This window comes from Candidatus Avelusimicrobium sp. (assembly GCF_051874775.1).
Classification (GTDB): domain Bacteria; phylum Elusimicrobiota; class Elusimicrobia; order Elusimicrobiales; family Elusimicrobiaceae; genus Avelusimicrobium.
Genome location: NZ_JBJEGE010000011.1, coordinates 1 through 114,403, shown reverse-complemented (window position 1 = coordinate 114,403; position 114,403 = coordinate 1). Strand labels below are relative to the sequence as shown.

Annotated in this window: 107 protein-coding genes and 3 tRNA genes; 36 read left to right on the top strand and 74 right to left on the bottom strand. The window is 47.0% G+C overall.

Annotated elements, in window-relative coordinates:
- Positions 1 to 1,380: 1,380 nt before the first annotated feature.
- Entirely contained in the window at positions 1,381 to 1,968 is a 588-nt protein-coding gene (locus ACI351_RS02725) for a hypothetical protein (protein WP_439733723.1), read from the bottom strand.
- Between the two features lie 599 nt (positions 1,969 to 2,567).
- On the opposite strand from ACI351_RS02725, the gene mutY reads away from it, so the two are divergent.
- Positions 2,568 to 3,599 carry an A/G-specific adenine glycosylase gene (mutY, locus tag ACI351_RS02720; protein ID WP_439733722.1) on the top strand — a complete coding sequence of 344 codons (1,032 nt, stop codon included), beginning with the start codon at positions 2,568 to 2,570 and terminating at the stop codon, positions 3,597 to 3,599.
- A gap of 381 nt (positions 3,600 to 3,980) precedes the next feature.
- Positions 3,981 to 4,478, top strand: coding sequence for a type IV pilin protein (locus ACI351_RS02715; protein ID WP_439733721.1), 498 nt, complete (start codon positions 3,981 to 3,983; stop codon positions 4,476 to 4,478).
- 60 nt (positions 4,479 to 4,538) lie between these two features.
- On the opposite strand, the gene ACI351_RS02710 is transcribed toward ACI351_RS02715, so the two are convergent.
- The 4 genes from ACI351_RS02710 to ACI351_RS02695 form a co-directional block, all read right to left on the bottom strand.
- The gene (locus ACI351_RS02710) at positions 4,539 to 5,759 is read right to left on the bottom strand and encodes an OmpP1/FadL family transporter (protein WP_439733720.1); all 1,221 of its coding nucleotides are present in this window, start codon (positions 5,757 to 5,759) and stop codon (positions 4,539 to 4,541) included.
- 61 nt (positions 5,760 to 5,820) lie between these two features.
- Positions 5,821 to 6,483: a tetratricopeptide repeat protein gene (locus tag ACI351_RS02705; protein WP_439733719.1), complete on the bottom strand. Its 663-nt coding sequence runs from the start codon at positions 6,481 to 6,483 to the stop codon at positions 5,821 to 5,823.
- 42 nt (positions 6,484 to 6,525) lie between these two features.
- On the bottom strand, positions 6,526 to 7,038 hold the full coding sequence (locus ACI351_RS02700; protein WP_439733718.1) for a deoxycytidylate deaminase: 513 nt from the start codon (positions 7,036 to 7,038) through the stop codon (positions 6,526 to 6,528).
- A 9-nt stretch (positions 7,039 to 7,047) separates the two neighbouring features.
- A complete protein-coding gene (locus ACI351_RS02695) occupies positions 7,048 to 7,380 on the bottom strand; it encodes a DMT family protein (RefSeq protein ID WP_439733717.1) in 333 nt (110 codons plus the stop codon).
- A gap of 229 nt (positions 7,381 to 7,609) precedes the next feature.
- On the opposite strand from ACI351_RS02695, the gene ACI351_RS02690 reads away from it, so the two are divergent.
- From ACI351_RS02690 to ACI351_RS02670, 5 genes are all read left to right on the top strand, one after another.
- Complete coding sequence (locus tag ACI351_RS02690) at positions 7,610 to 8,977, top strand: TolC family protein (RefSeq protein ID WP_439733716.1); 1,368 nt, start codon at positions 7,610 to 7,612, stop codon at positions 8,975 to 8,977.
- A gap of 1 nt (position 8,978) precedes the next feature.
- Positions 8,979 to 10,211 carry an efflux RND transporter periplasmic adaptor subunit gene (locus ACI351_RS02685; RefSeq protein WP_439733715.1) on the top strand — a complete coding sequence of 411 codons (1,233 nt, stop codon included), beginning with the start codon at positions 8,979 to 8,981 and terminating at the stop codon, positions 10,209 to 10,211.
- On the top strand, positions 10,208 to 10,894 hold the full coding sequence (locus ACI351_RS02680) for an ABC transporter ATP-binding protein (RefSeq protein ID WP_439733751.1): 687 nt from the start codon (positions 10,208 to 10,210) through the stop codon (positions 10,892 to 10,894). Before ACI351_RS02685 ends, ACI351_RS02680 begins: the two co-directional genes overlap by 4 nt.
- 2 nt (positions 10,895 to 10,896) lie before the next feature.
- On the top strand, positions 10,897 to 12,126 hold the full coding sequence (locus ACI351_RS02675) for an ABC transporter permease (protein WP_439733714.1): 1,230 nt from the start codon (positions 10,897 to 10,899) through the stop codon (positions 12,124 to 12,126).
- Between the two features lie 240 nt (positions 12,127 to 12,366).
- A complete protein-coding gene (locus ACI351_RS02670; RefSeq protein ID WP_439733713.1) occupies positions 12,367 to 12,594 on the top strand; it encodes a type IV pilin protein in 228 nt (75 codons plus the stop codon).
- Here the strand turns inward: ACI351_RS02670 and ACI351_RS02665 are convergent.
- Complete coding sequence (locus tag ACI351_RS02665; protein WP_439733712.1) at positions 12,591 to 15,236, bottom strand: hypothetical protein; 2,646 nt, start codon at positions 15,234 to 15,236, stop codon at positions 12,591 to 12,593. The genes ACI351_RS02670 and ACI351_RS02665 overlap by 4 nt on opposite strands.
- Positions 15,237 to 15,622: 386 nt before the next feature.
- On the opposite strand from ACI351_RS02665, the gene ACI351_RS02660 reads away from it, so the two are divergent.
- Genes ACI351_RS02660 through ACI351_RS02650 form a run of 3 tightly spaced genes read left to right on the top strand, consistent with a single transcriptional unit; the run spans position 15,623 to position 17,192 of the window.
- Complete coding sequence (locus ACI351_RS02660) at positions 15,623 to 16,198, top strand: RNA polymerase sigma factor (RefSeq protein WP_439733711.1); 576 nt, start codon at positions 15,623 to 15,625, stop codon at positions 16,196 to 16,198.
- A complete protein-coding gene (locus ACI351_RS02655; protein WP_439733710.1) occupies positions 16,195 to 16,602 on the top strand; it encodes an anti-sigma factor family protein in 408 nt (135 codons plus the stop codon). The genes ACI351_RS02660 and ACI351_RS02655 overlap by 4 nt, the downstream gene beginning before the upstream one ends.
- A 17-nt stretch (positions 16,603 to 16,619) precedes the next feature.
- Entirely contained in the window at positions 16,620 to 17,192 is a 573-nt protein-coding gene (locus ACI351_RS02650) for a hypothetical protein (RefSeq protein WP_439733709.1), read from the top strand.
- Between the two features lie 68 nt (positions 17,193 to 17,260).
- Here the strand turns inward: ACI351_RS02650 and ACI351_RS02645 are convergent, their stop codons facing one another.
- The 3 genes from ACI351_RS02645 to ACI351_RS02635 all read right to left on the bottom strand — a co-directional run bounded on the left by ACI351_RS02645 (position 17,261) and on the right by ACI351_RS02635 (position 19,411).
- Positions 17,261 to 17,575, bottom strand: coding sequence for a hypothetical protein (locus tag ACI351_RS02645; RefSeq protein WP_439733708.1), 315 nt, complete (start codon positions 17,573 to 17,575; stop codon positions 17,261 to 17,263).
- A 110-nt stretch (positions 17,576 to 17,685) separates the two neighbouring features.
- Entirely contained in the window at positions 17,686 to 18,324 is a 639-nt protein-coding gene (locus tag ACI351_RS02640; RefSeq protein ID WP_439733707.1) for a hypothetical protein, read from the bottom strand.
- 1 nt (position 18,325) lies between these two features.
- Positions 18,326 to 19,411 (bottom strand): DNA adenine methylase, encoded by a 1,086-nt coding sequence (locus ACI351_RS02635; protein WP_439733706.1) that lies wholly within the window; start codon positions 19,409 to 19,411, stop codon positions 18,326 to 18,328.
- Positions 19,412 to 19,522: 111 nt separating this feature from the next.
- On the opposite strand from ACI351_RS02635, the gene ACI351_RS02630 reads away from it, so the two are divergent.
- The 5 genes from ACI351_RS02630 (at position 19,523) to ACI351_RS02610 (ending at position 24,585) form a co-directional block, all read left to right on the top strand.
- The gene (locus ACI351_RS02630; protein ID WP_439733705.1) at positions 19,523 to 20,761 is read left to right on the top strand and encodes a carbohydrate porin; all 1,239 of its coding nucleotides are present in this window, start codon (positions 19,523 to 19,525) and stop codon (positions 20,759 to 20,761) included.
- Between the two features lie 30 nt (positions 20,762 to 20,791).
- The gene (locus ACI351_RS02625) at positions 20,792 to 21,391 is read left to right on the top strand and encodes a pyruvoyl-dependent arginine decarboxylase (RefSeq protein ID WP_439733704.1); all 600 of its coding nucleotides are present in this window, start codon (positions 20,792 to 20,794) and stop codon (positions 21,389 to 21,391) included.
- A 20-nt stretch (positions 21,392 to 21,411) separates the two neighbouring features.
- Positions 21,412 to 22,866, top strand: coding sequence for an amino acid permease (locus ACI351_RS02620; RefSeq protein WP_439733703.1), 1,455 nt, complete (start codon positions 21,412 to 21,414; stop codon positions 22,864 to 22,866).
- A gap of 393 nt (positions 22,867 to 23,259) precedes the next feature.
- Complete coding sequence (locus ACI351_RS02615; protein ID WP_439733702.1) at positions 23,260 to 23,730, top strand: type IV pilin protein; 471 nt, start codon at positions 23,260 to 23,262, stop codon at positions 23,728 to 23,730.
- Positions 23,731 to 23,856: 126 nt separating this feature from the next.
- A complete protein-coding gene (locus tag ACI351_RS02610; protein WP_439733701.1) occupies positions 23,857 to 24,585 on the top strand; it encodes an SIR2 family NAD-dependent protein deacylase in 729 nt (242 codons plus the stop codon).
- A gap of 57 nt (positions 24,586 to 24,642) precedes the next feature.
- Here the strand turns inward: ACI351_RS02610 and ACI351_RS02605 are convergent, their stop codons facing one another.
- The 14 genes from ACI351_RS02605 to rfbA form a co-directional block, all read right to left on the bottom strand.
- On the bottom strand, positions 24,643 to 25,047 hold the full coding sequence (locus tag ACI351_RS02605) for a DUF805 domain-containing protein (RefSeq protein ID WP_439733700.1): 405 nt from the start codon (positions 25,045 to 25,047) through the stop codon (positions 24,643 to 24,645).
- Positions 25,048 to 25,062: 15 nt separating this feature from the next.
- Complete coding sequence (locus ACI351_RS02600) at positions 25,063 to 25,638, bottom strand: hydrolase (RefSeq protein WP_439733699.1); 576 nt, start codon at positions 25,636 to 25,638, stop codon at positions 25,063 to 25,065.
- Positions 25,639 to 25,700: 62 nt separating this feature from the next.
- Complete coding sequence (locus ACI351_RS02595) at positions 25,701 to 26,054, bottom strand: DUF805 domain-containing protein (protein WP_439733698.1); 354 nt, start codon at positions 26,052 to 26,054, stop codon at positions 25,701 to 25,703.
- A 69-nt stretch (positions 26,055 to 26,123) separates the two neighbouring features.
- Complete coding sequence (locus ACI351_RS02590; protein WP_439733697.1) at positions 26,124 to 28,214, bottom strand: Eco57I restriction-modification methylase domain-containing protein; 2,091 nt, start codon at positions 28,212 to 28,214, stop codon at positions 26,124 to 26,126.
- On the bottom strand, positions 28,204 to 29,487 hold the full coding sequence (locus tag ACI351_RS02585; RefSeq protein ID WP_439733696.1) for a hypothetical protein: 1,284 nt from the start codon (positions 29,485 to 29,487) through the stop codon (positions 28,204 to 28,206). The genes ACI351_RS02590 and ACI351_RS02585 overlap by 11 nt, the downstream gene beginning before the upstream one ends.
- 98 nt (positions 29,488 to 29,585) lie before the next feature.
- The gene (locus tag ACI351_RS02580) at positions 29,586 to 30,377 is read right to left on the bottom strand and encodes a hypothetical protein (RefSeq protein WP_439733695.1); all 792 of its coding nucleotides are present in this window, start codon (positions 30,375 to 30,377) and stop codon (positions 29,586 to 29,588) included.
- A 4-nt stretch (positions 30,378 to 30,381) separates the two neighbouring features.
- The gene (locus ACI351_RS02575; RefSeq protein ID WP_439733694.1) at positions 30,382 to 31,386 is read right to left on the bottom strand and encodes a glycosyltransferase family 2 protein; all 1,005 of its coding nucleotides are present in this window, start codon (positions 31,384 to 31,386) and stop codon (positions 30,382 to 30,384) included.
- On the bottom strand, positions 31,373 to 32,461 hold the full coding sequence (locus ACI351_RS02570; protein WP_439733693.1) for a DegT/DnrJ/EryC1/StrS family aminotransferase: 1,089 nt from the start codon (positions 32,459 to 32,461) through the stop codon (positions 31,373 to 31,375). The genes ACI351_RS02575 and ACI351_RS02570 overlap by 14 nt, the downstream gene beginning before the upstream one ends.
- A 33-nt stretch (positions 32,462 to 32,494) precedes the next feature.
- A complete protein-coding gene (locus ACI351_RS02565; protein WP_439733692.1) occupies positions 32,495 to 32,971 on the bottom strand; it encodes an acyltransferase in 477 nt (158 codons plus the stop codon).
- Positions 32,968 to 33,387 (bottom strand): sugar 3,4-ketoisomerase, encoded by a 420-nt coding sequence (locus ACI351_RS02560; protein ID WP_439733691.1) that lies wholly within the window; start codon positions 33,385 to 33,387, stop codon positions 32,968 to 32,970. The genes ACI351_RS02565 and ACI351_RS02560 overlap by 4 nt, the downstream gene beginning before the upstream one ends.
- A gap of 1 nt (position 33,388) precedes the next feature.
- The gene (rfbB, locus tag ACI351_RS02555; protein ID WP_439733690.1) at positions 33,389 to 34,411 is read right to left on the bottom strand and encodes a dTDP-glucose 4,6-dehydratase; all 1,023 of its coding nucleotides are present in this window, start codon (positions 34,409 to 34,411) and stop codon (positions 33,389 to 33,391) included.
- Positions 34,390 to 35,232 carry a dTDP-4-dehydrorhamnose reductase gene (rfbD, locus tag ACI351_RS02550; protein WP_439733689.1) on the bottom strand — a complete coding sequence of 281 codons (843 nt, stop codon included), beginning with the start codon at positions 35,230 to 35,232 and terminating at the stop codon, positions 34,390 to 34,392. Before rfbD ends, rfbB begins: the two co-directional genes overlap by 22 nt.
- Entirely contained in the window at positions 35,223 to 35,777 is a 555-nt protein-coding gene (rfbC, locus tag ACI351_RS02545; RefSeq protein ID WP_439733688.1) for a dTDP-4-dehydrorhamnose 3,5-epimerase, read from the bottom strand. Before rfbC ends, rfbD begins: the two co-directional genes overlap by 10 nt.
- Positions 35,764 to 36,648 (bottom strand): glucose-1-phosphate thymidylyltransferase RfbA, encoded by an 885-nt coding sequence (gene rfbA, locus ACI351_RS02540; RefSeq protein WP_439733687.1) that lies wholly within the window; start codon positions 36,646 to 36,648, stop codon positions 35,764 to 35,766. Before rfbA ends, rfbC begins: the two co-directional genes overlap by 14 nt.
- 130 nt (positions 36,649 to 36,778) lie before the next feature.
- Here rfbA and ACI351_RS02535 point away from each other — a divergent pair, with 130 nt between their 5' ends.
- Positions 36,779 to 37,711 (top strand): rhamnan synthesis F family protein, encoded by a 933-nt coding sequence (locus tag ACI351_RS02535; protein ID WP_439733686.1) that lies wholly within the window; start codon positions 36,779 to 36,781, stop codon positions 37,709 to 37,711.
- A 48-nt stretch (positions 37,712 to 37,759) separates the two neighbouring features.
- On the opposite strand, the gene ACI351_RS02530 is transcribed toward ACI351_RS02535, so the two are convergent.
- Positions 37,760 to 38,959 (bottom strand): glycosyltransferase family 9 protein, encoded by a 1,200-nt coding sequence (locus ACI351_RS02530; RefSeq protein WP_439733685.1) that lies wholly within the window; start codon positions 38,957 to 38,959, stop codon positions 37,760 to 37,762.
- Between the two features lie 58 nt (positions 38,960 to 39,017).
- Between ACI351_RS02530 and ACI351_RS02525 the strand changes: the two genes are divergently transcribed.
- Entirely contained in the window at positions 39,018 to 39,980 is a 963-nt protein-coding gene (locus tag ACI351_RS02525) for a glycosyltransferase (RefSeq protein WP_439733684.1), read from the top strand.
- A gap of 232 nt (positions 39,981 to 40,212) precedes the next feature.
- Here the strand turns inward: ACI351_RS02525 and ACI351_RS02520 are convergent, their stop codons facing one another.
- Together ACI351_RS02520 and ACI351_RS02515 are read right to left on the bottom strand one after the other, a co-directional pair.
- Complete coding sequence (locus ACI351_RS02520; protein ID WP_439733683.1) at positions 40,213 to 40,695, bottom strand: type IV pilin protein; 483 nt, start codon at positions 40,693 to 40,695, stop codon at positions 40,213 to 40,215.
- A 371-nt stretch (positions 40,696 to 41,066) separates the two neighbouring features.
- Complete coding sequence (locus ACI351_RS02515; protein ID WP_439733682.1) at positions 41,067 to 42,761, bottom strand: diphosphate--fructose-6-phosphate 1-phosphotransferase; 1,695 nt, start codon at positions 42,759 to 42,761, stop codon at positions 41,067 to 41,069.
- Positions 42,762 to 42,852: 91 nt separating this feature from the next.
- On the opposite strand from ACI351_RS02515, the gene ACI351_RS02510 reads away from it, so the two are divergent.
- The 4 genes from ACI351_RS02510 (at position 42,853) to ACI351_RS02495 (ending at position 47,868) form a co-directional block, all read left to right on the top strand.
- The gene (locus ACI351_RS02510; protein WP_439733681.1) at positions 42,853 to 44,637 is read left to right on the top strand and encodes a sulfatase-like hydrolase/transferase; all 1,785 of its coding nucleotides are present in this window, start codon (positions 42,853 to 42,855) and stop codon (positions 44,635 to 44,637) included.
- 75 nt (positions 44,638 to 44,712) lie between these two features.
- Positions 44,713 to 44,784, top strand: a tRNA-Arg gene (locus ACI351_RS02505).
- A gap of 384 nt (positions 44,785 to 45,168) precedes the next feature.
- Positions 45,169 to 46,386: a RecB family exonuclease gene (locus ACI351_RS02500; RefSeq protein ID WP_439733680.1), complete on the top strand. Its 1,218-nt coding sequence runs from the start codon at positions 45,169 to 45,171 to the stop codon at positions 46,384 to 46,386.
- Positions 46,387 to 46,419: 33 nt separating this feature from the next.
- On the top strand, positions 46,420 to 47,868 hold the full coding sequence (locus tag ACI351_RS02495; RefSeq protein ID WP_439733679.1) for an FGGY family carbohydrate kinase: 1,449 nt from the start codon (positions 46,420 to 46,422) through the stop codon (positions 47,866 to 47,868).
- Positions 47,869 to 48,003: 135 nt separating this feature from the next.
- On the opposite strand, the gene ACI351_RS02490 is transcribed toward ACI351_RS02495, so the two are convergent.
- Positions 48,004 to 49,884: an ankyrin repeat domain-containing protein gene (locus ACI351_RS02490; protein ID WP_439733678.1), complete on the bottom strand. Its 1,881-nt coding sequence runs from the start codon at positions 49,882 to 49,884 to the stop codon at positions 48,004 to 48,006.
- A gap of 685 nt (positions 49,885 to 50,569) precedes the next feature.
- Positions 50,570 to 50,743, bottom strand: a complete 174-nt coding sequence (locus ACI351_RS02485) for an indolepyruvate ferredoxin oxidoreductase subunit alpha (RefSeq protein ID WP_439733750.1) — start codon at positions 50,741 to 50,743, stop codon at positions 50,570 to 50,572.
- 137 nt (positions 50,744 to 50,880) lie between these two features.
- Here ACI351_RS02485 and ACI351_RS02480 point away from each other — a divergent pair, with 137 nt between their 5' ends.
- Positions 50,881 to 52,824: a FeoB small GTPase domain-containing protein gene (locus ACI351_RS02480; protein WP_439733677.1), complete on the top strand. Its 1,944-nt coding sequence runs from the start codon at positions 50,881 to 50,883 to the stop codon at positions 52,822 to 52,824.
- 218 nt (positions 52,825 to 53,042) lie between these two features.
- On the opposite strand, the gene ACI351_RS02475 is transcribed toward ACI351_RS02480, so the two are convergent.
- Together ACI351_RS02475 and ACI351_RS02470 are read right to left on the bottom strand one after the other, a co-directional pair.
- Positions 53,043 to 53,531 carry a type IV pilin protein gene (locus tag ACI351_RS02475; RefSeq protein ID WP_439733676.1) on the bottom strand — a complete coding sequence of 163 codons (489 nt, stop codon included), beginning with the start codon at positions 53,529 to 53,531 and terminating at the stop codon, positions 53,043 to 53,045.
- 295 nt (positions 53,532 to 53,826) lie between these two features.
- On the bottom strand, positions 53,827 to 54,300 hold the full coding sequence (locus ACI351_RS02470; RefSeq protein WP_439733675.1) for a hypothetical protein: 474 nt from the start codon (positions 54,298 to 54,300) through the stop codon (positions 53,827 to 53,829).
- An 83-nt stretch (positions 54,301 to 54,383) separates the two neighbouring features.
- Between ACI351_RS02470 and pepT the strand changes: the two genes are divergently transcribed.
- On the top strand, positions 54,384 to 55,619 hold the full coding sequence (pepT, locus tag ACI351_RS02465; protein WP_439733674.1) for a peptidase T: 1,236 nt from the start codon (positions 54,384 to 54,386) through the stop codon (positions 55,617 to 55,619).
- Positions 55,620 to 55,722: 103 nt separating this feature from the next.
- On the opposite strand, the gene ACI351_RS02460 is transcribed toward pepT, so the two are convergent.
- The 6 genes from ACI351_RS02460 to ACI351_RS02435 form a co-directional block, all read right to left on the bottom strand.
- Positions 55,723 to 58,263 carry a hypothetical protein gene (locus ACI351_RS02460; protein ID WP_439733673.1) on the bottom strand — a complete coding sequence of 847 codons (2,541 nt, stop codon included), beginning with the start codon at positions 58,261 to 58,263 and terminating at the stop codon, positions 55,723 to 55,725.
- Positions 58,264 to 58,333: 70 nt separating this feature from the next.
- Entirely contained in the window at positions 58,334 to 59,893 is a 1,560-nt protein-coding gene (locus ACI351_RS02455; RefSeq protein WP_439733672.1) for a hypothetical protein, read from the bottom strand.
- 16 nt (positions 59,894 to 59,909) lie between these two features.
- A complete protein-coding gene (locus ACI351_RS02450) occupies positions 59,910 to 60,479 on the bottom strand; it encodes a cyclodeaminase/cyclohydrolase family protein (protein WP_439733671.1) in 570 nt (189 codons plus the stop codon).
- A gap of 10 nt (positions 60,480 to 60,489) precedes the next feature.
- Complete coding sequence (locus ACI351_RS02445; protein WP_439733670.1) at positions 60,490 to 61,341, bottom strand: HAD family hydrolase; 852 nt, start codon at positions 61,339 to 61,341, stop codon at positions 60,490 to 60,492.
- Complete coding sequence (locus ACI351_RS02440; RefSeq protein WP_439733669.1) at positions 61,338 to 62,234, bottom strand: DMT family transporter; 897 nt, start codon at positions 62,232 to 62,234, stop codon at positions 61,338 to 61,340. Before ACI351_RS02440 ends, ACI351_RS02445 begins: the two co-directional genes overlap by 4 nt.
- A gap of 25 nt (positions 62,235 to 62,259) precedes the next feature.
- Positions 62,260 to 63,153, bottom strand: a complete 894-nt coding sequence (locus ACI351_RS02435; RefSeq protein ID WP_439733668.1) for a DMT family transporter — start codon at positions 63,151 to 63,153, stop codon at positions 62,260 to 62,262.
- A 438-nt stretch (positions 63,154 to 63,591) separates the two neighbouring features.
- On the opposite strand from ACI351_RS02435, the gene ACI351_RS02430 reads away from it, so the two are divergent.
- Both ACI351_RS02430 and ACI351_RS02425 read left to right on the top strand, forming a co-directional pair.
- Positions 63,592 to 64,314 (top strand): Bax inhibitor-1/YccA family protein, encoded by a 723-nt coding sequence (locus ACI351_RS02430; RefSeq protein ID WP_439733667.1) that lies wholly within the window; start codon positions 63,592 to 63,594, stop codon positions 64,312 to 64,314.
- Positions 64,315 to 64,411: 97 nt separating this feature from the next.
- Positions 64,412 to 65,611, top strand: a complete 1,200-nt coding sequence (locus tag ACI351_RS02425) for a phosphoglycerate kinase (protein ID WP_439733666.1) — start codon at positions 64,412 to 64,414, stop codon at positions 65,609 to 65,611.
- Between the two features lie 242 nt (positions 65,612 to 65,853).
- Here ACI351_RS02425 and ACI351_RS02420 read toward each other — a convergent pair whose 3' ends face one another.
- Together ACI351_RS02420 and ACI351_RS02415 are read right to left on the bottom strand one after the other, a co-directional pair.
- Entirely contained in the window at positions 65,854 to 66,402 is a 549-nt protein-coding gene (locus tag ACI351_RS02420; RefSeq protein WP_439733665.1) for a type IV pilin protein, read from the bottom strand.
- A gap of 394 nt (positions 66,403 to 66,796) precedes the next feature.
- On the bottom strand, positions 66,797 to 66,901 hold the full coding sequence (locus ACI351_RS02415; RefSeq protein WP_439733664.1) for a helix-turn-helix domain-containing protein: 105 nt from the start codon (positions 66,899 to 66,901) through the stop codon (positions 66,797 to 66,799).
- A 125-nt stretch (positions 66,902 to 67,026) separates the two neighbouring features.
- On the opposite strand from ACI351_RS02415, the gene secG reads away from it, so the two are divergent.
- The gene (gene secG / locus ACI351_RS02410) at positions 67,027 to 67,323 is read left to right on the top strand and encodes a preprotein translocase subunit SecG (protein WP_439733663.1); all 297 of its coding nucleotides are present in this window, start codon (positions 67,027 to 67,029) and stop codon (positions 67,321 to 67,323) included.
- 129 nt (positions 67,324 to 67,452) lie between these two features.
- Positions 67,453 to 67,534: transfer RNA gene (locus ACI351_RS02405), tRNA-Leu, on the top strand.
- Between the two features lie 308 nt (positions 67,535 to 67,842).
- On the opposite strand, the gene ACI351_RS02400 is transcribed toward ACI351_RS02405, so the two are convergent.
- Positions 67,843 to 68,721, bottom strand: a complete 879-nt coding sequence (locus ACI351_RS02400) for a hypothetical protein (RefSeq protein ID WP_439733662.1) — start codon at positions 68,719 to 68,721, stop codon at positions 67,843 to 67,845.
- A 153-nt stretch (positions 68,722 to 68,874) separates the two neighbouring features.
- On the opposite strand from ACI351_RS02400, the gene ACI351_RS02395 reads away from it, so the two are divergent.
- Complete coding sequence (locus tag ACI351_RS02395; RefSeq protein WP_439733661.1) at positions 68,875 to 69,564, top strand: hypothetical protein; 690 nt, start codon at positions 68,875 to 68,877, stop codon at positions 69,562 to 69,564.
- A gap of 67 nt (positions 69,565 to 69,631) precedes the next feature.
- On the opposite strand, the gene groL is transcribed toward ACI351_RS02395, so the two are convergent.
- The 4 genes from groL to ACI351_RS02375 all read right to left on the bottom strand — a co-directional run bounded on the left by groL (position 69,632) and on the right by ACI351_RS02375 (position 74,915).
- Positions 69,632 to 71,269 (bottom strand): chaperonin GroEL, encoded by a 1,638-nt coding sequence (gene groL, locus ACI351_RS02390; protein WP_439733660.1) that lies wholly within the window; start codon positions 71,267 to 71,269, stop codon positions 69,632 to 69,634.
- 19 nt (positions 71,270 to 71,288) lie between these two features.
- Positions 71,289 to 71,582 carry a co-chaperone GroES gene (locus ACI351_RS02385; protein WP_439733659.1) on the bottom strand — a complete coding sequence of 98 codons (294 nt, stop codon included), beginning with the start codon at positions 71,580 to 71,582 and terminating at the stop codon, positions 71,289 to 71,291.
- A 160-nt stretch (positions 71,583 to 71,742) separates the two neighbouring features.
- Positions 71,743 to 72,567: a Stp1/IreP family PP2C-type Ser/Thr phosphatase gene (locus ACI351_RS02380; RefSeq protein WP_439733658.1), complete on the bottom strand. Its 825-nt coding sequence runs from the start codon at positions 72,565 to 72,567 to the stop codon at positions 71,743 to 71,745.
- A complete protein-coding gene (locus tag ACI351_RS02375) occupies positions 72,564 to 74,915 on the bottom strand; it encodes a protein kinase domain-containing protein (RefSeq protein WP_439733657.1) in 2,352 nt (783 codons plus the stop codon). Before ACI351_RS02375 ends, ACI351_RS02380 begins: the two co-directional genes overlap by 4 nt.
- Before the next feature lie 161 nt (positions 74,916 to 75,076).
- On the opposite strand from ACI351_RS02375, the gene ACI351_RS02370 reads away from it, so the two are divergent.
- Entirely contained in the window at positions 75,077 to 75,544 is a 468-nt protein-coding gene (locus tag ACI351_RS02370; protein ID WP_439733656.1) for a PC4/YdbC family ssDNA-binding protein, read from the top strand.
- Positions 75,545 to 75,592: 48 nt separating this feature from the next.
- On the opposite strand, the gene waaF is transcribed toward ACI351_RS02370, so the two are convergent.
- The 7 genes from waaF to ACI351_RS02335 all read right to left on the bottom strand — a co-directional run bounded on the left by waaF (position 75,593) and on the right by ACI351_RS02335 (position 85,557).
- Positions 75,593 to 77,176, bottom strand: coding sequence for a lipopolysaccharide heptosyltransferase II (gene waaF, locus ACI351_RS02365; RefSeq protein ID WP_439733655.1), 1,584 nt, complete (start codon positions 77,174 to 77,176; stop codon positions 75,593 to 75,595).
- A complete protein-coding gene (locus ACI351_RS02360; RefSeq protein ID WP_439733654.1) occupies positions 77,157 to 78,437 on the bottom strand; it encodes a 3-deoxy-D-manno-octulosonic acid transferase in 1,281 nt (426 codons plus the stop codon). Before ACI351_RS02360 ends, waaF begins: the two co-directional genes overlap by 20 nt.
- 160 nt (positions 78,438 to 78,597) lie before the next feature.
- Positions 78,598 to 80,799, bottom strand: a complete 2,202-nt coding sequence (locus ACI351_RS02355) for an AsmA family protein (protein WP_439733653.1) — start codon at positions 80,797 to 80,799, stop codon at positions 78,598 to 78,600.
- 48 nt (positions 80,800 to 80,847) lie between these two features.
- On the bottom strand, positions 80,848 to 81,114 hold the full coding sequence (locus ACI351_RS02350; protein ID WP_439733652.1) for a DUF1232 domain-containing protein: 267 nt from the start codon (positions 81,112 to 81,114) through the stop codon (positions 80,848 to 80,850).
- A gap of 52 nt (positions 81,115 to 81,166) precedes the next feature.
- Positions 81,167 to 82,948 (bottom strand): Na/Pi cotransporter family protein, encoded by a 1,782-nt coding sequence (locus tag ACI351_RS02345; protein ID WP_439733651.1) that lies wholly within the window; start codon positions 82,946 to 82,948, stop codon positions 81,167 to 81,169.
- A 160-nt stretch (positions 82,949 to 83,108) separates the two neighbouring features.
- Positions 83,109 to 84,299: a hypothetical protein gene (locus ACI351_RS02340; RefSeq protein ID WP_439733650.1), complete on the bottom strand. Its 1,191-nt coding sequence runs from the start codon at positions 84,297 to 84,299 to the stop codon at positions 83,109 to 83,111.
- 67 nt (positions 84,300 to 84,366) lie between these two features.
- A complete protein-coding gene (locus ACI351_RS02335; protein WP_439733649.1) occupies positions 84,367 to 85,557 on the bottom strand; it encodes an NAD(P)/FAD-dependent oxidoreductase in 1,191 nt (396 codons plus the stop codon).
- Positions 85,558 to 85,957: 400 nt separating this feature from the next.
- On the opposite strand from ACI351_RS02335, the gene ACI351_RS02330 reads away from it, so the two are divergent.
- Complete coding sequence (locus ACI351_RS02330) at positions 85,958 to 86,323, top strand: Fur family transcriptional regulator (RefSeq protein ID WP_439733648.1); 366 nt, start codon at positions 85,958 to 85,960, stop codon at positions 86,321 to 86,323.
- A gap of 40 nt (positions 86,324 to 86,363) precedes the next feature.
- The gene (rbr, locus tag ACI351_RS02325; protein WP_439733647.1) at positions 86,364 to 86,903 is read left to right on the top strand and encodes a rubrerythrin; all 540 of its coding nucleotides are present in this window, start codon (positions 86,364 to 86,366) and stop codon (positions 86,901 to 86,903) included.
- A 287-nt stretch (positions 86,904 to 87,190) separates the two neighbouring features.
- Here the strand turns inward: rbr and gap are convergent, their stop codons facing one another.
- The 3 genes from gap to ACI351_RS02310 all read right to left on the bottom strand — a co-directional run bounded on the left by gap (position 87,191) and on the right by ACI351_RS02310 (position 89,635).
- Complete coding sequence (gene gap / locus ACI351_RS02320; protein ID WP_439733646.1) at positions 87,191 to 88,204, bottom strand: type I glyceraldehyde-3-phosphate dehydrogenase; 1,014 nt, start codon at positions 88,202 to 88,204, stop codon at positions 87,191 to 87,193.
- Between the two features lie 104 nt (positions 88,205 to 88,308).
- Positions 88,309 to 89,094 (bottom strand): hypothetical protein, encoded by a 786-nt coding sequence (locus ACI351_RS02315; protein ID WP_439733645.1) that lies wholly within the window; start codon positions 89,092 to 89,094, stop codon positions 88,309 to 88,311.
- A gap of 40 nt (positions 89,095 to 89,134) precedes the next feature.
- Positions 89,135 to 89,635, bottom strand: coding sequence for a YbaK/EbsC family protein (locus ACI351_RS02310; protein WP_439733644.1), 501 nt, complete (start codon positions 89,633 to 89,635; stop codon positions 89,135 to 89,137).
- A 245-nt stretch (positions 89,636 to 89,880) separates the two neighbouring features.
- On the opposite strand from ACI351_RS02310, the gene ACI351_RS02305 reads away from it, so the two are divergent.
- Positions 89,881 to 91,638, top strand: coding sequence for a 1-deoxy-D-xylulose-5-phosphate synthase (locus ACI351_RS02305; protein ID WP_439733643.1), 1,758 nt, complete (start codon positions 89,881 to 89,883; stop codon positions 91,636 to 91,638).
- 17 nt (positions 91,639 to 91,655) lie between these two features.
- Positions 91,656 to 91,790 (top strand): hypothetical protein, encoded by a 135-nt coding sequence (locus ACI351_RS02300; RefSeq protein WP_439733642.1) that lies wholly within the window; start codon positions 91,656 to 91,658, stop codon positions 91,788 to 91,790.
- Here the strand turns inward: ACI351_RS02300 and ACI351_RS02295 are convergent.
- From ACI351_RS02295 to ACI351_RS02285, 3 genes are read right to left on the bottom strand one after another with little or no spacing between them, the layout of a single operon-like run.
- Entirely contained in the window at positions 91,787 to 94,927 is a 3,141-nt protein-coding gene (locus tag ACI351_RS02295; protein WP_439733641.1) for an efflux RND transporter permease subunit, read from the bottom strand. The genes ACI351_RS02300 and ACI351_RS02295 overlap by 4 nt on opposite strands.
- Before the next feature lie 6 nt (positions 94,928 to 94,933).
- Positions 94,934 to 96,154: an efflux RND transporter periplasmic adaptor subunit gene (locus ACI351_RS02290; RefSeq protein ID WP_439733640.1), complete on the bottom strand. Its 1,221-nt coding sequence runs from the start codon at positions 96,152 to 96,154 to the stop codon at positions 94,934 to 94,936.
- A 3-nt stretch (positions 96,155 to 96,157) separates the two neighbouring features.
- Positions 96,158 to 97,492 carry a TolC family protein gene (locus ACI351_RS02285; RefSeq protein ID WP_439733639.1) on the bottom strand — a complete coding sequence of 445 codons (1,335 nt, stop codon included), beginning with the start codon at positions 97,490 to 97,492 and terminating at the stop codon, positions 96,158 to 96,160.
- Positions 97,493 to 97,759: 267 nt separating this feature from the next.
- Here ACI351_RS02285 and ACI351_RS02280 point away from each other — a divergent pair, with 267 nt between their 5' ends.
- Both ACI351_RS02280 and ACI351_RS02275 read left to right on the top strand, forming a co-directional pair.
- A complete protein-coding gene (locus ACI351_RS02280; RefSeq protein ID WP_439733638.1) occupies positions 97,760 to 98,341 on the top strand; it encodes an inorganic diphosphatase in 582 nt (193 codons plus the stop codon).
- A gap of 93 nt (positions 98,342 to 98,434) precedes the next feature.
- Positions 98,435 to 98,525 (top strand) — tRNA-Ser (locus tag ACI351_RS02275).
- Positions 98,526 to 98,771: 246 nt separating this feature from the next.
- On the opposite strand, the gene ACI351_RS02270 is transcribed toward ACI351_RS02275, so the two are convergent.
- The 17 genes from ACI351_RS02270 to ACI351_RS02190 form a co-directional block, all read right to left on the bottom strand.
- Complete coding sequence (locus ACI351_RS02270) at positions 98,772 to 99,728, bottom strand: NAD-dependent epimerase/dehydratase family protein (RefSeq protein ID WP_439733637.1); 957 nt, start codon at positions 99,726 to 99,728, stop codon at positions 98,772 to 98,774.
- Between the two features lie 3 nt (positions 99,729 to 99,731).
- Positions 99,732 to 100,220: a hypothetical protein gene (locus tag ACI351_RS02265; RefSeq protein ID WP_439733636.1), complete on the bottom strand. Its 489-nt coding sequence runs from the start codon at positions 100,218 to 100,220 to the stop codon at positions 99,732 to 99,734.
- A 2-nt stretch (positions 100,221 to 100,222) separates the two neighbouring features.
- Positions 100,223 to 100,942, bottom strand: a complete 720-nt coding sequence (locus ACI351_RS02260) for a TonB family protein (RefSeq protein WP_439733635.1) — start codon at positions 100,940 to 100,942, stop codon at positions 100,223 to 100,225.
- Positions 100,942 to 101,319: an ExbD/TolR family protein gene (locus tag ACI351_RS02255; protein WP_439733634.1), complete on the bottom strand. Its 378-nt coding sequence runs from the start codon at positions 101,317 to 101,319 to the stop codon at positions 100,942 to 100,944. Before ACI351_RS02255 ends, ACI351_RS02260 begins: the two co-directional genes overlap by 1 nt.
- Positions 101,320 to 101,352: 33 nt before the next feature.
- Positions 101,353 to 102,000 carry a MotA/TolQ/ExbB proton channel family protein gene (locus tag ACI351_RS02250; protein ID WP_439733633.1) on the bottom strand — a complete coding sequence of 216 codons (648 nt, stop codon included), beginning with the start codon at positions 101,998 to 102,000 and terminating at the stop codon, positions 101,353 to 101,355.
- A 20-nt stretch (positions 102,001 to 102,020) separates the two neighbouring features.
- Complete coding sequence (locus ACI351_RS02245; protein WP_439733632.1) at positions 102,021 to 102,503, bottom strand: phosphatidylglycerophosphatase A family protein; 483 nt, start codon at positions 102,501 to 102,503, stop codon at positions 102,021 to 102,023.
- Positions 102,494 to 103,114 (bottom strand): CDP-diacylglycerol--glycerol-3-phosphate 3-phosphatidyltransferase, encoded by a 621-nt coding sequence (gene pgsA / locus ACI351_RS02240; protein ID WP_439733631.1) that lies wholly within the window; start codon positions 103,112 to 103,114, stop codon positions 102,494 to 102,496. Before pgsA ends, ACI351_RS02245 begins: the two co-directional genes overlap by 10 nt.
- The gene (locus tag ACI351_RS02235; protein WP_439733630.1) at positions 103,111 to 103,869 is read right to left on the bottom strand and encodes a hypothetical protein; all 759 of its coding nucleotides are present in this window, start codon (positions 103,867 to 103,869) and stop codon (positions 103,111 to 103,113) included. Before ACI351_RS02235 ends, pgsA begins: the two co-directional genes overlap by 4 nt.
- Positions 103,850 to 106,192, bottom strand: coding sequence for a DNA translocase FtsK 4TM domain-containing protein (locus ACI351_RS02230; RefSeq protein ID WP_439733629.1), 2,343 nt, complete (start codon positions 106,190 to 106,192; stop codon positions 103,850 to 103,852). The genes ACI351_RS02235 and ACI351_RS02230 overlap by 20 nt, the downstream gene beginning before the upstream one ends.
- 138 nt (positions 106,193 to 106,330) lie before the next feature.
- Positions 106,331 to 106,594: a hypothetical protein gene (locus tag ACI351_RS02225; RefSeq protein WP_439733628.1), complete on the bottom strand. Its 264-nt coding sequence runs from the start codon at positions 106,592 to 106,594 to the stop codon at positions 106,331 to 106,333.
- A gap of 2 nt (positions 106,595 to 106,596) precedes the next feature.
- Entirely contained in the window at positions 106,597 to 107,097 is a 501-nt protein-coding gene (locus ACI351_RS02220; protein WP_439733627.1) for an acetyl-CoA carboxylase biotin carboxyl carrier protein, read from the bottom strand.
- Between the two features lie 79 nt (positions 107,098 to 107,176).
- Entirely contained in the window at positions 107,177 to 108,556 is a 1,380-nt protein-coding gene (locus ACI351_RS02215; RefSeq protein WP_439733626.1) for a S1C family serine protease, read from the bottom strand.
- A 42-nt stretch (positions 108,557 to 108,598) separates the two neighbouring features.
- On the bottom strand, positions 108,599 to 109,279 hold the full coding sequence (locus ACI351_RS02210; protein ID WP_439733625.1) for a nucleotidyltransferase domain-containing protein: 681 nt from the start codon (positions 109,277 to 109,279) through the stop codon (positions 108,599 to 108,601).
- A 109-nt stretch (positions 109,280 to 109,388) separates the two neighbouring features.
- The gene (gene pnp, locus ACI351_RS02205) at positions 109,389 to 111,500 is read right to left on the bottom strand and encodes a polyribonucleotide nucleotidyltransferase (RefSeq protein ID WP_439733624.1); all 2,112 of its coding nucleotides are present in this window, start codon (positions 111,498 to 111,500) and stop codon (positions 109,389 to 109,391) included.
- 6 nt (positions 111,501 to 111,506) lie between these two features.
- A complete protein-coding gene (gene rpsO / locus ACI351_RS02200) occupies positions 111,507 to 111,776 on the bottom strand; it encodes a 30S ribosomal protein S15 (protein WP_439733749.1) in 270 nt (89 codons plus the stop codon).
- 152 nt (positions 111,777 to 111,928) lie between these two features.
- A complete protein-coding gene (locus tag ACI351_RS02195; protein ID WP_439733623.1) occupies positions 111,929 to 112,363 on the bottom strand; it encodes a DUF805 domain-containing protein in 435 nt (144 codons plus the stop codon).
- 182 nt (positions 112,364 to 112,545) lie between these two features.
- Positions 112,546 to 112,716 (bottom strand): hypothetical protein, encoded by a 171-nt coding sequence (locus tag ACI351_RS02190; RefSeq protein WP_439733622.1) that lies wholly within the window; start codon positions 112,714 to 112,716, stop codon positions 112,546 to 112,548.
- A 187-nt stretch (positions 112,717 to 112,903) separates the two neighbouring features.
- Between ACI351_RS02190 and hydE the strand changes: the two genes are divergently transcribed.
- Positions 112,904 to 113,941 carry a [FeFe] hydrogenase H-cluster radical SAM maturase HydE gene (hydE, locus tag ACI351_RS02185; protein WP_439733748.1) on the top strand — a complete coding sequence of 346 codons (1,038 nt, stop codon included), beginning with the start codon at positions 112,904 to 112,906 and terminating at the stop codon, positions 113,939 to 113,941.
- 29 nt (positions 113,942 to 113,970) lie between these two features.
- On the opposite strand, the gene ACI351_RS02180 is transcribed toward hydE, so the two are convergent.
- Positions 113,971 to 114,403, bottom strand: a 433-nt coding sequence (locus ACI351_RS02180) for a hypothetical protein (RefSeq protein ID WP_439733621.1), incomplete at its 5' end; no start/stop codon positions are given.

The following is a 114,403-nucleotide window of genomic DNA, read 5'->3' as shown; positions in this document are numbered from 1 at the left end:
AAGTTTCATAAAATTTTATAAAAGTTAATGTTGTTAGTAAATAGAAGCTTTTAAAGAGTGATAAGTATAAGTACTTACAAAACCGGCCTAAATGGCTTATTTTGGTTTTACCCATACCCTAGGTACCCTAAAATTGATTTTGGGCATTTTTTAAAAATATTATTAAATTTAAAAATATTTAATAAATAAGTATTTTTATGTTTTAACTTTTTTTTGATATTTTAATAATAGTCTTAATAGATATTGTAAATAAAATATAAAAATATATACGATTTTGCATTTATATCTATAAAAAATAGACAAATTAAGGTTACTCAATTTTGTAAAAGGAAGTAGAAATGAGGGGGAAAGAAATAAAAAACAGTTCTATCGGAGGATCGGAAAGTTGTTTTTTTGTGAGTTTAAAAACGCAAATTAATCAGTGATTTTTTTAACGAATTTAAAAGAAAAGAATGCTAAAAAATAATATCTATAAAATTTATTAAATTAATAGAAAAAATCATTATAATTAAAAGATAAATTAATAAAAAATGATAAAAATAATAGTTTTTGGATTTGAATAATTTTATGCAATTTAATTAACATAATAAAAATTATCGTTAGTAAATTGTGCCGGACAAATATCTCCCTTTTTACCACAAAGAAGCTGATTTTATGCCGTGCTGAATTAGGGCCTGTTTATAAATAAAATAAATGAAAATTTATTTTTATTTGATATCTGCTAGAATAACCCCGCATTTACACGCGGGAATGAATGTAAATTGCCGCAAGAGAAAATGGAGTTCCGTTTTCTCCGTTAATGGTGGGAAAATTAAGCGAGGCTGAGATTGTGGAGTAAAATAAACCCCAAGCGTAAACTTTTAGAGTTTGTATAAAATCTAATTTGTCGAATTATATTTTTAAAAGAATAATCATCTGCTGATAATTTGAGCAGCGTATTTAAAATAAAAAAATTAGTATTGTAAAATCCTTAATGCTTATATACCTTTTTATAATATAACCAATATTCTGTATGTTCTCTTTCTGTTATCCCGTGCTTTTCCCATTGTTCTCTTGAAGTGTGCTCTTTTAGGGCTGTGTTGGTGTTTTAGTAGTAGGGGCGATCTTTGGGAACGGGTGAGAAAGTTGGTTTTTCTCTAGCACAGTTTTATCCCCCCTAATTTAACATTGTTCCAGAATAGCGGATCCTGAAGAAACTCTATAAATATAGGCATCTTGCCTGTTGGGGCTTCTCGTTTGGAGTTTTTAAGCTTGTTGGAGTCAAGACAGAGGGGTTGATTTCTTACTGTGGGACAAAAGCTTTCTTATTGGATTAGAGCGCTCAGGCAGATATGTGCCTGTGTGTCTGTTTTGGGAAAAGAGTTCGTATAGCTTGCTTTGTTATAATAACTCCCCCGCCAGTTTTTCAGCCAATACAAATGCGTGGGCAAAACCGGCGTTAGTTAAACGGTACTTCCTTCCTCTTTTTATTCCCTCGCTTTGTAAATAATCGTTTTTTGTATCCTGTTGCATCAGGCGGTCTAGTCTTCCCGTTTGGGTAAATCCAGATTTCTGGAGCATTTTCGCCAAATCTAATGCTTTACAAGCTGACTGGTTGAGTAAGACGCGTGCGGCGGCCAATAACAAAAGGGCGGCTTCGTGGGCTTCCAGCCGTATTTTTCTGCGCAATAGCAGCAATCCGTTTTCCTCTTTAAAAAGTTTTTCCCACAGTCTTTTGGCGGGAAAAGCTTCTTGAACCGGAGAAAGCTTCGTTTCCAGTGGCGGAAGCTGTTGTGCGGAAACAAGAGGGGCGGTGTTTTGCATATTGGATTGAACAGTATTCTCTAGTTCCCGTTCCTGTTTTCCGATCAGGTTCAAGAAATAGTTACGTTGTTGTACGATAAATTCTTGCGTTCCTTGGGCTTCAAATTCTTCTCCGCCGGAGAAGCGCAGCCGTATTTTTAAGGTTTTTTCCGCATCTTCCGCCATAATAAATTCTCTTTTAAAAAATAGTTATCCACTTGGGTTTTCCCCAGCATATGACATATAATAATTTTTTTTCTGACATTTGTCAATATATTTCAATTATATGACATTTTATGACAAAACCTGTTTACAAAACAATTTCTCAGACGGGAAGATGCTCAAATTTTCACATATATATAATCTGAAAAATAAGAAAAAAATGCTAGGATGCGGCATTAAATTACCTCTGTTACACCTCCACTTATATTTGTGATAAAGCTTTATTTTAAAATTAAACTCAAAATCAGAATGAAAGACATTGGTTTTTATGGGATTTATAAAATCAAAAACAAGGGGAATTTTATAAATTTTATTTTCCCCTGTTTTTTGCCTGATAAAAATGGTGAGAGTTTTTAAATTAAAAATTGCTTGCGATTTCGTTGGATTAAGGTTTTTAAAATGAACAGTCAATTTGCGTAGCGGGCTAAAAATATCCGTCTGCAAAATCGCGCTTAAATTTGTAATACGGAAGCATGTCTAAAAACAATTTGGAGTAAACTCATATATTCCCCAAACGCTTAAAACGCATTTTGTGCCGTTATGTAAAAATTATAAAATAAAGTATGAAAACTTTTTCCTCCGTTTTACTGAATTGGTATGACAAAAATAAGCGGGATTTGCCGTGGCGGAAATCTTATGACCCATACCTGATTTGGCTTTCGGAAATTATTCTCCAGCAAACGCGCGTAGCACAGGGGATTAGTTATTATTTGCGTTTTGCGGAGCGTTTCCCCTCCCCCCGCGCGTTGGCAGAGGCGGCTGAGGACGAAGTGTTAAAGTTTTGGCAGGGATTAGGGTATTACTCCCGCGCCCGCAATTTGCATACGGCTGCCAAAAGTATGAACGGAGTGTTCCCCTCTACCTACGAAGGCGTCCGTGCGCTGAAAGGCGTGGGCGACTATACCGCCGCCGCGATATGTTCTATTGCTTATAATATGCCCTATGCGGTGTTGGACGGAAATGTGTACCGTGTGCTTTCCCGTGTATTTTGTATTTCTGTTCCGATTGATTCTCCCTCTGGGAAAAAAGAATTTTCCGCTTTGGCGCAAAAACTGCTTGATATCAAGCGTGCGGGAGATTATAACCAAGCAGTAATGGATTTTGGGGCTATGGTATGTACTCCCAAAACACCGTTGTGCTCTTCTTGTCCGCTGGCCGGACGTTGCAGAGCGTATCAAACGGGGCGGGTGTCGGATTTTCCGGTTAAAGGCCGGAAAACAAAAATTGCTGTACGGCGATTTCACTATATATATGTAGAACAGGGGCGTGATACGTGGCTCTACAAACGTAGCGCGGGAGACGTTTGGCAAAACTTATATGAGCCTGTTCTCGTGGAAACGCCGGAGGAAGTGGCTGACCTTTCCGCTTTGCCCGAATATAAAACGCTTTTCGGTCGCCACAAACCAGTTTTGCTGGTAAAACCGGTTAAGCACGTGTTGTCGCACCGGATTATTTATGCCGATTTATATAAGGTAACGATTCCCCCCTCCTTAAAAACTCCGCCGAAATTTATCCGCGTGTCCCAAGCGCGGGTAGAAGATTATGCGGTGTCCCGCTTGGTACAGAAATTGTTGGAAAAAGCGGGATTATTATAACCGCTTTGGCGGGTTGGTATACTCCGTTATTATTGATGTTATCCTGCACAGCCTCTTTTTCCGCTTGGTGTCATCCCGTGAGGTCGGTTGTTATACGGGGTTGTAACACAGGGTCTAGTTATAGTGTTTCGGAATCTGCCGCTTTTTGTCATTCTCTATCCATTTGCAACATAACTAAAATAATGTAGCGCAATTAATCACGAGAGTGCAGACAAGCGGGGACCCTGACTTTGGGCCTTGACCCGTTTTTTTTTTTTGATACGATAAGATTATCTCGTGGTGTTTCTGTGTAGGGTCTCCCTATTATAGTTTATTTCATCAAAAATCGGCAGATTCTAAGCAGAAAAGATTCCAAATGAGTTTTTTAATAGGAGAATTCATATGAAGGGGTTTACATTAATTGAATTGTTGGTCGTTGTTCTAATTATCGGTATTCTGGCAAGCGTTGCATTGCCGCAATACCAGAAAGCGGTACTTAAAAGCCGCACTGCGGAGGCGTGGGCCAATTTGAAAAATCTCAATATGGCGGCTAGTGCTTACTGTTTGGAAAATCCAAGCGGATATTTTCATAATGGCGCTACTACTGAGGAATTGGCAATTAATGTACAAGATTCTAAAAATTTTAGTTATGGTCTGTTTGTTGACTGCGCTGCTGCGCAAAATACGCAAATTTTTTCCCGAGCGGAGTATCGGCAGAGTTCCGGCAGTGTAGGTTGGTTTCAGCTATCTATAAATCCGGTAACGGGGCGTCGTTCTTGTGTAGGAACTGGTTGCTCCCAGATTGGGTTTACTAAAGCCGGTTCCGGTGCTGGTATTTGCACCTTTGCTTGCGGTACGCACGGATCCTGCGGCTCCTCTGATTGTTATTACGCCGATTAAGTTGTTGTAACGCTTTACTTTGATAAACAAAAAACCCGCTCTATCGAGCGGGTTTTTGTATTAAAACTTATAGCCTACGGTCAGCGCGTACATATCGCTTCTGCCGTCGGAGTATTTGACGGGCAAATTCCCGAACTGGGAACTAGTCGTACCCGTTAAATCTTTGCTGAAGACGTGCGCATACGCCGCGTCCACGCTCCAGCGTTCATTTTTATAGCCGAATCCGATACTGGCGATATGTCTGTCGTCCACGGGTACTAGCGTATCCATCGCTTTTTCGTTAATCGGGGATTTGTCGTACACATACCCCGCGCGCAGCGCCCAATTTTTGTGGATTTGATATTCCGTACCGAAATTCAGACGGTAGGCGTCTTTATAATCTTTTTTATTGTGAATGGTGGGCGTATTTTCCATATCTTTATATTCAATAAGAATTTGGTCGTATGAGCTCCAGAATGTACCGATGATACCCGCTTCCAGCGTCCATTTGTCGGTTGGGTGGAAGGAAAGTCCGGCGGAGATACTGTCCGGCAGGGCGATGGAGCCTTTAGCGTCGGCGGAATAAATGTTGCGTGCCGGATACTCCGTTCCGGCGTTGATACGTCCGCTGAGTTCCTGTTTTACTTTGGTGCGGTACATTGCTCCTAAAGACCATTTTTCCGCCCACTGCGGTTTGTACACAAAAGAGAAATTTCCCCCCCAGCTTACGCCCGAACCGCTGATTTTGTAGGCGGTAGCTTCTGCCGCAGCCCCGGGGAGAAGCGTGGAGTTTTGGCTAAACCCGATAACCATTGCTTCCAAGCCCATCGCCACGGACAATTCGTCATTGGCTTTAACGGCAATCGTAGGCGTAAAAGAAAAGGTTTCCAATTTTACCTTATACGCGAGCGCGCTGCCCGTCCACGTCTGCCAGTTTTTGTATTCCCCTCCTAGACCGTAGCGCGAAAAACCGCCCAGTCCGAAGGTAATGTCCTCGCTCCATTTTCGGGTAATAAAAAAGTTCGGCAGCAGCCATACGTCGTCTTTAAGGCTGCGGGCGTTCCCCGCCACGCTGGTTTTGGCGTCGGCGGTAACGGCAGTCAAACCCAGCTGGGCTTGGGTGCCGTCCAACTCGGTAATGAGCGCGGGGTTGGTAGCCAAAGAAGCGGGTTCGGCTTCGTTAGCCATAACGGCTCCCCCCATAGCGGTGCCGCGTGCGCTGAATTCGTACAGCGCAAAGCCGGCCGCGTGCGCCAAGTCGGCAAGCAGTAAAAGAGATAACAGTACGGCTGATTTTTTCATAATTTTTCCTTGTGGATAAAAAATATCCGCCGGAGATTGGACGTCCGGCGGGTATTTTCAACTATTTTTGAAGTTCGGTAATTTTGTCTTTTGCGTATACGCCAAAGTAGGTTTTGGTATACGCTTCCAACAAGTGTTTGTAGGCGGCTAAAGCTTCTTCTTTATTGCCGGCCAATTCTTGGCTGGAGGCCAGCGTCATATAAGCTTGAGCCAAAGCGAAGTGTTTGGGATTTTTTTCAATAAATTTGCTGATTACGTCAATGGAGCCTTTGTAATCCTGCGCAGCCTGCAGGGCAGCAGCTTGAGATAAAGCAGCTATGGAATTGACCGTCGGGTTTTTCGCGTCGGACAACTGTTTGTATACATCCGCTGCTTGGGCAAAATTTTCGTTTGCGTATAGTAAGTCACCTTTTAACAAGAGGGCATATTGTGCGGCATTCGTACCTTTGTATTTTTCAGCGAGGGCATCAATTTGTTTAAATCCGGCCTCTTCTCCTTCGGTCAGTATAGCGACTTGAGCCGTGTAGTACGCAGCCCAAGATTCTTCCGCCAGTTTCTGTTGGCGTGCGGAATAAAAGGAACCTATGGCTGCGGCCAGCACCAAGATAACCAAGGCGGTTAAAACGCCCTGTTTATTCTTTTTGCAAAATTGGATAACGCCCGTTAAAAACGGGGAGACCAAATCAGTATGTTGAGTTTCAACGGCGGTAGTTTTCTTAGTCATAATTCTATTATAGTAAATATGGACAGTCAGGTAAAATCCAGCCTATGCAGTGGCGATATCTTCTTCGGTCAGCTGCCGGCATTCAATTCCGTTTTTTTCAAGAAAGAAAATCCCTTCCTGACTGCGGTCATACGTATTTTTGTAAAACACTTTTTTGATTCCCGCGCTGACGATGACTTTTGCACAATGCACGCAGGGCGACCACGTTACATATACATCCGCCCCTTGGGTTGCAATCCCGTTTTTCGCCGCAAACGAAATAGCGTTCTGTTCGGCGTGAAGTTCGTTTTCAATCGACCATTTTCCGTGCAAATCGTAAAATGTGCGGCTGGCCAAAAATTCTTCGTACGTAGAGAATTTGTCTTTATATTCTTGTTCGTACACTTTGCGGAAGTTTTCTTCACAATGCAGCTGCCCCGTAGGCGTGCCGTTAAACCCGATGCTGATGACGCGGTTGTCTTTCACGAGCACCGCCCCCACCTGCAAGCGCAGACACGTGGATTGCTCGGCCACCAGTTCGGCCATTTTAATAAACAGTCTGTGTTTGTTTTTCATACGAATCCTTTACCATTTTTTAAATACGAAAAATACCGCAGCCACCAATAATATAAAACCTACCAGATGGTTCCATTTCAGGCTTTCTTTAAAATAGAGGGCAGAAAAACCGGCAAATACAACTAGCGTAATCACCTCTTGCATTACTTTTAACTGCGTAACGGAAAAATACGTATTTCCCAAACGGTTGGCGGGTACCTGCAGACAGTATTCAAAAAACGCGATTCCCCAACTGGTTAAAATTACCAGCCACAGGGCACTGTTTTTAAATTTAAGGTGTCCGTACCAAGCCGCCGTCATAAATAAGTTGGAGGCGCACAACAGCAAAATCGGTTTCCACATATTACTTATATTATAGTACAAAGCGGAACGTTTCGTCGCGGCGGATAAAAAACGTGCGGTCTTTTTCGGGCCGCGCGTTTGAATGGCTTGTGCTAAACAGCCACCGGTTTATTCCAAAAAATTAGGAATATATGGAGTGCAATAAAACCGCACGGTTTGGTGTTGTATAAAAGCGGCGCGCTGAGGCGCGTCAGGCTGAAAATACCCATAAATTACTATAATATAACTTATGAAAAACTTCCGAATTTCATTTATTTTGCTGATTTTGTCTGCCGTGCCGTGCGCAGCGGCCCAAACGGACGATTTATTTTCTTCGTCGGGCTTGGTGCCCGCTGCGGGACGGAAAACGGATTTATCTTTCTCTGCGGGCGGCGCGAAAGATGTTTTGTCCGCGCGGCTGAAAGAAGAGCTGACGCTGGAAAATTGCATTGACATCGCTTTATCCAACAACCCGCGCGCCGTTGCGGCGGAACTGGCGGTGCAGGACGCGCAGGTAAGTTTGAATTTGGCCCGTTCGGAATTTTTTCCCACGGCCACGGCGGGAGCTTCCCAAAATTACAATAACCAGAAAACGGACGGGTTCCCTCGCCGCGACTACGGAACGTCGGACGTGTACGCGCAGGCGCAGTTGTCTTTAAGCGGAATTACGGATATCGCGCGCAACATAAAAATCAGTAAACTTACGCTTGAACAGGCCCAAACGGATTTGGCAGGCGTAAAAAACGAAATTACGGGAAGTGTAAAAAAGTATTATTACGCGCTGTTGTCCGCCAAGCGTGCGGTGGCGATCCGCACGCAGTCGCGTGATTTGTATCAAGACCAGTACAACCGCTCGGCCGAATTTTTCCGCTTGGGGCTCCGGCCGAAAGTAGACGTAACGACGGCGGAAGTGAATTTGAACAACGAGGAATTAAGCCTTATCCGTGCCAAGAACCTCGTCAAAACGGCTTCGGCCCAGCTTGCCAACGCGATGGGCGTAACTGCTTCGGATATTTTAAACATTAAAGAAGTAGCCGATTTTGAAAGACTGGATATTCCGTTTGACAAAGCCATTGAAACGGCATACGCCAATCGGCCGGACGTACTGTCGGCCCGTACAGGCGTACAAATCAGCCAAATTAAGTTAAACCGCGCCAAAGCGGGATTCTTTCCTACGTTTTCTTTTTCGGCGGGGGTTGCCAAATCGGGTGATGATTTCCGTTTGGATAACGAAGAAACCAAGCTGATGGCTTCGGTAGAATTCCCCATTTTTAACGCTTTTAAAACGTATAACAATTATAAACAGGCCAAACTGTCTATGGCAAGTACGCTCAACTCCAACCGCAGCCTGCTAAATGACGTATTTTTAGAAGTGCAAAGCGCGTATATCAAAATGCAGGAAGCAGCAGAGAGTATTCCAGTGGCGGAGGTAAACGTAGAAAAAGCCAAGGAAAATTTGGACTTATCCCGCGGCCGTTACAACGAGGGTATCGGGGATATCATTGAGCTAAAAGACGCGGAGGTAGCGTATACAGACGCGGAATTGAGCCTGTTGACCGCCCGCTACGATTACGCGTCTGCAGTGGCCGAGTTAAAACAAGCTATGGGGACTTATTAATATGAAAAAAGAAAATCTGTTTAAACGTATTTACAAAGCGCTAAAAACGCTTTCTTGGTGGAAGAAACTCCTCCTGCTGGCGGCGGTATTGCTAGCGGCGTATTTTGTAAAGGCGCACTTTTTTTCCGCGCCGAAAATGCCGCCGTTCCGCACGGCTAAAATCCAACGGGGCGATATTGCGGATATCGTGGAAGCCTCCGGCCCGATTAATCCCGTCAATACAACGACAGTAGGCGCGCTGGTTTCCGGTGAAATTCTGCAAATTCTGGTGGATTACAATACGCCTGTTAAAAAAGGCGATTTGATGGCCGTCATTGACCCTACTCAGGTACAGGCGGATTATAATCAAGCCGTGGCCAGCCTTTCTTCGGCCAAAGAAAATTTGGCCGCCGCCAAAATTGCGTACGATTTGTCCAAGCTCAACCGTGCCCGCTATCAGGAATTGTACGCCAAAGAGTATGTTTCTAAATCAAATTTGGAAGAGTACGAACTGGCGTATGTAAACGCCAAAAGTGCGCTCAATTCGGCGGAATCTTCCGTTATTCAGGCGCAGGCCCGTATGGACAGCGCGAAAAAAGACTTGGACAATACCAAAATCGTTTCTCCCATTGACGGAATGGTTTTGTCAAAATCTGTCAGCGAAGGCCAATCTTTAACGTCAGGTTTTTCTACTCCGGAACTGTTTGTCTTGGCGCAAGATTTGACGAAAATGCAGATTGAGGCTAAAGTGTCCGAGGCAGATGTCGTTAAAATTAAAGAAGGCCAAACGGCCGATTTTACTTTGGACGGATATCCCGATGAAAAATTTCAGGGTACGGTACGTCAGGTGCGTACGAATTATTCTTCCTCGTCCTCGTCCGCTTCTTCCAGCAATACGACGTATACGGTGGTCATTGACGTGGATAACGAAAATGGCAAATTTATGCCGGGTATGACGGCTACTATCACGATTCGTACGCAGGACAAACAAGACGTGCTTTTGGTTCCGAATGAAGCTTTACGCTTTTCCCCTGCCTCCAATACAGAGAAGTATACTACCACGGGTTTGTGGCTGTTGGAGCCTAAAAAAGAACCCCGCCGCGTGGATGTGACGATTGGGATTATCGGCGAGGACAAGACGGAAATTACCTCGGGCGACGTGAAAGAGGGCGATCGGGTCATCGTGCGTGAAAATAATACGGCAGCAGCAACGGCTGCTATGACTCCTCCGCGCCCGGGCGGGAGGAGAAGATAATGCCTCTTATTGATACGCAGCATTTATTTAAAATTTACCAACTCGGCGATGTGGAAGTCCGCGCCTTGAATGATGTCAGCGTCAGTGTGGAACAGGGCGAATTTGTAGCCGTAATGGGGCCGTCCGGATCGGGTAAATCCACGTTTATGAACATTCTGGGCTGTTTGGATAAACCCACGCGCGGTAAATATATACTGGACGGTATTGATGTTACTGCTACGGATTTGTCCAAACTGGCAGGTGTGCGGAACCGCAAAATCGGTTTTGTGTTTCAGGGGTTTAACTTAATTAAGCGCACCACCGCTTTGGAAAACGTGGAACTGCCAATGATTTATAATCATACGCCGGCGCACCTGCGGCGCGAAAAAGCGCTGACCGCTTTAAAAGCCGTGGGGCTTGAAAAGCGCGCTGACCACCTGCCTAACCAACTTTCAGGTGGTCAGCAGCAGCGCGTGGCGATTGCGCGCAGCTTGGTGTGTGATGCACCCATCATCTTTGCCGATGAACCAACCGGAAATTTGGATACCAAAATGAGTATTGAAGTAATGGATTTGTTTACGCGCTTAAATAAAGAAATGGGTAAGACCATTATTCTGATTACGCACGAGCCGGATATTGCCGAATACGCCGGCCGTCTCATCAAATTCAAAGACGGGCAGAAAATCAGCGACGAGAGGAAATAACTATGTTTGACGCATTTTATTCAATGTTCCGTTTATCGTTAAAAGCTATTGCCGCTAACAAAATGCGTGCCGCGCTGACAAGCCTTGGTATCGTCATCGGCGTGGCGGCGGTAATTACGATGTTGGCCGTCGGTTCCGGCACGCAAAAAAGTATGGCGGAACGCTTTTCCCGCTTTGGTACCAATATTTTGTATTTGCGTCAGCCGTGGGATTTGGACGAAAGCATCTCTTCCCCCAAAGACGTAACGATGGATGACGTTTATGCTATTCGAAAACTTCCCGGCGTTACGTCTGCCGCGCCGTACATTAGTTCCGGTTTTGACGTCAAATACGGCTATACCTCCACTTCGCTTTCCGTCCTTGCTACCGATACGGATATTTTTAAAACGTACGATTGGGAGCTCGGCTCGGGCCGCCAGTTTACCGAAAAAGAAGTGAACGATTACGGGCAGGTAATGGTTATCGGTGCAACAGCCGCACAGACCATTTTTAACGATATGGATCCGCTGGGCCGTACTGTAGTCTTGGACGAAATTCCCTTTAAAGTAGTGGGTGTAATGAAAAAATCCGGCCAAGGCGGTATGGGATTTGATATGGACGAAGGCGCGTTAATCCCGTATACTACGGGTAAAGTAAAAATGAACGCTGGCTGGAACAATTCCGACCGCCGCGCCTTGGACCGCGTGATTATCCGCGTGAAAGATTTTAACGCCATTGAGGACACAAAAAAGGACATTCAAAATACCGTGCGCAACACGCACCGTATTCATCCGCTGGCTAAAGATGATTTCCAACTGGACGATTTCGCCTCGTTTGTGGAAGAAGCCAAAAGCGCCAGTAAAACGATGAGTCTGCTGCTGGGGGTCATCGGTGCGGTTTCGCTGATTGTAGGCGGTATCGGGGTAATGAACATTATGCTGGTATCCGTTACCGAGCGCACGCGGGAAATTGGCATCCGTATGGCTATCGGTGCGACGAGCGCGGACATCCGCCTGCAGTTTCTGGCCGAGGCCGTAACGCTTTCCTGTATTGGGGGCTTAATCGGCGTGATATTTGGCGTAGGGATTACGCTTATTGTGGCGGCCAATTCTTCGTCTATTCCGGCGGAACTTAGCGTGTGGTCCATTTTGCTGTCCGTCGGGTTTTCGGCTGCGACGGGCGTTTTCTTCGGCTATTATCCGGCGTATAAAGCTTCCAAATTGACGCCGATTGACGCGCTGCGCTACGAATAAAGAAGGTTTTGCTGTCGCTATTTTTTGAAGAGGAGTCATCCCGTGAGGTTTTTGCACGGGAGCTCCTGCTTATTTGTCTTTATTATTTGGCAGGCCTTGACCCGTTTTTTTTTTTTGATAACATAAGCTCATCCCGAAAGGTTTTTGTTCGGGATCTTCCGATTAGGGTTTATTTCGCCAAAATCGGCGGGTCCAGGGCAGAAGCGACTCAGGATGACTTTTTTAATAGGAGAAAATAATATGAAGGGTTTTACGTTAATTGAATTATTGGTTGTCGTATTAATTATAGGCATATTATCGTCTGTTGCGCTGCCGCAGTACACCAAAGCAGTGGAAAAAAGCCGCGCTTCTGAAGCTATAACGCTGCTTAAATCTATTGGAGATGCAAAGAGTATCTATAGAATGTCCAACATAATTAAAGTTCAATATATAACAGCCCCGAGTTTAACTCGGGGCTGTTTATGTTAAGAGCGTTTTCTTCGTTGTTTGGGGAAAAATACCGATTTTTTGACAAACGAGTAAATTCTCTTCAGTACCGATGAACTTACCGCTCCCATATTCTCCATTCGTTTGAAGAGCGCAGCCGAAAATAATGCCAAGGCGGACGGAATACCAAGCATTGCTGTAGCGGTGGCTGTGGAAGTATCCATTATGCCGGCGTCAATCAACGACTGCGCTAAGTTGGTTAACAAGAGCGGCCCGAATGCACACGAAATTGCACTCGCCACGAGGAGCGCCACTACACGGTCTTGCGTTGCCGGATTTTTTGCTGTGCGCGCAAAACCGAGCGTAAATCCGGTGGAAATGCCCGTTTCGGCTAAAAACAGTGCGGCGGTTAAGGCATATGGGTCACCAAGCGCAAAGAGAGACGCTAACCCTCCTCCGGCGGCCATCAGTGTTGCCACACTCATATTATGCTGGGGAAACCATTGCAGGAATTTCCCCGCCAAGTAGCGGCCCAGAATAAACGGTGCGGCAAACTGAGCAAGGCCGAACAGGTATTGGGAGGACTGGTCTGTCGTCATTGACGGAAGCATAAATAAAAATCCGTTGTTGTAAGACATTTCCACTGCATTCATAATAGTTAAACCGCCCAAAAATGCACCCACACCTTTTTCTTCTTTGAACAAACGAACATATTCGTTGTTTTTAATTAATTCTTTAAACGTCTTTTTGGGTTGAATACCTGTTTTTGCTGCCTTTTTCAAAACTGTTTTAGTGTTAGGAATTTTGGCCAGATTAACCCCTAATGCGGCGGCGCCAATCAGCGGAATCGGCAGTGCGAAAGCCAAACTCCAGTCCATTCCCATAACTTTAGTTGCCAAGTAGGGGAATGCAAACGATGATGCCATTCCCAGCGCACGGCTCAGTTCCGTGTAAGAATTGCGCTTTTGTTTAACCAGTTCGCTGGCGTTTTTGCTTAATTCCGTCATTATCGGGCCGACGGAGTTGTGTACAATTACGCCGCCCATACTGGCTATAGTAATACAGGCGAGCGCTTTGTAAAAGTGCATTAAGGTATCGGCTTGCGGCACAAACGCGCCATTGAGTCCGCAAAACAGAACGCCCGCCATCAAGCCTCCTCCCATCAGCGCCAGCCCCAAATTCATAGAGTTTCTTCTCCCCAGCCATTTTTTCGTCCAATTCGACAAAATTGCACCTACGGAATAAGGAAAATAGGTAGCCACGGCCACTAAAATATTTTCTTCGAGAGACAGCCCGAAACTGCTTCCGAAATTGGCGATGACCGGAGTTGCCACCTCAAGCCCCATTACATAGGAAGCCATATAAATGCCTGCGCGCTGTAAGGCGGCCTCTTTTGGATTGAGGTCATTTCCCGCAGGGACGGCATTTTGTGCAGGAGCCGGTTTTTTAGAGAATAAATTTTTGATTTTTCCCCATACTGTCTTGGCCGAAATGCGCGGCGCGGAAACGGCGGCAGCTGTCGTATGGGGTTGGGCAGCTTGTGTTTGCGGGGCTTTTTTCTTAAAAAAATCAATTAATTTTTTGCGTTGCGACGGAGTAGAAACCGGAACTGCTGTTTCAGGCACGGGCACAACGGTTTCTGCTGTCATCGGAATAATAATATTTCCAGCAGGGACATTGTTTCCGCTGATTTGTCCCCCCGCTTTTTCGACGGCCGGAGGTATTATTTCCTGCGCGGATAATTGTAACGCCTGCGGGTCCTGAAGGGACAAGGGCGGCAATTCAAGCGGATTTTGCAGGCTTTTGACGGGCGTTGACGGTACCGCCGCTGCTGACGGACGGGAAAGCGTTAAATTTACCCAAATGCTCGTAGCCTGTTCGGACGGGTCTGCTGCGAGTGCGGCGGAGAGACCGTCCGTTGAAATCTGCGCCTGAAACGGTTGTTCTTTATAATTTTCCGGCAGCGGGGCGAAGGCAACATTGGCATTTATTTGCTTTTCCTTAACGTATTGGGCAATGCCGTTTTGCAGCCCGGCATAAAGGCCGTTTTCGACAGCAAAAAATTCTTCCAGTTTTTCGTACTCTCCGTGCGCCAAAAGCGTACGCGCAAGTACGGCTGCGGCTTTGGGCGCCTGTGGCAAAGTTTTAACTGTTTGGTAAAAGTCCTCCAGTAAAGCGATATCCTCTTTTTGGCCGAACAGCCCCAAAGAAGCAGCATCGGCCAGAGCATCATTTGCGGCAGCTGCGTTTTGGGTAATTTGCACTGTTTGGCGGGACAAATCTTCGCGCCAAAACGCAGCGGCTTGGCTGCGCTCTTCCAACGAAGCATTATTCCCTAAAACTGGGAAGATACGGCGTAAGAGAGTGGCTCTTTCGTGCTCTATGGGATGGCTTAAAATGGCACGGGGAACCAAAGTAATATTTTCTGCCTGTATATGCTGCCGCAGTTTATTGAGCGAAAAGGTTTTCTCCAATGTGGCAGCGCGGGAAGCGCGTTCTACACGGGCTAACAGTTCGGCTGTTCGGAGTGCGGGGGAGGACGTAGCCAGCGGCACATATTTGAGTCCTTTTATTCCCCCTTTGAAGTTTCGGGGCGAGAGAAATTTCCCCGGTACTTGGGCTACTGCGGAAAAATTTCCCACCAGTAAGCTAAGAATGACGAGTACCGCTGTTATTTTTTTCATATTGTGTGATTCCTGTTATCCTGTATGTTTGTAACATAAAAAACCCGCTTCTTTTTTAGAGCGGGTTTTTTATGATAAAAATAAAAATTACATTATTTTACACACTTCCCCGCTTCTTTTTGCACAATAAAAACCTTTTCCATACCTTTAGAAAGTAGCATAGAATAGGAGATATGCATAAAAAAACGGTTAATGTTTGCGTGCATTTTTCAGTTTTTCCTCTGCGCGTTTAAAACGCGCGTAAACTCTAGCTTTATAAAGTATAACAATTTTTGCAGCAGTTGTAAAAAATTTTTTCTAATCTTTTTTTGGAACTGACGCGTGCGGATTAATCTGCTAAAGTAAAATGGATGCAATAAAATAACAAATTTTGGGGTTATATAAGTATGGAATCCGGATTTCAAACGTATGCGGACGACGAATTAGTTGACGCTTTTAAACAGGGTGACGCAAAAGCTTTTGAGGAATTGGTATTGCGTTATAAAAACTCGCTTTACCAATATATTTTTGCGATGACGCGGGACGCAGGGGCAGCGGAGGATTTGTTTCAGGAGACGTTTATTTCGTTCTTTAAGCACGCGGATAAATATCAGGCGCGCGGAAAATTTAAAGCTTGGCTGTTTTTGGCGGCGCGCAACCGGACGCTTAATTTTTTTAGGGACAGGGATAAACTTTTTTCGTTAGATCAAACCGACGATGAGGGCGGGGATTTGTTAAGCGCCCTGCCGGATTCTTCCCCCACCCCCGCCGAAGCGTTAAGCGGACGCGAAACGGAAGAACAAATCCGCCGTGCGGCGTTAGCCTTACCTGTGCGCCAGCGGGAAATGATTTATTTGCGCCAGTATTTTTCGTTTAAAGAAATTGCGCAGATGTTGCAGCGTCCATTAGGCACGGTACTGGCCGATTGCCACAGGGCCGTTAAAAAAATGCAAATTTTATTGGCCGAAGAGGTATCTTTATGAAGGAATGTGAACAAGTTTTATTATATGCGCAGGGAGAGCTTGCCGGTCCGGAACAGGACCGTTTTGAAACACACTTGGCCTCTTGCCAAGCGTGCCGAAAGGAACTGTCATTTCTGCGCAAGGCGGATGCGGCTTTGACGCCTTCTTCCGCCCCGCAAAGCGCGGTGGACAAGCTGTTTGCCAAGACCTCGCGCAAACCGTCGTTTTTTGCCGGACTCCGTTGGAAGCCGGCATTGGCAGGCGCCGCCGTATTAGGATTAGGGATGTTAATCTTTTGGGCGGGCCTGCAACCGGACAAAGCCGCTTTTGACGCAAGAGAAGTAATTGCGTATATGAGCGAAAATTTGGACGCTGAATACCAGTCTTTCGCGGATGATTTGTCCGCGTTGGAATCGGAATTCTGATTTCGGAGGGTAGAACAATGAAGAAAGTGTTACTAGCTGTATTGGCGGGCGCGTTATGCTTGCCCGCGTTTGCCAAAGATGTGGAATGTGACTGTGACAAATGTCCTATGATGAAAAAAGGCCGTACGGAAATGCGTGACGGGCACCGCAAAGGTAAAGACGCCCGTGCGGAATCCTTTAAAAAAGCCCACAAAGAACATAAGGCCAAAATGAAAGCCACCGAAGATAAAATGGAAAACTTGGTGGAAGAGTACAATAAAATGAAAGCAGGCAAGAAAAAAGACGCCAAAAAAGCCGAAATTGCCGCACTGGTGGCCTCTATCCGCGACGAGCAGATTAAGTTCAAAGAAGAACAGCTGAACAAATTTGCCGAACGCTTGGAACAGATGAAAAAGGGCCTTGAGGAGCAAAAATCCGACGAAGCCAAAAAAGCGTGGGTGGAACAAAAAACGGACGAAGTGATTGCCGACGACGGCGATTTGGACGTTTTGTTCGAAAAACCGGAAATGATGGGTGACGGCCCGCGCCCGATGGGGCCGCGTATGGAACCTTTTCACGAAGGTCACGGGCCCGCTGCGGACGGGAAATAAGGCTTTCTTTAGACAAAAAAACGGACGCTTTTTACAAGCGTCCGTTTTTTGCGTACAAGGTAAACTTTTTATTTTCCCAAAAGTTCTTTCCAAGCGTTCTTTTCGTTTTCGATTTGCTGCTTGGCCTCATCGGCTTTTTGCTGAAACTGTTCTTTAGCTACGTCGGCAGCCGTTTTTTGGCCGGAAGCCACTTCGGCGGCTGTTTTGGCGTTTTGGTAAGACTGTTTGGCGTCAATCAGTTTCTGGCGGGTTTCGGCTGATTTTTGAAGCGCTTCCTCAAGTGTAATCGTGTTGCCCGAGGCGGCGGTGGAAGAGTCTCCGGTGGAGGCGCAACCGGCGGCTAAGAAAACGGCGAATACGGCTAAAACCAAAGCTTTATTCATAGTATGCTCCTGTTGTAATTTTTCCATGTTCTATTTTATAATTTTCCCCGCACTTTTGCCAAGCGGTACCTGTTAAACCGGCGGAAGTGGCGGGAAAGAACAAATCATTTTTATCCGCGCGAAAAAAAGCGGTCGTGCCCGTCGTCGTCATCGTTATAGTTGTGTCCGTCGGGGTTGGTCCAGTTCCAAAAGTGTACGGCGGTTAAATATACGCCCAGCGCGGCCAAGAACGCGCTTAACCCGTAAAACGCGTGGCGGAAATGCCACTCATACCCTTCCGTTCCCAGCCACTTGTGCATATAATCCCAGTCCGGCAGCGTTTCGGGGCCGGCATTTAAGAGACTGATGACAGGGTCCAAGCTGCATCCCGCGTAATGCCCCACGCTGTAGCAGGCAATAGATAAAAGGAGCAGGCAGATATCGGCCTGAATTTCTCTCCCCCTGCGTAAAAAAGACAGATACGCCAAAATCGGTACGCCCAGTTCCATTACCGTTCCGCCCCAAATTGTCCACACAAAATTTCCGCCTGAAATAAAACGGAAAATGGGGTGCCCTGCTTCGTGAATACCGATAGTCATCAGCCAAAGTACGCCCGCAAAGGGGCAGTGTCGAGGGCCGACGTACCATCGGTACAAAAAGTATGTGCCCGCGGCGATGAATAAAACTCCTTTCCAACCGTATTTGTGGAAAAGCGGTCCTCGGCGGTATGGGTCAAATATATCCCAAAAACTATGCCATAAATTACGCATTTTAAACTCCTTTTTCAATTAAAAACAGATATTCTTTATTGCTGTCCGTTTGCGTCCACGCGTTGGTGGACGTTAACTTTGCCATAATGTTTTTGTTATAGTCAATTTCTTTTGCCGTAAGTAATTTTCCGTGCGACGTTAGGGTTTGCAAAAGCTCTTCGCGCGGAATTCTGCCGCCGGAGCCGTACGAAAAAAGAATATAGCGTGCGTCGGTTTGCCCAAGCAAGCGGTCAACGGCATTTAAAGCCGTCAAGCGTCCGTTTTTTCCCCGCCGGAAATCTTCAAACGGGTTTTCTTTCGTGCGGTCGCGCGAGTCCTCTCTGCGGCCCGCCGCACCGAACAGGGGCGGACGGTCGTTTTTTACGACGGTGGTCCAAAAGTGATAATAGGCGTTGTAGCGCACGCGGCTCGAGGGCATTTTATCGTTACTTGAACCGTAGGGAGGGTCGAAATAAGCAAGGTCCCATCGGCGGTTTTTTACTGTGTCAAAAATATCGCCGCGCAAAACTTCGTGCGCTTTGTTTTGCGGCGGACGTACGGGCATTTTTAGCACCAAATCCCCTTTGGAGCGCACCGACCAGCGCGCTAAATAAGATGTAAAGTGCCCGAGTGTACTGTCCACCTTGTCCAAGGCGAGAATGAGGCTGGTTAGCAGTACGCACTTATCCGGCCAAGCAAGGCACAGTTGGTCTATTTCGTTGCGCACGGCGTCTAATTTTTGCATATTTTTTAAACGGAACGGTTTTTTGCGGTCCGTTTCTTCCCCGCCGTAATGCTCCGAAAACCAACCGTTTTTTCCGTGAAGTGCATTTAAATGCGTGAGGATTTTTTCGTAAAATTCGTCCGGCTTGTCCGCTTTTAAATAGCATTGGGCGAACACTTCGCTCCAAACGGAAATATCATTGGCGGTAACGGTCAGTCCTTCCCGCGCAAACGCCTGCGAAACGCGTGTGGTGCCGCAAAATCCGTCCAGCACTGTTTTTATGTCGTTAATCGGACGGATTGTCGTCATAATATGGGACAATAATTTACGTTTGGAACCCGCATATTTGATTCCTTCAGTTTGATAAGCGTATTCGTCAGCCATATCCTTATTGTACCTAAAACTAATCCTTTTTTGCGTGTTGTTAAAAACGGTTTGGGCGGCTATCTTACCATATCGGGGGGTAACCGATATTTTAATTCTGGGGGTAATGGAATGAATACGGGCACAATAAAGGCTGCGGCAGGTTTATTTATTGGGTGTATGTTGGGAATGCTTTCAAATGCTTGGGCTCAGGAAACTACGGAACCGGTATCCCAGGCCAAACATAAACAGCGTTTGGCGGCTGATACGCAACTTAAAAATCATTCGTTTTCAGATTTTGGACAGGAATATATTGATTTTAAAAATCAAATGTCCGAAGAATTGGGTTTACAATGGGGATTTGATGTTTCTTATTTAATCCAGCGCGGTGCGCCTAACGGTAAGCAGACTTCCGTTCAGGGTATTTATTATCCCTATGCCAACTGGACGCTGTTTAAAGACCGCGCCGCGGGTTCGGGCGAAATCAATTTTAGCTATAATTTGTCACATTATTGGGGAACCTCGGGCGCAACGCTTCAGGAGCGTTTAAACGTCGCTTCCGCACAGAACGATTATACCTCCAACCAAAAAATTTTCTTTGAGCTTTCCTACACGCATACACTGCCCGACGAGTGGAATTGGCTCTCCTTTACTGCGGGACAGTTCCCCATTTCTAACTTTGACGGTACTTCTTTTTTGGACAACCAGCAGACCGCGTTGATGAATTATTCTTTATCGCAAAACGCAACCTCGGCCTATCCGGTGGCTTCTTTAGGGGCGTATGTGCAGGCGCAAAATGATTTGTTTACTGCTGCGGCGGGGTATCAGGACGCAACCAACGTATCCGGCCAAACAGCGCACCTGTCAAGCGCGTTTGACGGCAAATATACCGCGTTTGTATCCTTGGCGTGGACGCCGTCTTTTGAAATTGGTTCGGGGCAGTACAGTTTCTTATATTATTACCAACCGTCAGTTTCCGCGCAGCCGGAAAACGTAAACGGATGGTCATTTAATGCCCAACAGAACTTCGGCGGACACTGGGCTGTATTTGGGCGCGCCAACGGTTCCACGGGCGGCGTGACGGGGATTAAAAATTCCTATGCGATAGGTGCGGCGTGGTTAAATCCGTTTGACCGCAATCCGCAGGACGCGCTGACGGTGGGTGTAGCATACAACCGGTTAAGCGAAAAGGGGTTAGGTTATCCCTTCGAAATGCGCGGGAGCGAAACGGCGTTGGAGTTTCAATGGGTAATCGGTATTGGCAAATTTGTAACGGTCACTCCGGATTTGCAGTTTTATCCGCAGGCCGCACTCAACCCGAATCAGGGGGTAACCACAGTGTTCGGGTTGCGTACAACAGTAATGTTGTAGAGGGGTAATAAAAATAAAAGGAGACTTATTATGGAAACTAACAACTTAACTTTGGGAACCAGATATCCTACATTAGCGTTTATCAGCGGAGGCGCGGGACAAGCGGCGGACGGTATTCCGCCCCAACCGTTTGAAACCTTCTGTTACGATTCCGCACTCCTGCAGGCCAAAATCCAGGATTTTAACATCATTCCGTATACATCGGTACTGTCAAAAGAATTGTACGGTAATATCGTACCCGTGGATAAAGTGGTAAGTTCATTTAAACACGGCGCGGTGCTGGAAGTGATTATCGCCGGAAACGGCGCGCGTATGGAGGAGCATAAAGCCATCGCTACAGGGATAGGCGTATGCTGGGGCAAGGACCAACACGGCCGTTTGATCGGCGGCTGGGCTGCGGAGTATGTGGAGTATTTTGATACGCTTATTGATGATGAAATTGCCGAAGGACACGCCCGTATGTGGCTGAATAAATCGCTCAACCACGAGCTGGAAATCCGCGGGGTGGAAAAACATAGTGAATTCCAAATTTGGCACAATTACGTTAACATCACCCAGCCGTTTGCTTATTGTTTGACGGTAATGGGATTTTTGAACTTTAAATTCGCCGATCCGGCGGTTGCAAAGTAATGCGCGTTTGGGGGTAGCGTATGGGAACGAAGAACGATACGGCATCAAAGCTGGGCGTAATCGGTTTGGCCAGCATTGTCATCAGTTCTATGGTCGGGGGAGGAGTGTTTTCTCTCCCCCAAAATATGGCGTCCGGCGCCAGTGCGGGAGCCGTTATTTTAGCGTGGGTAATTACGGGCATCGGGATGTATTTTATTGCGAACACGTTTAGCGTGCTTTCGCGCGTAAAGCCGGATTTAACTGCCGGTATTTATATGTACGCCCGTGAAGGTTTTGGCCCATATATGGGGTTTACCATCGGCTGGGGGTACTGGCTGTGCCAGATTTTTGGTAATGTGGGATATGCCGTGATTACGATGGATGCGCTGAATTACTTTTTCCCCCCATATTTTGCGGGCGGGAATAATTTGCTGTCCATTATATGCGGGTCGCTTTTAATTTGGGTGTTCAATTTCGTTGTTTTGCGCGGGGTGCGTCAGGCGGCGGTGTTGAATGTTATCGGTACAATTGGCAAGTTGGTGCCGCTTTTGTTATTCTGTCTGATTCTGCTGTTCTGCTTCCATTTTGATCAGTTCGACTTTAACTTCTGGGGCAAAATGGCTGAAAACGGCAAAACGCTGGGCAGTCTGCCTGCCCAATTAAAGAGCACAATGCTCGTTACACTGTGGGCATTTATCGGTATTGAAGGGGCGGTTGTGTTGTCCAGCCGTGCTAAAAGCCAGTCTGCCGTCAGCAAGGCGACGTTATTGGGTTTTTTGGGGTGTTTGGTCATTTATATTGGGCTGTCCGTCTTGCCGTTCGGGTTCCTGACGCAGGAGGAAATCGCTTCCGTTGCCAATCCGTCTACGGCGGGCGTGCTCGAAAAAGTCGTCGGGCCGTGGGGCGCATGGATGATGAACATCGGCCTTTTGGTAGCGGTGCTGTCGTCTTGGCTGGCTTGGACGATGATTGCTGCCGAAATTCCTGCCGCGGCGGCCGAGAATGGGACATTTCCCCAACAGTTCGCCGTGCAGAACGAAAACGGTTCGCCTTCCGTATCGTTGTGGGTGACCAGTTGTTTAATGCAGCTGGCCATTTTTCTGGTGTATTTTTCCAATGACGCGTGGAATACGATGCTTTCCATTACGGGTGTGATGGTGCTGCCCGCGTATTTAGCCAGTACGGCGTATTTATGGAAACTGACCGAGGACGGAGAATATGCCAAAATATCGTCCACAGGCCGTGCGGCCGCGCTGATAACGTCTACACTGGGAACGGTGTATGCGCTGTGGCTCGTCTATGCGGCGGGACTTAAATACCTGTTCTTGGCGGTAATTTTCCTTGCGCTGGGGATTCCGGTATTTATTTGGGCGCGCAAGCAGAAAAAGGACGGAACGCCCGTATTTACGCGCGGGGAAATGGCGGTGGTGACTCTCTTGGTGATAGCGGCGGTGGCGGCGGTATACGTCTTCTCCCGCGGGCTTGTAAGTATTTAATGTAAAAGCTGATGTTAAGTTGCGTGATACGCACAAGGGACGAAAAAATCTTTTCGTCCCTTGTGTCTTGTACGGGCAACCATTTTCCACATTTGGCTAACTTTGCGTTCCCTTGCCCTTGACGTGGCTACAGCCACGCCTATGCGGGCAACTTGCAACGCAAATTTAGCTCAAATCTGAAAAATCAGCCGAAGCGGTGTAATGTTATGCTATTCTGCACGGCACTTTTTTCGGTCATTTGCAAAAGGGTTGACTCGTTTTTTTTTTTTGATACGATAGGTTATTCCGTAGTGTTTCTGTACGGGATTTTCCGTTTATAGTTTATTTTCCCAAAAACGGTAAATTATGGAGCGGCAATCACCCAGAATGACTTTTTTAATAGGAGACAGCAAAATGAAAGGTTTTACGCTGATAGAGTTGTTAGTGGTGGTGCTTATTATTGGCATATTGGCCGCGGTAGCACTGCCGCAATATACAAAAGCGGTGTATAAGGCACGCTACGTCCAGTTAGTGACGCTGGCCGACGCAGTATACCGCGCCCAACAGGTGTATTATATGGCAAACGGTTCTTACGCGCCGCGTTTGGATGAGCTGGATATTGATCTTCCCTCCGGAGGAACGTGGGGGGTGGATGGGTTGAATGTATCTTATAACAAGTTTTATCTGAATCAACTAAATGAAGGACATTGGGTAGTTTCCGGCCGTATGGCAAATACGAGCCTTAGTTATTACCATTATTACAACGGGCCTCGTGAATGCCGTACGCTACCCAACAATGCCGACGGAACCGGTTCTATTTGTAAATCTTTAGGAGCTGTATATGTCCGTACCTATCCGGATTATGACCGATATGTGTTTAAATAACCGCTAAATCTGCGGCGGGGCTGCTTTTTCCTTCTCTTCTTCCTTCCCCCTGAAAATATCTTATTGTCATTTTCCGTTTTTTACCCGCCCCCGCGTTTTTCGGGTTAGAAATTGTACAATAAAACTATGCAAAACATTAAAAAGGCGGCAGAATTAATTAAAAACGCGCGTTACGGCGTGGCGTTTACCGGGGCGGGCATCAGCGTGGAAAGCGGTATCGCCCCGTTTACGGGTGCGGGCGGGTTGTGGAACCAGTACGACCCTAAATTTATTGAAATCAATTTTTTCAATATGCATCCGAAGGAATCTTGGCGGGAAATGAAGAAAATCTTTTTTACCGATATGGAAGAATCTCAGCCCAACAAGGCGCACGAAGTCCTTGCTGCACTGGAACAAAAAGGTTTTTTAAAGGGCGTTATTACGCAGAATATAGACGGACTGCACCAAAAGGCCGGCAGTAAAAACGTGCAGGAATTCCACGGTACCATTCATACGCTTTCCTGCCTTGGCTGCGGCAAAAAATACCGTTTAGATGATATCGATTTGTCCGAAGAGCCTCCCTATTGTATTTGCGGCGGCGTGCTAAAACCGGATTTTGTGTTTTATGGGGAAGGTATTCCGTATATGCCGTACCAAAAATCGGCGGAAATGGCGCAAAACGCCGACGTAATGATTATTGTAGGTACGGCAGGGCAGGTAATGCCGGCGTGTTCGCTGCCGCTGACGGCCAAAGAACACGGGGCCAAAATTATTGAGGTTAACCCGCAGCCCTCCGCGTTTACGGGTGTGATTACAGATTTATATTTTCCCGTCAAAGCGGGCGAATTTTTTGCCGAGTTGGAAAAAGAAATTTAAAATGAGTGGTATTAAAAAATCCGGGGCCTTTGGGCCCGGATTTTTTGTCTGCTTAAATTACGCGTTGGGCGGCAGGCCGAAGCGGTTTTCCCCTCGGGTACTGGGCAGTGCCATTAAGACGGCCAAAACAAGTACCCCAATTGGCGGAATAAAAAGCAAAAGCTGCCACCAGCCGCTTTTGTTGTTGTCGTGCAGGCGGCGCGCTCCGGCGCTTATTAGTAAGAGCGGCAGTCCAATCCAGCCCAAAATCATACAAATAAATACGCCAATCCAGCCGCATCCTTGCTGGGCACCCATATCATTGAAAACAACTGAGCAAGATGAGATGGTAAGTGCCATAATGGCAAAACAGGCCGTCCAAAACGCCACAAGCAAACCCAGAAAATACAGCCAAAATTCCTGCCGGGAAGCGCGGCCTTTAAAATCAAACGCACGTTTTAATTGTTTTGTAAAAAAGTTCATAAGTGCTTCCCTTTATTAAGCCATTTGCGAGGCTTTCTGCCGCACTTCTTCTTCCGTTTCGCGCATTACGTTTAACGTGCGTTCCAAGAGGGTGTCCAATTCCCATCCCAGCATTTCCGCGCCTTGTTTAATAACGTCGCGCGAGCAGCCGGCGGCAAATTTTTTATCTTTAAATTTCTTTTTTAAGCTGGAAAGCTCCATATCCTGCGTGCTTTTGGACGGCCGCATCCGCGCCGCCGCTTGAATAAGGCCGGTAAGTTCGTCCACGGCAAAAAGCACTTTTTCCATTTCGTGTTCGGGTTTTACGTCGCTTACAAGGCCGTATCCGTGTGCGCACACGGCGTGCACCAGTTCGGCGGGCGCGTTGATTTGCGCCAATAGCTCGGGTGCTTTTTTGCAGTGTTCGCTTGGGAACATTTCAAAATCCACGTCGTGCAAGAGGCCGCAGAGTGCCCAAAAGTCGGCTTTGTCCGCATATCCCAGTTCGCAAGCGAAGCGGCGCATAACGGCTTCCAGCGTCAGCGCGTGCAGCAGATGAAAAGGTTCTTTATTGTATTTTTTTAAAAGGGATAAAGCTTGGTCGCGGTTCATATATTTTCTCCTTAAATAAAAATACCGCTCCCAAAACGGGAGCGGTAAGCGTCACACGGAAATTATTGGTTGAAGCGGTTTTCGCCTTCCGTAGAGGGCAAGCAGAAGAATACAAGGAGCACAATGCCGCCAATGAAAGGAAGCAAAGCGATTAAATACCACCAGCCGCTGCGGTCGGTGTCGTGCAAGCGGCGTACGCCGATACCCAAGGTGGGCAGCAAAAGAGCCAAGTTCAAAAGGGTGGACAAAATACCGCGCACGGTGTCGCCCAAGATGGCGCCGATGATGCCGATAACGACGGACAAGATGAAGTAGAACAGGAAGTACATCCAGTACTGCTGTCTGGTGGCGCGGCCTGTAAAGTTGAAATATTGGTTTTTTACTACGTCAATGAAATACGTTTTTACAGCGTTCATAATTCCTCCGATAATAAATTACTAATAATAGTATCATACAAGAAAATGCAACAGTATTACAAGAAAATTTTAAGCGTTTTTTTGGGCTTGTTTGGTGCGGGCGAGTTCCGCTTTGCTCAGCCCGAACAAGCGCGCGGTGAGCGCGTCAATGCGCGATTGTTTTTCTTCGGTGTTTGCCGTTTGGCGGCCCTTTTTAGCCTCGTATATTTCCTGTGCTAAACTTTCCAGTTCAGCTTGGGTCGCCCCGTCCGCCCGTATGACGGGGAGTGATAAAAGAGGCTGGGAATACAGCTCCAGTAATTTACCTTTGCGCTTGCCGTTATAAAACAGCCACGCGTAATACGGGGCGGAATTGAATAACGCCAAAAGATACCACAAACTAAAGCCTTTTTGCGGGTGAGAGATAAAATAAACGTCGGAACTGGCATACCAGGGATCCGGAGCGTAGGCAAAGGTATTGGTGCGGGAACGTTGCGGTGCAACCAGTTTCGGGGCGTCAAAATCAAACTTCCGCCGAACGGACGCAAACCAATAAATTCCTTTTTTAAGCAATTTGTCTATACCGTTATTGTTTTGCTTGCGTGCCAAAAGAACGGGTTTAAAACGGGACAAATGCGCCATTAAACGGGGATATTCGGCCATATCGGTATTACGGTCGTTGGGGTAGAAGAAATCAATCAGCCAGTATTTTGCAGCGGTATTTGCCGTATAGGAAGAAATATCCGAGTTTTTAAAAAAAGGTTTTAGTTTTGCTTCTTCGGCGCGGGATAAGCCGAGCGCGTCTTTCTGCGCTTGCGAAAGAATAAATACGCCCTCCCCTTTTTGTATGCCGCTAAGCGGGTGGTTAGACAAATGGGCGGCGGAGATTTTGTCGCACCCCGTCATCAGGCCGTTGCTTACGCGGGCAACGTCTTTTAGCCGAAAGGGCGCGGCGGCCATTTTTTGTAAAACGGCGGAGATTTCTCCGTCCTGCTCGCGCGTATTTAAAAAATCGGAGGAACTTGAATACAATTCGTGCTGGAAAACGGTCTGCTGTGTTCTTCCCCGCAGGCAGATTGCTGTTTTCCGGTCGGTTTTTTGAAATATGGTAATCAAATTATGCTGGCCGATGGCGCGGGAAAATAATTGTTTGTTATTGAAATCAATCAGGCGCAAGAGAGCGGTTTCTTGTTTAAGCCGTTTGCGCAATTTGGCGGCGGACGAGGCTTGGGCAAAATAAGCGGTTGTTAAAAATCCGCCTATTCCTTGCGGTTTTAGAATTTCCAACGCAAGGTGGAAAAATAAATATAATAAGTCGCTTTTTGGCGTTAGGTACGGCTGCCAGCGCGGATTTTGGCGCAGCGGTTCAAACAGCTCTTTGTGCCCTTTTTGTCCAATGTAAGGCGGATTGCAAATGATAGCATCAAAACCTCCGCCGGAAAAAACAGACGGAAATTTATCTTGCCAGACGGAGTTTTTTCCCCCCGCCAATGCGTCGCCTGCCAGTAAGTGGGCAAACAAGTCCGCCAGCGGTGTTTTGCCTAAGGAGTAAATCGTTAATGCGGCGCGCAGACGCAGGGTTTGCAGGGCGGACGCGTCCGTATCTGCCGCATAAAGCCGTCGGGAAATCTCCGTCAGGCGATCGGCTTTATTTGCGCCGTTTTCCGGTATCAATTTTTCCATTTCCAGCCAGAACGGCAGTAATAATCCCCCCGCTCCTGCTGCCGGATCGCAGACGGTAAAACGGGATAAAGCGTACGAAAATGCGTGGTTTTGTGCGTTTTCAAATTCGTGGATGCGTTTCCAAGCGTTTAACGTTTCCCGCACCAACTGTGCGGCAAGGGGCCAAGGCGTATAAAAAACACCCTGTTTTTTAACGGACGTTTCGTGAAGCAGTGATAAAATTTCGGGTGTGAAAGCATTTTCTTCGCCTTCTTGTCCCGTTTTGACGGGTTCGAAAAGTGCGTATAACCGTTGGGTCGTATCGCCGGATATGTCGGGCGGAGTTGCCGGCAGAAACGGTTTTAGTGCTTGATCTGCCGCCTCATATGATTTGCCCGTTGCTTTATGTGCCCATACTCGTGCAAAAAAATGCGTCAAGAACAAATGTTCTTGTTGGGGCGTCAGTCTTTCCGCCGCCAACATCAGGCGAGACTGACGCAAGAGCGTATTATTTGTCATAAGAAATATGGTTTAAAAAGAAGTGCGCTTGCGCCAAGCGGGTTTGGAGATAATTTTGTTGGGCGTGCAAGCGAAAATAATAGACATAAAAATCAGCTGCCGCTCCGTTGGGGCGTGCGTTGTCCATTGCCGTTTGGAGGGCTGCAATTTTTGCGGGCAATTCGTCTGCGGCTTGGCGGGACGTGAGCAAGCGTAACCGGTTGGCTTCTTCTTCACCGAACAAGATGTCACTTTCGGAGCCGCGCTGCAAGGCTTTTTCGTATGGCTGTTCAAAGGCTTCAGCCCGCGCGTATGGTATGTAGAGGTTTTCTTGTCGGGCTGTTTCAGTTTGTAACGCAACGATGTTTTCTATTGTTAGCCCAAAGGATTTTGCGTGGTCGGTATAAAAATACAATTTTCCTAACCGCTGTGCATCTGTAAGAAACATATCGTTTTCCGGCAGGAAATCCAACGTAAGACGTTTGCGGATGCGGATAATCAGTGTACGGCGCGGTGCGGCGGCGTGCTCCAGCGCGCGATGTAATAGAGAAAAATAATTTCGGCGGAGTTTGAGATAGTAATAATCGGAAAAGTGTTGTGTGGAAAGCTTTTGCGGGTCCGTTTTTAACAGTTCCGTTTGCAAAAGAGTGGTTTTTTGCCAAGCGTTCTGCGTAAATGCTTTTTGTTCTTCCAAGGACAGGGCGGCAAACTCGGCGGCCTCCCGCGCAGTTACCACAAAGGCCGGCGGTTGGGCGGGGTCGGCCATCAGGCGGGAGATTTCTTCGGGTGAAAAAAGAGTACTGTTGTAGGCGGAAGCAATTTCCGATCCGGCAAACGCTTCCACTTCCGCCAGGGTGTTTTGCAAAAGCTCTTGGTGGCGTGCAAAGGCTTTTTGGTTGATTTCCCCTCTTCCAGCTGAGGCGGCGAGAAGGGCGTCCCTGTCCCAAAAATAACTTAATTTGCCGGTAACGGCCACGGTGTTGGCGGGGTGTTTTTTAAAAATCTCTTTTTCCATTGCGCTAAACGTATTGGAATGGGATAAGCGGTGCAACAGCCAGTTGGGAACGGTGGTTTTGACGGCGTAGCCGGTATAGCGTCCGCTCAGCGGCTGCAGAAGCGGCGTTTTGACTGCATTTGCGGCAGAGAAAGATGTTTCCCTCAGCATTTTCCACGTTTGGGGAACGCCCCTGAACCAAGGCGACACGGTTTGCGCCCGCAGCGAAAGTGCGCTGACGCACAGAAAGAGAACACAGCAGGCCAGACGGAAAAATAAAAAAATTGTATTTACGCGCATAATAGTCCTTGGGCTTCCTTCTTTAATTATAAAAGAATGCCGTCCGCTGCACAATAAGCCAAAAGGCCCAAACAGCAGGACTTTTTGGACCTAGTGTGTCAGGAAAGTAGTTCTGCCGCAAACTGTTCTAGCCAAGCGGCGGATACTTTATTTTTAAGTTTATGAAAAAGCACTTGTTTGGGCTGGCTGACGCAAGTGGTTAGAAAGAAATCATGCGGGTATTTCTCTTGTAAAAGAGTGTATTTATCCCAAAACTTTTGATTTATCGTACCACTGCTGTAGTGGCAGCAGGCGCATTGGACGGCTTTAACGGGAATATTTTTGTGTCGAGCAGCCAAACAGAAATCTTCCGTATATAAGTGAAAGTCAAAGGTTTCATCAAAACGAAGTCCGGAGGAACGCAACAGAGAAGAATGAATAATCAGGCAACAACAATCTATTGTATCCACCGGTTCGGGTTTGGATATTTTGTGACCTACTGTATGGGGGTGCTCCATTCCTTCATATATTTCACCCAAGTAACATTCTTTGCATTCTTTTCCCTGTCGGATAGACGGACGTCTGTTATAAGGATAAAATAGAATTTTCCAATATTTATGCGTTTTTAACGCTACGCCGATTGGACCATATACACAACTTTTGTCTAAGTTATGAAGAATTTCTTCCGGCGGACATAAAAATTCAAAATCCTGATGACAGAAAATCAGCCAGCCGTCTTTCCCGTTTAGCTGGTGTTCTATAAAATGGTTATATCGTGCGGGAATGGATAGGTTTTCTTGTGAATTATCGTATTTAGTAATAAAACAATTTTTCAGATGAGGGTTGGTAGCTATTGCACGGTTATATACGGATAAATTATTACAAACTGAAATAATAAACACTTTAGACATAATGTTACCTTTTATGTTTATATGTAAAGCGAAAACACGAAAAAAGTGTTATTGTCCTTGTATTATGTATTTTTTCTTTTTTATAAATAAAACGCCACGGAGAGGTTTCTTTTTGTATGCGTTTGATAAGAACACGCTGTATTCTTTTGGATGCCAATAAAGAGGCGGCCCGTTTGTTTAAAGCAAAAATATCCCATATTTTTGCATAGGGTTCGTTATTTAGAATGCCTTCCGCCCAATCGTATAAAACGGACGGAGCAGGTCTATCCGGCCAGTATCGTTCCAAGTATTCGGTAACGATTTTTATTTGTCGGGGGCCGTTTAAATGCACATTTGCGCCGTGCTGGCGATAGAGGCAAAATTCGTCGTTCACAATGGCAAAATCTTTCTCTTGATTTAGAAGCATATAGCGGAAGATTTTTGTTCTTAATACAATATCGTCCCCCGTCATATCCTCATCAAAAGCGCCTGCTTGTTCTACTATGTCTTTGCGGAATATGGCATTTTGAATAAAAAATGATCCAAAATTGTATTCTAGTTCCAGTAAATCATTGAGGCTAACTTTCTTCATAGAAGAAAGCGGAAGCGTGATTTCTTGTCCTCTGTTTCCATTAGCGTCTATAGTAATATTTTTGGAGGAACCTGTAAACGCCAGCGTATCGTTTTGTCTCATACGCTGAAGATGTTTTGTAATATTAGGGGCGTACAGCATATCATCCAGCGAAACAAAAATAACAAATTCCCCCTCCGCCTGTTTAAAAGCGGTATTGAAATTTTTGCCAACATTGCCTGTATTTTTCTGCAGGATAAGTTTCATCGGAACGGGGCTTTTTTCCGCCAATTTTTGCAATAATTCGGGGCTTGCGTCGGAAGAACCGTCATCTACCGCGATAATTTCTATATTCGGGTCGTTAAATTTCCACATCGCCTCTATGGCTGCGGGAATAAAACGCGCGTGGTTATATCCCAAACAACAAATAGAGAGAAGCCCCTTTTTATTTGTATGCATTTAGCGTCTCCGTAACAAATTTTACTTCTTCATCCGTCAGTACGGGGCTGATGGGCAGGCTGAGCTCTTCGCGGTGGATTTGCTCGCTGATGGGGTAAGACTGTTCTTTCCACTCCGTATACGCCCCCTGCTTATGCGGCGGCGTAGGATAGTGGATATTGGTTTCAATGCCGTTATCCGCCAAGTATTTTTGCAGGGCGGTGCGGTCCGGCGTGCGGATGGCGAAAATGTGCCACACGTGGGCGTTTTCGTCATACGGTTGTGGCAGCGTGATGAGCGGATTTTTGATGTTGTTTCTGTACTGGCGGGCAATTTCGCGGCGGCGGTTGTTGTCTGCGTCCAAGTGCGGGAGTTTTACGTCCAGTACGGCGGCTTGCAGTTCATCCAAACGGGAGTTAATCCCTTTGTATAAGTGGACGTACTTTTTGAGCGAACCGTAATTGCGGAGCGCGCGGATTCTTTCAGCCAGAGCGTCGTCATTCGTGGTAACGGCACCGCCGTCGCCCATACAGCCCAAATTTTTGCCGGGATAGAAAGAAAAACCGGCCGCGTCGCCCAAATTTCCCGTTTTGCGGCCTTGGTATTCGGCCCCGTGGGCTTGGGCGGCGTCTTCGATAATTTTAAGATTATATTTTTTGGCGAGTTCCCAAATTTTTTCCATTTGCACGGCTTGGCCGTATAAATGAACGGGCATAATCGCTTTGGTACGCGGCGTGATTTTTTCTTCGATTAAATCCGGGTTGATGTTGTACGTATTGATATCCGGCTCCACCAAAACAGGGGTGGCGCCGTTTTCGCTGACCGCCAAAATAGTGGCGATATAGGTGTTGGCGGGGACGATAATTTCGTCCCCCGGGCCAAAGCCGTAGGCTTTGATAATCAGGTTCAGCGCGTCAAGCCCGTTGGCCACGCCGATACAGTGTTTTACCCCGCAATAGGCGGCAAAATTCTTTTCAAATATTTCGTTTTGGCGGCCGAGGATATACCAGCCGTCGTCTAAAATTTGTTTAAAACGCGCATCGATTTGCGCGCGGAAGCGTTCGTTTATTTTGTGTAAGTCTAAGAATTTAATCATAGTGGTTGCCTTATAACAAATAGAATGAGATTTTTAATATCGGTTACAATTTTTTCCGTGGCTGTGCAAGGACTTTTGGTGGCGCGCACTGATAAAAACTGTATTGGCGGGCACGTCTTTACTGACAATGGCTCCCGCCGCCACGATGGCATTATCTCCTATGGTAACGCCAGGTAATATGGTGGCGTTTGCCCCGATGCTGGCGCCTTTTTTAATGATAATCGGTTCCAGTTTGAAATTTTTATTTTTGGATTTGGGATAGCGGTCATTGCAGAACGACGCGTTCGGGCCGATAAAAACGCCGTCTTCAATAATCATGCCGTTGTAAAGGCTGACGCCGTTTTTGACGGTGACGTTATTGCCTATTTTTACATCGTTTTCAATAAACACGTGCGAGCAAATGTTGCACCCCGCGCCGATTTGCGCGCCTGCAAGTACGACGCAGAACTGCCAGATGTTCGTATCCGGGCCGATGTTTTTGGTTTGTACGTCCGCAAGCGGATGAATCATCGGGTAGCCTCCGTTAAAAAGCGTTGGTAATCGCGTACGTAGTCGGCTTCGTCGTAATGCTCACTGGCAAGAACCAACAGTACACAGTCTGGTGAAAAATGGCTCATTTCCCGCCAAATAAATCCGTCGATCAACAGGCCTTTTGCGGGATTGTCCAAGCGGATGGTTTTACGTTCGGCTCCATCATCCAGCAAAATATCGCATGATCCCGATACGCAGGTAAGCACCTGTTTGAGCGCATAATGTGCGTGTTGCCCGCGTGTTACTCCTGCCTGTGTGCCGTAAATATAATAGACGCGTTTAACGTCAAAAGGAATCTCGGCACTTTGGTTTTCCAAAGCGATGAGATTTCCCCGTTCGTCTCCACGGACGGTAAAATGAATCAGTTTAATAGCGTCTTTTAATGTGGTTCGCATATTAAGCTTTATTTTTTCCCAGATACCATTCCACGGTTTTGACGATGCCCGTGTCAAAATTTTCGTCTGCTTTCCAACCGAGTTCTTGTTCCAGCTTTGTTGCGTCAATGGCGTAGCGGCGGTCGTGACCGGCGCGGTCTTTTACAAACGTAATCAGCCGTTTATAGGATCTCCCGTCTGCCGCAGGGTGTTTTTTATCCAAAATGGAGCAAATGGTGTCTACAATCTGCAAATTGTTGCGTTCGTTGCGTCCACCGATATTGTATGTTTCTCCCGCCCTGCCTTTCTGCCATACGAGGGCGATGCCTTTGCAGTGATCCAGCACGTACAGCCAGTCGCGTACGTTTTTTCCGTCTCCGTATATCGGGATTGCTTGTCCGGAAAGGGCTTTGCGGATAATGGTGGGAATCAGTTTTTCGTCGTGCTGTTTAGGACCATAGTTGTTGGAACAGTTGCTGGTGGTGACGTTCATCCCGTACGTGTGGTGGTAAGCACGTACAATTAAATCACTTGAGGCCTTGCTGGCCGAATACGGCGAATTGGGAGCGTAGGGTGTGGTTTCAGTAAAAAATCCGGTTTCGCCCAACGTACCGTAAACTTCGTCAGTGGAAATATGGTGGAAACGGCTGTTTTCGTAGCCGGGTTTTACCTGGCCGGGGGCCGTCATCCAATGCTTGCGCGCGGCTTCCAACAGCGTAAACGTGCCTTCGATATTGGTTTTGATAAACGGCAGCGGGCCGGTAATGGAATTGTCTACGTGGGATTCGGCCGCAAAGTGGAATACGCCGCGGATGTCGTGTTCGGCAAACAGCTTGTTTACCAGTTCCGCGTCGCAAATATCACCTTTTACAAACGTATAGCGCGGGTTGTTTTCGCATTCTTTTAAATTGTCTAAATTGCCCGCGTAGGTCAGTTTGTCCAAATTGATAACGGTATACTGCGGGAACGCTTCCAAAAAATAGGGTACGAAGTTAGATCCGATAAATCCCGCTCCTCCCGTAACTAAGATAGTTTCGTTAGACATTCTTCCACTCCTTTCGTCCAATGGGATATTTCTATGTTAAAATCGCGTTTGATTTTGCTTTTGTCCAGTACGCTAAATGCGGGACGTAGGGCTTTGGTCGGATAATCCTTTGTTGAAATAGGCCGTATGCGACACGCGCACCCCGCAGTTTTCAAGATATAGTGGGCGAAATCGTACCACGTGGCTGCGCCCTCGTCCGTAAAATGGTAAATTTCTTTAGTGCTGTGTTTGATTTGTGGCAAAATTCGTACAATCGTTTCCGCTAAATGCGGGGCATAAGTAGGCGTGCCGAATTGGTCCGCCACCACATAGATTTCGTTTTTCTGTGCGGCGATTGAGAGCATTGTTTTGAGAAAGTTCTTTCCGTACGGGCTGTACAGCCACGCTGTGCGCAAAATAATGGTAGTTGGAGCGTATTTTAAAATGTTTTCTTCCCCCTCCAGTTTCGTTTTTCCATATACACCGAGCGGGGCGGGCGCGGCGGTTTCCGCAATCGGGTGGTTGTCCGTTCCGTCAAAAACGTAATCTGTAGAAATGTGTACGAGCGGAATATCCTTCTCTGCCGCGAGTTTAGCTAGATTTTCTGATCCCAATGCGTTAATGCAGCGGGCGGTTTCGGGTTCGTCCTCGGCTTTGTCCACGTTGGTATAAGCGGCGCAGTTGATAATAGCCGTCAGGTCGTGTGCCGTGCCAAACGCGCGGACGGCTTTTTCATCGGTAATATCCAGTTCGGCGGCATCGGTATAAATGGCATTGTTTTTACCCAAAATATCTTTTAAACAGTTTCCCAATTGGCCGTTGGCGCCCGTAACTAAAAGCATACATTCTCCTTATAGGCAGCAAAAGACGGATTTTTTAAATCTTTATCCGATAACACGGCTTGTGACAGATTGATTTTCCAGTCAATGCCGAGGTTTGGGTCGTCAAAGCGGACGGCTCCTTCGGATTCTTTATTATAAAAATTATCGCACTTGTAAGCGAATTTAGCCGCTTCCGTCAATACGGAAAACCCGTGGGCAAAGCCGCGCGGAATAAAAAATTGTTTTTTGTTTTCGGCGGAGAGTTCCACCCCAAACCATTGGCCGAATGTTTGGCTGTTTTTTCTTAAGTCTACGGCTACATCCCATACGGCACCCTCTAATACGCGCACAAGTTTAGCCTGTGCGAACGGTGGTTTCTGAAAATGCAGTCCGCGCAGGGTATTTTTGGAGGAAAAAGATTCGTTGTCCTGTACAAAGTCGGCAGTAATTCCCGCTTCCGCCCACGCGCGTTTGTTGTAGGATTCAAAAAAGTAGCCGCGGTTGTCCGCGAATACTTTGGGAATAGCGACAATAAGTCCTTCTATAGGAGGTTTAAAAAAATCCATTTTTTTGGTCCTCGGGAATCTCTGCTAGATATTGCCCGTATTCAGTATTTTTCATTAGAGCCGCGCGCTTTTCCAGCTGTTTGGCGGAAATCCAGCCGTTTTTGTATGCAATTGCTTCCAAGCAGGCTATTTTTAATCCTTGGCGGTTTTCCAGCGCTTCAATAAACATAGAAGCTTTGATTAAATCGGCGTGGGTGCCCGTATCCAGCCACGCCATACCGCGTCCCATCAGCTGTACGGAAAGCTCCCCGTGTTGTAAATACCAGTCGTTCACTGCGGTAATTTCCAGTTCACCGCGTGCGGACGGTTTTAGATTTTTGGCAATTTCCACTACGCGGTTGTCGTAAAAATACAGCCCCGTTACCGCCCAGTTGGATTTGGGATTTTGCGGTTTTTCTTCAATAGAAACGGCCTTTTTGTTCGCGTCGATTTCCACCACGCCGTACGCTTTGGGGTTTTTAACGTGATAGGCAAACACCGTCGCCCCCGTTTTTTGGGCGGCGGCCGCTTGTACGAGCTGTTTTAAATCACGTCCGTAGAAAATGTTGTCGCCCAAAATCAGGCAGACGTTATCATCACCGATAAATTCTTCGCCCAAAATAAACGCTTGGGCTAATCCTTCGGGGCGGGGTTGTTCCATATATGAAAGATGTAAGCCGTAAGCAGAGCCGTCGCCGAATAATTTTTTGTATAAAGGCAAATCTGCGGGAGTGGAGATAATCAGAATATCCCGTATGCCGGCCAACATCAGGACTGACAAGGGATAAAATACCATTGGTTTGTCATAAACCGGAATGAGTTGTTTGGATACGGCAAACGTCGCCGGATACAGACGGCTGCCCGTCCCGCCGGCCAAAATAATGCCTTTCATATTTTCCTCCGCCAAGAGTGAATATAGTTTTATTATACTAGATTTTTAGGGTATTGTATTGGATAAAAAATACCGTCGGAAAAGTATAATTTTAGCAGGGAGAAGCGGGTTTTTTACTATAATAAATGCTATGAAAAGGATTTGTTTGTTTGCCGGATATCATCCGCACGGCGAAGTGGCGGAATATGCGGTGTATTATATAAAAGCCCTGGCCGCCCTGGCGGACGTATATTATATGGCCGACTGCAAGATGTCCCCCAGCGAGCTGGAAAAGCTGGCCCCGTACGTAAAGGGGGCGTGGGGTGAGCGTCACGGCAAATACGATTTCGGTTCCTGGCAGGAAATCGTACGTAAAATCGGCTGGGAGAAATTGGCGGAATATGACGAGTGCATTTTCTGCAACGACTCCGTATTCGCCCCGCTTTTTCCGTTGGAACCTGTTTTTGCGCAGGCCGAAAAGGATTCTTCTTTGGACGCGTGGGGATTAAACGCTTTTGAAAACGATTATTTCGGCAGTTTTTTCTTTGTGCTCAAACGGCGGGCCGTGTTGTCGGACGCGTTTAAAACTTTTTTGATGTCCGTGGAAAAACAGCCGGACGTTGGCGACGTCATCCGCAAGTACGAAAAAAATCTGCCCGCGGTATTGCGCGGTGGCGGGTTTTCGTACCGGGTGTTTACGGCCGTCCCGCAAAGCGTATTTGATGATTGGAAGGATTATGTGCGGCGTGGATTTCCCGTATTAAAAATCCAAATTTTTACGCGTAAACGGCTGTATGCGGACCGCCAATGGCTGCCCGGATGGCGCGCTTTTGTGCGGGCGCATAGCGGCTACCCCGTGGATTTGATTGAAAAACATTTGCGCCGTATCGGGGTGGACCCGGACGGTTTTGATTCCTTCGGTTTCCGTTTAAAATCCCTCTGGTGGGCGTTTAGGCGGTGGCGGCGGAAAGGGTTTCGCATTCATTTTTGCAGGGGCAATAACATCGTGGTGTTGTTTGGCATAACGCTTTTCAACAATACGGCGGAAAAGCCGGCTTATCCCGTCCAACCGTTTACAAAATAAGGGATTGCGGTTTGCAAAAACGCCCGTCTTGGTGACGGGCGTTTTGTACTATAAGACGCGAAGTGCGCGACAAGCCGCGTCAAACACTGTTTGGGGGATTATTGCCGCAAGGCATTGTTTGTCTGGTGGATAGCCCAGCAGACAGGTTGTCATCCAGTTTTTGCTGATGTTCATACAGCCTCCGCAGACGGGTGCAGAAATATTCACATTGCGCGCATAGGCCAAATAGGCGGCTTTTGAGGGGCCGAACATCACCACGCACCGCGCGCGCGTTAAATTGGCAAGGTGTACCATACCGCTTTCTCCGTCCACGTGTAACAGGGCATTATCCAAAATATACGGCAAATCGGCTACGGTGGTTTTTCCAACTAAACTGATATCGGCAAAATCAAAAATTTGGCTTTTGGAGCCCCCCAGCTGGATTACTTTTATATTGGGAAATGAAGCTTTAAATAAGCGTACAAATTCCCTCCAGTGTTCCTGCGGCCAGCAGCGGGTGGGGTGGCCGAGCGACGTGTCCGTATTCGTGTTTATCCCGTCGTGAATGGTAATATATTTTAGACCGAAAATTCCTAAACGTTTTAAAATTCCTTCTGCTTTTGCGGCGGAAAGACTAATTTCCGCGCGGTCGTTTTGGCCCACTTCAAGGCCCGTAAACCAGCCTAAATTTTGCACGCGCGAACCGCCGTGGGCAATGGCGATTTCCGCCAGCTGTCCGTCCAAGTGCGGCGTGTAAAGCGCAAAATCTTTAAAACACGATTGTACGTCTAATCCGCGTTCCAAGGCGGGGATAAAATCGGGCGCCAGTTTTTCAAGGCGAGAGCGGTCATAATAATCAAACATTAACAAGTGGCAGCCGGAGATGACGAGGTCGTAATCTTTATAGCGGTAGCGGCGGTCCTGAAAACGGTTGATAAGTCCGTCCGAAAAAATCATATCCGCTATGGGTTTGCTGTCATAGCAAAAGGATATTTCGGCCTGCGGCAGGGTTTCGCGCAGTTTTTTAATAAAAACGCGCGTCATTGCTACGTCTCCAATTCCCCCTTTAATGTGCACGAGTACGCGCAAAATGTCCGTTTTGGGTTCCCTGTGCGGGTAGAACAGCCGTTTGAGGTAGGTTTTCAACTGTTTGCGCCGCTGCGTAAACGCCATAGCCCAACGCACGGGCGCACTGTCGTGTGCGGCGGCGCGGACCAGTTCTCCCGCCCGCAAGCCCGCTAGTTTAAAGGAAGAAATATTTTTTATCATCGGACCTTTCCCCTAAATTATGTTATAATTCTAGCATATTACTCTTGGCGGAGGATATATGCATAAGGATTATGCCGTCTTTTTTGCGACAAACCGGCGTTTCTTTTTTTCTTTGGCCGTTTGCTTGCTCAGTTTAAAGAAAAACTCTCCTAAAATCTGTCAAAAAGCGGATATTTTGGTTTATCATCAAGGATTAACGCCAGAGGACCAAGCGTTTTTGAATAAAATTCTTCCCTGCAAGTTTACGGAATACCGCTTTGCGGTGGATACGGATTTTGAAAACATCAATTTCAAGAAATTTACCCAGTTGACTTTTGCCCGCTACGAAATTTTTGATTTGCTGGCCCATTATAAGAAAGTGCTGTATATGGACGTGGATATTATGATTGGCGGCGAGTTGGATTATATTTTTGAAAACTACGGTAATAAGAGCGGTATTGCGATGTGTAAAGATACGCAAAAAGGCCTGACGCTGATTACCAAAAATTTTGTGAAACCTCTCCCGCAATACGATATGACCGTTCCTTGTTACAACGCGGGCGTAACACTGTTTTGCAATAATTTGAAAGACCGCGAAAAACTGCGTATGTGGTGCTACCAAAAAACGGCGGAGTGGTTAGAAAATTTGGTCTGTCCGGATCAGGGCGTCGTAAACGTGATGATTCAGGAATTTGGGATTTCTATGGAAGTGCTTCCAGACACGTGTAACTGTCTGCCTTCCAACCCTAAGTTTTTGGATAAAAACCGCAAAGACGTGCTGATTTACCACTGTGCTGGCGGCGGCGTGCGGTTTTGGACGTATACGTGGAACGCTCCCTGGCAGGAATTATATGCCGAGTATTTAAAAATGGGCGGCGAACCGCATACGGATACGGAACACGGGTGGTTAAAGCTGATTAAAAAATTCCGCTTGGGCGGCCTGGACTTTTTTGACCGTTCGCCGGACCCGAAAATGCACCCCGTGCGCTTTTTAAAGTATGCGGTGTTATGGCCGTATAAGTATTTGACGCGCAAGAAATAAAAAGAGTTTTTCAAAAAGTGCCCCGGGCGGATTATTCCTCTCGGGGCGCGCGTATAAAAAATAAAAAGTCATCCCATAAAGTCTTTATACGGGATCTCATCCTATTTAATAACAGCGGATTCCGGATTACAGCCTTCCGGAATGACGCAAGAAGGTGCCGCTCGGAAATGACGCGGGGAGAAATAACCCCATAATGACAACTCAACCCAATAATCAACTGCCAAATGCTAACTTAAAATCCCATACTTTTGCATAACCCTGAAATTTTACTGCTACACTCCGTTTTCCCTGGATTTTCGGAATTGTCCAACCAAACAGTATATTGGGAAATTGCCTGCTGAGCTAGTTGGGTGGAAGCCATATTTTTGCCGTTGTCGGGAATACCGTGCGTATCCCAAAATAATAAATTGGCGTGTGCAGCAGCAAACATATCTACAGCAAATTTATCGCACCATAACATATAACGATCCCCCCCGTCTTTACAGCCAGGATATTCAATATCCAATTCGCTCCAGTAGTTGGGATAATTCCCGTTAGCCATATAATACACTTCCATAGCGTCTTTGAGTGATTTTGCGGCGGTTTGCATCTGCGTAAACCGGCTTTTGGCTACGGCTTTTTGATATTGCGGTAATGCGACGGCGGATAATATGCCGATAATCAGTACAACGACTAATAATTCGATAAGGGTAAAGCCCTGTGTTGTGTATTGCATAGTGTTCTCCTGTATATCTGTTTTGGGAAAACACGATGCAAAAAACGGCCGTCCAGTGCCAAGGCTTATCAGGGCTTGACAAAAAACAGCCGTAGTTCCTTGCCATATAAAATGGCAAGGAACATTCGGCACAACGCAATCGGGTAATTAGTCCGTTTGCGTCGTGCCTAAAACGACCGTTTTTGGACCTGATAAGCTCTTTAGTCGCCTAAAGACCTCCTATTCTGCATAGGATTCCAAAAACAGATTAAATTGTAGTGTGCCTACGACTTAAACCTTTCTATAAAGGCTTCTTATTATATCATATTTGTATATAAAAATAACCACGGCGGACTTGTAAAAGTCTGCCGTGGTGGGGTATTAAAAACAACTTATTTTACTTTTTTGCCTTGTTCAAGCATTAAGGTATACGTTGTCATATCCGTTACTTCCGCAGGACCGAAGAATTGAATCGGGCCAGGGAATACATACAAGTCCAGCTCCGCCCAAGCGGCGCGGTTCTTGGCGAGGTGCTTAAACGGTTCGCCTTTGAGTTCCACCAACGCTTTTTTGATGACCGGTTTTTCTTTGCCTTTGCGGCGTTCAATGTTCATCATCATCGTCAGCGGAATACCGCCGCATTCCCAGTCCTGCGCTTTTTTGGTCAGTTTACGCACGGAAGAAAGGTAGCCGGTGCATTTGTTGAGCGCCAGTACGGCGGCGTTGTAGCCGAGCGCGTAGGTGTAGTTGGCGTCAAAGGTGGACGGCACGCCGCAGCGGCCTTCGTAACCGAAGAAGTGGGTAATAGCGGAGAATTTACCGTCGTATTTTCCGGCTTTCTTCATTTCGGCAAGCTGCGTGCGGAGCATTTCCACCAACAATTTTTCGGTTTCAATGAGCGAAACTTGTACGTTGCCGTGCGGATCGCGGTCTAGCATTAACTGGGCGGCAATGCCTTCCGGCAGCGATTTCATTAGCGCAGCCAGTTTGGCGGGCAGAATGGAAAGAATAAATTCTTTCTTTTCCGCCACGGTGTTCATTTGAGAAAGTTTTTCTTCGTGATCGGCCAAAGAATCGTTGAGCGCGCTGATGAGTTCTTTCATTTCCGGAATAAATTCGATTAACCCTTCCGGTACCAACACCACACCGAAATTTTTGCCGGCTTTGGCGCGTTTGGCAATAAGCTGAGCCAATCCGTCAACCACTTGAGCCAAGGTCATCTTTTTGGCAAGCACTTCTTCGCCGATGAGTACGGCGTTGGGGTGCGTTTTAAACGCCACTTCCAAGGTGATGTGGGACGCGCTTCTGCCCATCAAACGCACAAAGTGCCAGTATTTGCGGGCGGAGTTGACGTCGCGCAGAATGTTGCCCACGAGTTCGGAATAAATTTTGGTGGCGGTGTCAAAACCGAAAGAAGTTTCGATTTGTTTGTTTTTCAGGTCGCCGTCAATCGTTTTCGGTACGCCGATGACGCTGATTTCCACGCCCTGTTGTTTTAAGTATTCCGCGATGACGCACGCGTTGGTGTTGGAGTCGTCCCCCCCCACTACGACGAGCGCGTCCATTTTGTTGGCGATTAAATTGTTTTTGGCCGCGGCAAGCTGCTCGTCCGTTTCGATTTTGGTGCGGCCGGATTGAATGAGGTCAAAACCGCCGGTATTGCGGTAGTCTTTCATCAGAGCCGGAGTAATTTCGATAAATTTATTGTCCACAATGCCGCTGGGGCCGCCCAAGAAACCAAAAAGTTTGTTTTTGGAATTGGCTTTTTTGAGTCCGTCCAACAGGCCGGCGATGACGTTATGCCCGCCCGGGGCTTGTCCGCCGGAGAGTACCACGCCCACGCGTACGGCTTTTTTGCATATGGCGTTGTTGGCGCCTTTTACAAAAGTGATTTCGGGCAGTCCGTAAGTGTTGGGGAAGATTTTGCGGACGGTCGCCTGATCGGCCACGGATTTGGTGGCTTTGCCGAGTTTGGCTTTTACGGCGGCGGGACCTTTTTTTAGAATGTTGGGCAGCACGGGCTGAAATTTACCGCGGTGCTGTTGCAGCTGGGAACAAGCGCATTTTACGTTGTTTTTAGCGGGCATAGTACCCCTCCTGTAAAGATAAAACCTTATTTTTATTATACAAAATCCGCGCGTATATCGTTTAGTCGTTTAAAAAAGCTATAATCTAAAAATGAGTATTCGGAATATCTTCTGGTTTTGCGTGTGTAATTTGCTCCTATGGTGCGCGGCTGCGCTCATCTATTTTTATATAGGCGGATTTTGGCTTGACGTATCCGGCGTGCTTTTCGCTTTTTTCTCCATTACGGGGCAGCTGACGTTGTTTATGGCCGGTTTATTAACGCTTGTGCTTCCGTGGCGGATAATCGGTCCGCGCTCCGCTTTTTGGGCCGCGTGGGTGTGGGGTTCATTTTTTGCGTTCTTTTTTGCGTTGGATATTTTTATATATACACAATACCGTTTTCATATCAGTATGGCGATGCTGGAGTTGTTTTTCGGGCCGGCAGGGCGCGAGATTTTTGTTTTGCCCGCGTCAATGTATGTAATGGTTGGTGCCGGGGCGCTGCTTTTGGCTGGCGTGGTGTTTGTGCTGGCGCGTTTGGCGCGGAAAATTACGTGGGGAAAGAAAGCCGTCTGTGCATCCACCGCCGTTTTGGTGTGCTGCACGCTTGGGTATAACGGGTTGCACGCGTGGGGAAAATTTATGCAGGTGCCTTCCGTTTTGGCGCAGGTGTCTTACTTGCCGTGGGCCAACCCGATGAGCGCTAACCGCCGCCTAAGAAAAATGGGTTTCGAGCCGAAAAACGAACCGTATTCGCTGCCTAAAGCGGGAACGCTAAACTATCCGCTGCGTCCGCTTGACTGCGCGCAGGGGAAACGCTTTAACATTCTGCTGATTTTGGTAGAATCTTGGCGCGCCGATTCCCTTTCGCCCGAGGTAATGCCCAATATATACCGCCGCAGCCGCCGCGCGCTGCGTTTTACCGAACATTTAGCCGGAGGCAACGCCACGGAAGCCGGTGTATTTTCGCTGTTTTATTCTCTGCCCCACGCCTATTGGAACGCGTTTTCCGGCGCGCGGATTGCCCCCGTATTTATCCGCCGCCTGCAGGAGGAAAATTATCAGTTGGGGATTTTTTCCAGCGCGCGGCTGAACAGTCCGGAATTTAATTCGAATATTTTTTCGTCCATACCGGATTTGCGGCTGGGGTCTAAAGGCGTTACCAAAGTAGAGCGGGATTTGGATTTGCAGCAAGATTTTACTACTTTTATAAAACAACGGGACAAAACAAAACCTTTCTTCGGTTTTTTATTCTACGACTCCCCGCACGGACAAATGTATCCTGAGGGAGGAGATGTGTTTCAACCGACAGCCGAAGAAATGAATTATTTGATGCTTACCAAACATACTGACCCCACCCCTTATATGAACAATTATAAGAATTCGGTGTATTTTATAGACGGTTTATTGGAACAAACCTTTAGGTTGCTTGAAAAAGAGGGGCTTGAAAAAGATACGATTGTTATTCTTACTGGAGATCACGGGCAGGAAATTAACGATACGCACAATAATTTCTGGGGGCATAACAGCAATTTCTCTAAGTGGCAGACGCACGTACCTATGCTTGTGTGGTGGCCGGAAAAGGAGGGAAAAGAACTTGCGCACCGTACGACGCATTACGATGTGGTTCCTACGTTAATGTCTCAAGCTCTTTCCTGCAGTAATCCGCCGGAGGATTATGCCGCCGGCCGGAGTTTATTTGACGATTCTTCCCGTCCGTTTGTGATTATTTCCAGCTATAATAAAAAGGCCATACGGGAGGGCGACAAAATTTCAGTCATTGACAATTACGGTTACTTAGAAAATTATGATGAGAATTACCAAAAGACGGAAACGGGTGTAAGCCCGCAGGCAATGGCAGAAGCACTTAAAGTATTCTCCCGTTTTTATAAGTAGTTTGGGTGTAAAAATGCAAAATTTTTGAATGTTTTATTGTTTTTTTGTAAAATATAGTATCAACTGAATGTTTTGGCCCCCATAGCTCAATGGATAGAGCATCTGCCTTCTAAGCAGGGGATATAGGTTCGATTCCTATTGGGGGTAAATATAAGAACCGCCGGCTGGCGGTTTTTTTGACCCCCAAAAAACGTAAACTGCTTTGCGTTCCCTTTCCCCCCCTCGCATCCCCGAATGTCGGCTGTTCGCAGGATCCGTGGATTTTCTTTTGAATTTTATGAATAACCACAGATTCCCGATTACAAGACTCTGGAATGACGATATTTTTTAATATATTTCTTATCCATTTCCCTTATATTTACAAGGGAAAAATATCCCCTTAAAAACAGTACCAGAAATCGAAAGACGGAGCGATGTTTTTGTACGCCTTTTATATGTTCTTCTGCCTTTTCGCATACCGATAGAAATCCCGCGGGGCGTGTAAAGCTTCTAAAATGCTACAATAATTTATCTCATACAGGGAGTCGTTTTATGGTGCGCAATTTATCGTTTTCTTATTCTAAAATGGGGATGTATAAAGAATGCCCGCAGAAGTACAAATTCCGTTACGTCCATATGCTGCCCGAACAGCCTAAGTATTATTTTGCTTTCGGTACTGCGTTGCACGAAGTGATGGAGTATATTTATAATCCCGAAAATCCCGCTTTCCCCTCCTTGCCCGAGGCTCTTGCGTTTTTCGACAATCACTGGAACAAAACCTCGTTTGAACAAAAGGGCTATGCGTCCGTTGAGAAAGAGCTGGCCGGATATGCCGAAGGCCGGCGGATTATTGAAGCGTATTACGCCAAAAATGCGGAATCGTTTTTTCATCCCTTGTCGGTGGAAATGAAAAGTACCTTGGATATTGATGGGCTGAGTTTGATCAGTATTTTGGACCGCATTGACTATCTGGGCGGCGGAAAAGTTAAAATTTTAGATTATAAAACGGGTAAAACTGTCCAGCGCGAACCGGATCAGCTGTATATGTACCAAAAAGTGGTGGAAAATTCCCCCGCCATAAAATCGCTTGTCCAGCAAAAAGATCCGGGCGTCAAAGAATTGCGCGTGGAACAATTAAGTTTTTACCACTTGCCTACGCTGCACGAGATGACGTTTGAACGTGCGCCGGACAAGGAAATTTTTGATTTTTGGAAAGGCGTTTTAAAAGTGGCGGACAATATCCGCGCCGGAAAATTCGACCCGACCCCCGGGGAAAACCAATGCCGTTGGTGCGATTACCGCAATATCTGCCCCGTTTTTACGGGCAAAGACTATAACGGCCCTACAGGATACGCGGCTCGCATCGGATCTTTTTCCCCCGATGCAACGCCTGTACCTGCTGCGCAGTCCCAAACGGTGCAAGAGAAACTGTCCGATAAAATCGACCGCTGCGGCGCACTTTTAGATGAGGCCAAACAACTGCAAAAAGAAATCATTGCGTTAATGCGGAAGCAGAATTTTGAACGTCATTTCGGCAAAAATTACAAGGCAGAACTTTCCCGTATTGAAAAATTGGAATTTACCGATAAATCCAAAGTGGTGGAACTTTTGCGTACATTAAATTTGCTTTCCAAAACGCTCGTTCCCACCCAAAGCACTGTGGCGGGATTATTGACGGATTCGTCCGTTTCGGCTCAGGCCAAAGCACGGCTTCAGGCATTTATTGTCAAAACGCAGGACGTCAAACTGAATTTGGAAAAAACGCAATAGCGCGCCGTCCGCCGTTGGCGCAAGGAGAAAATCGTGACAGAAAAAATGATTGTTTCGCTGGATTTGGGTACCTCCGGCTGCCGCGCGGCGGTGGTGTCGGTAGACGGCCTTGTAAAAGCCCAAAAAAGCATTGTGCTGGTTCCTGTGCGCCGCGGGGCAGGTCTGTCAGAATACGATGCGGAAGCGTTATTTTCCGCCCAGCAGGAAGTTTTAAATGCGGTGCTTGATGAAGCCGGCCCGCAAAACGTATTGGCGCTTGCTTTATCTTCACAGCGTTCCACCGTGGTGTTATGGGATAAGTTGTCCGGTAAGGCGGTTGCCCCTGTGTTAACGTGGGAGGACGGCCGCGCCGCCAAAGAGGCGGAGGCTTGTATACTTGCTCAACCGGAAATTCACGCGCTGACAGGACTTTATAAAACACCGTATTTTTCCGCACCGAAAATTGCGTGGTGTGTAAAACATTGTCCTCAGGCTGCCGCGTCTTTACAAAGTGGGAATTTGTTCGCCGCTCCCGTGCTCTCTTATGTTATTTGGCGTCTTACGGGCGGCACAGTTTTCGCGTGCGACCCAACGCTTGCCCAACGTACTTTATTGTTTGATATCAACCAGCGTTCTTGGAGCGGCAAGTTATGCCGCGCTTTCGGAGTGCCCGTTGAGGCACTTCCGAGCGTATTGCCGTCTGCGGCGGATTACGGCATTTATGACTATAAAGGATTTAAAATCCCCATTCGCGCTTGCGCGGGCGACCAACAGGCCGCTGCGTATGCAATGGGGGTAACTGCCGGTACGTGCGCCATTAATTACGGTACAGGCGCATTTCTGCTTTACAACGCCGGAGCGGAGCAAAAACGCTTGGCGGGCGTGTTAAGTTCTCTTTCCGTTTCTTCCGAAGAAGGTGCGGAAGATATTTTATTGGAAGGGCCCGTCAATGCGGCGGGAAGCTTGTTTTTGTGGCTAAATGCGCAGGGATTTTCATTTGAACATAGTCAAATTGATGCGTTATGTCAAACCGCTAAGAATCCTGTCTGGCTGCTTCCTGCCTTAGGCGGTTTGGGCGCGCCGTATTGGGATTTTTCTGTTTCTCCCGTAGCGGGTGGCCTGTCTGCCCTGACCAAAAAAGATGACTGGGTGGCCGGAGCCGTGCGCGGCGTGGCATTTTCGGTGGCGGATGTTGCATATTATTTGAAACAAGCGGGATTCAATCCCGTAAAAACATCCGTGTCCGGCGGGCTTTCCCGTGTGGGGGCGTTGGTGCAGTTTCAAGCCGATATTTTACAGAAAGAACTAACTGTGTTGGACGAAAGCGAAAGTAGTGTATTGGGGGCGGCCCGTCTAGCGGCCCAAAAATTAGGCTTTGGCGAGCGCTGGAAAGAGGTTTCTGCCCGACATACCGTTTCCCCTAAAATTTTCGCTGCAAAGGCCGATAAAGAATACCAAAACTGGCGTGAATTTATGGTGTGGGCAAAAAATAATCCCCTGTAAGGCGGTATGCTTGTTTGCCTTTTTTGAAAAAATATTCCTCGGTGCGGTTGAGGAATATTTTTTATTGTATAGAAAACCCCAGCAAGCAGATGGCCTTGACTGGGGTTGTTACGTCTGATGAGCAAGCTTGCCTTATTAGGGCTGTGTTGTTACGGTTTGTTTGGTTGCAGAAGTGGTGCGTGTTGCGGATTTTTTTACTGCTGCAGCTTTATTACGCGCATTGGCGCGGCGTCTGGCGGTGTTATTTTTGGCCGACGCAGCGTTTTGTTTGACTTGTGTGCTGGCGGCGGAAACGGTCTCTTTGACTTCAGCAATTTCTTCTTCTGCTGCGGAGGAATCAGGTAACACTTGGCCCGTTCTTAACGCAAATTCGCGGTCCATTTCTTCTTTTAGGGCGGCCTGTTTTTTGGCTTTGGCGGCTTCCAATTCCTGCTGTAAACGCAATAACTCGGGATCTTCTTCCAACTGGGCCGTTTTGGCTTGAAATTCTTCTTCCAGCTGGGCGCGCAAAGCAGCGGCTTCTTCTTCAGCTTGTGCTTTTTCGGCAGCGGCTTTTTCTTGCTGAAGTTCGGCTACTAAGGCTTCTTGTTCGGCCAGCTCTTGCTCAAGCAATCGGACCTCGGCCAGTTTTTCCGCTTGAACTTGCAGTGCTTCTTGTTGGACAGCCAATTTTTTTACCCCCAGCACGCGTGAGGTGGCGGAGTTGGGCAGATATTCTTCCGTCAGCGTAAACGCATTTTGGCCCGCATTATTGGCTGCGGTCAAATCGGCGCCCTGCTGAATAAAAAACAAAGCAGCGCGGTCGTTTTTTGCTTTAATGGCGCTCATCAGCGGTGTATTGCGCGCATTATCCCGATGATCCAAATCCGCTCCGCTGGCCAATAGAGTTTTGGCGGCGGAGGTGTCTTGTGCATAGGCGCTGTAAGTCATCGCCGTGCGACCCTGGTGGTCTTGTATATTAGGATCAATATTTTTGGATCTAAGTAAGATTTGTACACATTCGGAATGATCTTTGGCGCTCGCACGCATTAAAGCGGTAACCCCCGTGTTGTCCTGCGCGTTAACATCTGCACCCAAATTGATAAGCGTACGCACTGCTTCGGGGCGGTTTTGTTCAACGGCGTAAAAAATAGGCGTTCGGCCAGACAGATCTGAAATGTTTACATCCGCTTTGGCGGTTTTGGCAAGCAGGCGGATGGTATCGCTGTGGCCTTCCGCTGCGGCTGCCGAGATAGGGGAAAGCCCAGTGGAAGGATTGCGATAGGCTTCGTTGGCCCCAAACTCGAGCAGTGTTTTGATGTTGGCATTTTGCCCGCGCTGGGCGGCATAAATAAGGGCGGTATTGCCTGTGTTGTCCGGCAGGTTGACGGCTTTGTTGTCCAAATTAATTAAGCCGGTAATCAAATTGGGATTATCGTAAGCTACGGCGTACAGGAGCGCGGTTTTCCCCAAATCGTCCTTGGCTGTAGCGTCGGCCCCATGGGCAACTAAATACGTTACCGCTTCTTCATTTCCTGCGGCTGCCGCGGCGATAAGCGGCGTAATGCCGAAGCTGGATTTATCGTTTACCTTGGCATTACCGTCTTCCACTAACATTTTAATAATTTCCATATTGCCTTTTTCGGCGGCAATGGTAAGCGGGGTGATGCCCGCATAGTTTTTTTCGTTTACGTTTACATTGGCATACATAAGCGTGCGGACACGGTCCACATCGCTGATTTTAATAGCACGCACCAGGGAGGTGTCGTAAACATATTTGGTGGTGGCGCGGGGACGGTTGCCCAGCGTATCGCTGTGGTATTTTTTCTGTTCCGCACCGAACACGGTTCCGCGGTAAATATCCCCCGGAGTTTGTACGGCTTGCTGCGTGATGGTGTCCGTAGCCGAGCGTGGGGTTTTTTCTCCCAACACCACGCCTTCATACCCTGTATAATACTCGGTTTCCTTTTTGGCGTTTTGCGCGCAAAGAGGAAGCGCAATTATTGTTAAAACAAAAACGGCACTTAATTTATTCATAGATTTGCCTCCAATGATTATATAATAGCAAAACAGGAAAAAGTTTTTATAAAAATTTTGTGGATTTTTTTATAATGTAGTTAAAAACCAGTAAAAAAGTAAAGTTTTATTGAAAAACACTTGCATTTTTTTGATTTACGATGTATGATAGAAATATAACCAAATAGTTTGGTACACCAATTTATCCCCCAGAACCTTTCGATTTACCCCCCGAACGGTTCTGAACAAAGCGCAGGGCACATCCCCCTGCGCTTTTTCTTTGTAAGAAAAGAGCAAGTAAGAATTTTTTTGTTACTTTTTGTGCCGGCAAAAAGTAAACCAAACTCTTCTTCTTTCTTTTTCTGGCAGCAGAAAAAGAACCAAAAAGACTGCCCGCCCGGGTCCTATAAAAAGCAGCCTGAAACGGGGCGTTTTACAACTCGCTTCGCTCAAACAAATAAAAACGTTTTCCCGCCTTGAGGCGTTTTATAAACAGGATGAAGGCCTGCATAAACGGCAATAACCACAACGCCGGACGCGTTTTATAAACAGAACTAAGGGCGGGATATTATGTGGCATAAAGGCAATAAAAAACCACCCCTTGCGGGGTGGTTTCTAAAACTTTACACATTTCCCTAATTACAGAGAAATCGCGCTTACAGGGCAGGTGCGCTTAAAACTTGCATAACTGCCCTGCGCTCTTCTCTTACAGAGAAATCGCGCTTACAGGGCAGGTGCCGGCACAAGAGCCACACTCAATACATTTGGTTTCGTCAATGTGTCTTTTGCCGTTTACTTCGCTGATGGCGGCCACGGGGCAGGCAGATTCGCAAGCACCGCAGTTGACGCAAACATCCGGATTTACTTTGTAAGCCATAATTCGTCTCCTATTTTCGGTAAAATTATATTTAAATTATACAAAAAATAACGGTATTTTCGGCGCGGTCGTCGATAAACTCCCCCTTGTCAAGCACGTTCAATAGTGGTAAAATTAAAAGTAAGGAAAAACTAACTTTTATGCAAAAAGAAAATCTCCGCACTTTACACCAATTAAAAGCGGGCAATACCGCCCAAATCCGCGAGATTCAAACCTCTCCCAAAATGGCCGAAAAGCTGGCGGCTATGGGCCTTGTCCGCGGACAATTTGTGACACGTAAAAAAGGTTCCACCCCCGTCGTGGTCAGCGTATCGGGTACTGAGGTAGCCATCGGGCGCGAAACCGCTAAAAAAATTCTCGTTACCGCCAAGAAAAACACGTTTCTGTTGGCGGGAAACCCCAATGTCGGCAAGAGTTTGATTTTTTCGCGCCTGACGGGAATCGGCATTATCTCGTCCAATTTCCCCGGCACCACCGTGGGGCTTAACTACGGGCAGACGCAGTTTGACGGCGATTCGTACGATATTATCGACATTCCCGGCCTCTACCGCTTGGAAGAAGAATGGCTTATTGAGGGCAAAAAACGCAACTTGTTTAAGGAGTTGGAGTACGACTTTATCGTCTGCGTGTCCGACGCGTCGCACTTAGAGCGTAACCTGTATTTTGTGTTGGAAATTTTGTCGCTTAAAAAACCCGTCATTTTACTCTTGAACAAATTTGACGAAGCCCAGCGCAAAGGGATTCATATTGACGTGAAAGCGCTTTCCAAAATGTTGGGAATCCCCGTTATCCCGACGGTAGCGTCCACGGGTGAGGGCCTCAAAGAGCTGGCCGAAGCGGCCCCCAAAGTGGCCGAACGGGAGGAAACGCGCTGCCCGCTTGCAGTTCCCGCATCGCCGGAAGAAAAATGGCATATCATCGGGAATATTATTCAAAAAGTCCAGACGGTAAAGCATAAACACCCGTCTTTTTGGGAACACTTGCAGGGGTGGGCCACTACCCCCGCCACGGGGTTGCCGATTGCGCTAGTGGTGCTTATCGCATCGTTCTTTTTGGTGCGGTTTGTGGGCGAAAGTATTATTAATTTTGTAGATCCTTTCTACGAAAATTATTACGTTCCGTTTTTGCAAAACTTGTTCGGCCCGTGGAAAGACAATGTGATTGGTATGCTCCTGTTAGGCGACGGCGGCGAACATTATTTCGGCGTGCTGACGGACGGCCTTAAAATTGCGCTCGTGGACGTAATGTCTTACGTGCTTGCGTTCTATGCGCTTTTGGGCTTCTTGGGCGACTTGGGATATCTCCCCCGCCTTGCCGTGCTCCTTGACGGAATTTTGCACAAAATCGGCCTGCACGGATACGGATCGCTGCCCATTATGCTCGGCTTTGGGTGCAAAGTGCCGGCCGTGATGGGTGTGCGCGTATTGGAAACGCGGCGGGAGCGGATTATCGCGCTTGCGCTTATTTTGACGCTTGCGCCGTGTATTTCGCAAACGGCGATGATTATTTCCATTTTATCGCCCTACGGCCTTAAATATATGCTGATTGTATTCGGCGCGCTCTTTATCAACGGTATTCTGGCGGGAACCGTACTTAATAAACTGATGAAAGGCGATACGCCCGAACTGTTTATGGAAATTCCTTCGTGGCAAATCCCCCAATGGCGGCCTTTGCTGCGTAAATTGTGGATTCGTATGAAGGAATATCTGGGCGACGCGCTGCCGCTGATTTTAGTCGGTATTGTGTTTGTGGACTTAATGCAGCTTTCCGGCGTGACGGATTTTGTAACGAAAATTTCCCGCTGGCCCGTAGAAAGACTTTTGGGGCTGCCCGGGGAAACCACGCCTCTGCTTATTTTGGGTTTTTTACGCAAAGACGTATCTATCGCACTGTTGGAGCCGTTTAACCTTGCGCCGCAGTCGCTCGTGGTAGCGTGCGTGTTTATGGCGATGTATTTGCCCTGCGTGGCGACGTTTTTTGTAATGCTGCGCGAAAGCGGCTGGAAGGATACGTTTAAAGTGGTTGCGCTGACTTTGACGCTGGCGTTTGTATCGGCGGGCATATTAAGAATGATTTTGATGTAAATGCAAGATGTTATCGCCTGTTTTGTATATAACGGATACGAAAATTATTTTCGTATCCGTTAGTTTTTTGGCCGCTTAGACAAAATCATTGCGTCATTCCGTAGTGTTTTTGTAGGGAATCTGTCGTTACGTAACAACAAGATTCCCGATAGAGTCATTCGGGAATGACGTAAGTGTGGAGCGGCCAAAAATCAGCTGAAGTAACGTAATGTTATTTTTTAAAATCCCATGCTTTTGCATAACCCTGAAATTTTACTGGTACATTCTGTTTTCCCTGGATTTTCGGAATTATCCAGCCAAACGACATAACGGGACGGCGATTGCTGGGTTAAGATGTCTGTATCCGCATTTTTGCCGTTGTCGGGGATTCCGTGCGTATCCCAAAAAACTAAATTTGCTTGTTTGGCGGAAGAAAACATGTCTACGGCAAATTTATCGCACCACAGCATGTAACGGTCGCTGATGCTTGCCGTACATCCGGGGTATTCAATATCCAATTCCCTCCAGTGTAGGGGATAAGTCCCGTTGGCCATATAATATACTTCCATCGCGTCTTTAAGGGATTTGGCGGCCGTTTGCAGTTGCGTAAACCGGCTTTTTGCCACAGCCTTGGTGTATTGCGGCAGCGCAACTGCAGACAAAATGCCGATAATCAGCACCACGACTAATAATTCAATGAGGGTAAAACCTCTCTTATTTTTTTGCATTGTGTTCTCCTTAATTTCTGTTTTTGGAAAACACGCCGCAAAAAAACGGCTGCAAAATGAGGGTCCAACCACGGTCCCGTCATCAAACAGCCGTAGTTCCTTGCCATAAATAATGGCAAGGAACATTCGGCAGAAGATACATTCGGGAGCTACCCGTTTATATCTTCTGCCTAAACCAGCTGCTTTTGGACGTGGTTGGAATTTGGTTTCCCAAATACCCCTATTCTTCATAGGATTCCAAAAACAGATAAATTTTTACCGTGTTATATACACGGGTCCTTCTTAAAAAATCCTCTTAGTCCGTAATCGTATAGCTGCCGTAGCGGCCGATATCCACCGGCAGGGGAATTTCCGTTCCCAGCGGGCCTTCAAAATACATCGTACCCGTCAAATGGTAGTCCAGCGTGCCGCTGCCCATACTGATAAGCCCCAAAACTTTATTGCTGAACGTGGCCATCGGCACTTTTACTTTGGCTTTGGCGTTTTTGACGGAGTTGGGGTCAATGCGGATATCCCGCAGGGTAATGTCGGCCATATAATCGTCGTTTACGGTCAGTTTGCCGTCAAAGCGTTTCAAAGCGGCGGTTTGCTTTTTGTTTAAATTGGTAATGGCGACGACGACATCAAAATCAAAAGAAGTTAAATTGTAATTGGTCAGCTCCACGCTTTTAAGCGCGAATTTACAGTTGGCCAAATTTTGGGCTTCCTGCACGCCGGCGCACGCCGTAAGGAGCAGGGCGGAAAGTAAGCATAAAAACAGTTTTTGCATAAAACCTCCACAAAGTGCGTTCCGCTTCTTTCGGGCGGATATAAAATAATTGTATAATAAAATGAAACATTTATGGAGAATTTATGAATCCTTTACAACAAAAAATTTATAACCGTTTTATCCGTTACGCCGCCGTAGAAACTACCAGCGATCCGGCGAGCAAATCCATCCCCAGCACGCCGTCGCAAATTTCGTTTGCGCATTTGCTTGCTTCCGAAATGAAAACCGTCGGCTTTCAGGAGGTGGAAGTGGACGAGTTCGGTATCGTTACCGGCTTGCTGCCCGCCAATACGGACAAAAAAGCCCCCGTCATCGGATTTTTGGCACATATGGATACGGTGTGCGATTATAACGGAAACAGCATCCGTCCCATATTGCACCCTAATTATGACGGCGGCACGCTGACGATTAATGCCGAAAAAAATATGTTTTTATCGCCCGAAACCGCCCCGAATTTGAAGCTTTGTATCGGGGACGATATTGTGACTGCGGACGGCAACACGCTCTTGGGCGGAGACGATAAAATCGGTATTGCCGTCATTATGACGCTGGCCGAACATCTTTTGGCTCACCCCGAAATTGAACACGGTCCGATCAAAGCCGCTTTTACCATTGACGAAGAAATCGGTACCGGAATCGGTTACTTTGACGTGGAACGCTTCGGTGCGGATTTTGCGTATACGATTGACGGCGCCAACTTGGGCGAGGTTGACTGTGGCAATTTTAACGCCGATGCGGTAACCATTCACATTACGGGCAAATCCTGCCACCCGGGGTCTGCCAAAGGATTTATGGCCAATCCGGTGCGTATTGCGGCGGATATCGTATCGTCTTGGCCGGAGGACAAACTGCCGGAAACGACGGACGGCGAGGACGGATTTATTCTGTTTAAAGACATTGAAGGCGGGTTGGAAAGCGCCACCTTGCGCGGTATTGTGCGCGAACACGATTTGGCTAAATTTGAACATTTCAAAGTAATGCTGGAAAATTTGGCGGAAGAAAAACGCAAAAAATATCCGGCTGCCAAAATCGAAGTGAAATTTAAAGAACAGTACCGCAATATGCGCGAAATTTTAAAAGATCGCCCCCGCGCAATGGAACTTTTGGAAGAAGCCTTGAAGGAGAATAAGGTGGAGTACCGCTTAACGCAAGCCCGCGGCGGGACGGATGGTTCCCAATTATCGCTGCGCGGACTGCCGACGCCAAATCTGTTTGCCGGATACGAAAATCCGCACGGTCCGTATGAATGGATTAGTATGAATTGGGTAGAGAAAGCGTTCCATATATTGGAAAGCATTGCCAGAAACGCGGTAAAATAGCTTTTTGTACGTTCGATACCCACGGACTAAAGACTTTGGGACGTTTTTTAGACAAAAAACTCCGTCCTTTCGGGACGGAGTTTTTTGTGTCAAATGCTTTCGTTTACATTGCCGGAGCCGGCTGCGGACGCTGCTGTACCCCAACGCTTTGGTTGGCTTGGTCTAACAGGTTTTTTGCGTCGGAAATTGTCGGATCCAAGGTTTTCGTTACCGTGTTATAGTTAAAACGGTAGGAAATTTTAAAACTCTGCGGATTCTCCGGCGGAACTTTTACGAGCACAGAGTAGTTATCCGGATCAACGGCAGTGGAGATATCCCAAGTAATCAAGTTCTGCGCTGCGGGATGTTTAGCTTCAATAAATTCCTTCAGCGTCAGCCCGTTTGTGAGTGGATAATTTTGTACTTCCGTTAATGCGGCATCCATTGGGCTTATGGCCGGTTGTTGGGGTTCTTGTGCTGGTTGCGGTTGTGCCGGTTCTTCGGAAAGCATTTCTTCCATTTGGGCTTGATGTGCGGCATCTTGCTGCTCCTGCGCTTTATTTCCCGACAAGAGGTTAAACTGGGCAGGAATTACGTTCATAAATGCGAGCATTCCGTAAATGAGCGCAGCCAGTACGAAGGTGGCCAATATGCCCAAAATCATTTTATTATTCTTAGCGGGTTTTTCATCGGCGGGTTTGATATCGTGCTGGGCGTTGATGTCATCATCCAAGCCCTCAATCTGCAACCGTTCGGACTGAGCCGGTTCCGGTACCATCGGCACCGTTTTGATGTCCAACGTTGCTCCGCGTTTAGTTTTGATGGTATTTTCCAAAATAACTTGGGACACGGTTACATCAGATGGCGTATCCTCTGAACGCAACTCTGCAGGTTGCGGCATTGTGGAAGTGGAAAGAATTTCGGTAAACGCATCTGTGCTGTTCGTGTTGGCAGATTGCTCCTGCGTTTGCGCGTTTGTGAAAGTGTTCAACTGTTGGGGAAGTGCGCCAGGTTCTGTTTGCGCGGGCGGTACGAAATCCGAAATCAAGTAGGTAGAACCTTCTTTCAGTTCAATTTCCGTTAAATCATTGGGATTTCCCACCGGCAACGGTTGGTCAGTTGTTTGCTGAGAGATGTCATCCAAAGACGGAATTTTCTGTTTTTCAGCAGGCAGCTGTTTGGCCTCAACAGACTGATTGGCTTGCTGATCAATACCAAACAACTGTTCAACGGTCTGGTCGCTGTGGGCATCACGTTCGGTAAAAGCGTCCTTTAAGTCTTGGGCGGTAATTAAAACGTCTTCGGGCTTTTCCGCCTTTGCTCCGGGAACGAGCTCTTGCATCGTTTCTTCTTTTTTATCTTGTTCGACTTTTTGCGCAGACTCACCAATATCGTCCAAAGAGGGTATACCCGTTGTACGTACGGGTTGATCAGGCTGATTAGGCTGTTGCTGCGGTACATCGGCGGGCATGTGGGACGCCGGTTGTACTTCTTCCGTCACTTCGGGTTGTTTTGCATCGGGCGCAATTGTTAGAACAGGAACAGCTTCCGGTTCGCTGAAATCAAGCGGCTGAACGGATTCTTCTTTCGTTTCAGTCACAAGATCCGGTTGTTCTTGCTGTTCGGGTTGGGCAATGGGTTCGGCCGGTTTGGGTTCTTCTACAGAAGGTAGTTCAATGGGGTTATCAGCGGAGGTGTCAACCGCGTGAATAGCCTCGGCTTTTTCCTCCTCTCTTTCTTTAATGACCTGATCCAACACGTCCTCTTTCGGTTGTACCGTAAATTGGGAAATAAGTGCATCTTTTTCCGCGTCTTCAGTGGATTTAAGAGTATTGTTGATTTGGGCCGTTTGGGTTTTTAAAATTTCCGCTTGTTCGGCAAGCGCTTTGGCTTGTGCGGGAGTCAACAGGTCTTGGAAAGTGCTTTCGTTTATCTCTTGGTTTTGAGCAAGAGTTTGTGCATTATATAAGGAATCCATTGCCGAGCGGAGAACTATATCTGCGCCGTTTGTGCCGAGATCAGTTTCATTTTCGGCATCATTCAAGTCCATCGGTTCAAGCATATCCGCCACCGGATCTTTGGTTTTTTCAGCGGAGGCAACGAGATCTTCGGCTTTTGAAACCAAACTGGCCGTATTGGTAATTAAGGCGTCATCATTGGTTTCGGGGGTTAAATCGTGGCGGGTTAAAGTAATGGTATTAGGTGTTTCCTCTTCTTGCGGAGGAACATAAGCAATATCAGCGGGTGTTTGGACCGTTTGGCGCGCGGTGGTAACAGCTTCGTCAAATTTGGTTTGCATACCGTCCAGTTTTGCCTGCATTCCGTCAAGTTTGGTCTGCATACCGGTAATTTGGGCAGTCAAAGCATCCAGTTTAGAGATAAGCAGCGCTGCCAACGCGTCTGTTTGTGTAGCGGGTTGTTGTGCGGCGGGTTGCGTTTGGGCCGGCACCGCATTGTCGGCGGGTTCCGGTGTGACTCGGTCAAACTCAAAAACAGAGGACGCTTTCACCCATTCCTGATTCCCGCCGGAAGCGGCATCTTCGGAGCAGATTAACGTGTCCGGGGTAAAGCCTTGCAGCGTTACCAGTTTTTCCTCTTCAAAAGGACCCTCTACTTTGTCACTGATATAGACCCAGTATCTCATTGTTTGTTCACCCTTAAACATAAATATAAAACGGCACGATAACAGCATAGCAAATTATGCCGTAATTTAACAACTTTTTTTTCGGCGGCAGTTATTGGTTCGAATTCACCCGCGCCTGTTTATACATTTCAAGCAAGTTATCCAACTCTTCTTTACCGGCTTTTCTCGTCTGAATGTTGGAAAGCATATCCGTCATCAGTTCCAAAGAACAGCCGTTTTCCAGCATATCCAGTACAAATTGTGAAATCCGGCGGTTGTAGGTACCGTTGAGTTCCCCCACCAGCGTACGCAGCGCGAAGATATGTTTTTCGCGGTCGGATTTCCAAAAGGTGTACGGGGCAATGTTTTCTTCAAAAAAATGTAAAATTTCGTCTGCCGGTTTTGTTCCCAGATAGCTTTTTATCAGTTCCGGCGCAAGGCCCTGTGTAAGCGTTTGGGCTTTTAAGTCGCGCAAGTATTGGGCTTGTTTGGCGGCATCTTCATATCCCAGAGATCCTAACAGTACTTTGCAGGCCAATTCTTTATTGTCTTTTTCATCGGTGCAGTAGGGCAACATTTTGAGAAGGTCTTTCATTTCCCTCTCCAGTTGGACGAATGTTTTTTTACCGCCAAACCGCTCGGACAAATCATATTCGTATCCTGTATAGAGTTCTTTTTTGCTTAGGCTTTTACGCAAGATTTCGCGGTCCCTTCTCAGTACGGCTTTTTGTGTGGCGGTTTCAAAGCTTTCAGCCGTTCCATCCACCAGTACGCGCACCGCTAAACCCAAATTTTCGTATGGATCCGATACGTGCGGCAATTTTTTAAGCACGCTTTCAAAGGTGGCAGCAATATCTGCCGGCGTTTTTGCCTTCAGATAGCGGCAGGCAATAATCATTAAATCCTCTTCCAAAATGTGGCCGTTTAACAATTTGGACAGCACCGCTGTTTCCTGCGCGTCTTTCGGCGTAATCTGGCAGAGCAGCGCGCGTGCCGTGAGCGCCGCGCAAAGCCGATCGTCCGGATTGTGCTTAAGCAGCTGTTCCATTAACCGGCGCGATTCCTGTTTAAAGGAAACCGCGGCGGGCCGCATATATAAAACTTCCAGTCCTGCCGTCAGTTTGACGGACAAGCCGTATTTGTCGGCGAATTTAAAAACCTCTTTACGGTTCTGCTTGGCGTTCTTGGCCGAAGGAGCGAGGAGCGTATCGGCTTTTTCCAAAAGTACATTTGCGGCAAAGAGAGCTTTGTCTTTATCGGGCATATCCGCGTCCTGCACGTCTTTTAACGCGGCGGCGAATTCTTCGTCAAAGTATTTGCGCGTGGCGAAAGAGGCGTACACGTCAAGCAGTTTGGACGTATCTTTGGCGGATACTTCCAAAGCGGCGCAGAGTTCGGTAATGGTGGTGGAATTATTATAAATGTGCAGCTGCCGTAAAGCGGCGTTTAAGGTAATTTCGTCCAATAAAATTTTGGCGACGATGGTATCCGTCATCGGGGAATCGGAATTTAAACGGGCGGCGATATCGGCAATGTCCTGCTGTAACTGCGGAAGTGATTTTTTATTCTCCAATGTGTACACCAGTTTGGCGGCGTAATCGTCGTCAATTCCGGGCAACATATTATAGATTGTGCCCAGCATACCGCTTCTTTTGTTTGCTTTATCGCTCATAATTCCCCTTATTTTGCTAACAAGATTTTAAAAACGTATTGATTTGTTTTTCGAGTTCTTCCGTCCGGTCCGGATTTTTCAGATAGGCTTGGTTTGCGCGGATATTTTCCACCGCGCACCGTACACAGGCCTGCAACAAGTATTTGGCGCAAAGCACGTCGGAAAAAATGATAGAGGCCACTTTTTCTTTTACGGCGTCCAACTCTTTAAGCGCACGTACGGCGGCCGTAGCCGCGTCGGCGGGTACGCAGGCGGCTTGCCAAAGCGCGTCCTGCACGGCATTTTCGCGGCCGGCGTTGTCTTTGGGAAGCTTTTGCACGGCAAGAAATGCGTCATAAGCTTCGCCGTCTTTTTTAGTGTAGTTTTTCAGTTCATTTTTTAAGGACGCCAAACGGTTTAAGCTTTGCATCAAAAAGGGTTTGTCCTCTTCCGGCGTAGCTTTGCGTTTAAGTGTAGTGCCTACGGCCATCATCGCCAGTGCGCAGCCCATTGCCCCTGTTTGCGCGGCGGCGGCACCCCCTCCCGGGGTGGGATTAGAAGAGGCCAGCGCTTCGGTAAATTTATCAGCGGCAGTATACCATTCCATGCAGTCCTCCTTACATAATGGTTCCGGATTCCAAATCTTCGTATTTTTTGATACGGAGCATTTTTAAACGGTCTTCGTCAATTCCGGTGCGGCTGAAGAACACGTGTTCTATGGCGCTTGCGGGCATAATATAGCTGCCGCGTTTGACGCCTTTGGGATCGGTTTTGATGCCGAGCCACACGCAGAAAGTAGTAATGTCTTTAAAATCTTTCATCTCCAGTTCTGCGGCGGCGCGCTGGAGCTTTTGCGGTTCACCAAATCCCCCCGTAATGGCTGCGGAATGAAATCCGCAATTTTTCGCGGCCACGATATCACGGTGGGTGTCGCCAATGACATAGACGTTTTCCGGCGTAATTTTGGTTTTAAATTTTTTCTCCGCGCGTTTGACGGCGGCCTGTAACATTTCTTCACGGGTATGTCCGTCCTCCCCGTATCCGCCGACGGTAAAGAATTTGCCGAAACCGCTGGGTTCCAGTTTTAGTTTGGCGCCTTCTTCCAAGTTCCCCGTCCCGAGGCCCAAAATAACGTCTTTTTCTTTGGATAAAAACGTCAGAAATTTTTCCGCTCCGGCGATTTCATCGTACCGTTTGCAGCGCACGGACGCGTGTACTTGCTGCGGCAAAAGCTCCAAGTATTTTGCTTTCATTTTTTTCATTTCGGCAGCGGTAGGTTTTTTGCCTTTTTTAACGAGTGAATAGACGATGGCAAAATTGTCTGTATCCGTGCGGCCGGAGATGAGGGAATGGTCAAATTCTGGTTTTACGCCGTAGAGTTCTTCAATGGTTTTGGTAAGCGCGGTGCGGCCGCAGCCTCCGGCATTGACGAGTGTTCCGTCCAAATCAAATAAAACGAGTTTCTTCATTTTTGTTCTCCTTGTTGTTTGATGATGCCGGTAACCACATACGCCCCGCTGACGGCGAGGAGCATCCCCAGCACTTTATAGATGGAAATCGTATCCTGCCCCAGACAGACGGATAAAATAAATGTCATTACCGGATAGGATAAAATAATGGCCGTGGCTTTGCTTAAATCCATATTGCGTATAGCACGGTACCAGTAGGTGTTTCCCAAAAAATAGTTTACAAACGCGCACAGAACGAGCATACTCCACAGTGTAGCGTTCCTTTCAAACACAAGCGGTCCCTGAAATACGGCCAAATAGGCCACTAGTACCGCCAGTGCCGGTACAGCAAACAGTGCGCGGGCTGCCGATATCAGCTGCGGCTCCAGATGTGCCGGCAGTTTTTTTGCAAAAATGTGGCTGACTTGGAACATCCACAGGCAGCCGATAATCATCAAATCGCCTTTGAGCTGGAGCGACGTTCCCGCCTGCCACAGCAAAAGGCCTACACCCAAGATGATAAGCAGCGAGCCGCCCAGCTGCCGTAAATTCGGCCGTTCTTTTAAGATTAGATAGGACAAGATAAGCGAATAAATAATTTCAAACTGGTTTAAAATCGCGCCGTTGACAGGGGTTGTGTAATTCAGTGCGATCATAAACACCGTCATCGGCAGAGCGGTGCCGAATGTTCCCATCGCCAGACACCGGGGCCAGATGTTTTTTTGCGTTAAGATTTTCCAGTTATTATTTTTAAGTAAATACGGCAAAAAGAAGATTCCGGACACTAAACAGGCACATAATAAAAACAGGGCGGAAGTAACGTACGGCACCGCAGCTTTCCCTATAACTAAATTAGCGGCGGTGGCGAACCAAGCAATCCAAATGGCAATAAGAGGTGAAATATTAAACATCATTTATATTGTACTTCATTATGAGAAATTAATGCCCTTCTTTTTTTACCGTCGCACTGACCCAATAGGCCCCCGCAAATGTAACCGCCAGCCCGATTAACTGGTAAACGGTAGGTGTTTCCAGCCCGAGTACGGCGGAAATCAGTAAGGATAATATGGGGTAAGAAAGATAAATGGCTGTCACTTTGCTTAAATCCAGTGCGCGGATAGCTTTGTACCACACCACCATCGCAAGTCCGTATTTAAAAATTCCTGTATACGCCAGAACGGAAAACATCTGCGCGTTCGGAATCAATGTGAAATTTTCCTTTAACAACCACATTACTCCCAAAATAAGCACCAGCGCAGGCAACGCAAATAAGTTGCGCGCCATACTGATGACCCGATGGTCTAAGTTCTTGGGGAGTTTTTTGGCTACGGTGGACCCCGCCTGCAGCATCCACGTGCTGCCGATAATCAGCAGATCGCCCGTCCAACGCGGCGTATATTGTTCTTTAACGAGAATAATCAATACCCCCGCCACGATAAGTGCACTTCCGGCCAGTTGTGCTTTGCTGGGAAATTCTCTCAAAAATACGGCGGAAAAAAGCAGGGAATAAAACAGTTCGGATTGCTGTAAAATAGCAGCGTTTCCAGCGGTAGTATAATGAAGTGCAATCAGTGAAATCGTAAACGGCAGCGCAGTGCCAAAGGTGCCGATGAACAGAAATCTCCAACGTGTTTCGGGGGCAAGCAATTCCCCCCATTTTTTATTTTTGGTAATCCACGGGGTGAAATAAAGTGCGCCGATAAGCGTACCTAAAAAAACGAGTAATGCGGGGCTGATCACACCGACAGCGTATTTGCCCGCTACGGGCGAAATCCCGACAATAGCCCAGCAAACCCAAGCGGCGGCCAGCGGAGAAAAGAAGATGTTTTTCATATTTTACATTTTATCATTTTAATAAGGAGAAAATGTATATGTTTCTGTCCGTGATGCAGAAGTATTTGAACGTGGAAAGCGTCTTGCATAAATCTCATTCTCTTTTGTGTTTTACCTAGAGTTTTAACAGAGAAGAAGCATAGAATTGTTGGTGCAGATACTTATTATTGATGTTTTGGTTAGTGATATTCCCCCCATTATACAACAAGCAGCGTGATGCATTTTGCCGTCAGCGTTAGATGAGAATAGATAGGATGGGTTGGTAACCGATATAGCAATGTAAACTTTAAGGAACAAAAATTAAAATATCTTCATTGAGGCGGAAAAAGGTGTATGTCCCTTATCGGTAAAGAAATAAAAAACTAATTAAAAAATAATAGGTTTTTTATATTAAAATTTTCTACAATAAAAATATCTTAATATAAGGGAGTTTTAATTATGGCAACCAATCCGATGTTAAATGAAAGTGCATTTGAACGTGCCCGCGAAAACGCGCGTTCCGCCTATGAAGTGATGACCGTACAAGGTACGATAAACAAAACTTTCGCATTGCTGTTTATCTGCGTATTGGGAGGAATGATTTCTTGGACGAATTACCAAAGCTGGGCAGGATTCTTATGGCCGGTAGCTATTGCGGGCTTTGTAACGGCGCTTATTACCTCTTTTAAGCCTCGATTCGCTGTGTTTACCGCGCCTGTTTACGCATTTTTGGAAGGATTATTTTTAGGCACTGTTTCCGCCGCGTACAACGCGCAGTTTCAAGGAATTGTGTTTAATGCTGTAGCGGCCACTGTTTTGGTATTTTTTGTAATGTTGTTTGTATACCGTACGGGGCTTATCAAAATGTCACGTGGATTAAGGGTGGGGATTTTTTCCGCTACTGCTGCAATTGCGCTTTTATACTTGGGTTCTATGATTTTGTCGCTCTTTGGCGTTAGCACCGCGTATTTAACGTCCTCTTCGCCGCTTTCCATCGGAATCAGCGTAGTGATATGCATCGTAGCCGCATTTAATTTCTTGATGGATTTTTATTTCATCGATGAAATGACGGGCCATTATGCCGCACCTAAATATATGGAATGGTATGCGGGATTCGGTTTACTTGTTACCCTGGTGTGGCTGTATCTTGAAATTTTGCGGCTGCTCAGCAAACGCAGATAAACGACGTGCCGGACGCGTCTAAATTTTGTAAAATTTAAGAGGTAAAGAACCCGTATTTTTATGCGGGAAAAAGTTAAAAAAGGAGTCAAGGAAAAGTATGAATTTTGACAGCATCAAAAAAATTCAGGATATGGACCTGAAAGACAAAAAAGTCTTGGTACGCGTGGATTATAACGTACCTTTGAAAGACGGTAAAGTGGACAATAACAAACGTATCGTTGCCACCGAAAAAACCATCAAACACCTGCTTGAGAACAACTGCCGCGTAGTGCTCATCGCCCACTTGGGCCGCCCGAAAGGAAAAGTTTGCCCCGAATTTAGCTTGGCTCCTGTTGCCGCCGAAGTGGAAAAACTGTTTGGCGTGCCGGTGCATTTTGCGTCTGACTGTGTAGGCCCCGAAGCCGATAAAGTAGTAGCCGAAACGAAGAACGGTGAAATTGCTTTATTGGAAAATCTCCGCTTCCACCCCGAAGAAGAAAAGAACGATCCCGAATTTGCCAAACAGCTTGCTAAACACGGCGAAGTGTTCGTGCAGGAAGCTTTTGGTACCGTACACCGCGCCCACGCTTCCACCAGCGCCGTAGCGAACGATTTGCCTGCTTGCGCGGGTTATCTTGTACAGAAAGAAGTGGAATTTTTGGGTAAAGCCCTCGAAAACCCCTCCCGTCCGTTTGCGGCCGTGGTCGGCGGAGCCAAAGTGTCCGATAAAATTATGCTGCTTAACAATTTAATGGACAAAGTAAACGTCCTTGTCATCGGCGGCGGTATGGCTTACACGTTCCTGAAAGTACAGGGCCACGAAATCGGCAAATCCTTGTTTGACGCCGAAAAAGAAAATGAAGCCAAAGCCGTTTTGGCCAAGGCGCAGGAAAAAGGCGTTAAAATCTTGCTGCCTGTGGACCACATTTGCGGTAAAGAATTCGCCGAAACCACCGAACCGGTGCTCGTAGAAAACGTCAATATTCCGGCCGATTTGATGGGCTTAGATATCGGACCCAAAACCATTGAATTGTTCAGAAGCGAACTTTTAAATTGCAAAACCATTTTCTGGAATGGCCCGATGGGCGTATTTGAATTCCCAAACTTTGCCAAAGGCAGCTTTGCGGTTGCCCAAGCGATGATTGATGCTACGAAATCTGGAGCTACAACGATTATCGGCGGCGGAGACAGTGTAAACGTGCTCAAAAAAGGCAAATTCAATCAGAAAGAATTGTCTCACGTTTCCACCGGCGGCGGTGCGAGTATGGAATTTGTGGAAGGCAAAGAGCTCCCCGGACTTGTGGCGTTAGCGAAATAGTCCGGCAAGAAATTTTGTCAATACAAAATAATCTGACACAAACCCGCTCTCTAAAGTTAAGAGGGCGGGTCTATTTTATACCGAAAAGAGCTCCCCGGACTTGTGGCGTTAGCGAAATAGTCCGGCAAGAAATTCTGTCAATACAAAATAATCTGACACAAACCCGCTCTCTAAAGTTAAGAGGGCGGGTATTATACAAAAGCCCCCGATTAATGTCGGGGGCTTTTAATGACCGGTAAAAACTAATCGGCGTAGTAGCAGCTTGAAGTGCCGCAATTTACACCGCAAGTACAAATACTTGCGTTCGAAGCAGCATATTTAGTAAAACCTATCTTGGCACAATCGCTTCCACTGCAAGACCGACGGCCTGTTTTAGCGTTTAACCACAAACGCAGGTAGTAAGGAAGAGCAGACGTACCTTCAGCCCCAAACGCTATTGGGGTAGACGAAGAACAGGCTATAGAACCCCAATAATAAAAATACTTAGAACTTTTAACTTCAACCGCCAACTCCGAAGAAATATCGTCCGAATAGGGAGAATAAGTATTAATAGTCCCCGACCCGCTCGGGTTTTCCAAACAATACGCATTGGCGGCCATATTAAGCGTCTTTAAATTCGCCCACACTTCCGCCGTGCGGCTTTTCAGCACCGCTTTTTGGTATTGCGGCAAGGCAACGCTCGCTAAAATACCGATAATTAATACAACAACCAATAATTCAATTAAGGTAAAACCTTGTTTATTGGATCCTGAAATAAATTCAGGATGACGGCCAAATGTAAAACCTTTCATATTCGTTTCTCCTTTCAAAAAAGTCATCCTGCGATGTTTCTGCACAGATTCTACCGATTTTAAGCGAACAAACCCCAATCGGGAGAACCCTCACAGAAACCTCTGTGGATAACCCTATCGTATCAAAAAAAAAAAACGGGTCAACCCTCTTCTGAATTGGCGCGTTAAAGGAGCAAGTGCAACGATTAGGACAACGGATGAAGAGTGTTAGGACAAAAGACTTTCTGTTTAATAGGTAATGCTAGTGCAAGGTAAATGTTTTAGGGAGTTAATCAGAGCTTGTTTATTGGAGTTAGCACTTCTGTCGGGTAAAGGAGTAATGAGCAGATATCGGCTCTTACGTTATACACAAGTTTGCAAGGCTTGCTTGTTGCCCTTGGAAGATATGATTAAATCACTTTCCCATTGGCCGTGTAATCTGCCTGATGTTATATCCCTGACCCAACATACGTTCTATGGTATATCGGTCTTGTTCTTTGAGTTGCTTGTATTTGGACATAGGTCTGCTTATTACACCTTTTGTCCTGTTGCTCTTGCAACTTTAATTCGCAGGCAAATAAACATGGCGACAGGCATTAAAAAAAATGCTATAATAACGGTGTTATTTCTACAGGAGAATTTTAAATGTATACTCTAATTTTGATATTGCATTTTATCGTTTGCATTCTGCTGATTTTGCTCGTACTGCTGCAAAGCGGTAAAGGTTCTGCAGCGGGTATTTTCGGCGCTTCCGGTGCGGATAATTTGTTTGCCAGCCCCACCGCTTTTAACGCGATCAATAAATTTACGGCTATTTTGGCATTGGTCCTTATGTGTACGTCTATCATTTTGACGATTGCTTCCAATAAAAAATCGTCTGCTTCCGTGTTGGACAATGTAAAAATTCCAGCATCGTCCGCGCCCGCTCAAGCCGGCAAATAATTTTTCTCCCCGCAATTTAAGCGGGGAGTGTTTTGTTTGAAAAAGCTTGCGGATACGTTTGTTTTTTGCTAGAATATAACAGTAATAGCGAATGGTTCTTTGCAATCCCTCGAAGTAAGAAAAATTTTCGCGCAGGTGGCGGAATTGGTATACGCGTGCGTTTGAGGGGCGCATGCCGCAAGGCTTGAGGGTTCGAGTCCCTCTCTGCGCAATCTATTTAAAACCGGACGAAAGTCCGGTTTTTTGTTATGCCTAAGAGCAGATAAACTGCTTTACCCATATAGGGATGAGACATCTGTTTGATGTTTATAATGTATGTCTGCTGCGGATGAAACCAAAACGCGAGGCGGGTGCGGCGGCACACTCCCAAATCCGCGACCGCCAATGGCCACGGTCAAAAGCTGTAACCCCCCTATAATAATATGAAATTCCCCTGCGTAAGCAGGGAAATTGATGAAAACTAGCATTAAAAAAACCGGCCGCTTAATTGAGCGGCCGGCCTTCAAACGGTTTTTTTCTTTATTTAGAAAAGAACGGTATTTTCGTGTTGTTGAAGAATAAACGTTGTTTGATTTTATTCCAATCATTTGGACGGTTTTTTTGGACAGTTGTTTTAATAAATTCCAAGTCATTTCTGTTTAAAGAAAACCACTCCTTTGAGGTCTTTCCGTCAAATGTATTAAAAATATCATTCGCCGTCATCTGTAATGCGTACTCAATCTCTCCATTATTGTAAGCGGCTAAAAATTCGTTTTCTTCCGGTGAAATAAGAAACAACGGGTCCGTTGCTGTACCGGAGAGATCGGTCCAACTTTCATCCAGCTGAAAGAAATTCCCTTTAATGGAGCCGGTTTTTAAGGTTCTGGTTTTGACGGAATCTGTACCAAAGCGGGCCGTATTAATTTTAACCGTGTGATTAGAGCTAAGCTTAAATAATTGGTTGGGAGAAGAGGTCGCCAACACATTTACAAAAGGCGATTTATATTTATCTTCGTCAGTCCAAATCAACATTACGTTACTGTTGTTTGTATAATTGATCTTATTTTTAACTACACGACCGTAACGTGTTATAAATTCGTGGTCCCCAAGCTCGCGGATATCGCCCGAGCTATAGCGCATACACGTACCGGACAAAATCAGCCAATGGGAGTCCAACGCATAAGCTTTACAAGCAATATCGGCTCGGTAGGGGCCGTTGTTCTGATCGTATCTTTCATCGTAAAACGATTCGGAAATTTCAAAATCGACCCGTAAATTTTTTTCAATAGCACCTTTATTCTGCGTGGTAGCTACTTTTACTTCTGCCTCTACTTTCTGTTGTAATGTGCTATTGGATGTTGCCAATAACGGGCACACTGTTAACAATAAGATTCCGGCACATACGAAAGTTTTTTTCATATTTTCTCCTTAGTATCCTTTATTATTATTATAAACAATTAGCAGTAAATTTTCTATAGGTCAAAAGACCTGAATTTTTTGTGGGTCAAAAGACCTATGGATTTTTTATCAATAATTTCTATGTCTAATGATTATAATGACAAGGAAAAGTGTATGAAAAAGGTTTTAGTATTGCTGTTGGCGTTCTCGTTATTTTCCGTCGCAGTAATGGCGCAGTCTTTAACAGAAAGACAACTAAATAAAATAAATGCTAAGGAAGCCTTTCGTTTTCCCCAACCTTGTGATATTGAACAAAAAGTAATTGATACCGCAAAAAAAGTATACGAAAAAAATCGGCAGGATTTTGCCTCTGTCTATAATTATGCCGTGGTTTTGTCTGTCGGGGAGTGCGACGACGGCGGAGTGTGGATTTTTCAATCCGCACAAGCTAAACTGTTATTTTCGGAAGCGTTAAAATTAAAGCTGACTTCCCCGTCCTGCTTTGCGGGATTGGCCTATTTGACGATGTACGAATCCGGTCTTGCCGCCGCGCTGTATGACAGCAGTATTGGAAGAGATAATTCTATCTTTACCAACGCAGTAAAAAAAGAGCAAGCGCGCGCTAAAGAAGCGGTGCAGTATATGGATAAAGCGCTGAAATATAAATATGTCGGCGATTATTTAAAGCAATGCAGGAAGAACAGACACTTATTAAACAAGAGTTGGATAAATTGGAACAGGCTAATATCCAAACCCAAGTGCGTAAAGGCCTTTCTAAAAAATAGCGTAAATAGTTTTAGCGTCAATCCCCGCTTGGAGAAATCAGCGGGGATTTTTGTTGTCAGCGGAAAACCACCGGCCTAGCTGGTGGTTTTCCGCAAATAAAAACCCCGCCTCTTGCGAAGCGGGGTTTTTCCTTGCGGACAGCAAATTACATCATTCCGCCCATACCGCCCATTCCGGGCATAGCCGGACCGTGTGAGTGTCCTTCTTTTTCCGGAGCGTCCGCCACCAAGGTTTCGGTGAGCAGAACGGTTCCGGTAATAGAGGCCGCATTTTCCAAAGCGGTGCGGACTACTTTGGCGGGATCTACCACGCCTGCTTTCAAGAGGTCGCAGTAAGTATTGGTATCGGCATCGTAACCATCAGCCGCGCCTTTCATTTTAAGCACATTGTCGACTACTACCGCACCGTCGAGGCCGGCGTTGACGGCAATTTGTTTCAACGGAGCCGTCAGGGCTTTTTTCACAATGTTGATACCGGTGCGGATATCTTCATCGTCGGATTTTAACGCGTCCAAGGCCTTTTGGCTGCGGGCCAAAGCTACGCCGCCGCCGGGGACAAGTCCTTCTTCCACGCCCGCTTTGGTGGCGTTTTTAGCGTCTTCCACTTTGGCTTTTTTGGCTTTAAGTTCAGTTTCCGTGGCCGCACCGACGCTGATGACGGCTACTCCGCCGGAAAGCTTGGCCAAACGTTCTTGGAGTTTTTCTTTATCATATTCGCTCTTGGAATTTTCAATCTGCTTGCGAATTTGTTCGGCGCGCGCAGCGATGGCTTCTTTGCTGCCTTTGCCGCTGACGATGGTAGTATTTTCTTTATCAATTACTACGCGGGCACACTGGCCGAGCATAGCGAGTTCAGCTTTGTCGAGCTTAATGCCGCGTTCTTCGGACAGTACCTCTCCGCCTGTCAAAATAGCGATGTCTTCCAGCATTTCTTTGCGTCTGTCGCCAAACCCGGGGGCTTTTACGGCGCAGCCTTTCAAAGTGCCGCGCAGTTTGTTTACTACGAGCGTAGCCAATGCTTCGCCGTCTACGTCTTCGGCGATGATGAGAAACTGTTTACCGCTCTGTACAATTTTTTCCAAAACCGGTAAGAGTTCATTCATCGAAGAAATCTTTTTGTCCGTGATAATAATGTACGGGTTTTCAAGCACGCATTCCATTCTTTCGGAATCGGTCACAAAATAAGGAGAGATGTAGCCGCGGTCAAACTGCATACCTTCCACAATGTCAAGCTGCGTATCGGCGGTTTTACCTTCTTCTACAGTGATTACGCCTTCTGCGCCTACTTTTTCAATGGCTTCAGCAATCATATTGCCGATTTCGCGGTCGTTGGAAGAAATGGTGGCGATTTGCGCTTTTTCTTCTTTGGTTTTAACGGGTTTCTGCATTTTAGCCAAAGATTCTTTAGTGGCTTCTACGGCCATTTCTATCCCTTTTTTTACCAAAGTCGGATTGGCTCCGGCGGTAATGTTTTTGATGCCTTCACTCAGCATTGCATTAGCAAGTACGGTGGCAGTAGTGGTACCGTCGCCGGCGACATCGTTGGTTTTGGAAGCCACTTCGCGGATGAGCTGCGCGCCCATATTTTCAAATTTATCTTCCAACTCAATATCTTTGGCAATTGTCACGCCGTCATCAATGATAAGCGGAGAACCAAATTTTTTTTCCAGCACTACACTTCTGCCCTTTGGCCCTAAAGTGACTTTTACGGCATTGGCCACTTTTTCGATGCCCATTTTCATTTTGGCGCGGGCTTCATCGCCATAAATAATTTGTTTAGCCATAGTTTTGTTTTCCCCCTAATTAGCCTAAAATACCCAAGATTTCGTCTTGGTGAATAATTAAATATGTTTCTCCGTCCATCTTTACTTCAGTGCCGGAGTATTTGCCGTACAGCACACGGTCACCTTTCTTAATGTCCATCGCGGTACGTTCACCTTTATCGGTCATTTTTCCCGGACCGGTAGCTAATACTTCGCCTTCCATCGGTTTTTCTTTAGCGGTGTCAGGAATGATGATCCCCCCTTTCATCGTTTCTCTTTCGATGGGTTTGACCAGTACGCGGTCGCCCAACGGTTTGAAGTTTACTTCTGCCATAATTTCATTCACTCCTTTACTTTAAGTTAAAAGCATTTTTTCCGGCGGGGTGTTAGCACTCCCGCAGGCTTAATGCTAATTTAGCATATATGTAACATAATTGTCAACCCTTTTATTAGAGTGCTAATAAAGAGATTGTTTTTTGAAGATATTTTGTAGGTTAACCGTAATGGAAAAAACGTTTTAAACGCTGTTTAAACGTAATGGTTTTAGGCGGCAAGATTTTAATCAATACGGCGGATATGTTGTCCTGCCCGTCCTTATCATTAGATTCGCGCACTAGATTGCGGCATAACTTAACGATTGTCATATCTTTGCCCGTATGTAAGATTCGGGCCATATCGCTTTCTTTGAGTCCTTTATAAAGGCCGTCCGAACACAGCAGCAAAATATCCCCCTCTTTAATGGGGAATTTTAAGAGATCAAATTCAATATTCTTTTTAATACCCATTGCACGCGTAAGTACGTTTTGGATTTTGGAATGATCCGCTTCCGCCCGTGTTAAAAGTCCGCGTCGTACGTGTTCCATAGCCAACGAATGGTCAGTAGTAATTTGCACGATTTTATCTTCCCTAAACAGATACAGGCGGGAATCTCCTACGTGAACAGCGGTCGCAAAGTTTTTATCAAACATAACGCCGGTGAGCGTGGTACCCATCATTTTATAAATTTCGGAAGATTGGGCGGTGGAATAAATAGCGGCGTTGGCAAGATTAGCCGCCATTAAAATTTTGCGTTCTGTATCGTCCAGTTTAGGCAGGAATGTTTGGGGAATTTTTAATTGTCCATTATTTACTTTGCGCACCGTTTCGGCTAGCACAGAGACGGCGATATTGCTGGCGATTTCTCCCGCGCTGTGCCCACCCATCCCATCGGCAACGACACCTAACCCTAAGTCAGAGGAAATTAGAACATTATCTTCATTTTTCTCGCGAATTTTGCCGATATCGGTTACAGCGGCAAATTCAATATCGAAGCTGCTCATAATTCATCTCCAAAAAATATCGTTCCTGCGCAACCCAGTGCGCCAAACGCATATAAAAGTAGCAACAGAAAGGAATAAGCGTTATTATTCTGTGCGTTTTTATTAAAATTGGCAATGGGATAGCTAAGAGCATAGTCCCATACGGCCCGTATCATATTGCTTCTTCCACCTTGATAATAACGGCGCAACAAATCGAAATACAACGATTTATTTTCCGATGTAATAAAGTCGGGGGCGATATGGTGAGTCTGTTCTTCAAAAAACGCATTTAATTCTGCGGCATTTTTGTTAGTCAGTTCGGTGGTGCGATCAAAATGGACAAAGAATTTTTTGCCCGTTTTAATGCCCAATGCTTTTTCCACACGCGCATTAGAGGCGGCGGGATCGGAAGCTTTTACATCTATACGGTTAATAAAAATGTCTACTGTTCCGTTAATTTCGCTGGCCAGACCGGAAATCATATACGTCCATACACCAAATACCCCCAAAAGCGTTAACAGACACGGGGCCAAGATGGAATATTTCGACTGGCGCGACGTCAAATAATATACGGCCATCAAACTAAACAGTATCGATAGATATAACATCAGTTTGATGAGCATATTCGTCATATTGGGCTCAACGGTTAAATGAGAAGCCAAATAGGCCATCACCATACAGAACATAACGAGCGAGGAACCTAAAATACCTTGTGCAAAGGAACGGTTAATCGTCCAACACAAAGAAATTGCCCACGCCAATCCGAACACTAAGAAACATAAATAGTATTCCGGTGTGAAAATGAATTCCCCCACGTTGGAGATGTCCATAAAGGGAATATTAGGTGTGAATAGGCCCGCCAAATAAGCGACAACAGCCATTGCCAAAAGTATAGTGGTGGAACGGGAGAACGCTTTAATAGTGGAGAGTGCGAAAATCAATGCCACCGCTGCGACTGCAAGCACTGTCAGCAGCATTTGGTTGGGCTCATATTGGGGCGCAATAAATGGTGCAATTAAATTGTGCATAAGACCGGCGTTCTCGGATAAGTGTACGGAGGCAACTTTTCCCAAAGCGTGGAATAAATATGTAATTCCTCCGGCAAACGCTAAGAACAACGGTACAAAAATAAGCAGTCGTAAAATTGTTTTAACGTTTTTAGATATTTCTGTAGCCGTTTTTGTGATGGTACCACGTCTAATCAATGGCTTTTTATTTGGCATATAGACGTTAACAGGTTTAACGTTTTCTGCACTGGGTAGTTGAACAGACGGCGTTTTTGTCGATTGCATAGGTGCCGGCGCGGAATCCGCTTCAAGATTTTTTCCCAATGCGTCAAGCTGCGGCATTTGTGACATCTTCGGAAGCTGGGAAGATGAAGCTGTTACGGGGTTAGCAAAATCTTCACGTTCTGTCACACGATGGCGTTTGATGGATTCGGTGGTTAGTCTGTCGTCTTTGACGATTTTAAGGGAAGATTCCATTCCCAGGTCGATGGCGCGGCCTGAATTGCCGAGATTAATGCGCAGCAAATCTTCCGCACGCATTTTCTTAAAATGATCATAGGTTTCTTTGGCAGTCTGAAAGCGGTGATCTGGATTTTTGCTCATCAATTTTTGAATAGCCAAAGACAGCCATCCTGGAATATCCTGGCGTAGTTTAGCCGGATCCGGCACAGGATCATTGATATGTTTTTGGATAATGTCCATCGTATTTTTGCCGTTATAAGGGAAATGTCCCGTGACTACGTAGTACAAACTAGCTCCGATGGAATATAAGTCGGCTCGGGTATCTAGGTCTCTTCCCAGTGCCTGTTCGGGCGCGATAAAATAAGCGGTCCCTGCGAGTTCAGTCGTTTTGGTAGATCCTTTTTCTTTATCTACCTTTTTGGCGATACCGAAATCCAGCAGTTTGGCTTGTCCTTGCGGGGTAATGATGATATTGGAAGGTTTGATGTCACGGTGGATAATGCCCTTTTCGTGCGCTGCATTCAGGCCCAGCAGCACTCCTTCAAACAAATCTAAGACAAGGCCGATGGGCAGCACTTTGTTTTTCTTGAGCATCATAGACAATGTCTGCCCTTCAATATAAGACATTACAATGAAGTAGTATCCTTTTTCTTTGCCCACGTTATATACGTTAACGATATTGGGGTGGTCCAATTCTGCGATAGCGCGGGCTTCAGTCAAAAACAGTTCCACGGCTTTTTTATCGTTCGCCAGAGAGGGACTTAAAATTTTGACGCATACAATGCGGTTAAGGGCTTTATGCCGCGCCTTATAGACGGCTCCCATACCGCCTTCGGCTACTTTATTTAAAATCTCACAACCGGAAATATCGGTTCCTACCAGAGAAGAAATATCGCTCATACGCGTCCTTGAAAGAATAATATAAAAATCTTTCTAACATTATACAAAAACTGCTTGATTTTATCCCAGTCAAACACTAAAATATAATTGTCATTTAATCATATCATATTTTAGTCATATAGAACAGGGGGCGGTTTGCGCAGAGCGGACCGGAAAATAAAATGAGCGAAAGCAGCTTTACTTTGCTTCGGGATATTGGTTCTCTTTTATTGGAAAACGGTGAAGAGGTGCGTTTTAGCATTGACGCTTACCGCGGTTACCGTTATGTATCGGTCCGGCGTTATATTCAAACGGATTCTTTTGCTGGCGCCACGCGCGACGGCATTACTCTTACGCCGGAAATTGTGCAGGTGTTGGCGCCGCTGGTGGCTGCCTTGCCGGATGATCCTACACAAATTAAAGACGGTACACTTGGAAAATTTGCCAAGCGGCCCGGAATTTGCGTGGTAGCTTCAGTGGACACGTTCCGCGGCCGCAGAGGGATAGATTTGCGCCAATGGGAAAAGGATACCTTACGGACAAAAAAAGGAATTTGGATTCCGCTGGAAAAAATTAAAGAGATAAAATCACTCTTTTCTGCTACGAAAGACGCCCTAAATGAGGCACCGCCGGAGTTGGACGAATTTTAATGCTTTGCGTTTATCAACATTTATTTATCCCGCCGCTTGGCGGGATTTTTATTGCACCTTCATCGATGGTGGATTATCTTCTTTCCCGTCTTTTTTATCTTCAATAACGTGGTTTTCGAGCAGCATTTCTTTGGCGTTTCTGAATACCTCGTCCGCGTGAATATCTTTCATACATTTAAAGTGGCCTAAGGGGCATTTCTTCCCCCCGTGCAACGCGCACGGACGGCAGTCAAGATCTTTCACCTCCACGACCCTGTGCCCTTCTCCGTAGGGAAAAAAGCCCAATTCGCGCGTGGTAGGACCGAAGATGGCCAGTGTCGGCACATCAAACGCAGTGGCGATGTGCATCGGCCCGGAATCGTTGGTAATGAAGAGTTTAAAATGCTGCATAAAGGCCATTAAATCGGCCAGACTCGTTTTCCCGCATAGGTTGGCGGCGTGGCCTTGGGATAACTGGCAGATTTTTTCTCCTATATCCGCGTCCTTTTTGCCTCCCCCTACCAAAACAGCCTGTACGCCGAGTTCTGTTTGCAGACGGCTGATGAGCTGGACAAAATATTCCATCGGCCAGCATTTGGTGGGCCACGCGCTTGCGGCGTGGATGCCGACGAGAATTTTGCCTTCCAAATTAAAATCTTTCATCAGGCGCGCCACATTTTCTTCCGCCGTAGTCGTATAGCGCATATTCAATTTTTCGGCTGTAAATTTTTCTTTGACAATCCCTTGTAATAAGGAAAGATTTCGCTCCGCATCGTGAATCATCCACGAGAAGGGTACCGTTTTGGTATATAAAAACCACCCCTCACTGGAGGTAAACCCAATCCGTACCGGCACGCGCGAAAGCCACGCAATCAGCGCGCTTCTGAAACTACGGTGCGGCACGAGCAAAATATCCACACCTGCTTTACGGATGGCTTTAGCGGTTTTCCAAACGCCGAAGATTTTGTTCCAACCCGTTTTTTCGTTTAAAATAATTTCGGAAACTTCTTTCATCGGACGAAAAATATCTTCCGTCTGCGGGCGGGTAATGACGAGGATTTTTGCATCCGGAAACAGTTTAGCCGTTTTACGCACAAGCGGCGTAGTCAGCACGCTGTCGCCGATAAAAGAAGTTTGAAAAATGCCTATTTTATTTACTTTCTTTCCGCTTTCTTCCACGTTTCTATAGGCCCAGTCACCCAGTTTCGGCGTTTTATATTCTATCGGAATGTTCCACTCTTTTAACGCCTCAAGATATTTTTCAAGCGTATGTTTTTCAAGTACGGGAGAGGTTTTGCGAAAACGCACGTACAAGCGGCGTGCGACGGAGTTTTTGTCATAACGAACACGGTTAGGAATACGGCTGAAAAAACCGATCAGTATACTTTTTAGCGTGGCGTGCAAGTCCAAGAAATGCGTGAAATGCCCTGCGCGGATTTGGCGAATATTGCCCCATAATCCTTTTTTTGCCACCATAATTTCATCAATGTCCGGATGTCCGGCCAGTACATCGGCAAATTGCGGCTTGACGAGCAGCGTAATGTGCGCCTTGGGCCACGCAGCTTTGATGTTTTTATAGACGGGAGAGGATAATACGATATCGCCCAGTGAGGATAAGCGTACAACTAAAATTTTAGGCTGTTTTTCGTTCATAAGTTTTCACCACTTCCATAATTTTGTCGGTAGCTCCTTTAAAGCTTAATGCGGTTTTACGCGCATTTTGGGACATATTTTCCAACTGGGCCGGATCGGCCGTAAGACGCAGAACCGTCTCTTTAAAATTATTTTCGTTTACGAGTACGCCGCCGGCGGACTCTAATAATGCCTGTGCGGTAAGCGGCGCATTGTAAAAATGTTTACCGAATAAAACGGCTTTACTGAGAATGGCGGGTTCCAACAGGTTATGCGCTCCCCGAGGGGCGACGGAACCGCCCACAAACGTCAGCGTGGCGCGCGCATAGAGCGACTGTAAAAGGCCCATTACATCGGCGCAGAGAATATCGGTACTTTTGTCAAAATTTTCTTCACTGACAAACGCATAATGCAGGCCGCTTTGGCGCAGGGTGTCTGCAATTTCGGCGCGCCGTTCCAGATGGCGCGGCGCAAAAATGATTTTAATTCCTTTTTTGATTAATTCCGGCGCGGCGCGCAGTAGCATTGTTTCTTCTGCGGGGTGCGTGCTGCCCATTACCAAAATCGGTTTTCCGTTCCACCCCATTGCCGTAAGCAGATGGTCAACTTCGGCGAGTTTAGCGGGCTTGTCGCTCAGCGTATCGTACTTGACGTTGCCGCAGATGTACAGATTTTCTTTTTTAATTCCTAATCTTTCGTACCGTTCCGCCGCCGCTTGTGTATGGAGCGCGGCAAAACGTAAAGCCCCGAGCACACGCTTAAAAAGCGGTTTGACTAACTCATATGCGCGCGCGGACTTAGCGGAAATCCGGCCGTTAATCAGTGCGACGGGTACGCCGGCTTGGCGGGCGGCTTCCAGCATATTGGGCCAAACTTCGCGTTCCACCACAAACAGGCGGTAAGGCTTGGCGATACGCAGAAAGCGTTTGCACGAAGGATAAAAATCAAGCGGAGCCAAGAAGGCGCGGGTAATTTGCGGGTTTTTTAAGGCGGTTTCTTTACCGGCTTGGGTAGAGGTAGTGACGATGATCTCCTTGCCGTAAAATTCTTTTAACCGGAAAATAATCTCTTTCATAGACATTACTTCCCCCACACTTGCACAATGCAGCCAAACGGCGTTTTGAGGAATTTCCCCCTCTTTTTCCAACCCGAATCGCTCGCGCAGTTCTTGGGAAAGATGTTTGAGTAATCCGCGTCGGCCCGAAAACAAAAAGCCCAACAGTATGCCCAAGGCGGCCAAAGGAAAAAACAAATTGGTAAGAATAAGTAAAATAAGTCCCATATATTCATTATATGATATTTGGCGTACGGAGGGCGGCAATTTCGGGCCTCCGTACTGCGTGCCTTTGTACCTTCTTTTTTATCCCCCTTCTCCGCGGCAGGATATAAGAAAATCCCCCGGTGCATTCGCATCCGGAGGATTTTAGGCAAGAGAAAAACTCTTATTTATCGGTAGAATCGTCCTTCTTTTTAAATAAGCTGCCAATTCCTTTTAACGTATCTTTGGCGGCGTTTACAGTCCCTTTTACCGCATCCACGCCCGCATCGGTCACTTTGCCGGTGGTTTTAACAGCTCCGGCAGCGACAGATCCCGCCGTTTGTGTAGTACCGGATACTACTTTTGCCGGCGTTTTGTAGTTGAGGATTCCTCCCAGCATGGAACCTACCGTATTAAGCACGTCCAGTTTTCCGCTGGGATTATCCATCGTTCCGCCAATTTTGATGATGATGGGGGTTTGGCTCGTCAGCACAGTCGCGGAAACTTTCATATCCAGTTTATTGGTATGGAAATTGATGTTTCCGTTACCGTTAATGTTGGTCAGTTTGGATTCAAGCACTGTTTTATCCAAGTTCATCACGCCGTTTGTAAACGTGTACAATCCCTCGGCTTTAGAATAGGCAATTTCACCTTGTTTTGCACTGTTTTCGGCAGGGAAGAGGTCAATGTTTAACACGCCGGCCACTTTGCGAATAATCGTAATGGGCAGCAACAGAATTTTGACGATTTTGTTTTCTTTTACGACAGAATCAATATCCGTTACCGCGCCGGATTGCAGCACGAACGAAACAGAACCGTTTGTTTGGGTCATAGAAGGCGTGACGCTGGTGAGAGCCGCATTGGCGTTAAACTCGTCCGCACGGAAATACGGCACACGGATTTCGCCTACTTTTACGTTGGCTTTTATGTTCATCTTTATTTCAGATTCGGCCGCCGCGGGTTGCTGATCTGCCGGTATATCCGTTTGTGTTGTTGTTTCCTCTGGTGAAGCAGACTTAGGGAAAGAAGCAAGAATCAGTTTGTCCAAATCGAGTTTGAATACGATATTCATTACGTCTTTGATGTTCTTATACGAAAAAGACGTTGTGAATTTTTCCCCGTTTAAACGGCCCGTCAGTGTATCACAGGAGATCTCGTTAACAGAGACAATTTTAATTACGCCGTTCGTTTCCGACAGCGTAACGGGTTCGTACAAGGCGCTTAAATCGGAAAATGTTACCGTACCGCTTACGTCTTGTCCGTTCAGCTTGTCGGTGGCTTTGAATGTGCCGGAAATTACACCTGCGGGATTAAAGCCGTTTACGACGTCGGTCATTTGAACAAGCTGTTTTAAGTCTGCTTTCAAATTTGCGTTTACGTTATACGTTGGCGCGGCAGCCCCCCAGCCGACGGAGCCTTTGGCGGTAAGGCTGCTGTCTTGCACGCTTAAGGCAATGTTCTGGAGAACAGCGGAAGAGGTGTCCAAATTGGCCGAGGCCTGCACGCTCATATTAATAACGGGCAGAGAAAAAATCGGCAAATCGGGTAAAAAATCCGCAAAAATAGTATTGTTTATACCACTGAGCGTGCCGGACAAATCAGCCACTGGAGCGGTAAAATCTTTCATTCCGCCCTTTAATTGGAACTTGACAGTTTTGTAAGAGGCGTCCAGATTGTTAAGCGTTACATAAGCGTTTTTAAGTTCCAAATTCGCCAGAAATACGCGCAGGGCAATATGTACGGGAATGGAAACGGCGGGGCCGTTTTTCTGTTGAAATTCCGTAGTAAACGTGATTTTGGCGTCAAAGGGATTATCCAAATCAAAGCCGTTGATTTCCACATTTAAATGTTCCAGGCCTGCGGTCATACCGGTTTGTAAATCTTTATAGGAGAAATTACAGTCGGTTACGGCGATTTTTTCTGCCGTCAGCACGAACGCGGACGCTTCGGCCGCTTCCGGTTGGGTATTTTGCGGCGCGGTTTTTCCTTCTTCAGCGGAAATCAGACTGTCAAAATTAAACGAACCATCTTTTTGTTTGATGACGTTAACGTCTAATCCGTCCACGATAACGGCAGAAATTTCCACCCGCTTTTTTAAGAGCGGCATCAGCGCCACTTTGACGGATAGTTTATCTGCTTTAACAAACGTGCCGGCTTGGAACGAGTCGGCTTCGGACAGGGCAAAATGATCCAGCGTTACACCGATAATGTTGAAGGAAACTCCGTCAAACATAATCTCTCGGTGCAGCGTGTTTTTTGCATAATCAAGTATCATTGACTTGATTTTTTCTGGCGGAAACATAATCCGCAGTGTCACCAATGCGGCCCCCCCCAATACCGCCAATACGATGACGGTTTTTAACAGTAGTTTAAATAATTTTTTCATATTCTTACTTTATAACGGCAGGATAATTTTGTCCATCCCGCAAAAAGGTTATTTTTTCTCGTTGTTGTTTGTGTGAATGACTTCTGCCTCAATAATTTCTTCTGGCGCGGCGGGTTGTCCTCGGAAACGTTGGATATCATTATGTACAAGAGACAGTACAAATAGGATAAATGCTCCGTCATCGGCTATGCCCAACAGCGGCAATACGTCTGGAAGGAGGTCAATCGGACTAATGACGTAAACCAAGCATAAAATAACCCAAAACAGTGTACTCCACGGTATTTTAAATTTCCCGCGCAAAACATTCCACATCATAGGAAAAAAATATGCGAAGTCTGTTAGCAAGTCAATCGGGTTAAATTTCACCTTACGCTCCTTGAGGGGCCGTTTGGGGCTCTTCCGTTTCTTTTAACACATCTTCGGCGCGCAGGCCCAGCAGATTTTCATTGACACGCATTGCGTAATCGCCGATTCTTTCAAAATTGTTCAAAATGTCGGCGTATGCGGTAATAGAATCCGGTGTGGCTTGGGACTCTCCGGCCAAAATGCGTTCACGGCGCGCGCGCAAAAATTGCTTTCTCATCGTGTTTAATTTTTCTTCATCTTTAATTGCGTCCACAAATGTGCAGCGCGCAGCCGTTTGCCACTGTTTGGTGGGCTGTTGGAAATCCACCAGCACGCGGCGGGTGCGTTTTGTAATGTCTTTGGTTAATTTGGCGATTTCTTCCAAATCGTCCACATCCTGCCCCATGAAGGGTTGTTTTGTGTGGAATTTTTCCAAAATGCGCGCAATCTTTTCACCACAGTCGCCCATACGCTCAATGCTGTTTAGCACGTCAAAAAGCGAAAATGCCTGCGCCACCGCGTGACGCGAAAGGTTGCCGTGCGTAAGCGTAGTTAAATAAAGATTGATTTTATGTTCCAGAACATCGGTAGTATGTTCGGCCGATTTGACGTCCTCAATTAGGCGCTCAAACATTTTATCGTCGTCTACTTTTACGGCGTGGATTAATTTATCCGTCATTTTTGTAACAAAACTCATCATACGTTCCACTTCTTTGCGCACCGCAATGAGCGCCAGTTCCGGCGTTTGTGTAAAGCGGGTGGAAAGGAAGATGAGTTCGTGTTCTTTTTTGTCTTCACGTTTTGTTTTTGGAATGAATACAAGCGTCAATTTGGCCAACTGCTTTAAGAACGGCAGCATCAGTACGGTATTGATGAGGTTAAAAACCGTGTGAAAGGCGGAAATATGATAGGGCAGAACTGCCGTCAGTACGGCGGTTTCTTTCGTGTATGGAGAGCCGGGTACCAGCCAGTCAATCAAGTGAACAAAATGGTGAAAAATACACGTTACCCAAAATACGCCGATGAAGTTAAACAGAAAATGACCCAATGCCGCTCGGCGGGCATCTTTGCTGGCTCCGATAGCGGCTAGATTGGCCGTAACGGTAGTGCCGATATTTTCCCCCAACACAAGTGCGCAGGCCGTAGGGAAATCAATAATTCCGGCAGCGGCGCAGGTAAGTGTCATCGCCATTACCGCGCTGGAGGACTGTAAAATAACCGTCAGCACCGTACCGCTGAAAATCAGCGCAATCAGGTTGAGCAAATTGTCAGGGCGGAATTTTGAAATCCACGCCACCACCTGCGGGTTTTGTGCAAAATCCGCAGGAATGGCGTTTTTCATAATATCAAGCCCTAAAAATAAGAGACCGAAACCCACCATCGTTTCGCCGATGCGGCGCAACAAAATAAAGCGCGGAATGAATTGTACGAAGAAACCGACAGCAATAACAGGCAGTGCAAAGAGCGAAATTTGAACGCTGAACCCAAACAAGCTGACCACCCACGCCGTAAGGGTAGTACCGATATTGGCGCCAAAAATAACGCCCAGTGCCTGATAGAGCGTCAAGAGTCCGGCGCTTGTAAACCCCACGACCATCACAGTAGTAGCGCTGGACGATTGTATAATGCCCGTTACGAGCGCGCCGCAAAATGTGGCGGCAAAACGGTTTGCAGTAGCGACACTTAAAAGCTGGCGCAGTTTTTCGCCGGAGGCTTTTTGTAAGCCGTCGCTCATCAATTTCATACCGAATAAAAATATGGCCAAACCTCCGAATAAATTGAGGGTGGTCAACAGGGTAGACATACGGGGGTGTTCTCCTTTTCAAGTATATGAGTCAAAAAAGGGAGAATCCGTTTGGCGGAATCTCCCGAATAATTAGACAAAAACAAATTAACTTCCGCGCCGGATATTTGTGCGGCGCAAGGTTGAATTGGAATTATGGAATAATAGCGTGCGGACAGTGTCATTTTGACATTTTGACCGACGGCGCGTCATCTTCTCCTTTTTTGATTTTATCCTGCGTGTGCTTCTGCTGCCAACGGGCACGCTCTTCTTCTATTTGGCGGGCCATATCGTCATCAAACAAAATAGTGGGCATACGGTCTTCTTCTTCCGTATATCGCACCAAATCTTCGGGTTTCGGTTTATATACTTGCTGCAGATGCTGTTCGGTTACGCTGTCATCCGGTGGGGCGCTGACAGAAGATTGTGTTATGCTTACACGGACGACATCCCCCTGCTGCACCAAATTACCTACACTTGGGGGCAGAATGTTGTTGTCCGAACCGAATACTTGCTTTGGCCGGTTGGTAATGTTTAATTCGGCTTGCGGGGTAAAAGAATCCCGATTTTGTCCATAGTCTTGGTTTAAAAATACGAGTGTTAAAAAAGCAGGACACAAAAGCAACACAAATAAGTAGCCTACTGCCAATGCAATCAAAACCGCCCACCATACGGGCGACAGCGCGGCCAGATTAAAACTGTCGGCAAAGTAAAGCGGAATCATTGTATATGCGCCGTACCCAACCGTGACAAGATACACGGGGGACAGAAAAAAGGAAATCAGAAGGGCGGCCAACGCGGTAAAGATGTCTTTTCCGCTTGTCATTTGGAAGCTGTATAAAATAGCCGCTATGGGCCCTTGATTACGCAGCGCGATGGAAACAGGGGCATAGAGGAGACGGGCTGTTACATACAGCAGAATCGCGAGTGTGGCAATCAAGGTAAGCACGGCAAATATACTTTCGGAGAACGGAACGGAGGTAAAGTGGACCAATGCAAAAAGTTTGTCTTTGAATGAAAAGAAAATCATCCAAGAGTATATAAACCAAACGGCCGCGTACAAAATGCTGAGGATTAATTGATAAAAAGAGGGAAATAGCGCGGCGGACAAGGAAGTGAAAAAGGATTCGCCCGTTTGTTCCGCCTTTGCAGCGAAAATGCGAAAGAGTCCGACGGTAATATAAGCGGAAAAAAAGAGGTTAGAGAGTTTAAGCATAAACAGCGGCACGCCCATCCAAAGCAGCGCAAATTTTGCCGTTGTAAAAAGCAAAAAGATAAGGATATATCCCGCGATTGCACCGCTGCAGCGGACAACCAGCGCAAAGGCCTCTCCTAAAAGGCGAAGCAAACTATATCGTTTCCTAATTTCCATACTCCTCCCCAAAAGCAATTATATTGTACTGATATTATAGCAAAACGCGCACGTGTGCAACAGTATTTTAAAAGCGCTTTTCCAATGCTTTGGCCGCCGCGAAACCGCTGCTCCACGCCCATTGGAGATTAAATCCGCCCAATCGGCCCGTTACATCTAACAGTTCTCCAATGATAAACAACCCTTCAATCTGACGGCATTCAAACGTGGTAGGATTAATTTGGCGTGTTTCCACGCCTCCGGCCGTTACTTCGGCTTTTGTCAGTCCGGCTGTACCCGACGGAATAAATGCAAAACGGTTTACCGCCAGGGAGGAGGCTTCTAACTGCGCGCGGGAAGCGTTGGCTAAATCGCGTTCCAGTTCGCCCAAAACGGCTTTGGCAATTTTTGGCGGAAGGCCTTCTTTGACGAGTGCGCCGCAAAATGTTTTGCCCGTATGTTTATAAGCGGCAAAAATCTCGGACGCTTTTTTAGCGGGCAGGAAATCAATAAGTACGGTTTCGCCGGCAGTCCAGAAAAGAGAGGCCTGCAATACCGCCGGCCCGCTTATTCCGTCGTGCGTAAAGAGGACGGGCCCCTCAAAACTTTTTTTACCGCAACAAACGCGCGCCGGCAGGCTGTTACCGGCCAACGGTTGAAACCGTGCGCGGAGCTCTTTGGGAAGCGTAAGCCCGACGAGTGCGGGCCGCTCTTCAATTTCGGACAAACCAAACTGCCGTGCGATTTTTAAGCCAAATCCGTTCCCCCCCAGCGCGGGATAGGAAAGCCCGCCGCTTGCCAGTACGAGGTATTGCGCCCGCACCGGACCGGAGGAGCTGTCTATTACAAAAAGGCCGTTTTCTTTTTTTACACCGAGCGCGCGCACGCCAAGCGCGATGTGCGAGTTATTTCGTTGGGCGCGTTGGACCAAAAAGCGTACGACGTCGCGGGCGTTTTTGGCAAAGAGCTGTCCGTTTTGGCGTTCTTCCCACGGAAGATGTTCTTGCTCTAAAAGTGAGATAAAATCGGCGGATTTAAAAGCGGCCAACGCGTTTTTGCAGAAATGTTTGTTTTGGCTGAGGTAATCTGCGGAGGAGACGAATTTATTGGAAAAATTACACTTTCCCCCTCCGGAAACACTTACTTTTAAAGCGGGTTTTGCTTTTGCTTCCAGCAGAATTTTGCGCGCATTGAAACTGCCCGCACAAAACAATCCGCTGGCGCCCGCACCGATAATGGCCGTATGAAAAATGGTATTTTTGAATTCGTTTGCTTCCATATATAAAGGATATCAAATTATTTATAGATTAGCGTTAGAGGCTGAAACGGGATCACGTGGTTATTGGCAATTCTCTGCAGGAAGACAGTGACTATGCGTTTATTTATCACGGAGATTAAGGGGTTATTCTTCTGCAGGGAAAACGCTGTGTAAAAGTTTCGACGGTGAAAAACTACCGGACGCTGGGCACGAAAGTTATAAAGTTAACTAACCAAAGCACTGCGCACAGCGGGTCCTTTTCTAATACAAAAAAGGAAATGGATTTTAAATTGAAATTTGCTATACTTTATTAAGAATTATTATTAATAATATGCAAAACTCGTCTTTTCTCATTTCTGCACAAGAACTAAAAGCGCGGCTGGAGTTATTTGAAAACCAGTGTCGGGCGCGGGGGCTCCGTGTGACTAACCAACGTCGTGAAATTTTTTGCGCCGTAGCCGCTTCGTGCGAACACCCCAGTGCAGAAACTATTTTTTTACAAGTACGTCAGACGCTGCCCAAGGTATCGCTTGATACCGTCTACCGTACGCTGTATTCGTTGGAACAGATGGATTTGTTAAACCGCGTGGGGGCTGCTTCTAGAGAACGTTTTGACGGAAATATGTTGCCGCACGCGCATTTTGTATGCACGGAATGCGGGGCTGTTTATGATATTTTCCCCTCGCAATATGCCGTACCCGCCGCGCCCCAAGAAGCGCGTGCGTTTGGGGCGGTCTGCCGCGTAAACGTGCAGTTTAAAGGAATTTGCAAACAGTGCCGGAAGTAATGCACCGGAAGAATTGCAGTCGTAAAAGGAGATAATACAAATGGAACTTAAAGGCTCTAAAACTGAAAAAAACCTGATGGCCGCCTTTGCCGGCGAATCTCAGGCCCGCAACAAATATACTTACTACGCTTCCAAAGCGAAAAAAGAAGGGTTTGTTCAGATTGCGAAAATCTTTGAAGAAACCGCCAACAACGAAAAAGAACACGCCAAACTCTGGTTCAAAGCGTTGCATTGCAACGATATTCCCGCTACGGCCGAAAACTTGCTTGACGCCGCCAACGGTGAAAACTATGAGTGGACCGATATGTACGCCACGTTTGCCAAAGAAGCCAAAGAAGAAGGTTTCACCAAACTGGCCTATCTGTTTGAAGCCGTAGGCAAGATTGAAAAAATGCACGAAGAACGCTACCGCAAGCTGTTGCACAATGTGGAAGCGAAAGAAGTATTCCAAAAAGCTGGTATTGTGATGTGGGAATGTGCCAACTGCGGACATATCCACATTGGTGAAAAAGCACCGGAAGTGTGCCCTGTCTGCGCGCATCCGCAAGCTTACTTTATGGTTCATCCGGAAAATTTCTAATTTCCGCTTGAATGTAACGTTTAATGCCCCGCTGTAAAAGGCGGGGTATTTTTATGAATAGCTTACAGAAATACTCCGTGTGTAAGCACGGAGTGTTTTATATGAGACAGAATTTAACGCGGGGAGCAGATTCTAAAAAGAGGTTATTTTCGAGTATTTTTCCCCGCCTCATCGTTGTTACGGGAAAAAAGGAAGATCCTCCGCATAAAAACGCTACGGGATAATATGTCACTTTAAACATAAAAAAGCCGTCCCTTTCGGAACGGCTTTTTAAGTTTACCAGAAACTTATTTGTTTACGGAAGCCATATAGGCCACGAGATCGAGCACTTTGTTGGAGTAGCCGATTTCGTTGTCGTACCAAGAGACGACTTTCACGAAGGTGTCCGTCAAAGCGATACCGGCTTTGGCGTCAAAGATAGACGTGCGGGGATCGCCCAAAAAGTCGGAAGATACGACGGCTTCGTCGGTGTAACCCAAAATGCCTTTGAGTTCGCCGTTGGCGGCTTCTTTCATCGCGGCGCAGATTTCTTCGTATTTGGCCGGTTTTTCGAGGTTGACGGTAAGGTCGACGACGGAAACGTCCAAGGTCGGAACGCGCATAGACATACCGGTCAGTTTACCGTTCAAAGCGGGGATTACTTTACCCACGGCTTTGGCGGCGCCGGTAGAAGAAGGAATGATGTTGCCGGAAGCGGCGCGGCCGCCTCTCCAGTCTTTCATAGACACGCCGTCAACCGTTTTCTGCGTGGCGGTGGTGGAGTGTACGGTGGTCATCAAACCGTCTTTGATACCCCATTTGTCGTTCAACACTTTGGCGATGGGGGCCAAGCAGTTCGTGGTGCAGGAAGCATTGGAAACGAACTTGGTGCCGGGTTTGTAGGTTTTTTCGTTCACACCGACGACGAACATCGGGGTGGCGTCTTTAGAAGGAGCGGACATTACCACATATTTCGCCCCCGCTTTGATGTGGGCGGAAGCTTTTTCTTCGGTAAGGAAGAGACCGGTAGATTCCACTACATATTCGGCGCCGACTTTGTCCCAAGCCAAGTTGGCCGGATCTTTTTCGGCGGTTACGCGGATGGCTTTGCCGTTGACAATAAGTTTGCTGTTTTCAACGTCCGCTTCGATGGTGCCGTTGAATTTGCCGTGCATCGTATCGTATTTGAGCATATAAGCCAAATAGTCAACCGGAGTCAAGTCGTTAATACCGACGATTTCAATATCATTGCGTTCTTGTGCCGCGCGGAACACGAAACGACCGATGCGGCCAAAACCGTTAATACCTACTTTAATAGTCATAGTTGTACATCCTCCATAGATTTTTTACTGCCAAAGGATTTTTACTTCCAAATATATTTTACAATTTTTCTGCGTGGATGTTTCTATTTTTTCTGTTGGCGTGTTTATTCCCAGCGCAGATTGAAAGTTTTGCACCACAGTTCGGCTTCCAAATAAGTGCCTTCAATAACCGACTGAGGTACCCGTAGAATAAGGCCGCCGCTTTCTTCTGCTACTGAATTTATCTGTTCAAAAAAATCCTCAATTACCGCTTTTATGCCCGAGCGGTAATAAGTTTGAAGCTGATGTTCTCTGTTATGAAAGATATAGTTGAATTGCGGATCTCCGTGCAAACGGTGAAAAATGGCGGGCGCATTGTTTTGCATTTCCGACAAATTGACGTTAAACTCTTCGCCGCGGGTGCGGGCTTGTTCTTTCATTCTCCAAAAGATTTCCTCCAACGTTGTTTTGTTCACAATATGGTGTGCGCCGTTATAGGTGCGGGTCAAGTTGATTTTTTGCCACGTTTCTTGATAGGCTTTTTCAACATTGTTAGGTGATTTAAGAGAAAGTTTTGTCATCGTGCGCAAATAGTTATACCCACCGTAGATATTTTCCGGCTGGTTTAAACGGGGAATGGCAAACTGCGCTTCTATTTTCGCTTTGGAAATGATGGTGTTTAGCTGGATAGATAATTTTTCGGGGGAAGAGAGGGTGCACGGCATTCTTGCGATACATACTCGTGTCGCTAAAGGCAGTTGGGCGGAAGACACCGAAACCGTACGGGAAATAACAATGGGTTTGAAAGAGGTGGCCAGTTTAGTCGCCTTGCGGACGACGGAAAACGCACTCTGTGCAAATACAGGGGCGGAGAATACAATACAAGTCAGCACGCAGGGTAACAGTTTCATCAAGGCCTCCTCCAACAGGCGGCTATACCCTAATATAGTATTATTTGGTCGTGTTGTCCAACGGAATTTGGTCCCAACCTTTGCATAGGTCCACCCATGCTTGCGGACGGGAGGAGATTTCCAGTTCGGCAGGTGTCAATTTAACGGCCGTATTGCGCGAGCCTCCGGCGGGATAGATGATGTCAAAACGTTTGAGAGAAACGTCCAAATATACGTTTACCCCCTCTTTGGGCGCAAACGGACAGACGCCGCCGGCTACAAAACCCGTCATTTCTTCCACTTGTTCGGGTTTTATCATTTTGGCTTTTTGGCCGAAGAAGGCTTTGAATTTGGCATTGTCCACTTTGGCGTCTCCTGCCGCCACGATGAGCACGGCTTTGCCGTCTATGTCAAATGACAGCGTTTTGGCGATAAGTTCAGGCTTACAGCCTAACGCACAGGCGGCCAGTTCCACGGTGGCACTGGATTGATTTAAGGTTTGCAAGCGGTCCTGCAAACCGAAGGAAGATAAATGGGCCACTACTTTTTCTACAGTGTTCATAAGTATATTTTATCATTTTCAAGAGAAGCATTTATCTTATACCTTAACCCTTCATAAACGGTGTTTTATCTTTATTTATGAGATCGCGGACGAATCGGGGGCCCAGCCTCTAGGCCTTGACTTGGAGTTAAGTCCAGCGTTTATAATATTATTTATACGGGGGATCATTCCATGTGGTCCACAGGTACGGCCGTATGGCTGTTAGCCGTAACGAACGAAGAATATAAATAGGAGTTTTAATAAATATGGTTTTAGAAAAAATCAATTCGCCTTTGGACGTAAAAAATTTATCTTTGCAGGAAATGGACGTATTGGCGCAGGAAATGCGCAATGCGATTATCCAAAAAGTAAATACGGTAGGCGGCCACTTCGGCCCCAATTTAGGCATAGTGGAGGCAACGATTGCCTTCCATTACGTATTTAATTCGCCGGAAGATAAAATTGTGTTTGATGTATCGCATCAATGTTATCCGCACAAAATGCTCACAGGCCGAAAAGAAGGGTTTACCGATCCCGCCCAATACAACAAATACACGGGCTACACCGCGCCGGAAGAAAGCGTACACGACTGCTTTAAAGTGGGGCATACGTCCACGTCGGTCAGCTTGGCTGTCGGTCTTGCCAAAGCGCGCGATTTAAAGGGTGAAAAAGGCAACGTCCTTGCGCTCATCGGCGACGGATCTTTAAGCGGCGGCGAAGCGTACGAAGGATTAAATAACGCGGCCGTACTGGACAGCAACATCATTATTTTAGTAAACGATAATGAAATGTCCATTGCTGAAAACCAAGGCGGGCTGTACGAAAACCTGCGTTTATTGCGTGAAACGAAAGGACAGGCAGCGCTTAACTTTTTCAAATCTTTGGGCTTTGATTACCTTTACGTGGATGAGGGAAATAATACGGCTAAACTGATTGAAGCGTTTCAGAAAGTAAAAGATTCCCCCCGCCCGATGGTAGTACACCTTCATACGCTGAAAGGAAAAGGATTTGAAGCCTCAGAAAAGAACAAAGAAATGTTCCATTGGATTTTACCCGGAACACTGGACCGCCTTGGTCAACCCGCCGCGCCCGCGCCGGAAACATATCACTCCATTACCACGGATTTTATTTTAAAGAAAGCGGAGCAGGATAAAACCGTTACGGCCATTACTCCTGCGACCCCGGGAGCCTACGGGTTTACCCAAGAATTCCGGCAAAAACTCGGCAAGCAGTATGTGGACGTAGGTATTGCCGAAGAACACGCCGTCGCCTACGCTTCCGCAATGGCGAAAGCGGGTGCACGCCCTGTACTGGCCGTGATGAGTTCGTTTATCCAGCGCACGTATGACCAACTGTCACAGGATTTGTGTCTGAACAAATCTCCCGTTACCCTGCTTATTTATGCGGGCGGTTTATCCGGCGCCGACGCGACGCATTTGGGATCTTTTGATATGACGGTGCTGGGAAACATTCCCAATTTAACGTATTTGGCTCCGGCCAATAAAGAAGAATATTTGGCTATGCTTGAATACGCAACAACGCAGAACTCCGGCCCCGTGGCGATCCGCGTGCCGTCCGGCCCCGTGATCAGCACGGGCGTAAAGGACGAAACGGACTATGCCAAACACAACCGCTTTCACGTGGAGCATCAAGGCAAAGACGTCGCTCTGCTGGGCTTGGGAGGATTTTTGGGGCTTGCACAGCAGGCGTCAGCGGAACTTAATAAAACGCTTGGCGTGGACGCGACCATTATCAACCCGCGTTTTATTACGGGCCTTGATGAAGAACTGCTTAACGCGTTAAAAACCGACCACCGTGTGGTGATTACGTTAGAGGACGGGCAGCTCGACGGCGGATTTGGCGAAAAAGTAGCGCGCTATTACGGAAACAGCGATATGAAAGTACTCTGCCGCGGAGGCAAAAAAGAATTTACCGACCGTATGCCGTTGGAAGAAATCTTTACGCGCTGCCGCTTAACGCCCGCCCAAATCGCCGCGGACGTCAAGGCAGTTTTGGAGCAATAATTCCTGCACTTAGCAGAATGAACGGTTCCGGCAATACGGTTTCTGTCGTATTGCCGGACTATTTTTTACTTGCCGCACTTGATGATAATAAAAACCCCGGACTTTCCAATCCGGGGCTTTTGTATGTAAGACTGCTTTTTAAGCAGGATTAATTTTGCTGCGGGGCGGAAGGCGTTTGCCCTGCCGGATTTTTGTTCCGGTTCGTCCATTTATCTACATAGGTTTGTACCAAAATGTAGAACAGCGGAATCAAGATAAGCCCTAACAAAGTACCCACTAACATACCCCAAAACACCGGTACGCCAAGTGCGCGGCGGCTGGCCGCCCCCGCGCCTGTGGCCACTACCATGGGCAGCATACCCAAAATAAACGTAAACGCCGTCATCAGTACGGGGCGGAAGCGCTGGGTAAGGCCGTCCAAGGCCGCCATATAGACGGTTGTGCCTTTTTCGCGTTCGTCTTTGGAAAATTCCACGATTAAAATCGCGTTTTTCGCAGCCAAACCGACAAGCAGCACGAGCCCCAGCTGGGCATAAATGCTCAGCGGCAAGTCGGTAATCCACAACCCGAAAAGCCCTCCGCCTACGGCCGCCACCACGGACATCAGCACTGGCACGGGAATGGTCCAGCTTTCATACTGCGCCACCAGGAACAAATACGCAAACACCACCGCCAGCAGAATCAAAAGACCCAGCTGCCCTTGGTTTTGTTTTTCTTGGTAGCTCATACCGCTCCATTCGTAAGCGTAACCGGCGGGCAGATTTTTCATCATTTTTTCCGTTGCATTCATCGCTTCTCCCGTGCTGGAGTTAGCCGCGGGAGACGCGTTCATCGTAGCGGACGGATATTGGTTATAGCGCGTAATCTGCCGCGGAGACAAAATATAGCGCAAGTCTACCAGCGCCCGCAAGGGCACGAGTTCCCCTTTTGTATTGGGCACGTACATTTTGTTAATATCTTCCGGCGTGACGCGGTATTTGGAGTCGGACTGAATAATGACTTTATTTACCTGTGTGCCAAAGTTTACGTCGCCAATATACGAAGACCCCAAGTATTGTTCCAGTACGGAATAAACGCTGGAAACGGGTACATTCATCGCTTCGGCTTTGGTGCGGTTCACATCCAAGTAAATGTTGGGCGTATCGGCCTTAAAAGTGGAATACGCCAGCATCATAGACGGGTCCGACATCATTCTATAAGCCATACCGTCCGCCGTAGCGGCGAGCTGCTGATAGTCAAAGTCGTTGAGCGTTTGCAGGCGCAAGTCAAGCCCGCCCGTAGTTCCCAGCCCTGGAATAGAGGGCATTTCAAACACGCGGATCGTGGCTTCGGGAATCGTGGACATAACCCGCGTCAACTTATTTACAATGGATGTTTGATGCAGGTCGCTTCCTTTGCGTTTGTCCCACGGAGTCAGCGATACGAACGCCATAGCGACGTTTTCCCCGCTTCCGCCCAACATACTGTGGCCGATAACCCCCGTTAAATGTTTTACGCCGTCCATTTTCTGCACGATAGGGGTAATCTGGTCCAACACCGCCTTTGTGCGCGCGAAAGCCGCGCCTTCCGGCAGTTGGATATCCATCATAATAACGCCTTGGTCTTCGGTCGGGATAAACGACGTTTGGCTGAATTTGACAAAGACTCCGTCCAACAGTAAAAATCCCGCAAATAACAAGGCGATAATGAGCATTTTACGGGCGATTTTTTTAACTACGCCTTTATAACCGCGCGCGCCGCGCTGTACGGCAACGTTAAACCAGCGCAGCAAGAATACATTTGTTTCCGGCACGGGGCGCAGCATCGTAGCACAAATGGCCGGCGATAAGGACAGCGCGTTTAATGTGGAGAAACACACCGCCACCGAAATCGTCACGGCAAACTGTTTGTAAATTTCGCCCGTGATGCCGCCCATAAAACAAATCGGCACGAAAATGGCCAACAGCACCAGCGTAGTGGCGATAAGCGCGCCGGAGAGTTCTTCCATCGCCTGTGTAGCGGCGTCCACGGCGCCTTTGCGTTCGCGGTTCATCAAATAAATAACGCGTTCCACCACACAGATGGCGTCATCTACCACAAGGCCGATGGCGAGCACCAACGCAAACAGCGTAAACAGGTTAATGGAATAACCTAAGGCCATCATGACGGCAAACGTGCCGAGCAAAGATACCGGAATGGTAGCTGACGGCACCAAAGTGGCGCGCCAGTCCTGCAAAAATACGTAACAAACGAGCACCACCAAAATAAAGGTAATAAGTAAGGTTTCCACTACCTCGTAAATAGACGCGTAAATAAAGTCCGTCGTATCTACGGAAAATTCGTATTTTAAATCTCCCGGGAAGAACTGTTTTAAGCGTGCAAGCTCCGCTTTTAACAGCTTCATTGTTTCCACCGCGTTCGCGCCGGAAGCAAGGTTAATCATCATCGGTACAGAGGCGTTGCCGTCAAACTGGGCGGAGTAGCTATAGTTTTCCTGTCCTTCGTCCACTTTAGCGATTTCTTTGAGTCGCACCTGTCCGCCCTGATCGTCGGTGCGGACGATGATGTTTTCAAAATCGGGCGCATTATTCAAGCGCCCCTGTGTTTGTAGCGCGTAGACCGTCAGCACATTTCCGTCGTTGGGGCGCGCGCCGATTTTACCTAAAGAGGGCTGGTAGTTTTGGCTGGAAATGGCGTTGGTTACATCGGCAAGAGAGATGTTCAAAGCGGCCATTTTATCGGGGTCCAGCCATACGCGCATACTTTTGCTGGCGCCGAATACACGGGCTTCCCCTACGCCGGAAATACGGGTAATATTTTTAGCTACGTTGTTGTTCAAATAATCGCTGATTTCCAATTCGGACAACTGCCCGCTGGGAGACGAAAACGAAACAAACCCCAATACGTTGGAAGAACGGCGGAAAATAGACAACCCTTGGCGGGTAACGTCGCTGGGAAGCTGGGACGTGGCCTGCGAGACGCGGTTCTGCACTTTTACTTGTGCAATATCGGGGTCTACGCCGGTTTTAAACGTAACGGTCAGCATATAAGAACCGTCGGTAGAGGAAGAGCTCATATACAGCATATCTTCCACGCCGTTTACCTGGTTCTCCAACGGGATACCCACCGTTTTGGCGATGACTTCCGCACTTGCACCCGGATAAACGGCTCTTACCACTACTTCAGGCGGAGTGATTTCCGGATACAGGGCGATTGGCAGCGATTTGACCGCAATCAAACCCGCTAAACAAAGTAACAGCGAAATGACAATTGCAAAGCGGGGCCTTTTAATAAAAAATTTAGAAAACATACAGGGTTACGCCTCCTGAGCTTCCGTTTCGTCGGCCGATGTTTTTTCGGCCTTATCCTGCGCGGGGGCGGACGATAAGGCGGCAGGCAGCGCGGGCTTGTCCCCTTCGCTGACGTTTACCTGCTGGCCGTTCTGAAGTTTCTGGTGGCCGACGGGAACAATGCGGTCTCCTTCTTCCAAGCCGGAAACGACTACATATTTATTTTCCACCATATCGCCTACAGTAATGTATTTTTGCAGGACGGTGTTTTCAGGCGTAACGGTCATTACGTACTGGCCGCTGGAATCCTGCGCCACGGCGGTCTGGGGAATCAAAATGACGGGGCGGAATTTATCCAAGCTGACGGTTACGTTTACATAGTTGCCAGGGATTAATTTGCTGTCTTTATTGTCCGACTGCGCATAAACGGCCATCGTGGCGGTCTGGGCGTTGATTTCATTATCCGCAAATACGGAGGCGGCAGGAATGTTCACCCGTTCGCCGTTGGGCAGTTCAATTTGGATATCCGGCTTGTGCGTCGTCAGTTGGTCCATACCGGACAGGCGTTCTTTATCGGTAATGGAAAACACGACGCGGATAGGATCCATCTGGATCACGCGCGCCAGTCTGCTGGTGGACGCATTGGCGTAGTTGCCTTTCGTCAAAAGCGCTTTGCCGATGTAGCCGCTGATGGGAGAGCGGACTTCGGTATACTCCAAATCCAGTTTGGCCAAATCTAAACTGGCTTGGGCGGATTTCACGTTAGCCTTGGCGTTAGCCAAGTTGCTTTCGGCCACTTCCAGGTCAGCCTTAGAGAGCATTTTTTCGTTATACAGCGAAAGTTCGCGGTTATAGTCGCTCGCAATTTGTTTTTCACTCGCGACGGCTTTGTCCAGCGCGGCTTCTGCGGCGGTAACGGCGGCTTTGTAGCGGGCTTGGTCAATGATAAACAGAACGTCTCCTTCTTTTACAAACGAACCGTCTTTAAAAAGCACTTTATCAATATAGCCCGAAACCTGCGGTGTAACGTCGGAAGCGTTAATGGCTTCCACTTTTGCGATAAAGGTTTTTCCCAGCACTACGGGGCGTTTATGCAGCGTCTGCGTAAGCACACTGGTTTGGCCGGCGCCGCCAAAGTGCATTTGCGCGCCGGATGACAGCTTGCCTTTAATGACAAACCCAAACAGTCCTCCAATAAGCAGGACGGTAATATATTTTGTGTAACGAATTACAGTTCTTTTTTTCATAAATTAGTATTTCCCGATACTTCTGTACAGACTGGCTTTGTTACGCAGTACCCCATAAAAAGCCGTAATTTTGTTTTGGCGGGCCTCGGCCAGCTGGGAGACGGCGGACAGCAAATTCAAAATGTCGCCCTTGCCGACTTCGTAATAACGGAACGCTACGCGGTGGTTTTCTTCCGCGCTGGCCAAAATAGTTTGGCTGATTTCGTATGAGCGGACGGCAGTTTTATAATTTTGATAGGCCTGCCATACTTCGTTTTCCACCTGGAGTTTGAGCGCGTCCGTATTGCGCTGCGCCTGTTTGTATTGGTACGAAGCCTGTTGGATATTGTACATGTTGGAAAAGCCGGTAAACAGCGGCCACGACAAACGCAGGCCCGCGGCATTGTCGGTAGCGTACGGGCTGGAATGTTTCCAGTTGTCGCTGTACGATACGGATGCCACCGCGCTGACGGACGGGAGCGCATTGGTTTTAGCCGTATACAAGTTCGCTTTTTCCGCTTCTGCGGCGCTTTGCGAACTCTTGATTTCCGGCCGTTCGGCTAACGCCGTCTGCATTAGGGATTTGATATCGTCGTTTTCAAGCTGCAGGAATTTTTTGTCGTGTTCCGGCTTGGCCAGTTTAATTTCCGTATCCGGCGAAAGGTTTAGTAAGACTGCCAAGGCTCCTTTATACTGTTTGACCATATTTTCGGTTTGCACGACGGTAAGAGAAGCTTGTTCGTACTTGGTTTGGGCTTGCAGTTTATCGCTGAGTGACACCATACCCAATTTATAGCGTTTTTGTGCTTCTGTATATGATTGCTTATATGTCGCTAAGCTGGCTAGTGCACTGGTCCACGATTCCTGCGCGGCCAGTAAGTTTAAATAGGCCGTCTGCACGGACAGAACAAGCTCCTGCAGCGCAGCGTTATACGTATAATCGGCTGCTTTAAAATAAGCTTTCGTCGCGTCAATACGCGCGCCGCGTCCGCCGAAATCAAACAGCAGCCACGCGGCTTCCGCCTTAGCTTGGTACGGTTCGTTTTGGATATAGTCCTGTTTTTCCATACGTTCGCCGGTAATGTTTCCGGTCCCCGTAACGGTTACGGACGGAAGATACTGCGAACGGGAAGCCCCAACGGCTGCTTCACTCGCTTTTACCCCCATATATTGAGCGCTTAAAGAAGGGTTGGTACACAAACTGATTTGAATTAAATCAGCCAGTTCCAATTCTTCCTGCGCCGCATTTTTGTCAATGCAACCCTCCGGCGGCTTAGTATGATAAGCCCCTAGCGGATCCAACGCGGCTGCAGGCAAAGCTATACAGACAACGGCCGCGAGTAAAATATATTTTTTCATTGTTGCGTTCATCCTTTACGTTTAGATTACTTGAAAATGTCACGTTCGGAAAAAAACTTACCGAGCGGTAAGTTACCGCTCGGTATATTATACCAAAAGGCACAAATAAAATTCAATAAAACCGGTCTGTTTAGTGATGGTAAAACAGTTAAAAATAGCGCCGCGCAAACGGAAGGTAAACGGTGCACGGAGTGCCGTATTTTACGCCGTCTCCTAATGCTTTTAAATTGCTATAATAATAAAAAGATTACGTATAAAGAGGAAAAAATGTTTGCTAATTTTAATCCGTGGCATCACGTCTCACCGGGAGATAAAGAAACACTGCCGTATGTGGTAAACGGCATTATTGAAATTCCGAAAGGAACCCGCGCCAAATACGAATTGGACAAAGCCAGCGGGCTTTTGCGAATGGACCGGGTATTATATTCATCCGTCTATTATCCGGCCAACTACGGTTTTATTCCGCGCACGTACGGCGCCGACAAAGACCCGCTCGACATCTTGATTTTATCCCAAGCCGAAGTAGTGCCGATGTGTATCGTTCCGGCGCGCATTATCGGCGTAATGCGAATGCTTGACAACGGGGAAGCCGACGACAAAATTATCGCCGTGGCGCAGGGCGACCCGAACGTCAGCCATTATACGGACGTTTCCCAGCTGCCCGAACACTTAATTTCCGAAACGATGAGCTTCTTTGAAGATTATAAAAAACTGGAAAACAAAACGGTGGTGGTGGAAAAAATCTTCGATAAAAAAACGGCCATCAAAATCTTGCAGGAAGCGTTTATCGCATATGAAGAAAAATTTGTTACGTACAGTAATTTCTCCCGTTTGGCCGTCGAGAAATAAACGCCCCATACCGTAAAACAAAGAAATAAATTAAAAATTTTGTTATAATATATATGTCGGGAACAGCATTTCCGGCGAAAACAACAAAATTTTGGAGAGGTGGCTGAGAGGCCGAAAGCGGCGGTTTGCTAAACCGTTATACGGGTTAATTCCCGTATCGAGGGTTCGAATCCCTCCCTCTCCGTTTTTTAGTTTTGCGTTGTATGCAAAAATCCCCGTTAGGAGTTTATCCCGACGGGGATATTTATTTGATGGTATAGGAATTATTGCTTCTTGGCCGTATCTATCCAATATATCGTAGATTTTTAAATAGGAATTTTCTCTTATTTAAATAAAAAAACAGCGCCTACAAACTTTGTAGATATTGAACCGCAAAGGTTTCATTTCCTATCAAGTGTTGGAGAGGCGCTTTTATAATTGTGTCAACTGCTTAAAAACTTTTCTTTAGCCCTTCGGCAAGCGGCGTAAATTTCTGTCCCGTCAGTTTCACCCATTTGGCGTTGGAACAAATCCAGTGTCCGGGAATAACGGCTTCTTTTACCTTGTCGTAATTTAACGCGGGCTGCGCACCCGTCACACGGGCGGCGGTTTCGTAAATCCACGCCGCAACGCGCATCATCCACTGGGGAGCGCTAGGCATAAACGGTTTTTTAACGCCCATCGCCTTGGCCATTTCTCCGATAAAATAATCCCAGCCGTATACGTCCGGTTCGCAGATAAAAAATGTCTCTTTATCGGTATCCGGACGGCTGAAAGCCAACCATAACGCTTCCACCAAATCGTCCACGTGCACAAAGCTGAAAAGCCCGTTGCCGGAGGTGTTTACCATCAGCCCGCGTTTGACCCACGACGCGATTTTAGATACGCCCGAATCATTCCGCCCGTATACAATCGGCGGACGGACAATCGTCCATTTTACGCCGTCGCGGAGCGTTTTGACGGCTTTTTCGCCGCCCAATTTGGTAATTCCGTAATCGGATACCGGCGCCGGCTGCATTTCTTCGGTACGGGGCATATTTTTATCTGCCGCAAACCCGCTGGCGGCCAAGCTGGAAACGTGCACAAACGTCGACACAGATGGCGTTTTATTGACGGCTTCCACTACATGTTGCGTAGCGGTTACGTTGGCTTTTTCAAAATCCTGAAAATTAAATCCAAATATAGCTGCCGCTAAATGGAATACGCCCGAACAGCCTTCCATTGCTTTTTGCAGCGATTTGACATCATTATAATCAGCCTGCACCAGCGTTACTGCCGGATTGGCGGGTTGGTGTTTAGGGGTCTTACGGGTGGTAATGCGGATGTTATACCCTTCTTTAAGAAGCTTGTCTGTCAATGCGCGGCCAATAAAGCCATTTCCGCCGGTAATAAGTAAAGTAGGTTTCATAGGTTACTCCACATCAATTTGGATGGAATCAATCAATTCATCCGTTTTTTGGGACACTTTCTGTTTGATTTCTTTCTTTACTTTGTCGCCGTCCATATCTTGATTAATGAAATTTTCGGATCGGCGCGCGTTACGGCGAACGAAATCGAAATTAAAGGTGAAGCGTTTAAGTCCTTTATCGATATCAGCTTTAGTAGGAAATTCGCCATATTTTAATTTGTTAATGGGCGTAACTTTATCTTCTTGCGGAAAATACCACAAAAGCGTATACATTACCGCAGCAACAAACAATAAGCTGATCAATTTATTGAGTGTTTCCACACGGTAAATGCCGAAGATATTGGAAATGATGGAAAGTATGATAATTCCCCCTGTCCACATAGCTATTAAAATGCCGATAAACGTCCACCCAGCGGCGTCAAAATTAGGATAACATACCATAACCGCAAAACAACACAACAACAAAATTGCAAAACGCTGCCATCCGTTCATAATTATTTCTCCTGTTTAAACTCTACACTAACGGTAAGTTCGTCTTTTTCGTAATACATCGGAAGCGGCGCAAACGGCCCCGCGTTAATAACAGCGGACGAAGCCGCAAAATCAAAGGTGTCATCTCCGGATTTGCGTTCCACTTTCAAATCTTTTACTTTCCCGTCGCGTGCAATAGCAAATGTAACAAGCGCGGAAAGCGTGGAGCCGGCGGGGCGTCGCTTCTCCCACTCTATCCACAACGAGTTACGCACCTGTGTAATATACCACGGATACGGGAAATTTGCAAAATCGGTTTGAATATTTCCCCCCTCAAATTCGCCTTCTTTCGAAGAACTGTTTTCCCCCTTGGCCGGTTCGTCATCCAGCACACTGGGCGCGCCAAGCGGCTCGGCTGCGGGAAGCTCTTTTGGCGCGGCTTTTTTAGCCGGCTGTTTTTTGGTGGAAATTTCTTCTTTGGCAGCGTAAGCTTTCTTAGAAGGTTTAGGGGCTTCTTTTTTTACTTCGGCTTCCTTGGCAGGAGCAGCGGTCTGTACGGCTGCCTTGGGCACTTTGGGGGTAACGGCCTCCTGTCCGGTCGTGGCAATCACTTTTCCGGTGCCGATAAAATCAATCGTATACGTAGAGGAAGCCTTTTTTGCGGACGGAGACAGTGCCAGCAGCAAAAAAAGCGCCGCCAGTACGTGTAATCCGCCGGAAACAAACGTATACTTGTTTATCATCAGTTCTTAGAAAGGACGCTGATTCCCAGTTTGGCTGCACCCAATTTTTTGGCTACGTCAAACACATCCACTACCTGCTGGACGGGCACGTCTTTATCCGCTTCCACTAAAATTGTTTTCTTGTTGGCTTTTCCCAAGCGTAGAATAAGTTCGCGCTCCAAATTTTTAAGCGTCAGTTTTTTATTCATTACGGAAATTGTTCCGTCTGTTTGCACCTGCACGCGGATGACATCATCATCTGCCTGCGTATTAATAGCATTTGATTTGGGCAAATCCACCGTCAACTGCATTTGCACCAGCATTGGGCTCATTACCATAAAAATAATCAGCAAAATCAACGTGATGTCGATAAACGGCACCATATTGATTTCTGCCATAACGGTTCTATTTTTGTGCGTACGCATAGACAATCAAAAACCGCCGTTTTCTTGACGGAAGATAAATTCGTTCGCGGCGTTTTCCAATTCCTTGGCAAAATAATTAGTCTTAGACAAGAAATAGTTGTACGCGATAACTGCCGGAATAGCCACAAACAGCCCTGCGGCAGTGTTGATTAACGCTTCGGCAATACCTGCAGCCACCACGGACGCACCGGCGTTGGCCGCAGCACTGGAAGCCAGATCTTTGAATGCGTGCATTACACCAATAACCGTACCGAAAAGCCCGATAAAGGGCGTAATGCTTCCAAGGGTACCTAGAACGGTTAAACGGCGCTGCAGTTTGGAAATTTCCCAATCAATAATATGATCAGCCAGTTTTTCAAGTTCGACTTGCGGACGGTTGCGTTCCTGCACCAAATGGGACAAAAGATGAGCCGCAGGCGTATTTTTTACCACATCTTTTTTACAGGCCTCTTCCACTTTTTGGTAGTTTTCGGAACGAAGCGGGTGGCGGGAATAGGAAATCAGCTTGCGCGAAAAACTGATGGCGGAACGCAATTTAAAGTAACGTTCCAAAATAACGGAAATGGAATAAACGGATAACAAGAGCAACAAAATCAGCACCGGTCCGCCGGCGGCCAGCAGTTCGCGCAGGTTAGTTAGATTGGAAAAATCCATATTGTAATCTCCTTGGGGTGTTACGCCCGAACAAAAAATATAATAAAAATCTGTACTAAAATATTTGCCATCAGTCCCGCGGCTACATCGTCAAATACTATGCCGAACGCGTTTTCCATACGGTCAAAGGTTTTCACAAGCCACGGTTTCAACGTATCAAACGTCCTAAACAGCACGAATGCAGCCAATAAATAGGGCCACGTCCGCGGTAAAAACGCCATCGCCGTAACATACCCCGCCATTTCGTCTATCACGATTTTTGGGTTATCGTGCCCCACGTACCCCTTAAATTGTACTTTTTTACATACAAGTATCGCAAATACCCAAATTGCCAGCATACCTATACTGTAAAGCATCTGGTCTTTGGGCATTATAAGTACGAGCGGAATACCGACAAGCGTACCCAGAAAACCGGCTCCCGTATTTTTTTTAAACGGAATAACCAAAGCGGGCAGATAACTGATGAAAAATCCTGTAGCGAAGGCGCGCCAAATTATTTGCACGGTAAACTCCACGATTTTTTTAAGAGGTCCCAGTTGTTTTTTAAGTAGGACACGGCACTAATCCACGTAATTACGGCCGCAATCACAGTAATGGCGTATGGAATTTTACACAACAACACGAACAAAAACACACATACGCTTTTTGTACATCCCGTTAAAAGATGCGATAAGTGGTAAACGTCCAATACAAAGAAAATGACACCGATAGCCGTCATCTGGATAACAGTTTTAAATTTTCCCCACCGCTCGGCCGCCATTACTTTTCCTTCCAAGGCGGCAATCACGCGCAGCGTGGACACCATTAATTCGCGCAATAGAATAAAGAATACAGCCCAAATCGGCACGTCTAGTTCCTTAATGCCCACAAACGCAAAGAACGCCGCAGCAACGAGAATCTTGTCCACAAACGGATCCACAATCGCGCCGAAAGGCGTAATAGTGTTGGTTTCGCGGGCGATTTTTCCGTCTACCCAGTCCGTACTGGCGGCCAAAATAAAGATTAGCGTGGCGACGAGACGCGCCCAACCATAAGGACATAAAATAAACAGAAACATTACAATAGACAAAGCGGCGCGGGTAAGTGTAATTTTATTGGCAAGCGTCATCTTCATTTTAAAAATCCTCCGAATACGTATGCCTCAAGTGGGGTATTTTTGCGCGTGTCGGAAAGTTCCGCCCGCGTCAGCATCAGCTCCGCCTCAATGGCAATAACCAACGGGAAAAAATCCCGTTTGGAAAGCGTCAAATAAAGCGTATAGTCGCTCCCATCTTTCGGCGTTAGAACGAGTACAGCTTCATCTGTGTTCTGGCTTTGCACGGAAGCGTTGTGCTTATCCACGAGCGCAGTATAATTGCCAAAATCAAAAAGCGCTTGATTGGGTTGGCCTTGCTGCCACTCCTTCCAAGAAAGTGTGGTAACTTTTGAGCCTGTTTCGTCCAAAATAATAATTTCTTTTTTATTCGTTACAGCCGACTGTTCCGTTTCTCCCGTGCGGGCAAAGGTATCTAGCCGTAAAAAATTTTGAACCTTATCATAAAACAGCGCACCTTGTGATCGACTGACTTCCACGCCGTCGTAAGAGGTGTTTTGTTTAAACAACGTGGAAAGCGTATCAAGTTTTTTATCCCATTCTTTTAAACGCGCAGTCAACTGTGCGGCCGTATAGGTAACATTCTGTTGTTGTTGGGGTTTCGGTTTTATAACGGGTTTCTTGACCGCCGGTTTTGGCAGTTCGGGTACAGCGGGAGCGGCCGTTTGCTGCGGCTTTTCCGGCACGGGTGCAGGTTGTGGTTTATCATCCGAGCAAGCGGCCATAAAACAGGCAAGCAGCGCGGTTAAAAGAAGTTTATTTATAGACAGTTTCATATATTTCTTCCTGATAATCTTTTTCATACGGCAGGCTGTTTAAATCTTCAATAGCTTGATCAATCAGTTCGTAATGGATTTCCCAACGGTTGGAGCCTTCCGGCTTGGAAATATAGCCTTTCATTTCCAGTACGCTTAACATATTGGTTGCACGCGCGCTGGAACCAAAGTGCGCTTTCAGTAAATCCTGCGATACGCGGCGGCGTTCCTTAATCAAGTTTAACGCCTGTAAAAGTTCTTCGGGGGTGGTACCGAGCCCGTCCTGCGGACGCTGTCCGGCGGGTTGTTCGCTGACGACTTGGACAGGATAATCCGGTCCGCCTTGCGCACGCAAGAAATCAGCCACTGCGTTGATTTCTTTTTCGGATACATACGCCCCCTGAATACGAAGCGGCGTTTTGTCAGACGTGCTCTGGTAGAGCATATCTCCGCGGCCCAAGAGGTCTTCCGCGCCCGTTGCGTCCAAAATAACTTTGGAGTCAATACCCGAAGCTACCTGTAACGCAATACGGGAAGGCAAGTTGGCCTTAATAATACCCGTAATGACTTTTACGGACGGACGCTGTGTACATAAAATAAGGTGAATCCCAAGTGCGCGGCCCATCTGTGCCAAACGCTGGATAGAATCTTCAATAGAGGCTTTGGTTTGCAGCATAAGGTCGGCCATTTCGTCAATGATAACAAAAATATAGAACATTTTTTCTTCGCCGTGTTCTTTGGCCCATTGGTTATATCCCTCAATATTTTTTACTTTGGCCAGCTGCATAATTTGCAAGCGTTTTTCCATTACTTTAACCAATTTTTGCAACGACTGGGCTGCGCCGTTTGCGTCGGTTACTACGTCCACGTCGTCACACGAAGTTTTGGGATCATACAAGTATGGAATTCCTTCATACAGCGTAAGTTCCACTCGTTTGGGGTCAATCATCAGAAATTTAACCTCGTCCGGACGGTGCTTGTACAGAAGCGACATAATAATGGTATGCAGACAAATGGATTTCCCGCTGTTCGTAGCACCGGCAATTAAAATATGCGGCCACTTTTCTGCCACAGATCCGGCCGGATCGCCGTCGGCGTAGCGGCCCAAGGCAATCGGCATAACGGCTTTGGAGGACGCATATACGGGCGACTGTAAAATTTCTTTCATCGTAACCATAACGGGACGGTCATTGGGAATTTCAAACCCAACGGCGTTTTTCCCCGGGATAGGGGCTTGGACACGAATGGCGCGCGCTTCCATACTGGCCTGAATGTCTTGCGTGCGGGCGGTAATAGAGGCAATGGTCACGCCGGCGTCGGGCTTGATTTCGTAACGGGTAACTACGGGACCGGGCGATACGCCCGTGACGGTGGCGCGAATATCGAAACTTTTAAGCGTGTCCTCCAAGCGGCGGGTGGCTTGGGCGATTTCATCATCCGTCGGCCCGACAATACCGTCTCCTACCGGATCGGCCAGCAAATCGAGCGGAGGAAGTTGGAAGGTTTTGGGGTCAAATTTCTTTATTTCGCCGTTTTCGTCCACAGCTTTTTCGGAAGATTTTTCCGAGTTATCCTGCGTTAAATGCGCGGCGGAAATATCTTCGCGGCGCGGCAGTTTAACCGGCTCCGCTACCACTGTCTGCGGACGGCGGATTTCCGGTTTGGAACGGCGGATTTCCGGTGTTTCGTGAATTTCCTCGGCTACGGGCACAGCGATTTTTTCTTTGGCAGGCTGTTGCGCCTTCTCTTTAATATTGACGCGGCCTTCGTTAATTTTTTGTTTCAGTTCTGCGCGGGCTTCCATCCAGTCGTTAAAATCGTTGCGTACAAACTGTACTGTTTTTGATAATAGCACAGACCACGGAATAGCAAACAGAATATGCAGCCCGACTAGCGCAAAAGCCAGCGAAAAGAGCGCCGCACCAACGGAGCCGGACACACTTTTAAACGCATAAAACACATCCTGCCCGATTTTGCCCCCGCTGATAAGAGAATCCGTGAAAATCAGCTTTAAAAGCGTAAGTAAACTAGAAAACGATGCCAGCGTCAAGCCTGTTCCCAACAAAAAAAATAAAAACGAGGCGCTTTTTTTGCGCAGACTTTGCACCAGCCAATATGCCAATAACAGCGGCAAGAGCCCCGCCGCCTGCCCCAAAAGTGCAGACAAATATAACGATACTTCTTCGCCGATCCGGCCGCTTGAAACGTTAAACCACAAAATACAAAACAGCCACGCACACAGCGTGCCGCCCAAAATATAAAGGACAGCGGTCATCCATGTGCGTGAAGATGTTTTTTTCGTTTTTCGTCTGGTTTTCTTGGCGGTATAGCAATACTTATACATATAGCTTATTTTACCTTTTTTTAGGTAGCTTTGGGTAAGGTTTTTTGGCTGCCCGCGCGGAGTCGGGCTGATACGGTGCAACAAAAATCCTCCGAAGCCGAAAACCGGCGTCCGGAGGATTTTTAGTAAGGGCTAAAACTAATTGGTAAGTGGCTGATCAGCGGCAGGGGCTGGTGTTTCCGGCGCTTTAACGCCTTTCGTCCACGTAACGTGGTAGTTGATACCGTCCGCCTCCAGCGAAATCTTACCCTGCTGGTACAGCGTACCGAGCGCCAAATACAGTACGGAAGCGGACAAACGAAACGTCACCTTTAGCTGCCACGATGTCGCTTTGCCGTGCTGCGCTAAAAACTCGCTGATGCGGGTTACTGCGGTTTGGATATTCTCTTGTAACGGATTCATAATTATACCCGTTCGAAAGCGAACAACGCATCGCCCTGTTTAACCGGCTTGCCGTTTTCCACCAGCACTTTTTTAATGATGCAGGGAAATTCGGCGCGGACTTCGTTAAATACTTTCATCGCTTCAATTAAGCAAATTACGTCGCCTTTATTTACGCGCGCTCCTTCTTTGGCAAACGGCGGTGCAGACGGAGTAGAGCCGCGGAAGAAAATACCGGTAAGGGAAGATTTAATTACTTCTTTATATTGCTCTTGCGCTCCGGCGCCGCCGGCGGCTACGCCGGAAGCGGCTGCGGTACCGCCCACATTAACGGGCACCGGAACCACAGCGGGTTTGGCTTTTACCAGGCGCAGATACAGACCTTTTTGGTCGTATTCAATCGTATCGATGTTATTGTCCTGCATAAAACCGTAAAGCTGCTTGACTTCTTTCAAAATCGGAGATTCTTTTACGGCGGCTGCTTTTTTGGCCGGAGCCGTTTTTTTGGCTGCTGTTTTTTTCATAACAAAAATAACCTCTGTTCCTTGATAATAACCAAAACTGCTTTTATTTATTTTACATAATTTTTAGACGCTTGGCTGTTTACTTCTGCTCCGGCATATTTTTAATTCTTTCCCGCTCCAGCTTTTCTCCGTCGACAGGCTGCGTAATTTCCAAGGTGCGCCGCACTTCGTAAGCAGACACGGCATATCCCATACCGCTTCCCAATTCCGGTTTAAGTGTGCGGGTGTTTATACCGATTACTTTCCCTGTAGATTTTAGTACCAGCGGCCCGCCCGAGTTGCCCGTATTAATCGCCGCGTCCACCTGAATTTCATCCGTACCGTTGTAATCATTGAGCGCACTAATAATGCCTTGCGTCACCGTCCAGAATTTATCCTTCGGGTTGCCCAACGCAAGCACCGTGTCGCCCGTTTTGTAATGCGAACGATCCGCGTCCAATTCAAAGAAAGGAAATTTCCCCTCCGCTTTTAAGAGGGCGACGTCGCGCTGTTTGTTCACTTTGACCACGCGCGCGTAGCGGAACGGCGGCTCATTGCGAAAAGGAGTAAAAGGGAAATCTTTATACAGGTAGAAACGCACATCCCGATTGTTTTTCACAATGTGGGCATTGGTCAGTATATATCCGTTGGGACTAATGAAAAATCCGCTGCCGTGCGCGTCCGAAGTTTCTAAATAAACGGTTTTTTCCAGCATTTCCCGATAGGCGCCATCGCGACGAGGCAGCAGTTCCTGATCGTGCGCACGGGAAAGCGTAGCGCGGTTTTCTTCTAAATCATCCATAATTTCACTCAAACAAGACCGCAAGTCTTTCTCCAGATTTTTACGCAGGCTGGAACCGGTACTTTGCATAAACGCCGGAGACAGCACCGGATACAACAGCGTTAACGTAACGCGGTTGAACCAATACAGCCCTTTTGCCAATGCATTTAAGGATACATCGTGACGACGGGAAGCTTCCAGTATTAAGGCGGCTTGGCGGGAGCCCGGCTGTCGCATCGTCAAGCGTACAGTAGTTTTGAACCCGGGGTGGTAGCGTTTGTCGCGCCACGCCAAACGATCTGTTTCCACCTCGGCATAACGGTAATGAATATTATTCTCTTCTACAGAATAATCGATTTCCGCCACATAATCATACTGGGAAGATAAGCGTTTTCCTCCCGCCTCCACCCGCGTGAACAGGGTACTGAGTGCATCGGCAGCTGCAACGGCTACGCCGTCATCCGTGCGGAAGATATATTGGGCAGGAATATAGCGGTCCAGCCCGTCCATCGTTACGGTTTGTTGGATGAAGCGGTCCGTTACTACCAAAACGGACAAATCAATTTTATCTTGAAACGGAGGCTTTTTATAGATATTGCGATGAATCCGGCCGTGATACGTGCACCCTACCGAAAAGAAACATAAGGAAACAAGCACTGTGCAGACGGCGCGGCACAAATGGGATACGTGGAAATTCATAATAATTTATTATATCAAAAAACGCTTCCGTCCACGGCAACGTTACTGGAGAGAAAAACTGTTTAATTCTTCAGCCGTATACGCCAATACGCGTTGAGTCCAGGCCAAAAGTTTTTCATCTGCTCCGGCCGGAAAATTCCCTTCTAAAAGAATGTTTAAAATTTCCGCATCCATTCCTTCCAATTCTCGCAAGAGATCTGTTTTGGAAGAAAGATATCTTCCGCTCCGCGCAAAATGTACCGCCTGCAGCACAAAAAACGCTCCTTTATATAACTGTGCCAAAAATTCCGGCGTCATTGTACTGTGTACTTGCGTATGGCAAAGCGAGTGAAAAAGCGTTCCGGCCCCTGTTTGTGCCGCTTCCAAAGCGTCTTTGCGGGAGGGTTTAGGCAAAATATCCTCAAAAGATCCGTAGAGCGTTTTCGTGTCAAAAGAAAATTGAAAAAGCTCCGCCCGCGGCCAGTTTTTCAAATCCTCCCGTCCGGAAATAAACCCGCACGCAGGGTGCGAAGAAGCGGGCATTTGTGCCAGCAGATTTTTATAAACTGTTAAATCTTGCGAGGATAGGGCGTCAAGGATAACGACGGCGTCAATATCGCTTTGTTCGTGCGCTTCCCCCCTGTTAAAACTGCCCTGCAAACCGACGGCCGCCAAACGCGCGCCGAAAGCGTCTTGCAGGCGGCGAGTCAGTTCGCCCATCCAATCATTAATGTGAAATGGCATCACGGATCTCCTGGATAATAAAATAAAAACTAAACCCCTTAGTGAATAAAAAAGAGGAAACTCCCCAGACGAAAAAAGTCTGGAGAGTTTCTTATTTTACTGCGTGAAACTATTTCAGCAAGGCTTTGCGGGATAAGCGCACTTTGCCGTTATTATCGATTTCCACGCATTTTACTTCGACAATGTCGCCCAAGTGTAGCACGTCTTCCACTTTGTTGATGCGGTGTTTTTCGATTTCGGAAATGTGCAAGAGTCCGTCCTTGCCGGGCAAGATTTCCACAAACGCGCCAAACGGCTGAATGGAAACCACTTTGCCTTTGTAGATTTTATTGACTTCCGCTTCCGCGGTCATCATATCAATCTCGGCTTTGGCCATATCCAAACGGTCGGCGTTGGCGGCGGCGATGGTTACCGTTCCGTCTTCGGCGATGTCAATCTTGGTTTCGGTGGTTTCGGTAATGCGTTTAATGTTTTTGCCGCCAGGGCCGATTAACGCGCCGATTTTGTCCACGGGGATTCTCATTTTGAAGATGACGGGAGCAAAGCGGGAAACTTCTTTCTTCGGCTCGGCAATCGTTTTCTCCATATGATCCATAATGAACATACGGCCTTCGGTGGCTTGTTTAATGGCCTGATGCAAAACATTTAGCGGAATACCCGTTTTCAGTTTTACGTCCATTTGGAAAGCCGTAATACCTTTGCGGGAACCGGTCAGTTTAAAGTCCATATCGCCCAAGTGATCCTCAAGGCCCATAATGTCGGACAGAACGACAAATTTGCCGTCGCCGGAAATGGCGCCCATCGCAATACCGGAGCAAGGCGATTTCATCGGCACGCCCGCGTCAAATAAGGCTAACGAACCGCCGCAGACGCTGGCCATAGAGGAAGATCCGTTGGATTCCATAATATCGGACACGACACGAATCGTGTACGGGAATTCTTCTTCGCTCGGAATAAGCGGCATTAACGCGCGGCGGGCCAGTTCTCCGTGGCCGATTTCGCGGCGGCCCGGGGAGCGGTCCGGTTTACATTCGCCGGTGGAGTAACCCGGGAAATTGTAGTGCAGCATGAAGCGTTCGTAGGTGGTGTCGTCCAGGCCTTCAACCATTTGCTGGTCGTCCGGGGTGCCCAGGGTGGCTACGGCCAAAGACTGGGTCTGCCCGCGGGTGAAGAGCGCGGAACCGTGAGCGCGGGGCAACAGGCCCACCATGGAGCTCAAAGGTCTGATTTCGGTCGGTTTACGTCCGTCCACGCGTACGCCTTCGTGCAGTACGAGGTTGCGGGATTCTTCATACATAATGTTTTCCAAAGCAATACCGGCATACATCGCGGCGTTGTCGCCGTAAGCGGCGGTAAGTTCTTCAGTAAAGGACTTTTTCAACGCGGCCACTTGGTTATCGCGGGTTTGCTTGTCGGAAAATGCGTGCAGAATCTTTTTGGCTTCTTCGCGGAATTTGCCATTAGCCAAATCAACCACTTCCTGCGGTAGTTTTTCCACGACGTATTCAAATTTCGGTTTTCCGGCCAGTTCGCGCAGTTTCAGCTGCACATCGCACATTTTGTCGATTTCCGGCTTAGCAGTTTCCATCGCTTTGATGATAGCTTCTTCTTCCACTTCTTTAGCGCCGCCTTCCACCATCAAAAGACCCTGTTTGGAGCCGGCGATGACCAGATCCATATCGCAGGATTCTTGTTCTTCCTTGGTGGGGTTAACGATGTACTGTCCGTCTTTGCGGCCGATGCGCACGGCAGCAACGGGTTCGTTAAACGGAATGTTGGAAATTACCAGGGAGGCGGAAGACGCGAGCACGGACAAAATGTCGGCGTCGTGTTTTTCGTCGCTGGAAATAACCATCGCTGTTACGCTGGTTTCACAGGCAAAGCCTTCGGGGAAAATCGGGCGGATGGTGCGGTCAATAATGCGGGAGGAGAGCGTTTCTTTTTTGCTCGGTCTGCCTTCGCGTTTGAAAAAACCGCCGGGGATTTTTCCCGCGGCGTAGGTTCTTTCTTTATAATTGACGGTAAGCGGCATAAAATCGGAAATGCCCGGTTTTTGCTCTTTGGTAGAAACGGAAGCCGCGAGCACCATAGTGTCGCCCATCGTGGCTACGACGGCGCCGTCAGCCTGTTTGGCCATCAAACCGGTTTGCAGTTTAATAGTTTCATTTCCGACGGTTACTTCCACTTCGTGAATGTCGAATTTATGGTTAAAATTTTGCATTACGTGTTATTTCCTTAATTTAAGTTCTTGGGTGACTTTTTGGTATTTTTCAAAGTCGGTTCTTTTCAAATAAGCTAATAGACGTTTTCGTTGTCCGACCAATTTATTGAGGCCTCTTTCGCCCGCAAAATCTTTCGGGTTGGCTTTCAGGTGGTTGGAAATATATTGGATGCGTTCCGTAATAAGCGCAATCTGCACAGAGGCGGAGCCGGTGTCGTTAGCGCTATTTTGGAATTTGCTGATAATATTTTTTCTGTCTTGCATCGAAAGTACCATTGTTTTGTACACTTAGACTGAACCCTGCCGACCAAGCGTTCTTTATCCGAAAGAACACCGAGCCGGAGAACAGCCTTCTCCTATATTTAATTTTTATACTTACCAAAGTACATATTAATTATAACAAATTAATCCGGCCGAGGGAAAGCGGTTTATAAACAGCGGTTTTCTTCCGGCGCCGGTCCGTATTCGTTGGCATAAGGGGAACCCTCTTGGGAAGTCAATTCCCGCGCAAAGTCCATTCCCCAAAAACCTCTGCCAGAATGTGTAACGGTATAGAATGCGCTGTACCCCAAATCGTGTCCTCTGCGTATAACGGCGGATAGCATAGTAAAAAATAAAACCAGCAGGGCCGCCACTCCATAAGAAGGAGACGTCCGGTCGATTGCACCGGTAATAAGGCGGAAGATTTTGCTGTCCGGAAACCGATAATCCAATATCCAAATGAATAGTACTGCCGACAGCACCACAAAAGATATCGTCCATATGCAATAGCGGTACTCCTTCGCGCTCGCGCGGCCGAACGGATACCAAAACAGCAGTATGCTTTTTAACGAATACTTTACGGCGTTAAATAAAAAGGTCATATAAAGTATTATAATAAATAAAATTTTACCGAATTAAAAATTTTTGCGCTGCAGCCGGTATATCATCACTTCATTCGTCCGTTAGACGAGCGCCGAAGGGAAGGTGTATAAAACAAACGCCCGCCGGAATTTCCGGCGGGCACGGGGTTTTCTTGTAGGAGGTTAGAAACACACATTTAAAATTAATCCACAAGCCCCAAATCAACCGCTTGCTTATAAGGGGCATTTTCCAAATCCAAATCCGCCAAAGTGCGAAAATGATTAAATTCGCGGGGAATCCAAGAGAACTCCCTGTCTAATCGCTGTTTTTTAAGAGCCTGCACAGCCACCGTTTCTGCATTTTTGGTTTTCATAGGGCGTCCTCCTTTTATTTATAAATTCTATACTAGAATAATAGCGCTTACAGACGGGAAAAAACAGGGTCATTGGACCCATAGACCTCTGGAATTTGGACCCAACCAGATTTCCCGCGCCAGTCCCATTTCCAATAGGTCTTTGGACCTATACTTTTCAATTTGATATACTGCTTATATGATGGATATGCAACCCATTTTAGCATGTGCCCTGCGGCAGGAAACGCTTTCCAAAACGGACATAGTTTCCCTTCTTTCTATTCCTGAACCGGCCCCGCTGTTTGACGCAGCCGACCAAGTGCGCCGGAACTTTGTGGGGGATGAGGTGTACCTGCGCGCGCTGATTGAGTTTTCCAATTATTGCAAAAATGATTGCTTGTATTGCGGAATCCGCCGTTCCAACGCGGCGGCGCAACGATACCGGCTGACGCCGGAAAAAATTATCCAAACCGCACAAAAAGCCGTAGGGCTTGGCTATAAAACAGTAGTGCTCCAATCGGGCGAGGACGTATGGTTTGACGCGGATAAACTATGCCATATCATCCGCGAAATCAAAAAACTGGGCGCGGCGGTTACGCTGAGTATCGGCGAAAAAACGCGCGAAGAATACGCCGCTTACCGTCAGGCGGGTGCGGACCGCTATCTGCTGCGCATTGAAACCACCGATAAAGCGTTGTATGAAAAATTGGATCCCGCTATGAGCTGGGACAACCGCATGCGCTGTCTGTACGATTTAAAAGAATTGGGCTACGAAGTCGGCTCCGGCTCGCTTGTCGGTCTGCCGGGGCAAACGCTTGAAAGTTTGGCGGACGATTTAATTTTCTTCAAAAATCTGCCCGTGGATATGGCGGGAATCGGGCCGTTTATCCCCCACCCGCAAACGCCGCTTTCCGGCAAAAACACACAAGGACATTTTGAACTTTCCTTAAAAATGATGGCCGTTATGCGCCTGTTACTGCCCGACATCAACATCCCCGCCACCACGGCGATGGAAACACTTCACCCGCGCGGACGGCTGCTTGCGCTTGCGTGCGGGGCCAATGTGGTAATGCCCAACGCCACGGAAGGCAGCGCGCGTATCAAGTATGAATTATATCCCGGGAAAATCTGCACAGGGGAGGCGCCGGAACAATGCCGCGCGTGCATTCAGCGCAAGATAGAAAGCATCGGCCGCACCGTCAATTTTTCCTACGGTTTCCACGGCGACTATTTAAAAGGAAAGTAAAATGGTCCCTGGAATTTCCTGTTGAATACTTACCAGTTTTTAAAGCGTTCCAATATTGCTTCTACCGGTTGTGTTTCGCGGGAAGAATACACCACCGCCTGCTGGGTGTTCGGGTTAATCAGGCACAGACCGGAACAATGATCAAAAATCCAAAACGTGGGGCAATTCTCTGCACCGTTGCAAGACAAAGATACCGCGCCGCGCACTTTAATTACTCCTTCGTCATAATAATCCCCGTATTCATCGCGCAGTAACTGCCATACGCGTGCCCGCAGTGCGCGAGCATAAGGGCAAGTAGGGTTCATTATTTGCACCACATACTTTTTATTTCCCGACAAATACTGTTTGTAAGCGGGGTTGGATTTTATCCCGTTATACACGCTGGCTGGAATTGAAACAAGTTTGGTATGTGCTAGTCCCGCCGTACTGGGAGCACGTCGGGAGGCCTCAGCAGGTGCAAGG

Bases quoted from the DNA above. Each gene is read 5' to 3' on its own strand.
- ACI351_RS02725 (WP_439733723.1), bottom strand. From the start codon at position 1,968: ATGGCGGAAGATGCGGAAAAAACCTTAAAAATACGGCTGCGCTTCTCC.
- mutY (WP_439733722.1), top strand. From the start codon at position 2,568: ATGAAAACTTTTTCCTCCGTTTTACTGAATTGGTATGACAAAAATAAG.
- ACI351_RS02715 (WP_439733721.1), top strand. From the start codon at position 3,981: ATGAAGGGGTTTACATTAATTGAATTGTTGGTCGTTGTTCTAATTATC.
- ACI351_RS02710 (WP_439733720.1), bottom strand. From the start codon at position 5,759: ATGAAAAAATCAGCCGTACTGTTATCTCTTTTACTGCTTGCCGACTTG.
- ACI351_RS02705 (WP_439733719.1), bottom strand. From the start codon at position 6,483: ATGACTAAGAAAACTACCGCCGTTGAAACTCAACATACTGATTTGGTC.
- ACI351_RS02700 (WP_439733718.1), bottom strand. From the start codon at position 7,038: ATGAAAAACAAACACAGACTGTTTATTAAAATGGCCGAACTGGTGGCC.
- ACI351_RS02695 (WP_439733717.1), bottom strand. From the start codon at position 7,380: ATGTGGAAACCGATTTTGCTGTTGTGCGCCTCCAACTTATTTATGACG.
- ACI351_RS02690 (WP_439733716.1), top strand. From the start codon at position 7,610: ATGAAAAACTTCCGAATTTCATTTATTTTGCTGATTTTGTCTGCCGTG.
- ACI351_RS02685 (WP_439733715.1), top strand. From the start codon at position 8,979: ATGAAAAAAGAAAATCTGTTTAAACGTATTTACAAAGCGCTAAAAACG.
- ACI351_RS02675 (WP_439733714.1), top strand. From the start codon at position 10,897: ATGTTTGACGCATTTTATTCAATGTTCCGTTTATCGTTAAAAGCTATT.
- ACI351_RS02670 (WP_439733713.1), top strand. From the start codon at position 12,367: ATGAAGGGTTTTACGTTAATTGAATTATTGGTTGTCGTATTAATTATA.
- ACI351_RS02665 (WP_439733712.1), bottom strand. From the start codon at position 15,236: ATGAAAAAAATAACAGCGGTACTCGTCATTCTTAGCTTACTGGTGGGA.
- ACI351_RS02660 (WP_439733711.1), top strand. From the start codon at position 15,623: ATGGAATCCGGATTTCAAACGTATGCGGACGACGAATTAGTTGACGCT.
- ACI351_RS02655 (WP_439733710.1), top strand. From the start codon at position 16,195: ATGAAGGAATGTGAACAAGTTTTATTATATGCGCAGGGAGAGCTTGCC.
- ACI351_RS02650 (WP_439733709.1), top strand. From the start codon at position 16,620: ATGAAGAAAGTGTTACTAGCTGTATTGGCGGGCGCGTTATGCTTGCCC.
- ACI351_RS02645 (WP_439733708.1), bottom strand. From the start codon at position 17,575: ATGAATAAAGCTTTGGTTTTAGCCGTATTCGCCGTTTTCTTAGCCGCC.
- ACI351_RS02640 (WP_439733707.1), bottom strand. From the start codon at position 18,324: ATGCGTAATTTATGGCATAGTTTTTGGGATATATTTGACCCATACCGC.
- ACI351_RS02635 (WP_439733706.1), bottom strand. From the start codon at position 19,411: ATGGCTGACGAATACGCTTATCAAACTGAAGGAATCAAATATGCGGGT.
- ACI351_RS02630 (WP_439733705.1), top strand. From the start codon at position 19,523: ATGAATACGGGCACAATAAAGGCTGCGGCAGGTTTATTTATTGGGTGT.
- ACI351_RS02625 (WP_439733704.1), top strand. From the start codon at position 20,792: ATGGAAACTAACAACTTAACTTTGGGAACCAGATATCCTACATTAGCG.
- ACI351_RS02620 (WP_439733703.1), top strand. From the start codon at position 21,412: ATGGGAACGAAGAACGATACGGCATCAAAGCTGGGCGTAATCGGTTTG.
- ACI351_RS02615 (WP_439733702.1), top strand. From the start codon at position 23,260: ATGAAAGGTTTTACGCTGATAGAGTTGTTAGTGGTGGTGCTTATTATT.
- ACI351_RS02610 (WP_439733701.1), top strand. From the start codon at position 23,857: ATGCAAAACATTAAAAAGGCGGCAGAATTAATTAAAAACGCGCGTTAC.
- ACI351_RS02605 (WP_439733700.1), bottom strand. From the start codon at position 25,047: ATGAACTTTTTTACAAAACAATTAAAACGTGCGTTTGATTTTAAAGGC.
- ACI351_RS02600 (WP_439733699.1), bottom strand. From the start codon at position 25,638: ATGAACCGCGACCAAGCTTTATCCCTTTTAAAAAAATACAATAAAGAA.
- ACI351_RS02595 (WP_439733698.1), bottom strand. From the start codon at position 26,054: ATGAACGCTGTAAAAACGTATTTCATTGACGTAGTAAAAAACCAATAT.
- ACI351_RS02590 (WP_439733697.1), bottom strand. From the start codon at position 28,214: ATGACAAATAATACGCTCTTGCGTCAGTCTCGCCTGATGTTGGCGGCG.
- ACI351_RS02585 (WP_439733696.1), bottom strand. From the start codon at position 29,487: ATGCGCGTAAATACAATTTTTTTATTTTTCCGTCTGGCCTGCTGTGTT.
- ACI351_RS02580 (WP_439733695.1), bottom strand. From the start codon at position 30,377: ATGTCTAAAGTGTTTATTATTTCAGTTTGTAATAATTTATCCGTATAT.
- ACI351_RS02575 (WP_439733694.1), bottom strand. From the start codon at position 31,386: ATGCATACAAATAAAAAGGGGCTTCTCTCTATTTGTTGTTTGGGATAT.
- ACI351_RS02570 (WP_439733693.1), bottom strand. From the start codon at position 32,461: ATGATTAAATTCTTAGACTTACACAAAATAAACGAACGCTTCCGCGCG.
- ACI351_RS02565 (WP_439733692.1), bottom strand. From the start codon at position 32,971: ATGATTCATCCGCTTGCGGACGTACAAACCAAAAACATCGGCCCGGAT.
- ACI351_RS02560 (WP_439733691.1), bottom strand. From the start codon at position 33,387: ATGCGAACCACATTAAAAGACGCTATTAAACTGATTCATTTTACCGTC.
- rfbB (WP_439733690.1), bottom strand. From the start codon at position 34,411: ATGTCTAACGAAACTATCTTAGTTACGGGAGGAGCGGGATTTATCGGA.
- rfbD (WP_439733689.1), bottom strand. From the start codon at position 35,232: ATGCTTTTAGTTACGGGCGCCAACGGCCAATTGGGAAACTGTTTAAAA.
- rfbC (WP_439733688.1), bottom strand. From the start codon at position 35,777: ATGGATTTTTTTAAACCTCCTATAGAAGGACTTATTGTCGCTATTCCC.
- rfbA (WP_439733687.1), bottom strand. From the start codon at position 36,648: ATGAAAGGCATTATTTTGGCCGGCGGGACGGGCAGCCGTCTGTATCCG.
- ACI351_RS02535 (WP_439733686.1), top strand. From the start codon at position 36,779: ATGAAAAGGATTTGTTTGTTTGCCGGATATCATCCGCACGGCGAAGTG.
- ACI351_RS02530 (WP_439733685.1), bottom strand. From the start codon at position 38,959: ATGATAAAAAATATTTCTTCCTTTAAACTAGCGGGCTTGCGGGCGGGA.
- ACI351_RS02525 (WP_439733684.1), top strand. From the start codon at position 39,018: ATGCATAAGGATTATGCCGTCTTTTTTGCGACAAACCGGCGTTTCTTT.
- ACI351_RS02520 (WP_439733683.1), bottom strand. From the start codon at position 40,695: ATGCAATACACAACACAGGGCTTTACCCTTATCGAATTATTAGTCGTT.
- ACI351_RS02515 (WP_439733682.1), bottom strand. From the start codon at position 42,761: ATGCCCGCTAAAAACAACGTAAAATGCGCTTGTTCCCAGCTGCAACAG.
- ACI351_RS02510 (WP_439733681.1), top strand. From the start codon at position 42,853: ATGAGTATTCGGAATATCTTCTGGTTTTGCGTGTGTAATTTGCTCCTA.
- ACI351_RS02500 (WP_439733680.1), top strand. From the start codon at position 45,169: ATGGTGCGCAATTTATCGTTTTCTTATTCTAAAATGGGGATGTATAAA.
- ACI351_RS02490 (WP_439733678.1), bottom strand. From the start codon at position 49,884: ATGAATAAATTAAGTGCCGTTTTTGTTTTAACAATAATTGCGCTTCCT.
- ACI351_RS02480 (WP_439733677.1), top strand. From the start codon at position 50,881: ATGCAAAAAGAAAATCTCCGCACTTTACACCAATTAAAAGCGGGCAAT.
- ACI351_RS02475 (WP_439733676.1), bottom strand. From the start codon at position 53,531: ATGCAAAAAAATAAGAGAGGTTTTACCCTCATTGAATTATTAGTCGTG.
- ACI351_RS02470 (WP_439733675.1), bottom strand. From the start codon at position 54,300: ATGCAAAAACTGTTTTTATGCTTACTTTCCGCCCTGCTCCTTACGGCG.
- pepT (WP_439733674.1), top strand. From the start codon at position 54,384: ATGAATCCTTTACAACAAAAAATTTATAACCGTTTTATCCGTTACGCC.
- ACI351_RS02460 (WP_439733673.1), bottom strand. From the start codon at position 58,263: ATGTTTAAGGGTGAACAAACAATGAGATACTGGGTCTATATCAGTGAC.
- ACI351_RS02455 (WP_439733672.1), bottom strand. From the start codon at position 59,893: ATGAGCGATAAAGCAAACAAAAGAAGCGGTATGCTGGGCACAATCTAT.
- ACI351_RS02450 (WP_439733671.1), bottom strand. From the start codon at position 60,479: ATGGAATGGTATACTGCCGCTGATAAATTTACCGAAGCGCTGGCCTCT.
- ACI351_RS02445 (WP_439733670.1), bottom strand. From the start codon at position 61,341: ATGAAGAAACTCGTTTTATTTGATTTGGACGGAACACTCGTCAATGCC.
- ACI351_RS02440 (WP_439733669.1), bottom strand. From the start codon at position 62,234: ATGATGTTTAATATTTCACCTCTTATTGCCATTTGGATTGCTTGGTTC.
- ACI351_RS02435 (WP_439733668.1), bottom strand. From the start codon at position 63,153: ATGAAAAACATCTTCTTTTCTCCGCTGGCCGCCGCTTGGGTTTGCTGG.
- ACI351_RS02430 (WP_439733667.1), top strand. From the start codon at position 63,592: ATGGCAACCAATCCGATGTTAAATGAAAGTGCATTTGAACGTGCCCGC.
- ACI351_RS02425 (WP_439733666.1), top strand. From the start codon at position 64,412: ATGAATTTTGACAGCATCAAAAAAATTCAGGATATGGACCTGAAAGAC.
- ACI351_RS02420 (WP_439733665.1), bottom strand. From the start codon at position 66,402: ATGAAAGGTTTTACATTTGGCCGTCATCCTGAATTTATTTCAGGATCC.
- ACI351_RS02415 (WP_439733664.1), bottom strand. From the start codon at position 66,901: ATGTCCAAATACAAGCAACTCAAAGAACAAGACCGATATACCATAGAA.
- secG (WP_439733663.1), top strand. From the start codon at position 67,027: ATGTATACTCTAATTTTGATATTGCATTTTATCGTTTGCATTCTGCTG.
- ACI351_RS02400 (WP_439733662.1), bottom strand. From the start codon at position 68,721: ATGAAAAAAACTTTCGTATGTGCCGGAATCTTATTGTTAACAGTGTGC.
- ACI351_RS02395 (WP_439733661.1), top strand. From the start codon at position 68,875: ATGAAAAAGGTTTTAGTATTGCTGTTGGCGTTCTCGTTATTTTCCGTC.
- groL (WP_439733660.1), bottom strand. From the start codon at position 71,269: ATGGCTAAACAAATTATTTATGGCGATGAAGCCCGCGCCAAAATGAAA.
- ACI351_RS02385 (WP_439733659.1), bottom strand. From the start codon at position 71,582: ATGGCAGAAGTAAACTTCAAACCGTTGGGCGACCGCGTACTGGTCAAA.
- ACI351_RS02380 (WP_439733658.1), bottom strand. From the start codon at position 72,567: ATGAGCAGCTTCGATATTGAATTTGCCGCTGTAACCGATATCGGCAAA.
- ACI351_RS02375 (WP_439733657.1), bottom strand. From the start codon at position 74,915: ATGAGCGATATTTCTTCTCTGGTAGGAACCGATATTTCCGGTTGTGAG.
- ACI351_RS02370 (WP_439733656.1), top strand. From the start codon at position 75,077: ATGAGCGAAAGCAGCTTTACTTTGCTTCGGGATATTGGTTCTCTTTTA.
- waaF (WP_439733655.1), bottom strand. From the start codon at position 77,176: ATGAACGAAAAACAGCCTAAAATTTTAGTTGTACGCTTATCCTCACTG.
- ACI351_RS02360 (WP_439733654.1), bottom strand. From the start codon at position 78,437: ATGGGACTTATTTTACTTATTCTTACCAATTTGTTTTTTCCTTTGGCC.
- ACI351_RS02355 (WP_439733653.1), bottom strand. From the start codon at position 80,799: ATGAAAAAATTATTTAAACTACTGTTAAAAACCGTCATCGTATTGGCG.
- ACI351_RS02350 (WP_439733652.1), bottom strand. From the start codon at position 81,114: ATGATGTGGAATGTTTTGCGCGGGAAATTTAAAATACCGTGGAGTACA.
- ACI351_RS02345 (WP_439733651.1), bottom strand. From the start codon at position 82,948: ATGTCTACCCTGTTGACCACCCTCAATTTATTCGGAGGTTTGGCCATA.
- ACI351_RS02340 (WP_439733650.1), bottom strand. From the start codon at position 84,299: ATGGAAATTAGGAAACGATATAGTTTGCTTCGCCTTTTAGGAGAGGCC.
- ACI351_RS02335 (WP_439733649.1), bottom strand. From the start codon at position 85,557: ATGGAAGCAAACGAATTCAAAAATACCATTTTTCATACGGCCATTATC.
- rbr (WP_439733647.1), top strand. From the start codon at position 86,364: ATGGAACTTAAAGGCTCTAAAACTGAAAAAAACCTGATGGCCGCCTTT.
- gap (WP_439733646.1), bottom strand. From the start codon at position 88,204: ATGACTATTAAAGTAGGTATTAACGGTTTTGGCCGCATCGGTCGTTTC.
- ACI351_RS02315 (WP_439733645.1), bottom strand. From the start codon at position 89,094: ATGAAACTGTTACCCTGCGTGCTGACTTGTATTGTATTCTCCGCCCCT.
- ACI351_RS02310 (WP_439733644.1), bottom strand. From the start codon at position 89,635: ATGAACACTGTAGAAAAAGTAGTGGCCCATTTATCTTCCTTCGGTTTG.
- ACI351_RS02305 (WP_439733643.1), top strand. From the start codon at position 89,881: ATGGTTTTAGAAAAAATCAATTCGCCTTTGGACGTAAAAAATTTATCT.
- ACI351_RS02300 (WP_439733642.1), top strand. From the start codon at position 91,656: ATGAACGGTTCCGGCAATACGGTTTCTGTCGTATTGCCGGACTATTTT.
- ACI351_RS02295 (WP_439733641.1), bottom strand. From the start codon at position 94,927: ATGTTTTCTAAATTTTTTATTAAAAGGCCCCGCTTTGCAATTGTCATT.
- ACI351_RS02290 (WP_439733640.1), bottom strand. From the start codon at position 96,154: ATGAAAAAAAGAACTGTAATTCGTTACACAAAATATATTACCGTCCTG.
- ACI351_RS02285 (WP_439733639.1), bottom strand. From the start codon at position 97,492: ATGAAAAAATATATTTTACTCGCGGCCGTTGTCTGTATAGCTTTGCCT.
- ACI351_RS02280 (WP_439733638.1), top strand. From the start codon at position 97,760: ATGTTTGCTAATTTTAATCCGTGGCATCACGTCTCACCGGGAGATAAA.
- ACI351_RS02270 (WP_439733637.1), bottom strand. From the start codon at position 99,728: ATGAAACCTACTTTACTTATTACCGGCGGAAATGGCTTTATTGGCCGC.
- ACI351_RS02265 (WP_439733636.1), bottom strand. From the start codon at position 100,220: ATGAACGGATGGCAGCGTTTTGCAATTTTGTTGTTGTGTTGTTTTGCG.
- ACI351_RS02260 (WP_439733635.1), bottom strand. From the start codon at position 100,942: ATGATAAACAAGTATACGTTTGTTTCCGGCGGATTACACGTACTGGCG.
- ACI351_RS02255 (WP_439733634.1), bottom strand. From the start codon at position 101,319: ATGGCAGAAATCAATATGGTGCCGTTTATCGACATCACGTTGATTTTG.
- ACI351_RS02250 (WP_439733633.1), bottom strand. From the start codon at position 102,000: ATGGATTTTTCCAATCTAACTAACCTGCGCGAACTGCTGGCCGCCGGC.
- pgsA (WP_439733631.1), bottom strand. From the start codon at position 103,114: ATGAAGATGACGCTTGCCAATAAAATTACACTTACCCGCGCCGCTTTG.
- ACI351_RS02235 (WP_439733630.1), bottom strand. From the start codon at position 103,869: ATGAAACTGTCTATAAATAAACTTCTTTTAACCGCGCTGCTTGCCTGT.
- ACI351_RS02230 (WP_439733629.1), bottom strand. From the start codon at position 106,192: ATGTATAAGTATTGCTATACCGCCAAGAAAACCAGACGAAAAACGAAA.
- ACI351_RS02225 (WP_439733628.1), bottom strand. From the start codon at position 106,594: ATGAATCCGTTACAAGAGAATATCCAAACCGCAGTAACCCGCATCAGC.
- ACI351_RS02220 (WP_439733627.1), bottom strand. From the start codon at position 107,097: ATGAAAAAAACAGCAGCCAAAAAAACGGCTCCGGCCAAAAAAGCAGCC.
- ACI351_RS02215 (WP_439733626.1), bottom strand. From the start codon at position 108,556: ATGAATTTCCACGTATCCCATTTGTGCCGCGCCGTCTGCACAGTGCTT.
- ACI351_RS02210 (WP_439733625.1), bottom strand. From the start codon at position 109,279: ATGCCATTTCACATTAATGATTGGATGGGCGAACTGACTCGCCGCCTG.
- pnp (WP_439733624.1), bottom strand. From the start codon at position 111,500: ATGCAAAATTTTAACCATAAATTCGACATTCACGAAGTGGAAGTAACC.
- rpsO (WP_439733749.1), bottom strand. From the start codon at position 111,776: ATGGTACTTTCGATGCAAGACAGAAAAAATATTATCAGCAAATTCCAA.
- ACI351_RS02195 (WP_439733623.1), bottom strand. From the start codon at position 112,363: ATGACCTTTTTATTTAACGCCGTAAAGTATTCGTTAAAAAGCATACTG.
- ACI351_RS02190 (WP_439733622.1), bottom strand. From the start codon at position 112,716: ATGAAAACCAAAAATGCAGAAACGGTGGCTGTGCAGGCTCTTAAAAAA.
- hydE (WP_439733748.1), top strand. From the start codon at position 112,904: ATGCAACCCATTTTAGCATGTGCCCTGCGGCAGGAAACGCTTTCCAAA.